The sequence below is a fragment of the Actinopolymorpha alba DSM 45243 genome (assembly GCF_000373925.1).
GTDB classification, from domain to species: Bacteria; Actinomycetota; Actinomycetes; order Propionibacteriales; family Actinopolymorphaceae; genus Actinopolymorpha; species Actinopolymorpha alba.
In genome coordinates this window covers 1-114,683 of sequence record NZ_KB892748.1, presented here as the reverse complement: position 1 = coordinate 114,683, position 114,683 = coordinate 1, and the positions used below count along the sequence as shown (strand labels likewise).

The window sequence follows — 114,683 nt, the reverse complement described above, 5'->3', positions numbered from 1 at the left end:
TTGAACCTTGGAATTTTGGCACATGTCGACGCCGGTAAGACCAGCCTGACCGAGCGGCTGCTCTTCGGGGCCGGTGTCATCGACGAGATCGGCAGCGTCGACGACGGCAGCACCCAGACCGATTCGCTCGCTCTGGAACGCCAGCGCGGCATCACGATCAAGTCCGCCGTGGTGTCGTTCGTCATCAACGACGTCACGGTCAACCTGATCGACACGCCCGGCCACCCCGACTTCATCGCCGAGGTGGAGCGGGTGTTGAGCGTGCTCGACGGCGCCGTCCTCGTCATTTCCGCCGTAGAAGGCGTACAGGCGCAGACCCGCGTCCTGATGCGCACGCTCCAGCGGCTCAACATCCCCACACTGATCTTCGTGAACAAGATCGACCGCGGCGGCGCGGATGATGAGCGGGTCCTGCGGGAGATCGCAGAGAGACTGACCCCGGCGATCGTCCCGATGGGGACCGCCGAGGGCCTCGGCGCCCGCAACGCTGCCTTCACGCCGTCCACCGCGGCGGATGCGGAGTTCGTGTCCCGGTTGGTGGACCTGGCCGCCGATCACGACGACGCGTTCCTGACCGCGTACGTCGCCGACGAGCGGGCGGCGTCGTACCCCACACTTCGCGGCGAGCTCGCACGGCAGAGCAGACGGGCGCGGGTGCATCCGGTGTACTTCGGTTCGGCGATCACGGGCGCGGGTGTCGATGCCCTCACGGCGGGAATCACCGAACTCCTTCCGGCGTCGGGAGGCGATGCCGATGGACCCGTTTCCGGCACCGTCTTCAAGGTCGAGCGGGGTCCCGCCGGGGAGAAGATCGCGTACGTGCGGTTGTTCACCGGAGCCATCAACACGCGCGACCTGCTGTCATTCGGCAGCGAGGGCAGCGAGGGCAGCGAGGGCAAGGTCACCGGGATCGGCGTCTTCGAGCGGGGTTCGGTCGTACGACGCCCCTCGGTATCCGCCGGCCAGATCGGCAAGCTCTGGGGCCTTGGAGGGATCCAGATCGGCGACACGGTCGCCCGGCGAGTGGTGGGGGGTGGGCCCTACGGGCGAAGCCCGTGGGGGCCGGATCCCACACAGACGACACCGGACGGTCCCGTCGACCAGAACTCCCGCCCACCTGCGCGCAGGTTCTTCGCCCCACCCACGCTGGAAGCGGTTCTCACCCCGTCGCGGGCCGCTGACAAGCAGGTGCTCCACACCGCGCTCACCCAGCTCGCCGAGCAGGACCCCCTCATCAATCTGCGCCACGACGACGTCCGCCAGGAGACGTACGTCTCGCTGTACGGCGAGGTGCAGAAGGAGGTCATCCAGGCCACGCTGGCGAACGAGTTCGGCATCGAGGTCAGCTTCCGCGAGACGACGACGATCTGTGTGGAACGCCCGATCGGCACCGGTGCCGCGATGGAAAAGATGGGAGCCGGCCAGACGAGCCCCCACCAGCGAGTGGCACCGACACTCGATCAGGAGCCCAATCCCTTCCTCGCCACCGTCGGGTTACGGATCGAGCCGGCTCCGATCGGCACCGGCGTGGAGTTCCGGCTGGAGGTCGAACTCGGGGCGATGCCGCTGGCGTTCTTCAAGGCCGTCGAGGAGACCGTCAAGGAAACCTTGCGGCAGGGCCTTTACGGATGGCAGGTCATCGACTGCGCGGTCAGCATGACGCATTCGGGCTATGCGCCCCGGCAGAGTCACGCGCATGGCAGCTTCGACAAGAGCATGTCCAGCACCGGCGGCGACTTCCGTAACCTCACGCCCCTGGTCCTGATGAGCGCACTGCAACAGGCGGGCAGTCTGGTGCATGAGCCGATCCACCGGTTCAGCCTCGAGATCCCGGCGGACACGCTCGGGGGCCTCCTGCCCGTCCTTTCGCGGGTACGCGCCATTCCGCGGACGCAGGCGACGCACGGATCAACCTGCCTGATGGAGGGTGAGATTCCGGTCGCCCGCGTCCACGACCTGCAGCGCCAGCTACCGGAGCTGACCCGCGGCGAAGGAGTGCTCGAGTCGACCTTCGACCATTACCAGCCGGTCCGGGGCGAGGTCCCGACCCGGTCGCGGACCGACCACAATCCGCTTGATCGCAAGGAGTACCTCCTGCGCGTGGTGCGGCGGGTCCAGACCTGGTGAGCGGGATGGCGCGGTCGCCGCGGCGGGTGGCCTTGCGGCGCTCCAGGACGACCACGGGGATCTGCCTGCGGCTCTTGGCCTCGTAGGTCCGGTAGACCGGCGCGAGCTCGGTCATCATGCGCCAGAGTCGCTCCCGCTCCGGCCCCTCGGCGGTACGCGCGCAGGCGGTGAACCGCTCGCCGAGGATCTGCACGCCGACCTCCGGGTTGGCCACCACGTTGAGGTACCACGCGGGGTGCGTGTGGGTAATGGCCGAGCCGGACGCCACCAGCACGTAGCGGCCGTCGTCCTCACCGAAGAACAGCCCCGTGCGCAGCCACCGGCCCGACTTCCTGCCCTTGACGGTGAGGACGAGGTTGGTCACCCCTCCTTCCAGATAGCCGTCACGGCCGTCCGTGGCCAGGTAGCGGCGGACGTGCTCGGCGACCGAGGGGTCAGGGCTGTCGGCGGCGTCGTCCCACATCAGCGGAGTCGCGTGCCGCTGAGCGGTGGAGGGCCGAGAAGTCATTTGAGTGCCTTTTCGTGCGCAGGCTCGAAATCTTCACTGATGACAAGCTCCGTGAGCTGTTTCAGCTGGTGGAGCGCTGGCTAACCGGTCGAGAACCCGGTGCCTGCAGGGGATGAAAGTCTGCGTACGCCCTCTGCGAGGAGAACGAACTGGTCCCGGTGGGGCGCCGTTCGAAAGGCGCCGGGGCCGGGGACGAGAAATGGGATTCCTGCCGATCCCACTCAGACCGGCTGTTCTTCTCGGCTTGCACCGTCGATCTCGAGGGAGATCGCCTCGGTCTCGGCAAGCTGCGCCGCGGCCGCGTTGGCGGGGGTATGCAGGAGGGTCACGTCCAGCGACAGCAGGGTGCTGGGCAGGGCCAGCATCGCAAACCCGGTTCACTCCCGCCGGCCGGCTCGTGTACGGCCCACTGCACTACTCGAAGTCATGGGTCTGACCCTTCCGTTCTTCTGTCCACGGGCCGCCGGCCCGCACATGGGCCGGACGGCGGCTGGACGCGGGGCCTGCCTCAGTGCGCGCTGCTGAGGCCCTGGGCGAACCCACCGTCGACCGGGAATTCGGCGTTGGTGGTGAAGGTCGCGTCGGCGGCCAGGAAGAGCGCGGCTGCGGCAACCTCCTCGACAGTGCCGTTGCGCTTCAGCGGAGTGGTCTCGCTGCCCTGTCGCTCGAACTCGCGGCGTTCTTCCTCGGTCAGCCCGGCGACGCCCATGGTCGGGGTCTTGATGTAGCCGGGGGCGACGGAGTTGACGCGGATCTTGCGAGGCAGGAACTCGGCTGCGAGGACGTGGGAGACCGCACGCACCGCTTCCTTGGAGCCGGAGTAGGCGCTCAGGCCGGGGAAGATCAGGTCGTTGGCGACGGTGGTGAAGACAATCGCCCCGCCGTCGTTGATCAGCGGTGACAGGCTCTGCACGGTGAAGAAGGCGCCCTTGGCGTTAACGGCGAAGTGCCGGTCCCATGAGTCCTCGGTGACCTCCTCGAGCGTCTGCACCTCGGCGATGCCGTGGTTGACGAAGAGGTAGTCGATGCGGCCGAGCTTGTCCTGCACGGTGGCGGCGAGGGCGCGGATGTCGGCCATGCTCGCCGCGTCGGAGCGTACGACGTGCGCGGAGCCCGGCTTAAGCTCGCCGCGCGCCTGCTCGATCTTCGTCTCGTTGCGGCCCGTGAGGACGACCTCGGCCCCGCCGTCCAGGAGCGCCTTGACGATGGCCAGGCCCATTCCGTGGGTACCGCCCGTGACAATGGCCTTCTTGCCTTCGAACTTGCTCATCAGTGACTCCCTGGTCAGACAGCTGTGGTGCGCCGGCTCCGACCGGCGCACCACAGAGAGTGCTGGCTTGGACTCGCGGTCTTCTGTCGGTCTGCTTGCGGTGCGCTGACACGCCAGGCAATGACCACGTGGCCGTACGGTGAGCCCATGCGTTTCGGGGTGTTGGGTCCGCTTGCCGTCTGGTCGGCGGACGGTGAACTCGTGGTGGTGCCGGAGTCGAAGGTGCGCTCACTGCTCGCGGCCTTGCTGACGGCCCGGGGCCAGGTGGTCTCCGCCGACCGGCTCGTGGACGAACTGTGGGGCGACGCACCGCCGGCGAACCCCACGAATGCCCTACAGACCCTGGTGTCGCGACTGAGGCGGGTACTTGCCCAGTCCGGGGGACAGGGCCTGGTGGTGCACCGGGCCCTCGGCTACGTCCTCGAAGTGGCGGAGGAGGCCGTGGACGCAGGCCGGTTCACCGCGCTCACCACGCGGGCCCGTGCCACCGCCGACCCCCGCGAGCGTGCCGACCTGCTCACCGAGGCGCTGGCGTTGTGGCGCGGCCCCGCCTTCGCCGACTTCATCGACGAGGATTTCGCGGGCGCGGCCATCACGCGCTTGGAAGAGCAGCGCCTGCTTGCCCTCGAGGAACAGGCCGAGGCCCGCCTCGAGTTGGGCGAGCACGGTCTTCTTGCCGGAGAGCTCGGCGACTTGACGGACCGTCACCCGCTTCGGGAGCGGCTGCGCGCGGCCCATATGCGGGCCCTGTACGGCGCGGGCCGGGCGAGCGAGGCCCTGGACAGCTATCAGGATCTACGCCGTCGCCTGGAGGAGGAACTGGGCCTTGAGCCGGGTCCTGAACTGGCCGCCCTGCAACGGGAGATCCTGCAGCAGGCCCCGGCCCTGCTGGCCGTCACGGCACCCGCGTCCACCCCGCGCCGCCACACCAACCTGCCCACCCCGGCCACCGGCCTGATCGGGCGGTCGGACTCTTTGAAGGAGGTCCGCGCCCTGATCGCGGCGGGCCGCCTGGTGACGTTGACGGGACCGGGTGGGGTCGGCAAGACGCGCCTGGCGGTGGAGGTGGCCGCCGGCCTGACCGGTTCCTACGCGGACGGTGTCTGGCTGGTAGAGCTGGCCGCGCAGGCCTTCTCCACAGAGTCCGGTGCCGCCACCACGGGCGATGAACTGGCCGAGGTGGTGGCTGCGACGCTGGGAGTCCGGGACGACGCCAGTCCTGGCCCCCTGCCGGGCAGGCGGCCGCGCACACTGCTCGACCGCCTGTCCGACGCGCTCAGCAGCCAGCGCCTGCTCTTGGTCCTGGACAACTGCGAGCACGTCATCGAGGCCGCCGCGGACCTGGCCCAGGCCCTGCTGCGGGCCGCCCCGGGAGTACGGATTCTCGCCACCAGCCAGGAACCGCTGAGCATCTCGGGCGAGCAGGTGTGGCTGGTGCCCCCGCTTGATCTGCCTGCGGACTCGGCCGACCAGGCGGTGCTGCGCACGTCGAGCGCGGTGCAGTTCTTCCTCGAACGTGCTGTCGCCGCCTCACCCGGCTTCGTCCTCTCCGACGACAACGCCCGGGCGGTCGCCTCTATCTGCCGCCGGCTCGACGGGATTCCGCTGGCTCTGGAGCTGGCATCGACCCGGGTACGGGTCCTTGGCGTGCGTGAGCTGGCCAGGCGTCTGGACGACCGGTTTCGGCTGCTCACCGGCGGCCATCGGGGCGCCCCGGCGCGGCAGCAGACCCTGCGCGCGGTGATCGACTGGAGCTGGGAACTGCTCACCGCAGCCGAGCAAGCCGTGCTGCGCCGGCTCGCCGTCCACTCCGATGGCTGCACCCTGGAGGCCGCCGAGGCCGTCTGCGCCGGTGCCGGTGTGAAGCCCGCCGAGGTCCTGGACTTGCTGACCCGTCTGGTCGACCGTTCCCTCGTGCTGGTCGCCCACGAGGCCGACGGCACCCGGTACCGGCTGCTCGAGTCGGTCTCGGCGTACCTCCTGGAGCGGCTGCGGGAAACCGAGTACGAGCGGGTACGGCGCGCCCACGCGCACTACTACGTGGAGTTCGCTGAGCAAGCCGACTCCTTTCTGCGCGGCGCCGATCAGCAGCACTGGCTGCGGCGCCTGGACGCCGAGACCGCCAACATCCGCAGCACGCTCGACAGCGCCGCCGCCGACGGCGACGGTCGCCTGATGCGCCGGCTTGTCCACGCGATGGTCTGGTACTGGTTCCTGCGCGGCCGTCTCACCGAGGCCAAGCGCTACCTCACCCTGGCCCTCGCCCTGCCGCAGAGTCCTCCCGGATGCGGTGAGGGCTCGGCGGACTCGGCGGCCGGCCGGGTACCGGACCGGTCGGGGACTGTGGCCTGGCAAACAGGGATGAGCCTGCTGTCCGGCGCCCCGGACGGACCAGCGCGCCACAGTAGGGCCGTCCTCGACGTGTACGAGGGCATCCGCGACCCGCACGAGCGGACCCGGGCGGGCTGGCTGCTCGGCTTCGCGGTCACCCGGTTCGGCGACTTCGCGGTAGGCGAGGAGCTGCTGAACCGGGTACTGACCGAGTCCTGTGCGCTCGGCGACCGCTGGGGACTCGCCGCGGGGCTCAGCACCCGGGGCATGCAGACGTACGTGTGCGGCGATCTGAAGGCTTCCCGGCGCGACGGCGAGGAGAGTCTCGAGCTCTTTCACGAGGCCGGTGACCGGTGGGGGCAGCTGCAGGCGACGGCCGTGCTCGGGCGGCTCGCGGAGATCGAGGGCGACTATCTGCAGGCCGCTCGCCTGCACCGGGAAGGGCTGCGGATAGCCGAGGATCTGGGGCTGTGGACCGACGCCTCGATGCGCTGGTCCGAGCTTGGCAGGATCACCCTGTTGACCGGCGACTACGCCAGGGCCGAGGAGCTCCACGAGCGGGGCCGACGGCTTGCCGTCGAGCAGGGAGACAAGCCGGCCGAGGAGTTCGCCGAGGTCGGGCTCGCCCTGGGGGCGCGCCGGCAGGGTCGGCTCGACCGAGCGGAGTCGTATCTGCGCCGCTGGCTGGAGTGGAATCGGCAGTTCGACGCGAAGTACGGGGCGGCGCTGATCCTGGCCGAGCTCGGCTTCGTCGCGGAGCTGCGCAGGGATGAGAAGACGGCGCTGGCGCTGCACCTGGAAGGGCTGGCCGCGGCCCGGGACACCGGGGATCCGCGGGCGATCGCCCTGGCCTTGGAGGGGCTCGCCGGGGCGCGGGCCCTCGCCGGTCACCCCGTGCGGGCTGCGCGTCTGCTCGGTGCGGCGTCCGCGGCCCGCGCGTCGGTGGGCGCCCCGCTGCCGGCGGCCGAGCGCGGAGACGTGGACCGGATCACCGCGGCGCTGCAGGCGGCACTGGGAGAAGCAGGCCTTGAAGCCGGGTTCGAACAGGGCACCGCACTGCGCCCGGACACCGACGCGGAGTTGCTCGACGCGTGACGGGGACGCCGGGACACGTGACCGGAATCCTGGTGCACGGACGGCTGGCCGTGAGCACGGCACTGGAGACCACACGGCGGTTGTCGCGTGCGTGGCCCGGCTGCGAGCTGATCAACCTGGACGACGTCGGCCACGGCCCGGGGAAGGCGGACCGCTCGTGGCTGTTTGATTGTGTAACGGCCTTCTGCCGTAAGGGCAGGCGTGTGAGCCGGAGACGGTGGCGATGGGTTGTTGCTGGAGGAGCTGGCCGCCTCATGCCCGGCGTCACCAGGAACAGGGCGGCGCACCGTCGTGTTCAGAAGAGGCCCCCGTGGAGCGTTACTCTGCCGAACGGCGCTCTCGTTGACCTACCGGGCGCGCGGACGCGACTGAGGTCACCGGAAGTGTGGCGCCGGATCGGTGTCGAGGAGTCGGGGTACGCCAAACCCCCAGGTTCGGGCAAGCGCCTGCCACAGGCGCGAGCCGAGCTCCCAGGCGGCGACGTACGCCTCGGCGAGTGCAGCTGAGCCGGCCCCGCTCCCGCCCACCCGCCGCAGCGCCTCGAGGACCTCTTCGGACAGGTCCTGCTCGGCCAGTCGTGACGGGGTGAGCCACCGCGTCGTCGCTCCCTCGTCGAGCCGGGCCAACCACAGCAGGTGCCGGCGTACGTGGGACAGGGCGTCATGGGCGCGTTCCAGCTCACCCCGGGCGAGGACGTTCCGGCCGAGAATCCACCAGTTCGCGAACCGGCCGCACAGCTCGGCCACCTCCTCCGGCGTACGGGGAACCGGCGCGAGTTCCGGCAGGTCGCGCAACGCCGGGGCCAGTCGCCCGTCTCGGTCGACGATCACCATCGCCGCGACGGGAGCACCTCGCGCCGGCCAGCTCCGCACCACGTCCAGGTCGGACGCCGGCCAGAAGTGCACCTCGACCCGGACCCGCCCGTCGTTGACCGCGACCCAGGCACCGAACTCGTTCTGGACGAGCAGGTCGGGCTCGCCCACCTGCCCGATCCAGGCCGCGGGCTCCCAGCGTTCGAGGGCCTCGTCGTCGACGAACACCCAGTACTCCACGTCGGAGTAGGCGTCCCCGAGTCCCGCCACCCGCGAGCCGTACGTCAGCGCGGCGCGCACCCGAGTGTCGCGTTCCATGACCGTCCGGAACGCCTGATCCAGCCGGTCCTGCGGCAGTGAGTGATCCGTCGAGACGGAGGTCCGCACGTCCTCAAGGATCTTCTCAGCGTCGTGAAGCCGCGCCGCCAAGGCGGTTGGATCGTCGCCGCCCGCGCAGGCCGCGTGGGCCCGGGTCCCGAATTCCGCCGGTGCCGCGGGAAGGCCGGCCGCGGCGGTGATGAGGCCCTTCTCGTTGAGGACCCACCGGCCGCAGCTCGCGTGCAGGGCGTGCGCCATGATCCCGACCGCGTGCGTGACACCCATCGCGACGTACGCCGCATCGCCTCGACTGGCCGCCTTCCGGGCAATGGCGAGGCTGAACTCCGCCTCCCACAGCCAGCCCACGAATGCGTCGCGTAGGGGTTCGGGGTAGGCCGCGGCGGCGGACTTGAGGGCCGTGAGCTCCCCACCCGGGTCGGCGACCACGATGCCCGTCGCGACCTCGCCGACATAGGTCGTACTCACGAAACCGAAGGGGTGGCCGGCCTGATGGTGGAGCGAGAACTCCCCACGGCGGGCGCGATCCCACTCCCCACGCACCCGGTCGACGTCACGCAGGATCCAGTCGACCGGGCCGATCTCGGTGTCCAGCCAGGCGCCGCCGTTGACCCACGGACCCCAACCGCCGGGCGCGGCGACGTCGGTCGGGCGACCGACGACCTCACTCGCGAGGGCGCGGAGGGCGTCGAGATCCAGGGGTTCGCGGTAATAGACGCCGAGGTCCAGGTCGGAGCTGGCGTCGGCGGCGCCCCGAGCATGGCTGCCACCCACCATGACGCCGACGACTCCCCCGATGGCGGTGAGTCGCTCTGCGTGCGCGCGGGCGACGGCGAGCGCCTCCGCCGGCTCAGCCACCCGTGCCCACCGGCTCCGATGGTTCGATGGCCTGCTCCCCGGCGGCCACCCGGCGTTCGGCGAAGAACGCCGCGAACGGGATGGTTCCGGCCAGCATCACCGCGAGCGTCCGCCAGATCGACCACCGGCGGGAGTACGCCAGCAGGAGCACGACGACCACGTAGACGAGGTAGAGGAAGCCGTGCAGCTGGCCGATCACCGCGGTGGGGCCAGGATTGTCGCCGACGTACTTCAGCGGCATGGCGACGAACACCAGCGCGATGAGCACAACGCCGGTGGTGTACGCCAGGACACGGTAGGCGGTCAGGAGTCGCGACATCGGGCCAGGCCTCACTACTCGCGCGGGTGGAACCACGTCTGGATATCACGGCTGGCGCGGTCCCACGCCACCGACCCGGCCCGGCGGCCCGGCGATGCCCCGGCGCACGGCACCACCTTCGACGTCACGATTCCAATACAGGACATTCACTTCCGGGCACTCGGGCGATAAGCTGGCCGGCCGTCAAACCCACTCTCGTCTAATCCCCCGCTGCTCACAGGCGGGCGTATAGCGACCCCTCACCTGCCCTGACCCCCAGTCACTTCTGACTCGGGGGAATTCGGCGTGCCCGAAAGCCTTTCGCACCTCCCATGGCCGACCGCTGTCCCTGAACGGCCAGGACAGGCAAAGAGGCCAGAACACAAGGAAAGGAGCAGACCTTCGATGATGGTGTATGCGGCGATCGCGTCGCGTACCTTCCGCCGCTACGCGACCTACCGCGCCGCCACCGCCGCGGGGGTTTTCACCAACTCGGTCTTCGGTTTCATCATGGCGTTCACCTACATCGCGCTGTGGCACGCGCGACCACAGCTTGGCGGGTACGACGTCGCCGACGCCGTGACGTACGTCTGGCTCGGCCAGTCCCTGCTCGCGCCGGCCGCGTTGTTCGGCGGCGGATTCCAGGACGAGTTCAGCGAACGGATCCGCTCCGGCGACGTGGCCATCGACCTCTACCGTCCGGTTGACCTGCAGTCGTGGTGGCTGGCCAGCGATCTCGGACGGGCGGCCTTCCAGTTCCTTGGGCGGGGCATCCTTCCGACGTTCTTCGGTGCGCTCGCCTTCGACCTCACGCTCCCGCCGCGACCAGGGACCTGGCTGGCCTTTCTCTGCGCGGTGTTTCTCGGCGTCGTGGTGAGTTTCGGGATCCGCTATCTCGTCTGCCTGACTGCGTTCTGGTTGATGGACTCCACCGGCGTCCAACAGGTCGCCGGCTTCTGCGGGATGTTCTTCTCCGGCATGGTGCTCCCGCTCACGGTGTTCCCCGGCTGGCTCGGCGACGTGTCCCTGCTGCTGCCGTGGGCGGCCTGCCTGCAAGTTCCCGTTGACGTCTTCCTGGGCAAGCACGAAGGAGTCCAACTGCTCCAGACCCTTGGTTTCCAGGCGATCTGGGCCGTCGTACTCCTGCTGGCGGGGCGGGCCCTGAGTTCGCTCGCCACGCGGAAGGTGGTGGTCCAGGGTGGTTGACGCACTGCGCGCGTACGGCTGGATCATCACGATGTGGGTCCGCTCGACGATGGCCTACCGCGCGTCGTTCCTGATGCTGACGTTCGGGCAGTTCTTCGGTACAGGTCTGGACTTCGTCACGATCTTCATCATGTTCGTCCACACCGACGAACTCGGTGGGTTCACCCTTCCTGAGGTCGGATTCATCTACGCCACCTCTGGAGTGGCGATCGGTATGGCGGACCTCCTGCTCGGCAGCATCGAACGCATCGGCCAACGGATCCGGGACGGCTCGGTCGACGTCATGCTGGTACGCCCCGTGTCGGCGTTCGTCCAGGCGGCCGCCGATCGCTTCGCCCTCCGGCGGCTCGGCCGGATCCTGCAGTCGACCGCCGTCCTCGTCTGGTCGCTCACCGTCCTCGACATCCACTGGACCTGGGACCGCGTCCTCCTCGTGCCGATCATGCTGATCTGCGGCACGGTGATCTTCTGCTCGGTCTTCGTCCTTGGCGCGGCCTTTCAGTTCGCCGCGAGCGACGCGGCGCAGGTCGCGAACGCCTTCACCTACGGCGGCAACTTCCTGACGCAGTACCCGCCGACGATCTTCGCCAAGGACCTCATCAAGGCGGCGACATTCGCGATCCCGCTGGCGTTCGTCAACTGGATGCCGGCGCTGCACATCCTCGACCGCGCCGACCCGCTCGGCCTCCCCAAGGCCTTTCAGTTCGCCTCTCCGATCGCCGCCGCGGCCATCACCCTCGTGGCCGGTCTCGCCTGGCGCGCCGGAATCCGTAGCTATCGCAGCACCGGGAGCTGACCATGACGACCACGCAGCCACACCCGAAAACCAGTCCGCTCATCGAACTGTCGGGAATCGCGAAGACCTTCGTGGTACGCCGCCGGGTCGGCCGGCTCCGGCGTACCCGCGCCGAGGTCCATGCCGTCTCCGACCTGTCCTTCACGGTCAGCCGAGGCGAGATGGTGGGCTACATCGGGCCCAACGGAGCCGGAAAGTCCACAACGATCAAGATGCTCACCGGCATCCTCGTCCCGAGCGCCGGCCTGCTCCGGGTCGCCGGGATCGAACCCTCCCGGGAGCGAATACAACTCGCCCGCCGGATCGGCGTGGTCTTCGGCCAGCGGACCACCCTGTGGTGGGACCTCCCCCTCCGCGACAGCTTCGGGCTGCTGCGCAGGATCTACAAAATCCCGCCGGCGCGGTATCGGGAGAACCTCGACCGCTTCGTCGACCTGCTCGACCTCGGGCCACTCCTCGACGTACCCGTCCGGCAGCTTTCGCTGGGGCAACGCATGCGCGGCGACATCACGGCCGCGCTGCTTCACGATCCGGAGGTGCTGTATCTCGACGAGCCCACCATCGGCCTCGACATCGTGAGCAAGGCGAGGGTCCGGGAGTTCCTCCGCGAGGTGAACGCCGGCCAAGGGACCACGGTCCTGCTCACCACGCACGACCTCACCGACATCGAGCAGCTGTGCTCGCGGGTGATGGTGATCGACCACGGCAGGCTGATGTACGACGGTGACCTCGACGGGTTGCACAGCCTCGGCGACAGCGAACGGACCCTCGTCGTCGACCTCGCCGAGCCGCTGCCGGCGATCGAGGTGGACGGCGGCCGGGTCGTCCGGGTCGATGGTCCGCGGCAGTGGTTGGCGTTCCCGGCAGCGGCCAGCGCGGCTCCTCTGGTGGCGGCGATCGCGGACCGTTACCCGCTCGCGGATCTGTCCATCCAGGAGCCCGCCATCGAGGCGGTGATCGCCCGGATGTACGCCGAAGGGGTCGCGTCCTGAGCGAACGGGCTCGACGAGGCGCGGCCAGGCTCGACCAGGTGGCAGCGGTTCGTCACCACCTGGTCGCGTCAGTGATCACTCGGCGTACACTCAGCCGCGGCAATCTGGCTCGATTACGCAAAAGCTCGTGGCTGTCCTTCGTCCCGCTCCATACTGCGGGCAAGCACTTACGTTTCGTGACAACCCCGTCGATACTGGCGGATCGGGAGCAACGGAAAGTAATCTCTGCACAGTGTCCCCAGGACCCCGGGGGTGGGGAGGGAGCGGAATGCCTGGACGCCATGCTGCCGAAGACACTCGTTCTCGACGCCGTCGAGGCCGTGGACTCGTCGTCTTCGTGGTCGCCCTGGCCGTCATCGCACCAGTCGGCGCGTTCGTGGGCATCCAGAAGTTCAGGGCTGCCGCGATCGGCCAGGCCGCATCCTGCGAGGGCTCACTACGCGTGCAGGTCGCGGCCGCACCGGAGGTCGCCGGGCCGCTGAAGGCCATCGCCGAACGCATGCACGAGCAGAAGGTTCCGGTTGACGGCGCCTGCGTGACGTTCAACGTCGTGGCCGCGAGCCCGCGTGACGTGTTCACCCGGCTCTCTGGTGACACGACGTCCGAAACCCCCGACCTGTGGATTCCCGACACCTGGGAATGGGTCTCCCGCTCCGGCTTTCCGCAGGACCGATTCCTCTCGCTGAGCCCCTCGGTCGCCTCCTCCCCCCTCGTTCTTGCCACGACACAGGCCAAAGCCGAGTCCTTGAGGGACGACTCCGAGTCGTGGCCGAGCCTCGCCACGGCCGGTCAGATGGCGGTCGCCGACGCGGAGAAGTCGGGGGTCGCGCTGAGCGCCCTGCTGGCGATCCGGCGTTCACTCTCCGACGAGCCCGAAGTCGCACGGTCCAAGGTCGGCACGACCATCCTTCAGCTGGTCAAGGAGCGCGTGGACGACCTTGATGTCGAGCTTGACCAGGCCCGCCGCGACGGCGGCCTCCGCAGGGGCGTGCCCGCGACCGAGCAGCAGGTCCTCAGCTTCGTCCGCGAGCATCCGCAGTCTGACCTCGTCCCGGTGGTGCCCAAGAAGGGCACGGTGATGATGGAGTACCCCCTCATCGCCGTCCTGCACGACAAGCCCAAGGGCGCACAGATCATCGAGGCCGGCACCGCGCTCATGCGGTACGTCGACACCAAGGCCGGGCGGGCGGGCTTCGACAAGGAGGGATTCCGCGACTACCGCGACCAGGCTCCTCCCAATGATGCGGCCAACGTCGGCGAGGTGAAGGTGCTCCCGCCCCTCACCCTCCAGGACGCTGACGACGTGCTCCGGAGCTGGGCCGCGATGAGTCTCCAGTCGCGCCTGCTCGCGGTGGTGGACGTCTCCGGGTCCATGATCCTGCCGGCAGGCGAGCGCTCGCGCGCCGAGCTGGCTCGCGACGCCGCCAAGACCGCCTTCTCCTACCTCCCTGACAAGTCCGAGGTCGGTCTTTGGGAGTTCTCCCAGAACCGCGACGGCCGCCGGCCCTATCTCCAGCTCCGTCCGACCGCACCACTGACCAAGAGCCAGCGGTCCAACCTCGACAAGTCCCTCGACGCCCTCCCCAAGCGGACCGGTGGGGGCACCGGTCTCTACGACACGTTCCTCGCCGCCTACCGCACCGCCCAGAACGGCTACGACCCCTCCCGGGTCAACTCCCTCGTCCTTCTCACCGATGCCTGCTCGGCCAGCTCGAGTCGCACGGCGGCCTGCAAGAACGAAGCCACGCCGGGCATCACGATGAACCAACTCATCAACACCCTCAAGAACGAGGCTGACGCGGCCCGGCCGATCGCGGTGATCCTCGTGGGTATCGGACCCCAGGCTGACACGGCTGCGCTGGAGCGGATCGCCGCCACGGTGGGAGGACGGGCCTACCGCGCCAAGGACGCGAAGGAGATGGAAGGCATCATGATCGACGCGCTGCTGCGTCGTCAGTGCGGGACCGCCTGCAGCTAGCGCGCTTCGTCTCACGTGGAGTCCCGGTGAACTTCTGGTCGATCTATCGACACGGCTTCGCGCGGATCGCCGCCTGCACCGGCCACGCTGCCATCGCCGACCCGCCCGCCAACGCGGAGGCCGTGCTGCGGCAAGGACGCCGATGTGCGCAGGTGGGGGTCGCCGTCGCGGTCTTCCCGGAACTCTGCCTGACCGGCTATTCGATTGAGGACCTCCTCTTGCAGGACACGCTGCTCGACGAGGTCGAAGAGGCGCTCGAGACCGTGGTGGCCGGGTCAGCGGAGCTGATGACGGTGCTCGTCGTCGGCGCCCCGCTGCGCCATCGCCACCGGGTCTACAACTGCGCCGTGATCGTGCACCGCGGCCGGATCCTCGGCGTCACGCCCAAGTCCTATGTGCCGAACTACCGGGAGCTCTACGAGCGGCGCCAGATCGCCGCCGGCGACGACGAGCGCGGCGGGACGATCCGCGTCGGCGGCGCGACCGTGCCGTTCGGCGTCGACCTGCTCTTCGCGGCGGAGGACGTCCCCGGCCTGGTGCTGCACGCGGAGATCTGCGAGGACATGTGGATGCCGGTGCCGCCGAGCGCTGAGGCGGCGCTGGCCGGAGCGACCGTCCTCGTCAACCTCTCGGGCAGCCCGATCACCGTCGGGCGGGCCGAGGACCGGCGGCTGCTGTGCCGGTCGGCGTCCGCGCGCTGCCTCGCCGCCTACGTCTACGCGGCGGCCGGGCTGGGCGAGTCGACGACCGACCTGTCCTGGGACGGCCAGACCATGATCTACGAGAACGGCGTACTGCTGGCCGAGACCGACCGGTTCCCGCTCGACGACCAGTACGCGGTGGCCGACGTGGACCTCGACCTGCTGCGGCAGGAACGCCAGCGGATGGGCACGTTCGACGACAACCGCCGCGCCCATGCCGCGCGTACCAACGGCTTCCGGCAGGTGGCGTTCCGGCTCGACCCGCCCGCGGCCGACCTCGGGCTGCTCCGCCGGGTCGAGCGGTTCCCGTTCGTGCCGGCCGACCCCGACCGCCTCGCCCAGGACTGCTACGAGGCGTACAACATCCAGGTCGCGGGTCTGCAGCAGCGGCTGGCGGCGATCGGCGACCCGAGGGTGGTCATCGGAGTGTCCGGCGGCCTCGACTCCACGCACGCCCTGATCGTCGGCGCCCAGGCGATGGACCGTGCCGGTCGACCGCGCAGCGACATCCTGGCCTTCACCCTGCCCGGCTTCGCCACCAGCGACCACACCAAGGACAACGCCCACAAGCTGATGCGCTCGCTCGGCGTCACCGCTGCCGAACTCGACATCACACCGACCGCACGGCTCATGCTTCAGGAACTCGGCCACCCGTTCTCCTCCGGCGAGCCGGTGTATGACGTCACCTTCGAGAACGTGCAGGCCGGGCTGCGCACCGACTACCTCTTCCGGCTGGCCAACCAGCGCGGGGGCATCGTGCTCGGCACCGGTGACCTGTCCGAGCTGGCGCTCGGCTGGTGCACGTACGGCGTCGGCGACCAGATGAGCCATTACAACGTCAACTCCGGCGTGCCGAAGACGCTCATCCAGCACCTGATCCGCTGGGTGATCAGCAGCGGCCAGTTCGACGACGAGACCGGCAGGACGCTGGTCGCGATCCTCGACACGGAGATCAGCCCGGAGCTCATACCTGGGGAGGACCTGCAGTCGACCGAGTCCAAGATCGGCCCGTACGCGCTGCACGACTTCACCCTCTTCCACGTGCTGCGCCACGGCTTCCGGCCCTCGAAGATCGCTTTCCTGGCCTGGCACGCCTGGCACGACCGCGACGCAGGCGCCTGGCCGCCCAACTTCCCCGGGGCCACGCGGGCGGCCTACGACCTGCCGGAGATCTGGCACTGGCTGGAGGTCTTCTGCCGTCGCTTCTTCGGGTTCGCGCAGTTCAAGCGGTCAGCCATGCCGAACGGGCCGAAGGTGTCGGCCGGCGGCTCCCTCTCGCCGCGCGGCGACTGGCGCGCGCCGTCCGACAGCACGGCGCGCGCCTGGCTGCGAGACCTCGCCCGCTGGGACCTCACCAGCCGGCCTTGCGGGCCCGCACCTCGTACGCCAGGATCGCCGCCGACGCCGCGACGTTGAGGGAGTCGGCGACCCCAAGCATCGGGATCGACACGGGCGTGGCGTTCCGCGCGCGCCAGATGCCAGAAGGTCCCTGGCCTTCCGCGCCCACCACGACCGCCGTGGGCGCGCCGTTGAACGCGTAGCTACGGTAGGTCCGCTCCGAGGCGGGATCGGCGAGGAAGACCTCGAACCCATGGCTGTCCAGCCAGACCGCTGCCTCATCGGCTGCGTCGAACTCCACGACCGGCGTGGTGAGGATCGTCCCGCGACTCGCCCCGAAGACCCGCGGATGGCTGAGCCGGACCCGCCGGTTGGTGACCAGCAGGCAGTCAGCACGGCAGGCGTCCGCGGTGCGGATCAGGGTGCCCAGGTTGCCGGCGTACTCGATCCCGTCAGCCACCAGCACCAGCGTCGACTCGTCGAACTCCGCCCCGCGAAGGTCCCAGCTCGGCAGCCGCGCTAGCGACACCAGACCGTCAGGCTTCTCGCGGGTGCTGATCCGAGCCAGGACCTTCTCGGAGATGTGGTACGCCGCGACGCCCGCGTCCACCATGCGGCGCGCGCAGTCCCGCGCCCGCTGGGTCCTGGTCGCTTCGGGACACCACAGGAACGTTTCGATGGCGGTGCCGGTTGCGAGCAGCAGCTCGTGCGCCCAGGCACCTTCGGCGACGAAGAGCCGGCGCGCCGTAGCGTTCCTCGCCACGGCGAGCACGTCGCGAACTCGGGGATGCGCGGGACCGACGCGTTGCGGCGTCATGGGAAGGCTCCGAAAGCGAGGGCAGCCGCCACGATTGGACGGCGGCAGAAGATAGGGGGGCGTACGAGCGTCGGTGCCCGTCACGCGGGACCGAGCGTCGGCGGCACCGTCGTCACGACGTGCCGCCGTCAGAAACCACCGGCCTTTACTGGCCGGGCTACCCTCGCCGCATCTCCATGGTCGGGAGCGTAGGACGCCTGCCTGGTTGACGTCACCCGAATATCACGTCACCCGCGTATCCATCCGTCACTCACCGCAGCGCCCTTCGTTCAGGTCCGCTCTGGTCCGTTCAGGTGGCCGCCAGACGCTCCCTCTCGGCCACCACATCGAAGCCGGCCGCGGGCCACTGCGGGTCGAGGTCCCGTAGGTGTTCGATGAGGAGGTTCGTAATCGCCCAGTTGCGATACCACTTGTGATCGCTGGGTACGACGTACCACGGCGCGTGTGCGGTGTTGGTTTTCTCCAGCACCGCTTGGTAGGCCTCGTGGTACGCATCCCACCGGGCCCGCTCGTCGACGTCCGCGGGACTGTACTTCCAGTGCTTGGTCGGATCGTCCAACCGCGCCAGGAGCCGCCTCTTCTGTTCCTTCTTCGAGATGTGCAAGAAGCACTTGACGATCGTCGTGCCCGCGGCAGTGAGCTGTTCCTCGAAACGGTTGATCGCGGCGTACCGGCGGGCCCAGGTGGACCGTGGCACGAGCCCGTGCACCCGCACGATCAGCACATCCTCGTAGTGCGAGCGGTCGAAGATTCCGAGGTAGCCCGGTGATGGCAGGGCCTGGCGGATCCGCCACAGGAAGTCGTGCCGTTTCTCCTCCTCCGTCGGCGCCTTGAACGACCTGATGTCTACGCCCTGCGGGTCGACCAGGCCGACCGAGTGCCGAAGCGTGCCGCCCTTGCCCGAGGTGTCCATGCCCTGCAGGACGAGGAGCAAGCTCCGCTTGCCTCCGGTGACGCCCTCGGCGAAGAGCCGCTCCTGCAGGTCGGAGAGGGTCGGTGCCAGCGACTGGAGGGATTCCCTGCCCAGGCGTTTACCACCTTTGAAACCAGGTGTCGTGTCCGTCGCCAGAGCGCCGACGTCCACTGGACCTTGTGGTAGTCGCAGGCGGTCGCCGACCCGTTTCGCCATTGCTCTCTCCGTTCCGTGGCGTGGTGCGCTCTGTCGCTTGATCCTCTCTCAGAATGTCCCGCATTGGCGCCGCACGGTCCGCCCTTGCCGATCCGCGTGTGCGTCACTGTGGCTCCGGCGACGCGCATCTGATGGGATCGGCATGTGCGTAGCCTGATCCCCCACGTCACCGTGACCGAACTCGACGACGCCGAACTCGCCGGGCTCTATCGCTATCCCGAAGGGCGCCGATGGATCCGGGCGAACTTCATCTCCACTGTCGACGGCGCGGCACAGGGACTCGACCGGCGTTCGGGCTCCATCTCCGGCGCCGCCGACCGCCGGGTGCTCGCCCTCCTTCGGGCGCTGTGCGACGTGATCCTCGTCGGCGCCACCACAGCGCGGATCGAGCAGTACGCTCCCGCGGACATCCGGCCGGCGTTCGCTCCGCTGCGCGCCCAGCTGGGGCTTCCTCCCACCCCGCCGATCGCGGTCATCACGCACTCTCTCAACATTTCAGAGAAGTTGCTGGACGATCCCCGCACGCTCGTACTCACGTCCGCCACCGCCCATGCCGAACGCCGGCACCTGCTGGCCGACCACGTGGACGTCGAGGTCGTGGGCTCTGAGCGAGTCGAGATGCCGCGCGCCATCGACGCCCTGACGGCGCGGGGCCATCGCCGGATCCTCACCGAAGGTGGCCCGTCCGTCTTCGCGGCCCTGGTGGGCGCCCACCTGGTCGACGAACTCTGCCTCACGCTCTCACCGCAGCTGGTCGCCGGCCACGGCCTGCGCGTCACGGACGGCTCGGCGCTGCCGGAGCCGATGCAGCTGCGGCTTGCCAGCCTCCTGGAAGAGGAGGGCTTCCTCTTCTACCGCTGGCTCATGGGCTGACCACCGCTGAGGGGGTGGGCCCAGGCGGGCGAAGCTCGCGTGGGCCCGGAACCACCCGGCCGAACGGATCGGAGAGGATAGAAGCATGCGTCTCCCCGTCATGCCACCAGTCGCACCGATGCTGGCGAAGCCGGTCAAGCACATCCCTCAGGGCGCCCACAGCTTCGAGCCCAAGTGGGACGGTTTCCGGTCGATCATCTTCCGCGACGGCGACGAGGTCGAGATCGGCAGCCGTAACGAGCGGCCGATGACCCGCTACTTCCCTGAGCTGGTGGTGGCCGTCAAGGCGAACCTGCCTGAGCGCTGCGTACTCGACGGGGAGATCGTGATCGAGGACGCCGAGGGCGCACGCCTTGACTTCGACGCCCTGCAGCAGCGGATCCATCCGGCGGCGAGCCGGGTCAGGTTGCTGAGCGAGCAGACCCCAGCCCGGTTCGTCGCGTTCGACCTGCTCGCCCTCGACGACACCGACTTCACCTCCCGGCCGTTCGTCGAGCGGCGCGCCGCGCTGGAGGAGGTCATGGCGAACGCCGGACCGCCCATCCACCTCACCCCCGCGACCACCGACCGGGATCTTGCTGAGCGTTGGTTCCATCAGTTCGAGGGAGCGGGCCTCGACGGCGTGATCGCCAAGCCGCTCGACGGGGTGTACGAACCCGACAAGCGGGTCATGTTCAAGGTCAAACACGAGCGCACCGCCGACTGCGTGGTGGCGGGCTACCGGCTCCACAAGAGCGGCCCCGACGCGATTGGTTCGCTGCTGCTCGGCCTCTACAACGACGCCGGCGACCTGGCCAGCGTCGGTGTGATCGGGGCGTTCCCACTCGCCCGGCGGCGGGAGCTCCTCACCGAGTTGCAGCCCCTTGTCACGACGTTCGACGACCATCCCTGGGCCTGGGCCCGGCAGGAAGCCGGCACTCGTACGCCGCGCAACTCCGAGCAGAGCCGGTGGAGCGCGGGCAAGGACCTGTCGTTCGTACCCCTCCGGCCGGAACGCGTCGTCGAGGTGCGCTATGACCACATGGAAGGCGTGCGCTTCCGGCATACCGCGCAGTTCGTCCGTTGGCGTGCGGACCGAAAGCCGGAATCCTGCACCTATGCCCAGCTCGAGGAGCCCGTACGCTTCGATCTCGCGGAGATTCTGGGGCGCTAGGACGCGGCCAGGCTTTCCAACCCCGTCCCCGCGCGGGACGATGACGGTGTGAGCGGGGAGGTGCCCCATGTATGAGGTCGTGCTCCTCATCGAGAAGCCGCTTTCTCAGATCGACGCCCACCAGATCGCCGAGCTCTACTCCGTAGCGACCGAACCCACCCACATCCACGTCCTGCTTCCGGTCGAGGACGCGTCGGCGCGGGTCGAGTCGGCGCTCGGGTCGATCGCCGCGAGTGAGGTGCTCGCCACTTCGGCGCTCAGCTTTCCCGACGTCGACCTGGCGAAGATCCAGCAGGAGATCATCGAGCGCAGCCAGGCGGCCCTGGACCAGAGCATCAACGCGCTCACCCTGAACGGCTGCGAAGCCGACGGCGAAGCCACCTCAGCCCACCCGGTCGAGGCCCTGATCACCGCCGTACGCAACCGGCAGGCCGCGGAGGTGGTCATCCTCACCCGCCCCCACCTGGTCGCGGAGTTCTTCCACGTCGACTGGACGTCGAAGGCGCGCCGCCGGCTGGGAGTTCCGTGCCTGCACCTCATCGAGCACAGGGACGTGATCCCCGACGACGCCGCCGAGATCGGAGACCAGCGCGGGAGGCTGGACGGCGACCACGGAGCAGGCTGATCGTCGCCCCTCAGGTCTTGCGGGCTCGGCTTGGTTGCACTCGCATCGGTTCCCCCGGCATCTTTGGGTAGTCGGGAGGGTACGGCAAGTCGCCCAGCCCATGGTCGCGCTCGTCGCGTTCCGACCATTCCAGCAGCGTCTCGATGGAGTACGCGTGGTCGCCCAGGTTGGCGTGCGGGTCGCCGACGCGCGCGAAGCGTTCGGGCATCGTCACGACGTCGAAGTCCTCCGGCGCGACGTCAGCTATCTCGTCCCAGGTGAGCGGTGCGGACACCGGCGCCAACGGCTTGGGCCGGATGGAGTACGCCGAGGCGATCGTGCGGTCGCGAGCCATCTGGTTGTAGTCGATGAAGACCTTGGCGCCGCGTTCCTCCTTCCACCAGGAGACGGTCACCAGGTCGGGAAGGCGGCGTTCCAGCTCGCGGCCGAGGGCGATCAGCGCGCGGCGTACCTCGACGAAGGTCCAGTGCGGCTCGATGGGGACGTAGACGTGCAGGCCGCGCCCGCCGGAGGTCTTGGGCCAGCCCTCCATGCCGAGTTCCTGCAACAGCGCGCGTAGCTCCGGAGCCACCCGTGCGGCGTGGGCGAAGTCGGTGCCGGGTTGGGGGTCAAGGTCGATCCGGATCTGGTCGGGATGGTCGGCGTCCTTGCGGCGTACCGGCCACGGGTGGAAGGTGAGGGTCCCGAGGTTGGCCGCCCAGGCGACGGCCGCGAGCTCGGTCGGGCAGACCTCGTCGGCGTGCCGGCCGCTCGGGAACGTGATCCGCGCCGTCTCCACCCACTCCGGGGCGCCCTTGGGGATGCGCTTCTGATAGAACGCGTCACCGCGGTTGTCCCCGCGAGTCGACAGCTTCGCGCCTTCGAACACCCCACCTGGCCAGCGTTCGAGCGTGGTCGGGCGTTCGTACAACGCCCTGAGGATGCCATCGCCTACCGAGAGGAAGTACCGAACCACGTCACGCTTGGTGAACCCGCGCTCCGGGAAGTACACCTTGTCGGGGTTGGAGATGCGGACGGTGCGCCCGGCCACCTCGATCTCTTCATACGGCGTCGCCATGACCGCACGCTAGCGCGTACCGCCCCCACCCACCCACGCACCCACGCCGAGCCCGACGCCCGTGGAGCGAGCACGAGGAGTCACGACGATCGCCACCGCGCCGGTCCCAGCCGCCCGCCACTTCGTCGTGCATCCGGGAAGCCGTGATCGGCACGGGGCTTTCGGTCTGGCGGCAACGGCTGCCGTGGGACGAGCTTGAGGCTGTCGGTATGGCGCGTGAGCACAAGGCGCGGACACTCGCGGTCCGGCCACGAGACGGGCTCAGTCGTCGCCCCGGTGGGCGCTCACCTGGAGCCCAGACTGCCGGCTCCTGTGGCCTGTTACGAGACGTTGAAGATCCTGACCGTGGTGCGTTCCAACTACCGCAATGAACCGGTACGCGCGTACAGCAACGGCACGCTTACCGTCATCACCGGTGAGTCCGAGCCGGCGGCGGTCTTCGCCAAGGCGCTCGGCACCCTATTTCCAATCGATCTTGAGATCGACGAATGCGTCTTCCTGACTTCCCTGATAGGAGAGACGCCGTCCTCTATTTCCAGCTTCGTGAAGTCCCCTGCATTGAGAGCACTCACAATCATCGGAGTCTGTCGCAGCAACGACCGCGACAATCCCGTCGACTGCGGAGGCAGAGAAAAGCTGGTCCTCGTCAAGCTCTGACTAGTACTCGTATTCGCAAGGGAACACCCAACAGGTAACAGCCCGAGAGGTAAGTGAGCAGGCATACTGGCGAACCATGAGCCAGCCACCATCGGGACCACCGCCGCAACAACCGCCAGCTCAGCCGAACCCGCACGAGGGCGGCCAGCAACACCGGCAGTCAGGGGCACCACCGGGCGGCCAGCCGCCGCCGGGCTGGTCACCTCCACCAACGGGGGCCTGGGGTGTGCCGCCGCCTGGCGGCCCAGCTGGGCCGCCAGGCAGCGGCAACCCTCCCGGCACGTCCGGGCCGCCCCCGGCGTGGGGACAACCAGCGGCCTGGGGCGCACCGCCACCCGGAGCATCCGCGAAACCTCCGACGCCCCCGCGCCGACCTCGGCGTCCAGGCCTGATTATCGGCGTCATCATTGCCGTCGTGGCCCTGCTGATTGTGCTTGGCGTGCTATGGGCTCACTTTTTTGGGGTTCCGTTCCAAGACGCGTCCTGAACTTCCCTAAGGTGCGACCCGGCGGCGCTGACGCCGATCCAGACTCAGCTACATCGACATAATTGAGCGGAGGCCGGTCGAACGACCGGCCTCCGCTCAATTATGTCGATGTAGCGTTAGCGCGACGTCTAGATGCCGCCGCCAATCACCGGTGGTGGAGCATCGTCGTCGGTGCCCCAGACGTCCTCGTCCTCATCGAGCCAGGTGTTGCGCTGCTGTTGCTCACCGCCGTCCTGGCCCCCCATACCGCCGCCCATCATGGGCATCATGCCGCCGCCCATGCCTGGACCACGCATAGCGCCGGCGCCTGCCGCTCCCATGCCTGCAGTGCCAGGACCGCCTGCAACGCCAGCACCCGCGGGACCAGCGCCAGTGCTTGCGCCAGTGCCAGGACCGCTCACACCCCCTGCGCCAGCGATACCGCCTGAGCCTGGACCGCCACCGCCTGGAAGGTTGCCCGCGCGGGCAGTTTCGGTGCCGGTGTCGACGTCGCCAGGGCCGCTCGGACCACCCGGACCACCCGGCCAGTCCTGGCCGTCGGGGATCCCGTCTCCGTTGTGGTCCGGGTCGTCGGGGAACGGATCCCGGTCGTCCGGAATCCCGTCGCCGTCGCGGTCCGGCAAACGCGGGAAGTCATTGGGATCGTCGGGGTACTTGTCATGAGGTCCCTGCGGGCCGTCCGGGCCGTTGGGTCCGTCAGGGCCATCCGGGCCGTCCGGGACGTTGGGTCCGTCTGGGCCGTTGGGTCCGTCCGGCCCATCAGGAAGCTTTGGCCCATCCGGCCCCTGAGGGACGGGCGGGGTTGGGCCGGGGCCGTCTGGTCCGGAAGGTACCTGCGGGCCGCCAGGTCCTCCTGGCCCGCCAGGTCCGTTGTCGTTGCCAGTCCCCCCGACCTGGGGAATCTTCTTGGGCGGGCTCGGCATGTCCTGGCCGCCCTTGCTGTAGTCCTCGTTCAGGGCGGTGGCGGTCCCTTTGCACTTTTCTTCCTGGGACTTGTTGAACTCCGAGTAGATATAGAACCGGTGCCAGTCCCAGTCATTCTTGGGAAGGAAGACATGGACGACGGAGCCGTAGTAGTACCCCCGGTCCGAGTCGTTCCCGCTGAACTCCTGCGTCTCGATTCCAGCGCTTTCGTAGTGCCGCCACATGGAGGATTCAGGAACCGGGCCACCACTCCCGCGTTTGGGCATGTCGGCATCCTCACCGTTCTTTTTGAACTGATAAGAGATTCCGAACATGCCCGGCTGGCATGGTTCGAGCTTCAGCTCGTAGTCCTTGCCCTTACGATCGTCGCCAACCCAGGGGAGGTTGGGGCTGTTACCGTATTCCAGGGCGGATTCGACGTTACCCTTGAGTCGGTAGAGGACCTGTTTGTATCCCTCCGTCAGATCCGCCGTCTCGTTACGCTCGAGAGAATCCGTGGAGTCCACTTGGGGAGGCACTTCGATCGTGGTGTCACAGGTCTTCGCCAACTGATAGGCATAGAAGATCACTTCGGTGACCTTCTCCGCGAAGGCGTCGGCGGCCTCGCCCTTCCACACCTCGAGAACCTTGTCGAGTTCCTTCTTCATCGCATCGGCGATACTCTCGGCCCCGCCGACCTGCTCCGCCGCATCCCCCCAGAGGTCACCGGCATTCGAAAATGTCGCTGGCCAGGGGAAGTGAATCCGGTCGAACTCGTCAAGATTTTTTGGCTCATACACGTTGCGGAGTGTGTTCTGTCTGAGATAGAACAAAATCGCAAGGTGTTTCTGCTGAGCCAGGTCTTCCCCGCGTTCAGTCACAGCTCAGTCTCCTCACTCCGGCTGCGGCACGTTGCCGTTTTGGTCGCCCGGCGTCCCGTTGTTCTGGTTTCCAGAGTTCTGCGAACCGGGGTTCTGGTTTCCGCTGGGTGGGGCAGTGCCTCCAACCAAAGCCTCGATCTCCTCCGACGTCGCGCGGTTGTACTCCTCGGTCGTCCGATACTTCTTCGCAACGGACCGCGTCGCTTCGCCAAGTGAACGCAAGAGACCTTCGAGTTGCTGGAAGCCGCCCGCCATCTCGTTGATCTTCCCGACGTACGCATCGGTGAATGCCTGTCCGGAAGCGAACACTCCGGGGCAGGGGAAATCGATGACGCCGCCGTGGTTCGCATTCGACTTGATGAGCTTGGACACCGGGCGCTGCGGGTCAGCAAGATCATCGGCAAGCTGGTCCATGCGCCTGGCGAAGTAGTCCAGGTCTTCCGGATCGATCTGAGCATCCCCAGCGGCCATCGCCACTCCCCGTTCTCGTCAAGGTTCGGGTGTCACCGTCAGCAAGCAAGGAGGCGAGCCAGATGCATCCAGCCGGCCTGTCCTGCGATTCTGGGCACAACGGTACGCGAACGGATCATCGGGGCGCACGTCCACCCGCCCAGCTTGTGGATAACTCGCTGTTAACCAGAACGCTTCTCACGGGACGGATGGCAATGGTAGGAACGCCCGAGCACTTTCCTACCGCACCATGGAGTCCGATCGATGGCACGTCCACGTCTCCGAAGGATGGCCACCGCGGGTGTCACAGTCACCCTCGGTGTTGCCGGCCTCACTCTAGCAACTACGTCCGCGACTGCCGCATCACCTGATCTCCTCATCAACGAGGTCTACGGTGGCGGCGGGAACTCGGGTGCCCCCTTCACCAACGACTTCGTCGAGCTCGCCAACCGCGGCACCGCGCCGGTCAGCCTCGACGGGCTCTCACTGCAGTACGGCGCCGCGACCGGCAATCTCGGCGGTGGCACTACGCCGGGTTCTGGAAACCTCAAGGTCAACCTGCAGGGCAGCGTCGCGCCCGGTGCGACGTTCCTGATCCAGCTCGCCGCCGGGTCGGGCACGGGCCAGCCGCTGCCGACACCTGACCTCAGCAGCAGCGCCATCAACATGTCCGGCACCGCCGGCAAGGTCGCCCTGGTCAGGTCGACGACCGTGTTGACGTGCGGCCTCACCTGCGCGAACGACCCCGCCGTCATCGACTTCGTGGGGTACGGCGCGGCGAACGACTTCGAGGGCCAGCCCGCACCGGCCACCACCAACGCCACCTCCGCCGCCCGCGACGACAGCCCCGACACCGACAACAATGCCGCCGACTTCACCGCTGGTGCTCCGACGCCGACTTCCTCCAACGGTGACGGCGGTGGCGGTGACCCAGCGCCGCAGCCGGAGGACGCGACCATCCCCGCCATCCAGGGCCAGGGCCACCTCTCGCCGTACGCCGGCAAGCTGGTCGCGACGACAGGGGTCGTGACGGCCAAGAAGTTCGACGGGTACTGGATCCAGGACCCCGAGGGTGACGGCAACGACGCGACCTCCGACGGTGTCTACGTGTTCACCGGTGCCGCGGGCGGTAAGCCCGAGGTTGGTCAGGCGGTCAAGGTGACGGGGACCGTCAACGAATACCGCCCCAGCAGCAAGACGGGCCCGAACCTCAGCGGCACCGAAATCGAGAACTCCACCTTCGCGGTGCTCGACCAGGGGCTTCCGATGCCCAAGCCGGTCGTCATCGGGCCGGGCGGCCGGGTCGCGCCGGCCCAGAACGCCGACAGCTCCACCACCCGGATCGACGTGGAGGCCGCGGGAGAGTTCCGCCCTGACAGGGATGCGGTCGACTTCTACGAAAGCCTTGAGGGCATGCTCGTCGAGGTCAAGGACGCCGAGGTCGTCGGGCCGAGCAACCAGTACGGCGAGATGGCGGTCGTGCCCGGCGGCACCAAGGGGCTCCCCCGTACGCGGGCGAACGGTGTGCGCTACGGCTCCTACACGACGCCCAACACCCAGCGGATCACCGTCGACGACGAGGTCATCTACCAGAAGATGCCGACCGCGAACGTCGGCGACAGCCTGGTGGGTTCGGTGAGCGGGCCACTCTCCTACAACTTCGGCATGTTCCGCATGTTCCCCACCGCCGTACCCACTGTCCGTTCGGGCGGCCTGCGGAAGGAAATCACGACAGCACCGCGCCCCAACGAGCTGGCTGTCGCGACGTTCAACGTCGAGAACCTCGACCCGACCGATCCTCAGGAGAAGTTCGACCAGCTGGCCGGCACGATCGTCCGCAACCTCGCGGCGCCGGACGTGCTCGCGCTGGAGGAGGTGCAGGACAACACCGGTGCCGAGTGCCCCAACGGGCCGTCGTCGACCTGCACTGCCGACGGGGTGGTCGACGCCGACAAGACCCTCGCCAAGCTCGTCGCGGCGATCCGTGCGGCCGGCGGACCGGCGTACCAATGGCGACAGATCTCCCCGGAGAACCTCACCGACGGCGGCGAGCCGACCGGGAACATCCGCGTCGCGTTCCTCTTCCGGACCGACCGGGGTGTGGCCTTCGTCGACCGGCCTGGTGGTGACGCAACCACGCCGACTGACCTGCAGAAGGGCAAGGCTGGTCGGGCCGCGCTCACGCTCTCACCCGGGCGGATCGCTCCACTGGACTCAGCGTGGCGGAGTTCGCGTAAGCCGCTGGCAGGCGAGTTCACCTATCACGGCAAGACGTTCTTCGTGATCGCGAACCACTTCAATTCCAAGGGCGGCGACGAACCCATCATGGGTCGCTGGCAGCCGCCGGTGCGCTCGTCCGAAACCCAGCGGGCCGCGCAGGCCAAGCTCGTGCACGACTTCGTGGCCAAGATCCTCGCCGTACAGAAGGACGCCAACGTCGTGGTCGCTGGAGACATCAACGACTTCGAGTTCTCGCGGACCACGTTGACCCTCGAGGACAGCAAGGTCCTTACCAGCCTGCCGACGCTCCTGCCGGAGAACGAGCGGTACTCCTACGTCTTTGACGGCAACTCCCAGGTGCTCGACCAGATCCTCGTGAGCCCCGGTCTGCTGGGCTCGGGCTTGCAGTCGCCAGGAAGCAAGGTGCGTGGGTACGACATCGTGCACGTGAACGCGGAGTTCGCCGACCAGGTGAGCGACCACGATCCGCAGGTCGTCCGGCTGGCGCCGTGATCTGTCGCTGATCCCGCGGAGTCCGTCGCCGGGCTGCCGCCCCGTCGCTCGTACGGTGGCGGCAGCCCGGTGCCGGAGAAGCAGCTGACGCCGGAGCTGAAGAAGGTCCGCGGCAAGGAGGGCATTCTCTTCAGGCTGGCGGAGGCCGCGGTCGGCCCGGCTCGGCACCTCGCTGACGCGTCCGATCCGCTGGGAGTTGATCGCGCAGCAGTACGATCGGATGGTCAACAACAGCGATGAGTCTCGCGGTGCTCCCAGGTCTATACGTCAGATCGTTCCATCGCACTCGAATCGGGAGGCATCTTGAGGCTTCTTCTCACGTCCGCTGGCGTCAAGAACGCCAGCATCCACAACGCGCTGGTCGATCTCCTGGGCAAGCCGATCGCCGACTCGAGCGCCCTGTGCATCCCCACCGCGCAGTACGGGCACCCTATGGTCGGCCCCGGCGTTGGGGCCTGGCGGTTCATCAGTGGAAATTCCGACCTTCCCATGGTCGACCTGGGCTGGAAGTCGGTCGGCGTGCTGGAGCTCACCGCGCTGCCCAGCATCGATGAAGAGCGCTGGGTGCCCCTGGTCCGGGAGACCGACGTCCTGCTGGTGGCGGGCGGCGATGCCCTGTACCTGTGCCACTGGATGCGGCAGTCCGGGCTGGCGGACCTGCTTCCGTCGCTGAGCGAGACGGTCTGGGTGGGACTGAGCGCCGGGAGCATGGTGATGACCCCCAGGATCGGGGAGGACTTCGTCCAGTGGAAACAGCCGACCGGTGACGACAGCACGCTGGGCATCGTTGACTTCTCGATCTGTCCACACCTGGCTCAGGAGGGCATGCCGGGCAACTCCATGGCCGAGGCGGAACAATGGGCGGCCGGCATCCCAGGTCCGGCGTACGCGATCGACGACGACACCGCCATCAAGGTGACCGACGGCACCGTCGAAGTCGTCTCCGAGGGGCACTGGAAGCACTTTCCCTCCTAGCCGCCGACGCCAACCGCGAGTGAGCAAGGCGCCCGCCCTCCCGCGCCACGCAAGAACAACTGTTCCGTTGATCTTGGTGAGTGGCTGGCTGACCGTGAGTGCCCGATGAGGCCGCCCGGGCGGATCGCCGGCGCCGGACCCCAACGGGCAATTCCGGAAGTACCGGTGCGCGAACCCTTGCGGTCAGCGCACTGGCGGCCGCCGATGCCCAGCTGCTCGGGCGACAGCGGCGCGTTCATGGCTGTGCGACACGTTTCCCAGGATTCCGGCCAGCAGTCTCGTGCGCCTTGCCCGCCGGAGCCGCGGTCCGGTCGAGTCGAACGACGACGAAACCCGGCGAGGATGAACGAGCCCATGAAACTGACGACCACCACGCAGGCGAGTAGACGGCGATTCGGCCGCGGGTGTCGAGAACGTGGCGGCGTCTCCGTCCCAGGGACATGGCGGCCACGAGCGGCCGCGCGACAGTAGAGGACGACAAGTCATGGACCCCAAGCAGATCGCACAGGAGCTGGCCGACGCCCACGAGCTGTTGAGCCAGGCGTCAATGGCGCGGCTGGCATACAACGGACTCGACGGGCGGCCACGCGCCATCCCGATCGGGATCTTCTGGACCGGCGACGAGATCGTCATGTCCACCGCGGCCACGGCGCCCAAGGTAAGAGCGCTGGCCGCCCGCCCCGAGGTTGCCCTGAGCATCGACGCCGGCGACAGCCCCGGCTCGGCCAAGTCACTGTCGGTGCGCGGCGTCGTGCACCTCACCATCGTCGACGGGGTGGTTCCGGAGTACCTCGCGGCCGCGCGCAAGAACTTCGACGCCGAGTACGCGGCCGAGTTCGAGCGGAACTGCCGGGCTATGTACGACCAGATGGCGCGTATCGCGGTCGAGCCGCAGTGGGCACGGTTCTACGACTTCGGTGCCGGCCGAATGCCGCAGTTCCTCGCCGAACTCGCCAGGAAGTCGAGCTGACCGCGTCGCCACGGAGACTTCGAGCGCGTGACCGTGAGGTTGTCGATCAGCTCACGGGCTCCGGTTGTGTTGAGGATGACCTCCGGGGCTCGGGGCTGGAAGCCGTCGAGGTCGAGGATGTCGCGGGCGGCAGCCGGGTCACGGAGCCGCTCGCGGACGTCCTCGATGCGATCAGCGGCTCCACGGTTCCAGGGATTGACGGCCCGTCACCAGACGAGTCCGCGGAGGTCGTTCAGGGCCTGCGGCCGTGAAAAGTGCGGCGCAGGTCGTTCACCCAGGCGTCGGGGTTCTCCCAGGGGATGAAGTGGCCGCCGTGGTCGTGGGCGTTGACGTTGACGTGGTTGAACCAGTCGCCCTGCGGGCCGGCCTTGAACGCCTGGACGCGCTCGGTGGCGGTGTGGATGCCGGGCGGGTTCTCGTACGTGACGAAGGTGAGGCCGACCGGGGCCTGCACGACCGGGGTGCGGTCGTGGGCGGGGACCCAGGGGTAGCGGTTGGCGTTGGCGTAGTAGCGCATCGACGTGGCGATGGAGTTGTTCACCCAGTAGATCGTGGCGTGGGTGAGCAGGTCGTCCTTGGTGAAGACGGACTCGACGTCGCCGCCGTTGTCGCTCCAGGCGTTCCAGCGCTCCAGCAGCCAGGCGAGCAGCCCGGCGGGTGAGTCGCTCAGCCCGTGGGCCAGGGTGGCGCCGTCGAGCATGTGCACGGCGAGGTGGCACGCGAAGCGGTGGTCCAGCTCGATGATGCGGGCGCGGATATCGGCGGGCTGGTCGTCGGTGAGGGGCCGATTCCGGGCGAAGTCCCAGGCGCGGGGGCCGGTGAAGAAGTCGAGCGGCAACCCGGAGCCGATGTGGATGCCGTACAGCTCGTCGGCGTACTTGTGGCCGAGCTGGGTGGAGACGATCCCGCCGATGTCGCAGCCCCCGGCGGCATACTTCTCGTACCCCAGGGTCTGGGTCATCAGGGTGTGCCAGAGGTCGGAGACCTTCCAGAAGTTGACGTCCGGAAAGCCGGTGAGCGGGCCGGGGAAACCGAAGCCGGGCAGAGACGGCACGATGACATCGAACGCGTCGGCGGGGTCACCACCGAACGCGGCCGGGTCGGCGAGCGGGTCGATCACCTTCGACCAGTGCCAGAACGTCCACGGCCAGCCGTGGGTGAGGATCAACGGGATCGGACGGGGGCCGCGACCGGGCTTGCGCATGAAGTGCACCGGGACACCGGCAACGCTCACCTGGTAGTGCTCGTAGACGTTGATGGCAGCCTCGGCGTCGCGCCAGTCGTAGCCGTCCCCCCAGTAGGCGACCAGCTCACGCAGATAGCTGTCAGGGACGCCGTAGGACCAGTCCCCATTGCCCTCATCCAACGGCGGACGGGTCAATGTGAGACGGGCACGCAGGTCATCGAGAACCTCGCCGGACACATGGATCGGAGTGGGCTCCAAGGGGAAGCCGTGCGAGATGGACATGGCGTGGTTCCTTGTCGGGTAAGCGGAAGCGGCGTCGTCGGCCTGTTGGCTGGTTCGGCGGCGAGCCGGACCATTTCAAGGAGCGCGGGCAGCCAGGCGACCGATGCGCTCCCTTCGCCGCGACTCGACCACCTTGGCACCCGGCGCGGACACTCAACGGCTCTGACGATGGGACGTTTCCACCTCCGCCCCGGGCACGCCCCGCGCCACAGAGCCAGGGGACCCCGGGGCCTACTTTGCGCTACCTCCTAAGGTCGAGGGTATGCCCGAGAAAGTTCAGAAGACCGACGCCGAGTGGCGTGCGACGCTCTCGCCGGACGAATACCACATACTTCGCGAGGCCGGCACCGAACGCCCGTGGTCCGGGGAGTACGTCGAGACCAAGACCGTCGGCGTCTACCGCTGCCGGGCCTGCGGCGCCGAGCTCTTCCGCAGCGACACGAAGTTCGACAGCCACTGTGGCTGGCCGTCGTTCTGGTCGCCGCTTGCCGAGGATCGCGTACGCCTGTTGGAGGACCGCTCACTCGGCACGACACGGGTCGAGGTGCGGTGCGCGGCCTGTGACTCCCACCTGGGGCACGTCTTCGAAGGCGAGGGTTACGGCACGCCGACGGACCTTCGCTACTGCATCAACTCGATCTCGCTGACCCTTGAACCCGACGAGGCCCAGCCGGGGCGTTGAGCCGTCCGTGGTCCGTCGACGTGCGCGACCTCCTAGGAGGAACGCTCGCTCGGCAGCACTCCCTGCAGCGCCTCGGCGGCCGTGAGGAGCTCCGCCTGGAGCGGCTCCACCGCGCGGACGTCGTCGGGTAGCTCCCCCGTGAACACCGGGCGGATCTCGAACGCCAGGTCGAGGATCTGCTCCCGGGTGAACCCGCCCGAACGCAGGCGGTACGACTCCCCCGAGAGCCGGCGGTACTCCGCCATCCGTTCCCGCCAGGCCGGGTTGGACATCCGCTGCTCGTTGCTCTTCATCAGCTCGACCAGCCGGTCGAGGACGCGTTCCAACTCAAGCAGCTGGGCCCTGCGCTGCTCGATGTCCAGCGACACCGGCGCCGCGGGGGCCAGGTCGTCCTTGCCGCCAAAGACCTTCCGCAGCCAACTCACGCGGGAACTCCCTTCCTCCACGAGGCGGCCGGGCCGCCAGCCGGTCAGGGCAAACTAACGCCACGCCCGGTCAGGGCAGCAGCGCCACGATGTCGGCGATCGGCTTGCGGCGCCCGGTGAAGAACGGCGTCTCCTCCCGGGTGTGCAGGCGCGCCTTCGCCCCGCGCAGGTGCCGCATGAGATCGGTGATGCGGTGAAGCTCGTCCGCCTCGAAGGCCAGCATCCATTCGTAGTCGCCGAGCGCGAACGACGCCACGGTGTTGGCCCGCACGTCAGGGTATTCGCGCGCCATCATGCCGTGCTCGGCGAGCATCGCGCGGCGTTCCTCGTCCGGCAGGAGATACCACTCGAACGACCGGACAAAGGGATAAACGCAGACGTACCTACGCGGCTCCTCCTCCGCGAGGAAGGCCGGAATGTGGCTCTTGTTGAACTCCGCCGGCCGGTGCAGAGCCAGCTGGGACCACACCGGGTCGAGACGGCGACCGAACGCCGTACGCCGGAAGCGGTTGTACGCCTCCTGCAGGTCGTCGGAGTCGGGCGCGTGCCACCAGATCAGCAGGTCGGCGTCGGCGCGAAGCCCTGAGACGTCGTAGGTGCCACGGATCACGACGTCCTTCTGCTCCAGCTGGCCGAACAGCTCCGCCACCTCGTCGGCGAGCGGTGCCCGGTCGCGATCGCCCAGCGGCTCGCGCAGGCGAAACACCGACCACATGGTGTAGCGGATCACCTGGTTGAGGTCGCGCGCCTTGGGGCGGGTGCTGGGTCCGGAGGTGTGCGGGTTCGGATCCGTCATGTGGTCATTCTCTCCGGGTCGGACCACGGCGCGAGCACCTGGGTGGCGGCCAGGCGTGCGCTCGCGATGCACGCGGGTATGCCGACCCCGTCGTAGGCCGCGCCGGCGAGGGCAAGGCCCGGGTGGCCGGCGATGCCGGTCCGGATCCGGGCCACCCGCGCCCGGTGCCCGACGGCGTACTGCGGGAGAGCTCCACCCCAGCGGGCGACGTGGCTGTCCAGCGGCGGGCCCTCGATTCCGGTCACGGCGTGCAGGTCCGCGACCGCTCCGGCGACGAGGTCTCGATCGTCGCGCTGGAGGTCGGCTTCCTCGCCGTGCCGCCCGACCGAGCAGCGCGCGATCAGCGTCCCCGGCGCGCGTTCGGCGAGCCAGCCCCACTTCTGTGACGAGAACGTCGCGGCCTTGATCAACCGCCCCTCGACCGGGGGTACGAGGAAGCCCGAGCCGGGCAGCGAGTCGGGCACCGCCGTCGCGGGGTACGCGAGCGCGATCGTCGCCATGCTGGCGTACTCGATGCCCGCCAGGTCCGCGGCCACCGCCGGCGCGACGTCGGCGAGCAGGCGGCTGGCCGGCCGGGCGGGACAGGCGATCACTACGGCGTCCGCCTCGACGAGCTCGGGTGCCCGGGTCGGCCCGACGACGAGCTGCCAGCCGGTCGGCGTACGCCGGAGTTCGCGCACGGTCGCGTCCGTCCGCACCCGCGCTCCGGAGGCGCGGGCGACCGCGGGGACCAAACCGCCGACACCCCGGTCGAGTCCGGCGAAGACGGGAGCATCGGAGGTGGGCGCGGCGGCCTTCGCCTGCTGGGCGGCGTGGACCATCGACGGGTCGTCGCGGAGGTACGGCGCGAGCTGCGGAACTGTCGCCTGCAACGAGAGTTCGTTCGCGTGGCCGGCGTAGACACCGCCGAGCAGCGGCTCGATCACCCGGTCGACGATCTCCGGGCCAAGGCGCTCGGCGGCGTACTTCCCGATCGCGACGTCGTCCTCGACGACCGCGCCGGGGACCTCGGGCTCGCGGGCCACCCGGGCCAGCCCGTCCGCCGACAGCACCCCGCACTCCGCCAGCGCGTCGAGGTCGGCGGGCACACCCAGCACCGTGCCGGCGGGAACGGGACGGAGCGCACCCCGGGTCCAGAGGCCGGCCGAGGTCGTCGCGGCGTACCGGAGGTCGTCGGCAAGCCCCACCGCGCGAGCCAGCTCGACCGCTTCGGGCCGCCGGTTGAGCATCGCTTCGGCGCCGGTGTCGACGGGTACGCCGGCGAGCTCGACCGTCGCCAGCTTGCCGCCAAGCCGCGGCGAGCCCTCCAGGATGGTGACCTCGACCTGCGATCCGCCCACCTGGCGCAGGAACCACGCGGCGGCAACACCCGCGATTCCCCCACCGATGACCACGATCTGGCGCATGGGTCCACCTTCGCAGAGGCCCTCAGTGGCCGGGACTCGGGGCACGGAAACGATCTCAGGCAACCTCGCACGGACCGTGCGGCGTCCACATCGCACGAACGACGCTTCACGATCAGCGTTCCACGAACGCCGCCGCAGGATTTCGCACCGCGTACGAACGTCCGGGTTCCACGTCCCCCAAGGGTGCCGCCATGACCGAAGCAGCACGCCCACCCCGCCTCCGGGCACCGCTCGCCGCGGCGGTGGTCGCCGTCGCCGCCGTCCTGGCCGGTTGTTCGGGTCCGGGCACCGACTCGACCAGCTCAGAGTCTGGCGGGGGCGCCGTCCAGCCGGCGCCGCCCGCTAGTGCGTTGCAGGAGAAGGCCGATTCCTCGCCACAGAAGGCCGACACGTCCACGGAGTCCGCCCGCGGTGACGCCGACGCCGGCAAGAGCGGCGAACGGACGTCCTCGAACGGTACGACCCTCGCCCGCGCCAAGGTCACGACGCGCTCCATCGTCCGCACCGCCGACCTCCTGATCCGCACGAAGAACGTCCGGACCGCTACCGATCGTGCCGCCAGCCTGGTGGCGGGCGTCGACGGCTATGTCGCCAATCAGCAGAGCGCCACGGATCCAGACACAGAAAGGACCGAAACCACCAGCGTCAACCTGGTCTTGCGGGTGCCCGTCGAGGAGTTCGACCGGATCACCCGCCAACTCCAGCAGCTCGGCACCGTCCTCTCCGACAAGAAGGAAGCCACTGACGTCACCGAGGAAGTCGTCGACGTCGAGAGCCGGATCACCAGCCAGAAGAAGAGCATCGAACGTCTCCGGGCGTTGCTGGCCGAGGCCAACACCGTGGGCGAAGTGATGCAGGTCGAATCCGAGCTCGCCACCCGTGAGGCGGACCTCGAAGCCCTGCAGAGCAGGTACGCCGCCCTGAGTTCGCAGGCCGCGCTGTCGACAATCCGGGTCACCTTCCAGAGCCCTCCCCGTGCCGCCGAACCCTTGGACGACGAGCAGACGGACAGTGGGTTCCTCGCCGGCCTGCGATCGGGCTGGAACGCGTTCGTGACCGTCGTGCAGTTCCTGCTGACGGCCCTGGGCGCGCTGCTGCCGTTCCTGCTCGTTCTCGCGCTCATCCTCGGCGTGCCGGGTTGGCGTTACTTCCGGGCCCGCGCCCGCAGGGGTACGCCAGCGGTTGAGACGCCACCGGGCAGCTAGCGAGGCAGAGGTCGCGCGACCTGTTAGCCCACATCTGTGGGCGCGGCGCCGGCCCAAATGACCACGTAAACGTGGCGGGAACCCGCCTCGCATGGCATCGACACCCCGCAAGGCATGCACTAGCCACGTTTACGTGATCATTTGGGGCCCCGCCAGGACGCACGGGTACGGGCGGCGAGGCTCAGTGCCGGGCGCTCTCGGTGTGCACGAACTCCACGAGGCGGGCCAGCATGTCAGGGTCGGTCTGCGGGAGTACGCCGTGGCCGAGGTTGAAGATGTGGCCGGGAGCCCGCATCCCGTCCGCCAGGATGGCGCGGGCCTTCTCGGCGACGACCTCCCAGGGGGCGAAGACCAGCGCGGGGTCGAGGTTGCCCTGGACCGCGCGGCCCGCCACCCGGTCGATGCCCGCGCTGAGGGGAACCCGCCAGTCGATTCCCACCACATCCGCTCCGGCGGCGGCCATCTGCGGGAGCAACTCGCCAGTACCGACCCCGAAGTGGATGCGTGGGACGCCGAGCCGCCCCACCTCCTCCAGCACGGCCTGCGAGTGGGGTCGGACGTACGTCTCGTAGTCGGCTGGGGCGAGCGCGCCCGCCCAGGAGTCGAACAGCTGGACCGCGGACGCGCCGGCCTCGACCTGGACCCGGAGGAAGGCGGAGGAGATGCCGGCCAGGCGGGACAGCAGCGCGTGCCAGACGTCGGGAGCGCCGTACATCAGCGCCTTCGTGGCCACGTGATCGCGGCTCGGCCCACCCTCGACCAGGTAGGACGCCAGCGTGAACGGCGCTCCGGTGAAACCGATGAGAGGGGTGCCGCCGAGGTTGCGGACCAGCTCACGGACAGCTTCGGTGACGTACGGAACGTCGGCGGCTTCGAGCGGACGGATCGGGTCGAGGTCGGTGAGGGTCCGGACGGGGTTGGCGACGACAGGTCCCACACCCGGGACGATGTCGAGGTCCAGCCCGATCGCCTTGAGCGGCACCATGATGTCGGAGTAGAAGATCGCGGCGTCTACGGCGTACCTTCGGACCGGCTGCAACGTGATCTCGGTGACGAGGTCCGGCCGGGTGCACGACTCCAGCATCGGGATGCCCTGGCGCACCTTGTGGTACTCCGGCAGGGATCGTCCGGCCTGCCGCATGAACCACACCGGCGTGTGCGGCACTGGCTCGCCGCGGCAGGCCCGCAGGAACGCCGAGTCCTGCGGACGCGCGGGCTGGTCGTGCGAAGCCTTCGCGGTGTCATTCCCAATCATCGTGTCCACAACCTCGCAAGCCTAGGCGGTCGGGTGGACACCCGGCGCGCCGGCCCGGCTGGGTGATCCGCGCGACCTTCTAGCATGGTCGAGGCGTCCGATATCACGGACTTTGCTGAGGTTTTCCCGGGCGGACTGGGCACTGACCAAGATTGTCGGCGCGTCGCAAGCCGACTCCAGGGGGCAGTCGGACGTAGTCTCTCGGGCGTGGCCGCGCGCAGGGATCCGAACGCCCCGCCCGAGGTGTTCCAACGGGCAGTGAGCGAATTGCGTGCCGCGCACCTACGTCCAGAGATCATCTGTGAGGAGGTACCGGCACCCAAGCGGGTCGCGCCCTTTTCCGCGGCGGTCAGCGCCGACGTCGTGGTCGACGACGTTGAGCTCGCCACGGGTCGCCTGGTCCTCCTCCATGACCCCGACGGGCACGAGGCCTGGCAAGGTACCTTCCGGTGTGTGGCGTTCGTTCGAGCGGAGATCGAGGCTGAGATGGTCACCGATCCGCTTCTTGGTGCGGTGGGCTGGTCCTGGCTCACCGAAGCCCTCGACGCCGAGGAGGCGCTCTACACGGCGCTGAGCGGCACCGTGACCCGGGTCGCGTCCGAGAGCTTCGGTGGGATGGCCGACGAGCCGGCGCGCGCCGAGATCGAGCTGCGGGCGTCCTGGACTCCCCTCGACGAGGCGATCGGGAGGCACACGCAGGCGTGGGGGCTCCTCCTGTGCACCGCCGCCGGGTTGCCGCCGGTGGCCGCTGGCGTCGCCGCCCTCCCCGGCCGGCGGGTGAGGAGCCGGTGACGGACGCCACTTCCCTTTCCGGCCCCGTACGCCGCGAGCCCCTACCGCTGTTGAGACCGCGGGACGGACTCCCACCCGTCGTCGAGACCCCCGCCGCCCTGGAGGCGACGATCGCGGCCTTCGCCGCCGGGACCGGTCCAGTCGCGATCGATGCCGAGCGTGCCTCGGGCTACCGCTACTCCCACCGTGCCTATCTTGTCCAGCTTCGCCGGGCCGGTGCCGGGACCGCGCTGATCGATCCCGTCCGGTGTCCTGACCTTCGCGAGCTTGACGCCGTACTCGCCGACACCGAGTGGGTGCTCCACGCCGCCAGTCAGGACCTACCCTGCCTCTCCGAACTCGGCCTGCGTCCCCGCACGCTCTTCGACACCGAGTTGGCCGGACGGTTGCTGTCGTACCCACGCGTCGGGTTGGGAGCGTTGGTCGAGGAGATCCTCGGCCACAGCCTGGAGAAGGGACATTCCGCCGTCGACTGGTCGACCCGGCCGCTTCCCGAGCCCTGGCTCGTCTACGCCGCGCTCGACGTCGAACTCCTGGTTGACCTGCGCCACGCGTTGTCCGACTCGCTCGTTGAGGCGGGGAAGCTGGAGTGGGCCGCGCAGGAGTTCGAGGCGCTGGCCGACCAGCCTCCGCGAGAGTCCCGGCGCGAGCCCTGGCGACGCACCTCCGGGATCCATCGCATCCGCAACCGCCGCGAACTCGCCTACGTGCGCGAGCTCTGGCTGGCCCGTGACAATGCGGCCGAACGTCGCGACGTGTCCCCCGGACGGGTCCTCAGCGATCAGGCGATCATCGCCGCGGCCAGTGCGAAGCCAGCGACCCGAAGCCAGCTCGCGGCGATCCCGCAGTTCGACACCCGCACCACCCGGCGCGACCTCGACCAGTGGTGGGCGGCAGTGCAGCAGGCTCGCAAGGTTTCCGACAGTGAACTCCCCGAGCACACCGCGCCCTACGACGGCCCGCCACCTGCCCGTGCGTGGGCCGATCGTGACCCCTCCGCGGCGGCACGGTTGGCCGCCTGCCGCACCGCACTCCACGATCTGGCCGCGGACCATCACCTACCGCTGGAGAACCTCCTCGCGCCTGACTCGGTCCGCCGCCTGGCGTGGGACCCGCCGGCCGAACCCACCGCCGAGGCGGTTTCGGCCGCGTTGCGGGTACGCGGTGCGCGGCGCTGGCAGATCGAGCTCACCGCGGAGGTGCTGGCCACGGCCTTGGAGCCGCATCACCCCGGACCCCCGTAAGCCCGCGGAGCGTCGCGAGGACTTGGAGGTCGCGCCCCCTATCCGCGCGACCTCTTACTCGCCCCCTCGGGGGGCCCGCAGCAGCTCCACACCGCTCAGCTCCTCCGGCCCGACGGGCCGGTCCATCAAGGCCATGAGCAGTGCCTCAGCCGGTCCACGTACCTCCGGCGTTCCACTTCCGTAACTCCAGTCGAGGTCGGTGGCGACCAGCCGGTGCCCGGGCGCCTGCCGGGCAAGGCGCCCGAACAACCGCGAGGTCGTGAGCAGCTGGAGGCAGGCGCGCAGGTGGTCGCCCGGAAACACCGTTTCGAGGCCGAGCGGCCGCCTGATGTCCTGGTGGTGCACCACCAGGTCGAGGAGCGGGAGTCCGGGCAGGAGCCAGTGCAGTGGGTTCATCCGGTCGCCTTCGAACGCCGCCAACAAGGCGTCGTCGGGGTACGCGGCCATCCGGCGGGCGTTCAGGTCGTTGAGCCGGTCGAGGTCGAACCGCTCCCGCACCGCCCCGGCGAGGAACCCGCCGACACTGGTCCGCATCGCGGACGCGACGTGCCCGGCGACGTGGCGCACGGTCCAGCCGGCACACAGCGATGAAGTCGCCCACTGGTCCGGTGACAAGGACACCAGCGTGGCACGCACCCGCGCCCGCTCGGCCAGAGCGAACCGCCGCAGGTCCGCCCGTGCGTACGCCGGTCCGCCCATCTCCTGACCTCCCGTCCGCCGGACGGCCGTCGTGGCGTCCGGCGAGGATGAGCGTCCCACACGCTCGGTTCGACCCTGCCAGACAGGCCTGAGAGATTCTCAGCCGATTCCCACCGGTCGCTCAGCAGACGTTCAGGCCGTTGCCGCACTGTCGGTCCCATGACGTCGCTGCAAAAGGTTCGTTCCGCCACGCCGCTGCCGATCGCGCATGCGGCCGCAGAAGTCGCCGACCCGCCGGTCACGCTCCTCTATCCGCTGCATGGCGCCTTCGCGATCCGGGACGTCCGGCGCGGCTACGTCGTGGTCGAGCTCCAGCACGGGTTCGTCACGGCGCTCGACGAACATGCGGTCACGGTGACCAGTGCGGACGGCTACACCCGGGCCTACCAGCTCACCGCTGAGGACCTGCGCGGCTTCGAGGTCCTGCACGGCGTTCGACTCACCACCGGCTGCCGGATCGTCGTTACCGCCTCGGCTGACACACCGCCGCGGATCCTGAGCATCGACGAACCCCGCGAGGATGGCACCTTCGCCTCCGGATTCGTGCCCATCCCCCGAGCGTGACGCCGTCGCCGAGCACCGCCCGGCCGGGCGGTGCTCGGCGACGCGCCGGGCCTACCCTCGACGGCGTGTCCGCACCCACGCCTGACCAGTCGCTGATCGACGACGTACGCCGGGAGTTGGGCGAGGCGGCCAACCCGGAGAAGGCCGAGCCGATGCGGGCGTACATGAAGTCGGCGATGCCCTTCCACGGCGTCCAGTCGCCGGGCGTCGCGCGGATCTGCCGGCAGGTGTTCGCGGCCCACTCGCTTGCGGACCGGGCGGTCTGGGACGCCACGGTGCGAGCCCTGTGGGACGGCGCCGCGTACCGCGAGGAACGCTATGCCGCCATCGCCCTGACCGGGCACCGTAGCTACCGCGACTGGCAGGATCGCGAGACGCTCCCGCTCTACGACCACCTGACGGTGACCGGTGCCTGGTGGGACTACGTCGACGAGGTGGCCAGCAAACGGGTCGGACCCATCCTGCGGGCGGATCCCGACCAGGTGACGCCGGTCCTGCGTCGCTGGGCGAACGACGACGACATCTGGCGGCGCCGGGTCGCCATCCTCGCCCAGCTCGGCTCGAAGGCCGCGACCGACCCGCAGCTGCTCGAAGCCTGTCTGGCCCCGAGCCTCACCCGGCCGGAGTTCTTCCTGCGTAAGGCGATCGGTTGGGCGTTGCGGGAGTACGCCCGGACCGACCCGGATTGGGTGCGCCGCTACGTCGACGCGCACGAGCATCAGTTGTCCCCGCTGTCGCGCCGGGAAGCGCTCAAACACCTGCGCTGACGCGGATCAACCAGATCAGGTCGCGCGGCTTAGTTACCAGCGAGTAGCATTACGGGTGACAAGCAGCGCCTGAACGTTCTCAGGACCGAGGAGGGCGACCGTGCCCCGTGAGCTTCGTGATGTCGTTTTCGTCGACGGGGTCCGCACACCGTTCGGTAAAGCGGGCGGGATGTACGCCGAGACCCGTGCTGACGATCTGGTCATCAAGTGCATCCGCGAACTTCTCCGCCGCAACCCGACCCTTCCGGCCGAGCGGGTCGACGACGTGGCGATCGCCGCGACCACCCAGACGGGCGACCAGGGTCTGACCATCGGCCGGACCGCCGCGCTTCTCGCCGGACTCCCCCGCACCGTCCCCGGCTACGCGATCGACCGGATGTGCGCGGGTGCGATGACCGCCGTGACCACCACGGCCTCCGGGATCGCCTTCGGCGCCTACGACGTCGCGATCGCCGGTGGTGTCGAGCACATGGGCCACCACCCGATGGGCGAGGGCGTCGACCCCAACCCGCGGATCATCGCCGAGAAGCTGGTCGACCCGGCCGCCCTGGTGATGGGAGCGACGGCCGAGAACCTCCACGACCGCTACCCCTCGCTCACCAAGGAACGCGCCGACGCGTTCGCGGCCGCGAGCCAGCAGCGCCTCGCCAAGGCGTACGCCGACGGGGTGATCCAGCGCGACCTGGTGCCCGTCGCCACCCGCAGCACCGAGGCCGGATGGGGCCTGGCCACCGCCGACGAGCCCCCGCGGCCCGACACCACGGTCGAAGGGCTGGCCGGCCTGCGCACGCCGTTCCGCCCGCACGGCCGGGTGACGGCCGGCAACGCGGCGGGCCTCAACGACGGCGCCACCGCCTGCGTGATCGCCGCCGAGGACGTCGCCAAGGAGCTTGGCCTCACCCCCAGGATGCGGCTTGTCTCCTACGCGTACGTCGGGGTCGAACCCGAGGTGATGGGTGTCGGACCCATCCCCGCCACGGAGAAGGCACTCAGCAAGGCCGGGTTGACAATCGCGGACATCGACCTGATCGAGATCAACGAGGCGTTCGCGGTCCAGGTGCTGGCGTTCGCCGACCACTTCGGGATCGCCGACGACGACCCGCGGATGAACGCGTACGGCGGGGCGATCGCGGTCGGCCACCCGCTCGCCTCCAGCGGCGTACGCCTGATGCTCCAGCTGGCCAGGCAGTTCGAGGACCGGCCCGACGTGCGGTACGGCCTGACCACCATGTGCGTCGGTATCGGCATGGGCGGCAGCGTGATCTGGGAGAACCCCCACTGGGAGGGCGCAAAGTGAACGGGCTCGCACAGGACTACGCCGAGATCTTCCCCGATGAGGTGGTCACCCACGCGCACGTCCGCGATGTCGAACTCCCGTACGGCGCGGGGACGATGGCGCTGATCACCCTCGACAACGGGCTCGACCACACCCGGCCCAGCTCGTTCGGGCCCAAGGGGCTGGCCGAACTCGACGCGGCACTGGAGTCGGTCCTCAACCGCGACGAGGTCGTGGCGGTCGGCATCACCGGCAAGCCGTTCATCCTCGCGGCGGGCGCGGACATCTCGGGGATGCCCCGGATCACCAAACGCGAGCAGGCGTTGGAGATCGCCCGCTACGGCCACCAGGTCTTCGGCAAGCTCAATGACGGGCGCAAGCCGTCGTTCGGGTTCATCAACGGCCTCGCGATCGGCGGCGGGCTCGAGGTCGTCCTCAACTGCACCTACCGCACCGTCCTCGCCACCACGCCGGCGGTGGCGTTCAGCGAGTGCTTCCTCGGCATCCTGCCCGGGTGGGGTGGCACCTGGCTGCTGCCCAACCTGATCGGCGCCGACCGCGCGGTGAAGGTCATCATCGAGAACGCCCTCAATACCAACCGGATGCTGCGCGGACCCGAGCTCGAGCCGCTCGGGATCGCGGATGCGACGTTCGAGGGTGCGGACTTCCTCGAGCGCTCGATCAACTGGGCGGCGCAGGTGTTGACCGGCCCGATCGAGGTACGCCGGCCGGAGGTCGACCGCGGTGAGGCATGGGACGCGGCCGTCGCGCGTGGCCGGGCGTTCGCTGACGCCAAGGTGCACGGCGGCGCGCCCGCGCCCTACCGCGCGCTCGACATCATCGCCGCGGCGAAGACCTGCACCAAGGCTGATGGCTTCGCGCTGGAGGACGAGGCGCTGGCCGACCTGCTGATGAGCGAGGAGTTCCGGTCCGGGCTGTACGCCTTCGACCTGGTGCAGCGGCGGGCGAAGAAGCCGGTCGGCGTGCCTGACAGGTCGCTGGCCCGCTCGGTCACGAAGGTCGGCATCGTCGGCGCGGGCTTGATGGCGAGCCAACTCGGGCTGCTGTTCGCCCGCCGGTTGCTGGTGCCGGTCGTCCTCACTGACCTCGACGACGAGCGGGTGGAGAGAGGGCTCGCGTACGTCCGGGAGGAGATCGACAAGCTCCTCGCCAAGGGGCGGATCAACGCCGACCAGGCGAACCGGATCAAGGGCCTCGTCACTGGTTCGACCGACAAGAAGGTCTACGCCGACTGCGATTTCGTCCTCGAGGCGGTATTCGAGGAGATGAAGGTCAAGCAGCAGGTGTTCGCCGAGTTGGAGGGCATCGTCTCGCCGGAGTGCGTGCTCGCGACCAACACTTCGTCGTTGTCCGTCACCACCATGGCGTCGCGGCTCAACCATCCCGAGCGGGTCGTCGGCTTCCACTTCTTCAACCCGGTGGCGATCCTGCCACTGCTGGAGGTCGTCCGCGGTGAACGCACCGACGACGCCAGCCTCGCCACAGCGTTCGCGGTCGCGAAGGAGCTGAAGAAGAACGCCATCCTGGTCAGGGACGCGCCCGCGTTCGTCGTCAACCGCATCCTGACGAGGTTCATGGCCGAGGTGACCAGGTGCGTCGACGAAGGTACGCCGGTGGAGGTCGCCGACCAGGCTGTGCTGCCGCTCGGCCTGCCCATGTCGCCGTTCGTCCTGCTGCAGCTCGTCGGTCCGGCCGTCGCCCTCCATGTGGCAGAGACACTGCACGAGGCGTTCCCGGACCGGTTCTACGTCTCCCCCAACCTGCAACGGCTGGTGGCGGCTGGCAAGCCGGGAGTGTGGTCGTGGAACGCACAGGGGCAACCCTTCCTTGACGACGAGACGAAAGCCCTTCTGGAGCAGGGCAGCGACGCCTCGACCGCGGAGCAGGTGCGGGAGCGGGCGCTGGCCGCGGTGGCCGACGAGGTACGCCGGCTGCTCGACGACGGTGTGGTCGCCGAGGCCCAGGACGTCGACCTGGCGATGGCCCTCGGGGCCGGCTGGCCGTTCCACCTCGGCGGGATCACGCCGTACCTCGACCGGAGCGGACTCGCCGAGAAGGCCACCGGTCGCAGGTTCCTGCCCCGCGGCGTGGCCAGCCTCCCCGGCTGACCACCTCGCCACCCGAGTTCACCGCCATCTCCAGCGTTCGAACGAAGTTGATCAATGGTGGTTAGCCGTCGACGTCGACAGCCGGCTGCGGGCCCTGGTCGGGGCCGAGGTGCCGGGCTACGCCGCCGGGTATTCCGTGTATCGCGGACGTATCCAAAACCGCATATGCCACTGCAACGGCCCTCCGGCTCTAATGGGGGCATGAACCACAGCGCATCCCCGTCAGCACCGCCCCGCCGTACGCGCGGGATTGTGCTCGTCAGTCTGGTGATCCTCGGCCTGGCGAGCGCGGCGTTCGCCATACGGCGGCCACTCATGATGTCCGCTCCGAGGTGCATGGCCGGGCGGTGGCACGGCTGCTACGACACGGAGAACGGTGTGGTGCTCATGATGCTGGTCGCGCTGCCGTTGGCCGCGCTGGTGGTGTGGGCTCTGGCGCGCTTTCGGCGTGCCGCCGGCGGCACCTCGGCGTGGCGGATGTCGCTGGCCGAGGTGGGCATGGTCTACGGGACGGTGCCGTTCGTATGGATGACCATGATGCCGGGTCCGGGGGCCGGCGTCGTCCCCGGCCGGGTGAGCCTGGTCCCGCTGCGAGACCTTGCCACGATGGGGCCGCTCGGGATCGGCGGCAACCTGCTGATCTTCGCGGCGCTGGGGTTCTTCGCTCCGATGCGTTTCGCGGCGTTGGCGTCCGTGCCGCGGATTCTGGCGCTTGGGGCAGGCTGCTCGGCCCTGGTCGAAACCGCGCAGTACGTGTTGCGGCTAGACCGGGTGTCCTCCGTGGATGACGTACTGGTCAACGCCGCCGGCGCGGTGCTGGCCGCGCTTGCGTCGCGCCACTGGTGGCGCACCGCGGCGGAGGCGCCGTCGGGCCAGTCCCGCCCCGCGCCGGCACCGGCAGACTGAGTCCCGCGTCCAGCTTGGAACTGCTCAGCGTCAACTCCTACGACCTCGCGGTCCTTGACCGCGACATCCCCGGCCCTTCCGGCACCTGGCACGAACGCCGATGCGGGCGCGGCCATGCGCCACTACACCATCCCTGCGCCGCGCCACGGACCCCGGTGGCACGTGCCGCCGTCCGGCACCTGACTGGCGCCCTCGGCCGCGATGACCCTCGCATTCGAGACGATCGAAGGCCAACTGGGATTGTGAAGACTTTGGGGTGCTACAACACCCCAAAGTCTTCACGCACTTGGCCGAGGTGCCCAGGGGAGTTCGGAGACGCGGAGCCTGACTGAGCCGTACGGCAGCAGCTCGACCTGCTCGCTCTCGCCATCCAGCTCCACCTCAGCAACCGGGCTCGGTGGCGGGGCGTCGGCGGCTCCATGCCGCAGCATCCACGCAGGCAGCCGCCGCGCGCGGGCGCGGAGCCGGATCGGCGCGCCCTCCGGTGAGAACGGCCGCTCCCCCACCTCGCGGCGTTCCAGGTCCAATCCGGCCTCGGGCGCGGCCGGATCGAGTTCGAGCGCGTGGTTCCACGGCTCGGCCGGGTGCACTTCCCAGCTCGTGTGCGGGTCGACGCCGTCGATCCGCTGCCAGGACTCGCCGACCGCCCGGGCGAAGACAAGCGGTCCTCGGCGTACCGAAACGCTGTCCTGCTGGCGATGTTCGACCCGAACGCCGGCCGGCAGCCGGAGAACAAGCGTCTGCTCGCCCGCCCACGTCCGGTCCAGCTCGTGGACAGTGCCCGCATCCACCCGGGCCGGAGCGCCGCCGTCGACGGTCAGCTCGGCGTCCTCGGCCCAGTCGGGGATCCGCAGCCGGAGGGGGAACGCCGTGGGTTCGTCGACGCCGAGCCTGATCGTCACCTCGTCCGCGAACGGGTAGGAGCCAGACACGTCCACGCGGATCCGACTTCCCCGGACCGTCGTGTCGATCCGGCACGGTGCGTACGACAGGGCCAGCAGGCCATCGTCGGGCGTCGCCATCCACAACCGGGCCGCGAACTTCGGCCAGCCCTGGTGACGGTTCGCCGTACAGCAGCCGAAATGTGGTTCGAGTCCGAAGATGTTCGCGTCCGGCCCGTTGTTGGTGTAAAGGCGGTCCTCCGTCACGTGACAGACGACCTGGTTCGCCTGCTGCACGTACTGATGCGCCCACTCGTCCGGCGTGACGGACCCCGGCAGCGCGTTGTAGGCAACGCGCTCGAGCCGATCCGCCAGCGGCTCCAGCACCCCCCAGGTCTCCAGCGCGACCTCGAGCGAGAACAGCAACTCCACCACGGCACAGGTCTCGGTGCCCTGCGACGGATGGCGCCCCGCGAGGTGCTCGTCCGCGCTGAACATCCCCGACGCCTGACCGTGGTGGGTGTCGAGCTGCGCCAGCAGGCGCTGGAGTAGCACCGGCAGCTGAGGGTCCCCGCTCTGCCGCCACCAGACCGCCGGCATCTTCAGACCCATGGCGACGTTGACGCCGTGCGTCGCCATCATGTGGTCATTCATCCAGAGCCCATCGGCCTGCCGCTGGTAGTCCCGCAGCGTCGCGTCCGGCACCTTCTCGGTGTACGGAAGCTCGTCGGCGTACGCCAGCCAGTCATACCCCTGCCGCCGTGCGGTGTCGGCGAGCTCGAGCAGCCAGGACTCACCGGTGAGGTCGTACAACTGGTGCAGCGACCACACCAGGTCGGCCCACCGCGACCGCGCCCACTCCCGCAACGGCCAGCGGTCGAGCAGGTCGCCGAGCGTCCGCGCGAACCGCAGGGCCGCCTTGACAACCCGCTCGTCCCCGGTCGCGGCGTGGTACTGCAGCAGTGCCTTCAGCACCACCATCCGGGGCCAGACGTCGTGGGCTGCGTACGTCTCCTCCCTGTCGGACGTGGGTCGTGGCCCGAGCCAGCCGTCGTCCGCCTGATGGTCGAGGATGTACGCCACCCAGCGGTCGACCTTGGCGCGTAGCCGAGCGTCGTCGAGGAGGAACGCGAGTGGCGTCACGCCGTCCAGCCAGTACGGCCCGCGCTCCCAGCCCTCGGCGGAGCCGCCGATCCAGGCGCTCTCGGCGACATCCGGCCAGACCTCGTCGAGGTGGCCCGCCATCCCGTCGGCCTGGGCCCGGAGCTGGTGGGCCAGCCATCCGGCGGGCCTGAGCTGGCCCAACGGAAGGGGCCGCAACCCGGTCGGCCGCAGGTCCGCGGCTGTCGCTGCATGGTCAGGTGTCTGCGGCGGTTTCGCGATCACCCGACGACCGTATCGTCCGGCCTCCTGCCCACCGTTGTCAGCGCTTCTGAACCGCTTCGGACGGCTGGCCGAGATGGGAATGCTTACGGCTGTACGCGAAGTAGATGCACAGCCCGATCGCCATCCAGACGACGAACCGGATCCACGTTTCGACCGCGAGGTTCAGCATGAGGTAGAAGCAGACGAGCGCGGACACGATCGGCAGGACGGGTACGAACGGCGTGCGGAACGCTCGGGGCAGGTCCGGGCGGGTCCGGCGCAGGATCAGCACTCCGATGCTCACCAGGATGAAGGCGGCGAGCGTCCCGACGTTCACGAGTTCGGCCAGCACGGTGATCGACGTGAACGACGCGAGGATCGCCGCGGCGACACCGACGACGATCGTGATGACGTACGGCGTCCGGAACCTCCGATGCACCCGCGAGAAGCCCTCGGGCAGCAGGCCGTCCCGCGCCATCGCGAACGCCACCCGGGTCTGCCCCAGCAGCAGGATCATGACGACCACGATGATCCCGACCGCGGCTCCAACCGCGATGAGCCGGCCCAGTGCGGGATGACCGGCCTGGACCATGGCGGTGGCGAGGGGCGCCGAGTCAGCCGGGTTGATCCGCCGGAAGCTCTCCATCCCGGTCAGCACCAGGCTGACCGCGACGTACAGCACGGTACAGATCGCGAGCGAACCGATGATCCCGCGCGGCATGTCGTGCTGCGGTCGGTGCGCCTCCTCCGCGGTCGTCGCCACCACGTCGAAGCCGATGAACGCGAAGAACACCACGGCCGCACCACCCGCGACGCCCGCCCAACCGAAGGTCGCCGGCTGCAGCCCGAAGATCGCCTGGATCAGCGGCTGGGTCAGGCCACTGGCGCCCACGCGTGGCTGGCTGGCTGGAACGAACGGCACGAGGTTGCTCGCCTTCACGAGGAAGACGCCCACCAGGACGAACACCACCGCGACTCCGACCTTGATGGCGACCGCGACCTGGTTGATCCGGCTGGACAGCTTGATCCCGACGACGAGGATGCCAGTCAGAGCGAGGATGAGCAGGCCAGCCGGGAGGTTCATGACACCTTCGGCGGTGTTCGCGACCGCCTTGGGGATCTGCAGCGGCGTTCCCTGGAGCGCGGTCGCCAGATAGCCCGACCAGCCGCCCGCCACCGCCGCCGCGGCGACGAAGAACTCCAGGATCAGGTCCCAGCCGATCATCCACGCGATGAGCTCGCCGAGCGTGGCGTAGGAGAAGGTGTACGCCGAACCGGCCACCGGGACCGTCGACGCGAACTCCGCATAACACAGCGCGGCCAGCGCACACGCCACGGCGGCGAGAACGAACGACACCGAGACGGCTGGTCCGGAGTACGACGCGGCCACGGTGCCAGTGAGGACGAACAGCCCGCCACCGATCGTCACGCCGACCCCGAAGACGGTGAGGTCGAGCACACCGAGGTTCTTCTTCAGGCGGTGCTCTGGCTCGAGAGTGTCGGAGATCGCCGCCTCGATCGGCTTCGTCCGCAGCAGGCTCATGCGTCCTCGCTCGCTGCGCTCGCTCATGCCGCGGCAATGCCCTGCCAATGGTGTAACGAAACGGACTCGGACAGTGACTCCGATCAGCCGCCCGGCAGCGGGTCGTGGCCGACGTTGCCGCCTCGAACAATGTTCCAGTAGCTGGAAAATTCCGGATGGAGTAGATTTCAACCTCGTGGAAGAGTCGCGGCGCGAACGTAAGAAGCGGCTGACCAGACAGCGGATCACCATGACGGCGATCAGGCTGTTCGAGGAGCAGGGGTACGAGCAGACCACGGTGGCGCAGATCGCCGCGGCGGCCGATGTCGACCCCAAGACGTTCTTCAACTACTTCCGCAGTAAGGACGAGGTGCTGTTCGCCGACACCGAGCAGGACTACTCAGTGCTGTTCGAGGCGATCGCCGAGCGCCGGCCAGAAGAGAGTCCGGGCGAGGTGCTGGTGCGGATGGTCCGGGAGTACGCCGCCCACCGACGACCCAAGGTTCCCCCTCGAAAGCCGGAGGAGCTGTCGGCGGTGGCCCGGCTGGCCCTGACCACGCCCGCCCTTCAGGCCAAAGGGCTGTACCTCCTGCTGGACCTGCAGCAACGGATCGCCAGCGAACTGCTGAAGGCGTTCCCCGGCCGGCTCGACCCGATCACCGCGGCGGCGATGACCGGATCCCTACTCGGCGCCATCCAGCAGGCGAGCGTGGCGAGCGTCCAACTCGGCCGGTCGCAGGACGAGCTGTGGGAGGCCGCCGAACACGGCCTCGACATCGCGATGTCCGGCCTGCTCTCGGTGCGGCTGCCCACCGAAGATCCGTAGCGAAACACCGCCGCTGCCACTCACTGGAGAAAGGAGCAGATCATCATGGGGGAAAGCGTCCGACAGCTCGCCCGCGAGGCTCGACGCGTCATGCGGCAAGGGCCTGAGGCAATCGAGCAGCAGCAGCGTGTCCACCTGGCCGAACTGGTGGCCTATGCCCGCGCCCACTCGCCGTACTACCGGGAGCTGTACCAGGACTTGCCCGACGGGGTCGACGACCTCGCACTGCTCCCGGTCACCAACAAGAAGAAGCTGATGAGCCGGTTCGACGACTGGGCCACCGACCGGGAGGTGACCCGGGAGAAGGTCGAGGCGTTCGTGGCGGACCCCGACCTCGCGGGGCACCGCTTCCTGGGCCGCTACCTGGTGGCCACCACGTCCGGCACCAGCGGCCTGCGTGGCCTCTTCGTGATCGACGATCGGTATCAGGCGGTGCACACCGCCCTCGGCTCGCGCGTTGGCGGGGTGATGGGAGCCCGCGACCTCATCCGCATGATCACCCGCGCCGGGCGTACCGCCATCGTCTCCGCACCCGGCGGCCACTTCTTCACCGTCGCCGGGGCGGCCAGGTTCCGCCTGGACCACCCGCGGCTCGGCCGGCTGACGCGGGTCTTCTCGATCCACCAGCCGCTGCCGGAGCTGGTCGCCGAGCTCAACCGGTACAACCCCGCCAACCTCGCCGGCTTCCTGAGCATGATCACGATGCTGGCCGGGGAGCAGGAGGCCGGCCGCCTGCGCATCCATCCGGCGATCGTCATCCCTGGCGGTGAGACGTTGACCGAGGACGTCCGGAAGCGGATCGCCACGACCTTCCAGGCCACGGTCCGCGCCGCCTACGCCGCCACCGAGTGTGGCTTCCTCGGCTTGGGATGCGCGCACGACTGGTACCACGTCGCCAGCGACTGGGCCGCGGTCGAGCCGGTCGACACCGACTACCGGCCCGTCCCACCGGGTCAGCCGTCACACACGGTCCTGCTCAGCAACCTCGCCAACCGGGTCCAGCCGATCCTGCGCTACGACCTCGGCGACAGTGTGCTGCTCCGCCCCAACCCCTGCCCATGCGGCAGCCCGTTTCCCGCCATCCGGGTGCAGGGCCGCGCCGCCGACATGCTCACCTTCCCCACCGGCCGCGGGGAGCACGTCAGCATCTCACCGATGCTGTTCGGCACCGCGCTGGACCGCGTTACCGGCGTCGAGCGGTTCCAGGTCGTCCAGACCGCGCCCACCACGCTGCGCGTACGCCTGCAGCCCTCGGCGGGTGCCGATGCCGACCGGGTGTGGCAGGCGGTGCGCGACGAGATCACCCACCTGCTCACCGAGCACAAGGCCGACCACGTCACGCTCGAGCGCGCCGAGGAGCCACCGCAGCAGTCACCCGGCGGCAAATACCGCAGGATCATCCCGCTGACCTGAATGCCGACCTCTTAAGAGGTCGCGCGACCTCTTAGCTAGGTACGCGGCAGCGGGTGGTGGTCGCCCTCAACCAGGGTCGCTCCGTCGAGGCGGGCCACCCGCTCGACGATGTCCCGGGCGAGGTCCTGGGCGCCGAGCCCGATCTCGACCAGCAGGCTCGGCCGCTTGTCGTGATCGAGGAACCGCTGTGGGATGCCAGCGATATGCAGCGGCGTCGTGATCCCCGCGTCAGCGAGCGCGAGGGCGAGCGCGGCCCCGCACCCTCCGACCCGGCCGTTGTCCTCCACCGACACGACCACCCGATGCTCGCGGGCCAGGTCGAGAAGGGCGGGATCGATCGGCTTCACCCAACGCGGGTCCACGACAGTCACGCCGATCCCCTGCTCGCTGAGCCGGGCCGCCACGTCGACACAGGTCGACGCCATGCCGCCGATCGAGACGACGAGGACGTCACGCTCCCCGGCGCGGACAAGCACGTCGGTCTCGCCCACCCGGTCGATCGCGGGAATGTCGTCGGCGACCGCGCCCTTGGAGAACCGCACGACGGTGGGGCCGTCATCGATCGCCACCGCTTCCCGAAACAGCTCACGCAGCCGGGCGCCGTCTCGCGGCGCGGCGATCCGGAGACCCGGAACGACCTGAAGGATGGAGAGGTCCCACATGCCGTTGTGGCTCGGACCGTCCTCGCCGGTGATGCCGGCCCGGTCGAGGACGAACGTCGCCGCGCAACGGTGGAGCGCGACGTCCAGGAGGAGTTGGTCGAACGCGCGGTTGAGGAACGTCGAGTAGATCGCGACGACGGGGTGCAGCCCACCCATCGCGAGCCCGGCCGCGGAGGTGACGGCGTGCTGCTCCGCGATCCCGACATCGAAGAACCGCTCGGGGAACTCGTCGGCGAAGGCGTCCAGACCGGTGGGGTACGTCATCGCCGCCGTGATCGCCACGATGTCGCGGCGTTCCCGACCAACGGCGAGGAGCTCCTCACTGAAGACCTTCGTCCAGGTCCCGGTCTGGTCGGTCCGGGTCTGGTGCAGACAGTCCTGTTCGTCCCGCTCGGCGACGTCGTAGCCGAAGCCCTTCCGGGTGACGCAGTGCACCAGCACCGGACCACCGAACGCCTTCGCCTGCTCCAGGGCATGCTCGACGGCGGACAGATCGTGCCCGTCGATCGGCCCGACGTACTTCAGACCGAGGTCCTCGAAGAGCCCCTGCGGCGCCAGCACGTCCTTGAGCCCACGCTTCACGCCGTGCAGCACGTCGTAGACCGGTGCGCCGACGAGGGGGGTACGACTGAGCGAGCGCTTGACGAGCTCGAGCACCTGCTCATACCGAGGATTGGTGCGCAGGGCGTTGAGGTGTTCGGCGAGCCCGCCCACGGTCGGGTTGTAGGAGCGGCCGTTGTCGTTGACGACGATGACAAGCGGCCTGTCCTTGGCAGCGGCGATGTTGTTGAGCGCTTCCCAGGCCATACCGCCGGTCAGGGCGCCGTCGCCGACGACGGCCACCACGTGCCGGTCCTCACCCCGAAGTTGGTAGGCCTTGGCGAGCCCATCGGCGTACGACAGCGCGGTGGACGCGTGGGAGTTCTCGATGATGTCGTGCTCGGACTCAGCCTGGCTCGGATAGCCGGACAGGCCGCCCTTCTGCCGAAGCTTGTCGAACCCATCCAGGCGGCCAGTGAGCATCTTGTGGACGTAGGCCTGGTGGCCCACGTCGAAGAGGATCCGGTCATGCGGGGAGTCGAACACCCGGTGCAGGGCGAGCGTCAGCTCGACGATGCCGAGGTTGGGACCAAGGTGGCCGCCCGTGAGGGACACCTTCGTGACCAGGAAGTCGCGGATCTCCAGCGCGAGGGTGGCGAGCTGCTGCTCAGACAGGCCAGCGAGGTCGGACGGGCCCTTCACCGTCTCCAACACGCTCATGCACGTCCTCGCTTCGCTCCGGGCGCGCATGAGGCACACAAGGCGCTGCGCTGCATGATTCGCTCGCTGCGCTCGCTCATGCACGTCCTCGCTTCGCTCCGGGCGCGCATGAAGCGTTCCAGGCACAGTGTTGAACGATCCGCTCGCTCACCGCTTGCTCCCTCCTCAGGCGCGGCCGGCCGGCGGGATCCCCACGACGGGGTCGGGAGCCGGGCCACGCTGTCCGCTCGAGTCTAGAGTGCACTGCCTACGGCACCTCAGACGCCAAAATCGGTCGTAAGGTTCGCCACGCCGCTCCCCGCACGCGCGTGGCGACGCTCCGGAGTGGCGTAGTGTGCTTCGATCACCGCGGATAACTAGGGCGACTGCACACGGTGATGACGCGCTGGCGTGGGAGACGCGGCGTGTTCGTGCCGGTGCTCGAGGTGTTCGGCGGCGAGGACGAGCGCGCCGAGTACCTCCGCCCGCTCCCCTGTCTCAGCCGCCACCACCGGCGTCCCCGCCACCGAGAGGACGGCGTACCGCGGTATAGACGCCCGCAGCGGATCGAGCAGAACGTCGCCTGCCGCCGCGAGGTCGCCACCGACGACCACCCGCTCGGGGTTGACCACGTTGCACAGGTTCGCCGCGACGAAGCCGATGTGCCGGGCGGCGTCCGCGATCACCCGCCGGCAGCCGCCATCACCGGCGAGCGCCCGGGCCACGAGGTCCTCGACGGTACGCAGGTCGGGATGGCTGCGCCGGATGAGTTCGAGGAGGTACGGCGCTCCGACGAGCGTCTCGAGACAGCCGCGGTTGCCGCACGAACACACCGGCCCGGTCTCGTCGATCGTGAGGTGGCCGATCTCGCCAGCGGAGCCGGCGAAGCCGCGATAGACGTAGCCGTCCACCACCAGCCCGGCGCCCAGACCCGTCGCGGCCTTGACGTACGCGAGGTTCGCCACGCCGCGTCCCGCACCGAAGTGCAGCTCTCCCCGGGCGCCCAGATTGGCGTCGTTGTCGGCGACCACCGGGACCTCCAGTCGCTGGGCGAGGTCCCGAGCCGGGTCGATGTCCTCCCAGCCGGGCAGGATCGGCCAGGAGGCGAGCGAGCTTCCCGTCGGCGGCAACGGGGCGGGCAGACCAACCCCGGCCGCCTTGAGTTCGCCTCGTCCCACGCCGAGTTCGTCGAGGACCTCCGCCACGAGCTTCTCGGCGACGGCGAACGCGGTCGCCGACGAGGCGCCGACGTCACAGGCGTGCCGGCGCTCGGCGAGGACGTCGAAGCGCAGGTCTGCCACCGCGACCCTGATGTGCCGGTGGCCGAAGTCGACGCCTGCCACCAGCCCGTCCGCCGAACAGATCCGCACTTCCTGCGCCCGGCGGCCGCCTCTGATGCCCGGCGACAGCTCGACCGCACCGCGGTCACCCAGCTGGTGAACGATGTTGGAAACTGACGCGGGTGAAAGACCGGTCAGCCGCGCGATCTCGGCCTGACTGAGTACGCCGTGTGCTCGAACCGTTGCCAGCACCCGGTGGATATTCGCCGCCCGCAGCGACGCCTGAGACCCAGGCCGGTGCGTCACGCGCCAAAGGAAACTCGCACGTAACGTGATCGTCAAGGGGATGCGCGAAGATCGGCACTGCCGTAACCGGTCGTCCCGGCTCGCGGTGCGGTTGGCCGGTCAGGATCCGCCAGCTCCGGCGGCCGGATCGTACGCTCGGGCGCATGGACAGCTGCGCCTTCTGCGAGGTCGCCGCCGGCGCTCCCGCGTACGTCGTTCTCGACGAGCCGAGGTTCCTCGCGTTCCTCGACCGGCGCCCGGTCTTCAAGGGCCACGTCCTCCTCATCCCGCGCAGCCACATCGGCACGCTGGTCGACCTGCCTGACAACCTGCGCGACCCGTACCTCCAGGCCGTCCAGCGGCTCGCCCGCGCGATGGAAGACGGCCTGGGCGCGCAGGGCTCCTTCGTCGCGATCAACAACCGGGTCAGCCAGAGCGTCCCGCACCTGCACACCCACGTCATACCGCGAACCCGCGGAGACGGGCTTCGCGGCTTCCTGTGGCCGCGCCGGAAGTACGCCGATGACGCCGAGGCCGAGGAGTACGCCGGCCGCCTCCGCGCCGCCCTTTGAAAAGTCGCCGGTGAGCCGGCTCAGGACCTGGCGGCGAGCACGGCACGTACGGCGTCCCGCACGACATCTGGCCGATCCAGGTGCATGAGATGCCGGCTCCCTTCCACGAGGAAGATCTCGGCGTGCGGCCGGAACCTCGCGGCCAGCCAGTGCTGGTGGCGTACCGACTCCGCGCGCGAGTCCGCGGCGACAAGGAGCCGGGTGGGCAGCGTCAGCGCCGCGTCTTTGCGCAGCAGGACGTCATACCGGAGGTCCGCGAGCTCGACAGCCCAGCGGTAGTAGCGGCCGAACCCGCGTACCTGCGCGGCGAGCGCCGCGGGAGTACCGAACGCGCGGAGGATGGCGTCCCGGTCCAGCGGATCGGCCGTCTGGGCGCCGAAGCGGATCGTCGCGCGGCGGAACGCGAGCCCCAGCCGAGCCGTGACCGCCTCTGGCAGGCGGCCGGCGACGGATCCCAACGACTCCGCACCTGGCGCGAGGGCCGCAGTCCACCGGGCCGGCGAGGGCTCCACGGACGGGTCCGCCAGAACCATCCCGGCCAGCCGGTCGGGCCGCCTCATGGCGAGCGCCTCGGCGGGCATCGCTCCCATCGACTGCGCGACCACCACGACGGGTTCGGGCGAGGCGTCGAGGACGGCCTCGGCAGCGTCGACCACGTGCTCGAGCGACGGCGCCGGCAGGAACCCCGGCACGGCGCTGGCCACCACCTCCGCCGGTACGTCCAACTCCGTGGTCACCGCGATCCACTCGGCCTCGCAGCCGGCGAGCCCAGGCAGGATGACGACGCGGTACGCGCCACGTGAGACGACCGACACTCCCCTACTCTGACCTAGTGTCCTGTGCGGCAACGAACTTCCGACGCAGGACACTAGGAATGCCGATGAGTTCCGCACCGGCACAACGTCCGGCGCGTAACCGACACTCCGGGAGTTAACGCGTGGCGTCGCACGAGGGCGCCAGGGCAGCCGTCCTGGCCACCTGGATCGCGCGGTATCTGCGGGCCGTGGCGGTCTTCTGTGTGATCACAGCGCTCTTCCCACCCCTGCGTCCCCCGCTCGAGCCGCTGCGCGCGGCGATCGAGCTCACCACGATCAGTGCCCAGCCAAACCTCGCCTACGCCGCATATCTGGGCATCCTCGCCGCTGCGGTCGGCCGGCGGAAGCGGATCGCCTGGTGGTTCCTGGTGCTCCTGCTCATCGTCCCCAACATGGCCTACGACGTGGGCGAGGTCGTACTGAAGCACCATGGCCTGCTCAGCCTTCTGGTCCTCACCGGTGTGCTCGTGATCCTCCTGCTGGCCCGCCCCGCCTTCGACGCGAAGGTCGCGCCACGGGCGGGTTGGCGGGCCCTCGCGACGGTCGCCGTCGCGATCGTCGCCGGCTTCGTCCTCGGCATGGCGGCCATCACCGCCTTCCCCGGCCGGTTGGTCACACTGGGCGATCGCGTCGTGACCGTCCTGGTGTTCCTCACCGGCGGGACCGACGTCTACAACAACCGGCTCGACCTCTTCCGCGAGATCAGCTCGCCGCCTCCGCTCCATGGCGTCGCGGTCTTCCTCGGGGTCCTCGGGGCCGCCGTACAGCTGGCCGGCGCGTGGGTGCTCTTCCGGCCCGGCCGAAAGACGCTGTACCAGACACCTGAGGACGAACGCCGCATCCGCCAACTCCTCGCGAGCCACGGTGGCGACGACTCGCTCGGCTACTTCGCGACCCGCCGCGACAAGTCCGCGATCTTCTCCCCCGACGGTCAGAGCGCGATCGCCCACCGCGTCGTCGCGGGGGTGAGCCTCGCCAGCGGCGATCCGGTGGGTGACCCGGCGCGCTGGTCGGGTGCCGTGCGTTCCTGGCTGGCGGAGGCCCGCGAGTTCGCGTGGACGCCGGCTGTCATGGGGGTCACCGAGCGTGGTGCCCGCGCCTATGCCGACGAGGGCCTGCACGTTCTCGAACTCGGCGACGAGGCCGTGCTGTATGTCGCCGACTTCCGGTTGTCCGGTCGGCACATGCGTGGCGTACGCCAGGCAGTCCAGCGGCTCGGACGCGCCGGCTACACCTGCCGGATCCGGCGCCACTCCGAGCTCAGCGCCTCGGAGCTGGCCGAGGTGGCGGCCGACGCCGAACGCTGGCGCGACACCGAGAAGGAACGCGGCTTCTCCATGGCACTGGGCCGGCTCGACGACCAGCGGGACCGGCACTGCGTGCTGGTCGAGTGCTTCGACGTCCATGGGGTACGCCGCGCCCTCCTGTCGTTCGTCCCATGGGGGCGGCGCGGCCTCTCGCTCGACGTCATGCGACGGTCGCCGACGGCGGCCAACGGCGTGGTCGAACTCATGGTGACCCGGCTTGTCGAGTCGGCCGGCGGGCTCGGGGTCGACCGCATCTCGCTGAACTTCGCGGTGTTCCGTGGCGGGCTGGTCGAAGGCGCACAGATCGGCGCCGGGCCGATCGCCCGGATCTGGCGTCGTACCCTCCTGCTCGCCTCGCGCTGGTGGCAGATCGAGGCGCTCTACCGGGCCAACGCGAAGTTCGAGCCGGAGTGGATCCCGCGCTATATCTGCTACCCGAGCTCGCGCGACCTTCCCCGGATCGTGCTGGCGTCGGGTGTCGCCGAGGGCTTCCTCCCGGCCTGGTCGGGCCGCCGCGCACGCCCGACCCCTCGCCGACCGGTCACCGAGCCGCCAGCCATGCCCCTCGTGGCGTCGACCCTCCAGCCGGTGACGCCGCAGCCTGCCGATCACGACGAGTGGGACGTGTGGGAGGAGCAAGCTGACATCGACCGCCTGGCCACCGAGCGCGAGGCGGCCCTCCCCGAGCAGGAGCGGGTACGCCGCGACAAGCTCCGCCGGCTCCGCGCGGACGGCCTCGACCCCTATCCGGTCGGCTACCCCCGGACCGCGACCGCCGCCGAGCTGCACGAACGGTACGCCGACCTCGGCCCTGACACCTGGACGACCGACCGCGTGGGTGTCGCCGGCCGGGTCCTCCGGATGCGTACCCTCGGCCGCCTGGCCTTCGCGACTGTGCGGGACGGCACGGGCGACATCCAGGTGATGCTCGACCTGGCCAAGGAGTCCGACCGGACGGCGTTCGAGCGGTGGAAGAGGTACGTCGACCTGGGCGACCACGTGGGCGTCACCGGCGTGGTGGGAACGACCCGGACGGGTGAGCTGACAGTGCACGGAGGGTCCTGGGCGCTCACCTCCAAGTGCCTGCGCCCCCTGCCGGACAAGTGGCACGGCCTGGCCAACCCCGAGGCACGCGTCCGGGAGCGCGCGATCGACCTGGCGGTCCGGCCCGAGGCGCGGGCGGTGTTCGCGCAGCGGCGGGCGGTGATCGCGGCGATCCGTGACACGCTACGGTCCCGCGCCTTTGACGAGGTCGAGACACCCATGCTGCAGGCCGTGCACGGCGGGGCGAACGCGCGTCCGTTCACCACCCACATCCATGCCTACGACCTGCCGCTCTATTTGCGGATCGCGCCCGAGCTCTACCTCAAGCGGCTGCTCGTCGGTGGCATGGAGCGGGTCTTCGAGCTCAACCGGAACTTCCGCAACGAGGGCGCCGACGCCACGCACAACCCGGAGTTCACGATGCTGGAGGCGTACGAGGCGTACGCCGACTACGGCTCGATGCGCTCCCTCGCCCGCGAGCTGATCCTTGCCGCCTGCCGGGCCGCCCTCGGGGGCACGGTCGTCGCCCACCGCAACACCGACGGGACGACCACGGAGGTCGACCTGGCCGAACCCTGGAACGTCGTCGGGGTTCACGAGGCGGTCAGCGCCGCACTCGGTGAGGAGGTGACGCCCGACACCGAGCTCGCCCAGCTGACCAAACTCGCGAACCGCGCCGGGGTTCAGCTCCCTCAGTCTGGGTCCGCGGGCGTGGCGGTCGCCCAGTTGTACCAGGAACTGGTCGAACGCCAGACGGCCGGACCGATCTTCTACTGCGACTTTCCCACCGACGTCTCACCGCTCACCCGTCCCCACCGGGTGGACCCGCGCCTCGCCGAGCGCTGGGATCTGGTCGCCTTCGGCGTCGAGCTTGGTACGGCGTACTCCGAACTCGTCGACCCCGTCGAGCAGCGCCGCCGACTCACCGAGCAGTCGTTGCTGGCGGCCGGCGGGGACGCCGAAGCGATGCAACTGGACGAGGACTTCCTCCGGACGCTGGAGTACGGCATGCCGCCCGCCGGCGGGCTCGGCCTCGGCATCGACCGGTTGGTCATGCTGCTCACGGGCCTGTCGATTCGCGACACGTTGCTGTTCCCGCTGGTACGGTCGAGCGGCCATACTGGCAACGACACGAAAGACAGCTGAGCCGCCCGTTGGGGGAGGAAACCTTTCCCGCATCGTAGGGAGCCGTTCCGGTCTGACGCGCGTCTGAGCACCCACGGGGATCCAGTCGTCACCGACTCAGGAGGTCCTGTCATGACAGGCGTCCGTCCTCGTGCGGCCGTTCTCGCCACCATCGGAGCGCTCGCGGTTGCCGGCAGCGCATACTTCGACTGGCTGTCCAACCGCTCTCCCCGCGGTGTTCAGCTGGAACGACTTCTCATGCAACCCGACTCGGTCGACACCGCGTCGTCGTACTGGCTGTCGATGGCCGCGCCCCTCGCGGTGGCCGGCGCGATAGGAGTGCTCGGCGCGCTCGTGCTGTCCAGGGTCGTGTTGTGGTTGGCGTTCCTCGTCGAACTTGCCACCTTGGCGCTGTGGGTGACCACAGTGGCGTTTGATGCCGCACCGGGGCAGCTCAGCATCGGCGATCTCCAGCCCGGTGCGTGGATCAGCGCCGGTGGGCTCGTTCTCCTGCTCATCGGAGCAATCGCGTTGCGGCCTCGGAGCACCGAGGACGAGGAGGAAGCCGAAGACGACAACTTCTTCCGGACGCCGCCACTGAAGGACCCCGCGCCCGCCGACAGGGGCTTCTGAGCCCGGGGCGCCTGACGTCGCGGCCTTCCCGCGAGGTCACCCACCGAGGAGTATCGTGACCTGAGGTGAGTGACCTCGCGGCGTCGACCCAGCAGTTCGAGGAGGACCGCTCGCGACTGCGCGCGGTGGCCTATCGCATGCTCGGCTCCCTCAGTGAGGCCGAGGACGCCGTACAGGAGACCTGGCTACGGCTTCACCGCAGCGACACCAGCGAGGTGGAGAACCTCAGTGCATGGCTCACCACTGTCGTTGCACGGGTGTGCCTGAACATCCTGCGCTCGCGCCAGTCACGGCGCGAGGAACCCTTGGACCTCTACGTTCCCGACCCGCTCGTCAGCCCCGGGGACGCCATCGATCCAGAGCAGGAGTCGTTACTGGCCGATTCCGTGGGGCTGGCGCTCATGGTGGTGCTCGAGACTCTGACACCGGCCGAACGCCTCGCGTTCGTGCTGCACGACATGTTCGCCGTGCCGTTCGACGAGATCGCTCCGCTGATCGAGCGAACGCCGGCAGCGGCCAGGCAACTCGCCAGCCGCGCCCGCCGCCGGGTCCACGAGCAGGCCCCTGCCCCCGACCCCGACCTCGTGCGGCAGCGCGAGGTCGTCGACGCGTTCTTCGCCGCCTCTCGCGCCGGCGACTTCGACGCGCTCGTCGCCGTGCTGGACCCCGACGTGGTCCTGCGCTCCGATGGCGGCCGCGCGCGACGACGCCTCAACGTCGCCCACCATGGCGCACGGACGGTGGCCCAGCAGGCGATCACCTTCGGCCGGCTGTCGCCATTCGCCCGTCCGGCGCTGATCAACGGTGCGGCCGGCATCGTCGTCGCCGCCGACGGGCGGCCGCTGTCGATCATGGGCTTCACCGTCGCTCAGGGCAGGATCGTGGCCATCGACGTGCTGGCCGACCCGGAGCGCCTTCGCGGGCTGGTGGAGCCGACACTCCTCGACTAAGCCTTGACTTATATAAGTCGCAACTGACAGATTGGCGCCGTGCTCGCGCGTGGCCGGGTCGGCGGTGACGTCTTCGCCTGGTTCGGACGCGGCAGACCCGCACCAGCAACAGCAGAGTCTGAGTCGCCGAAGAGGAGTCCTCGCCCTATGTCCGTCACAGCGCACCAGAAGATCACCACGTTCCTCATGTTCGAAGGCAAGGCCGAGGAAGCGATGACGTTCTACACATCGCTCTTCGACGACGCGGAGGTCCTGTCTGTCACGCGGTACGGCGCCAACGAACCCGGCGCCGAGGGAACGATCCAGCACGCGACGTTCTCGATCGCCGGCCTGCAGCTCATGTGCATCGACAGTTCGATGGCGCATCAGTTCACCTTCACCCCGTCGATTTCCCTCTACGTCCAGTGCGAGTCGGAGGGTGAGATCGACCGCCTGTACGCCGCACTCGTCGACACGGGCCAGCCGCTCATGCCGTTGGGGTCGTACGGCTTCAGCGCGAAGTTCGGCTGGGTGAACGACCGCTTCGGCGTGTCCTGGCAGCTGAACCTCAACGAGTAGAGGAACGCCGGGCTGGTGACAGGTCGTCCGGGTACGAAAAGGCCGTGGGGCTTTCGCCAGGATGTGCGTCCCGGCGAAAGCCCCACGGCTCTGTCGCTTGCGCGGAAGGACCCGTCAGGTCCTTGGCCGGCCTGGCGTCACCGGGCCAGCAGCGATCGCAGGACGTACTGCATGATGCCGCCGTGCCGGAAGTAGTCGGCCTCGCCCGGGGTGTCGATCCGCACGACGGCCCGGAACTCCTTCCCATCTGCCCGCACGGTCACCTCCCGTGGCGTCTCGCCGTTGTTCAGCGCCTCGATCCCCACGATGTCGAACGTCTCCTCGCCCGTGAGACCGAGCGACTCCGCCGACTCACCCTCGGCGTACTGCAGCGGCAGCACGCCCATGCCGATGAGGTTCGACCGGTGGATGCGTTCGTACGACTCCGCCAAGACGGCCTTGACACCCAGCAGGGCTGTCCCCTTGGCCGCCCAGTCCCGCGAGGACCCCGAGCCGTATTCCTTACCAGCAAGGACAACCAGGGGTACGCCGGCGGCCTGGTAGTTGACAGACGCGTCGTAGATCGTGGTGACCTCGCCGCCCTTGGCGAAGTCCCGGGTGAAGCCGCCTTCGGTGCCGGGCGCCAACTGGTTGCGCAACCGGATGTTGGCGAAGGTGCCCCGGATCATCACCTCGTGGTTACCCCGGCGCGAGCCGTAGGAGTTGAAGTCGCGCTGCTCCACGCCGTGCGCGAGGAGGTAGGCGCCCGCCGGGCTGTCCTTCTTGATGGAGCCGGCCGGCGAGATGTGGTCGGTCGTCACCGAGTCGCCGAGCCTGGCCAGCACCCGCGCACCGGCGATGTCTGACACCGGCGTCGGCTGGGCCGGCATCCCTTCGAAATAAGGCGGCTTGCGCACGTAGGTCGACGCGTCGTCCCACTCGAAGAGGTCACCGGCCGGGGTCGGCAGGGCCCGCCACTGGTCATCGCCGGCGAACACGTCGGCGTAGTCGCGGGTGAACATCTCAGCCGCGATGGCGCTCGCGACGATCTCCTCGATCTCCTGCTCCGACGGCCAGATGTCGGCGAGGAAGACGTCCTTGCCCTCCAGATCCTTGCCCAGCGGGTCGTTCGCGAGGTCGACGTCCATACTGCCGGCCAGCGCGTACGCCACCACCAGCGGCGGGGAGGCGAGGTAGTTCATCTTCACGTCGGGGTTGATCCGGCCCTCGAAGTTGCGGTTACCCGACAGGACCGAGACCACCGCGAGGTCGGCGTCGTTGACCGCCTGGCTGACCTCGGAAATGAGCGGCCCGGAGTTGCCGATGCAGGTGGTGCAGCCGTAGCCGACCAGGTTGAACCCGAGCTTGTCGAGGTACGGCGTGAGGCCGGCCCGCTCGTAATAGTCCATGACGACCTTCGAGCCGGGCGCCAAGGTCGTCTTGACCCAGGGCTTGCGAGTGAGGCCGCGTTCGACCGCCTTCTTGGCCACCAGGGCCGCGCCCACCATCACCGAGGGGTTGGAGGTGTTGGTGCACGAGGTGATGGCGGCGATGACGACCGCGCCGTGGTCGATCTCGCACTCGGTGCCGTCGGCCAGCTTGACGTGGACCGGCGAGCTGGGACGCCCCTTCGCTCCCAGGGCCGCGGAGGCGTACTCCTTCGGGGCTTCAGAACCATTGGCGCCATGGAACGCCGGCGCGTCACTGGCGGGGAAGGACTCTGCCGCCGCCTCGTCGTACCCCTTCTCCTCCGCGGGCTCCTCCGACCGCACGTAGTCGGCCAGGACGGTCCGGAACACCGGCTTGGCATCGCGGAGGCTCACGCGGTCCTGCGGCCGCTTGGGGCCGGCGATGGAGGGGACGATGGTGGACAGGTCGAGCTCGAGGTACTCCGAGTAGTCAGGCTCGCGGGCGGGGTCGTGCCACAGGCCCTGCTCCTTGGCGTACGCCTCGACCAGGGCGACCTGCTCGGCGGAGCGTCCCGTCAACCGCAGGTAGCGCACGGTCTCGTCGTCGATCGGGAACACCGCGATCGTCGAGCCGTACTCCGGCGACATGTTGCCGATGGTGGCGCGGTTGGCCAGCGGCACCGCACCCACGCCCGGACCGTAGAACTCCACGAACTTCCCGACCACGCCGTGCTTGCGCAGCATCTCGGTGATCGTGAGCACCAGGTCGGTGGCCGTCGCGCCCTCGGGCAGCTCACCGGAGAGCTTGAAGCCGACGACCCGCGGGATCAGCATGCTGATCGGCTGTCCGAGCATGGCCGCCTCGGCCTCGATACCGCCGACACCCCAGCCGACGACGCCCAGGCCGTTGACCATCGTGGTGTGGGAGTCGGTGCCGACGCAGGTGTCGGGGTAGGCCAGGACGGTGCCGTCCACGTCGCGCTCGAAGACGACGCGGGCCAGGTGCTCGATGTTGACCTGGTGGACGATGCCGGTGCCGGGCGGAACGACACGGAAGTCGGCGAAGGCGCCCTGCCCCCACCGCAGGAACTGGTAGCGCTCCTTGTTGCGTTGGTACTCGATCTCGACGTTGCGACCAAACGCCTCCGGCGTACCGAACACGTCCGCGATCACGGAGTGGTCGATGACCAACTCGGCCGGCGACAGCGGGTTGATCGCCGCCGGGTCGCCGCCGAGGTCACGGACCGCCTCCCGCATGGTGGCGAGGTCGACCACCGCGGGCACACCGGTGAAGTCCTGCATGATCACCCGCGCCGGGGTGAACTGAATCTCATTGCTGGGTTCGGCTGTGGCGTCCCAGCCGGCCAGCGCACGGATGTCGTCGGCGGTGATGTTGGCGCCGTCCTCGGTGCGCAGCAGGTTCTCAAGCAGGATCTTCAGGCTGTACGGCAGGCGCTCGGCGCCCTCGACGGCTGACAGCCGGAAGATTTCGTACGACGCCTCACCCACCCCGAGCCGGCCCTTGGCTCCGAAGCTGTCAACGCTTGCCATCGCCATCTCCCTCGTCTGTCAGACGTCCAGGTGATCCGGTTTCATCCTGCCCACGCAGGGCTCCACGCAACTGGCCAGGGTGCCCTAACCGGCACGCTCCAAAGCCGGATCTATCTCGACGTCAAGATACACGTCGTCGAGCGGGTCCGCCAGTCGGCTACGGAGGGCGGAAGCCAACGGCGATGTGTTCGCCAGGGCGATCAGTAGGGCTTATCGGTGCGCCCCACTGTCGTCGATCTCCGCAGGGATCTCGCCGCCTTTGCCGAGCTGTTCGCCGAGGACGGCGTACACGAACTCCCCTTCGCACCCCCGGGGATTCCCCGCCGCCTCCAGGGACGCGACAACATCCGCGCCCATCTCGCCGCGGCGAGCGAGACGCCATTGAAGCATCAGCGGTTCGAGGACGTGGCGATCCACGAGACCGCCGACCCCGAAGTCATCATCGTGGAGTACGACGCGGTCGGCGAAGTCATCACCAGCGGGCGGCCGTATCGGCTGAGCTATCCAGGTGATCCAGGTCCGAGGCGGTCGCATCGCCTCCTGGCGTGACTACTGGAATCCGCTGGCCGGTTTCGATCTGCTCGACCGCCTGCCCGAACTCGTCCAGGCTGTCAGTGATCCAGACACCTGAGGCCGCGGACCCGCTCAGCCGGAGGACGAGTGCGGACGGCGGCGATCTTTCGCGGCCAACTTCGCAAGCATCGCGTTGTACTCCGCCAGCTGGTCGTCCTGGCCGGCATCGGCCCGCCGGTCAAGCCGGCGCGCCTCGCGGGTGTCGGCGCGCACCCACTGGGCGAACACCACGCCCAACACCACCAGCGCCGGAATCTCCGCTGTCGCCCAGGCGATCCCGCCGCCGAGGTTCTGGTCGTTCAGCGGGTCGAGCCACGGCAGCTTGAGCGTGGCGTACCACTCAGCGCCGATCACCGTGGTGCTCGTCATCACGATCACGCCGAAGAACGCGTGGAACGGCAAGGACGCGAACAACATCAGCATCCGGCCAAGCGGCGGCAGCAACCGCGGCATCGGGTCGAGCCCGATGATCGGCCAGAAGTACAAAGCGCCGACCGCGAGGAAGTGCACCGACATCAGCAGGTGCGCGCTGTGGGAACGCATCGCCGCCACGAACAGCGGTGAGAAGTAGAACGCGTAAAGGCTCACGATGTAGAACGCCAGGGCCACCACGGGGTGAGTCACCAGCTTGACCACCCGGCTGTGCAGGACCACCAGGATCCATTCGCGCAGGCCACGGTCGCCGCGGTCGTCGTCCTCCGGAGACGCGTTCTCCGCACCGCCTCGCGAGGTCGTACGCCGGGCCGCCGGCAACGCGCGCAACGCCAGCGTCACGGGGGCGGCCATTGCGAGCAGGATGGGTGACAGCATCGTCAGAGTCATGTGCTGCACCATGTGAGCGCTGAACATCGCCGGGGCGTACGTGCCGATGCCGCCGCACAGGACCACCACGGCCACGCCGACGCCACCCACCCAGGCGATCGTGCGACCGACCGGCCAGTGGACTCCCCGGGCTCGCAGCTTGAGCACGCCCCGCACGTACATCACCACCGCCACGACGGCGACGAGCACGACCAGCAGGTCGAGCCGCCACGACGTCAGGAGCCGCATCCCTGAGACTGGCGGGACGGCGTAGCCGATCAGCGCCTCCGCCGTCGACGTGCGGGTGACCTCCTCCGGCGACGGAGTCGGCGTCCGGGCCAGCGCGACGGCCAGGCCGACGGTCGCCGCCATGACAGCCGCCTCGCACAACGCGAACCGCCGGAACGCCCCAGCCTCGCCGCGCTCGAGCTTGGGCAGGAGTACCTGCCGCTGCCGCCAGCCGAACCATCCGAGGACGCCGACGGCCACGACCTTGCCGATGACGAGCCAGCCGTACCGGGTCGTGACCAGGTTGTCGATGCCGGCGAGCCCGACCCAGGCGTTCACGAGTCCGGACGCGGCGGCGGCGACGAAGCACCACAGGGCGACCGTGCTGAATCTGCGCGCCGCTCCCCGCATCGCCGGCTTCGACAACCTGCCGTACACCGCGAGCGCCGCGAGCCCGCCCACCCAGACCGTGACCGCGACAATATGGACGAGGAGGCTCGACGTGGCGAGATCATGGTCGGCAGCCTGTGCGGAGTGCCCAGTCAGGGCCGGCGGGAGCGCCGCGGCGAGCGCGAGCACGACCAGCAGGGCGGCGCCGTTGAGCGTGCCGACGTTGCGGGCCGTGGCCGCCAGGATCACCGTGAGCAGGATGACCACGGCGAGGGCGCGGCCCTGCGACACCTGGGAGATGAAGCCGGCCAGCGTGTTCTGGTAGTCCAGCCGAGTGACGGGCGCGCCGAGGAAGTCCGACAGCGTGAACACCAGCGTGAGAACCGTGCTCACCGCCCACGCCCAGGCCCAGCCCGACGCGCCCCGAACCGCCCGAGCGGCGGCCGTGTCGAGGGTGCCGCCGCGGGAAGGAGCGAGAACGCCGAAGAGCAGCGAGCCGACGGTGCCTACGGCGGACAGGTCCATCGCCAGCTTGGCCGCCGGAAGTCCCCAACCCGTGAGCATGCCCGGGTCGGGGAGGCCGTCGGGAGCAGGTCGCGGCCGGCCGCCACCCACGACGAGCGCCACCACGAGCATGCCGATCGCCCCGGCCACGATGCCGACCGGGACCAGCCATCCCGTGCCGAACCCCGCCCGCCGAGCGCTGCCCTCAGTCTCAGTCACCATCACGTCGTCGCCATCACGTCGTCGCCATCACTCAGTCACCGTCACTCAGTCACCGTCACTCAGTCACCATCAGAAGATCCTTGCCGAGATTGTGTACGCCGTCGCAGGACCACCGCGCCAAGTCCGGCCAACGCCACCACGCCCAGCACCGCACCGGCGACCGGCCAAGCGGAGGCGTTCCCTCCTACGGCGGCCTGGTCGGATCCGGACGTCGCCGCTGGATCCGGCGTCTGGTCGCGGGGCTGGGACGGCGACGGGGAGCCGGTGGCGGTCGGCGTACCACTGACCCGCGGTGTGCCGCTGGGGGTGGGCGTGGCGGTGCCGGCGTCCGGTGAGGTACCGGCGGAGAGCACCCGGAACTGGAACGTACCCGACACCGGATGGCCGTCGGCCGACACGACCCGCCATGCGACGCGGTAGACCCCGGCCGCCGCCAGGGGCCGCAGGCGCTGCGTCACCGTGGTGCCGGACACCTCGGGCGAACCGACCTGGACCTGCTTGCTGTCCGGGCCGGATACCGCCACAAAGCTGAACTTCCTGCCCACCGCCTCGGTGAACTTCAGGGTCACCACCGACGGCGCCTGGCGCACCTCCGCACCGTCGGCGGGGCTGCTCGAGGTGAGCGAGTCGTGTGCCCACGCGGGGGCGGGCAGCACGAACGAGGCGAACACACACCCGACCAGGATGACCACACCAGCGAACGCGGCCGCGAACGGGTGCCGGGTGGCCCGGGTGGCCCGGGTCCGGTGTGGACCCGGACCACCCGTCGCTGGCGTGGACCAGGCGGTCATGCGGCACCCTTGCGGCGGGCCGCCACGATGGCGAACGCCGCGACGGCCACGCCGGCGACGCCCGTACCGAGCCCGGCGATGCCCAGCGTCCGCGCCGTCTGGTCGACCGGCCGCTGCGTCGCCGCCTCTGACATCCCATCGGCGCCGGTCGCCGTGGTGTCGCCGGCGGGCGCGGCGGTGCCTGACGTACTCCCGTGCGACCCGTCGCCCGCGCTCGCCGTCAGCGTCAGTGTGGGCGCCGGGTGCTCGGGCTCAGCGGCCCCCTCGCGGACCGGCTGGCTCCACGTGACGACATCCCCGTTGTCGTAGGTCTGGGCGGTGGGGAACGCCAACGACCGCGTCTTGGGCAGCGGGCCGACCGAGACCTCGAACTCGTCGAACTGCCCCGGCCCGATCCGGGCGCCCTTGTCGGCCGTCCAGGTGATCGAGGTGACCGCCTCCTCGAGCGTGAGGTCACCCACGTCGACCGGCTTGGGCAACGTGGACCTGCTGATGTCCGCGGTCCAGCCGGCATGCGGCTTCACCCGTACGGACGCCAGCGGCGTGTCGGTCGGGAACGACACCCGCACCTTCACCGTCGACGCCTTGTCTGACTCGTTTGGTACCCGGAAAGCGAGCTTGGTGTAGTCACCCTGGGCGGCTTCACCCGGATTGACGGACACGTGGGCGCTCGCGGTGCCCGCGAGCAGAACTACCGCGGCGCCCGCCGCGCCGGCGAGCGAGAGACACCGTTGAACTGACGTACGCACTGTGTGTTGACCCTTCGTGGCTGGGTACGCGTCGCGGCCGCCGGGTCCTGGTCAGCGCCCGGGGACCGCGGTACGCGGGAGGAAGATCGTGTGCCTTGGATGCGGGACGACCTCCTCCGGGACGCCACGGCGTACGCCTGGCTCGGGTGCGAGGTCAGCCCACGGCGGGCAGCGGTGGTCCGCGCCTGCGGTGGACCCGGCCGAGCAGGAGTTCGCTGATCGCGGGGACGTCCACACGGAACGCGCGCACGCGTCCGGGCAGGCCGAGCGAGACCGGCCGAGCCAGGGCCGGGAGGCGTACGAGTCCGAGCAGGTGGAACAACGCCCACAGGAGGCTCTCGCCGTGAGCGAGCAGACCGGCCATCACAAGCGCGGCTACCAGGTGGCCGGCCAGCATCGGCAGGTTGACGTACACGGGCAGGCCGGCCGGAAGGTAGGCGGAGCCGCTGGGCGGGAACGCGGTCGCAGGCTGTCCGTGGTCGCCGGGCGAGAGCGAGAACGCCAGGTGGTAAATCGCCTGGGCGGCTATCGCGGCGACCGCGATCTGGCCGAAGCTCCGGCGATGCTGGGCGAGGATCGTGAATCCGGCGCCGAGCAGCAGGGTGACCGCGAGCAGCGCTGGCAGGGGTGCCATGCCGCCGCCACCACCGAGGTGGCCCAGCAGTGCGAGGGTGGTGCAGCACACCGCGAGGACGGCGCCGCGCATGACGCGCAGCAGGCCGCCGCCGGGGTTACTCACGTACCTGATCCTCTTCGCTCGCACAAGATGCCGCTCGAAGTCTAGGGCCCAGCGTTCGTCAGGCTGGTCGGCGCCACCCGGGACCCGCGCTCGTCGCCACCACTCCGGCGACCATCACCAGAAGCTGACCGCACACGCAGCGGTGGTACTCGACCTGACCGGCCGTGGTCGGATGGCGGGACAGCCGCACTCCCCCAGCCTCGTTCGTGGGCCATCCGCAGGACGGGCACGCCGCTCCCGCCCGGCCCTCGGACGGCTCGGTCGGCACTGGAACCCTCGAAGATCCGGCTCTGTCGCGCACATTGACCAGCGTGCTGTCATGGCCTTGTGCATTTCAACCATTACGGCGGGTCGGCTGCCCGGCTCGCGACCGCGCTGGTCAACTTCTCCGTTGGCGTCTCCCCGCCGCGGGCGGCCGATCCCGACAGGCTGTGGAGTCTCCTGACCGACCATGACATCCAGACCGACACGCCCACCGCATCCCAGGCGGCCGAGCTCGTCGCGTGGGCAGGGGAACTCAGCCAGGCGTACGGCGAACCCGATCTCGACCGCCAGGTCGCGGTCATCAACCATCTGCTCGAACGCGGAGCCAGCCGGCCCTTCATCAGCCAGCACGGGGGCAGAGCCCCGCACCTGCACTACTTCCGGGAGGAGCCGGACGTGGTGGTCCGCGTACGCGCGCAGACCGCCGCCGGGCTCGCGCACACACTCTGCGATGCCGGCGGCACCCGACTTGGGCGCTGTGCTCGTGACGGGTGCGCCATGGTCTTCCTCGACACCTCGCGGAACGGGCAGCGGAGGTTCTGCTCCCTCCGCTGCGCCAACCGGGTGCGGGTCGCCGACCACCGCCGGCGTACCCACCTCACGTGACAACTCCCCACCACACGCGCCACATTCACCGCGCGTCGTGGGGAATGATCACGTAAACGTGATCATTCCCCGTCTCAGCGGCTCGAGCTGGGGAACGACGTCGGAGGCGACCAGCTCCACCTGGTCGAGGTCCTCGATGTCGAGCACCTGCAGGTACAACCGCGACACCCCGAGCTCGGCGTACTGCCCGATCCGCTCCACGAGCTCGTCCGGCGTACCCGCCAGGCCGTCCCGGCGGAGTTCGTCGGCGTCGCGCCGGATCGCGTCGGCCCGCTGCCGTACCTGCGCGTCGTCCTTGCCGCAGCACAACGCCAGCGCCGCGGACAGGACCAGCGAGTCAGGATCGCGCCCCGCCGCCACGCACGCCGCGCGGACCCGCTCGAAGCCCGGACGCATCGCCTCGGGCCCGGCGAAGCCGAGGTTGAACTCCGCGGCGTACCTCGCCGCCAGCGCGGGGGTACGCCGCGGGCCGCCACCGCCGATGATGATCGGCGGGTGCGGCGACTGGACCGGCTTGGGAAGCGCAGGCGAGTCCTCCAACGTGTAGTGCTGGCCCGCGAACCCGAACCGCTCCCCCACCGGCGTCTTCCACAACCCGGTGATGATCGCGAGCTGCTCCTCGAAGAGGTCGAACCGCTTCGGCGGGAACGGAATGCCGTAGGCCCGGTGCTCGGCTTCGAACCACCCGGCGCCCAGCCCCAGCTCGACGCGTCCACCGGACATCTGGTCGACCTGGGCCACCTGGATCGCCAGGATTCCGGGGAACCGGAAGGTGACCGGGCTCACCAGGGTCCCGAGCCGGATCCGGGAGGTCTCCCGGGCAAGGCCGGCCAGGTGGGTCCACGCGTCGGTCGGCCCGGGCAGGCCGTCGCCGTCGCCCATGACGAGATAGTGGTCGGAGCGGAAGAACGCGTCGTACGCACATTCCTCAGATGTCTGGGCAAGCCGCAGCAGTGCGTCGTAGGACGCACCCTGCTGGGGTTCGGTGAATATCCGCAGGTCCATGCCCGGCATCCTGCCCAACGTCCCCTCCGGCTGCAGCACCGGTCTACGGGATCACCGGCGTGCGGGCGAGCGCTTCTCCGGCTGGGCCGGCCCGCCACGGCGTACCTCGCCGGGTGTGACGACCGGACGCTCGGCGCGGCGCTTGGCGATCTCCGCCGAGTGGAGTTGGTACGGCACGCTCGTCACCATCACGCCCGGCGTGAACAGCAGTCGGCCCTTGAGCCTGAGGGCGCTCTGGTTGTGCAGGAGGTGCTCCCACCACCGCCCCACGACGTACTCCGGGATGTACACCGTGACGATGTCGCGCGGGCTCGCGCGCCGGATGGAGCGTACGTAGTCGACCACGGGTTTGGTGATCTCGCGGTACGGCGAGGAGAGCACCTTCAGGGGAACGGGTAGCCCGCGACGATCCCATTCGTCGACCAGGCGCTCCGTCTCCTCCGAGTCGACGTTGACGGTCACCGCCTCGAGCACGTCGGGTCGCGACGCGCGGGAGAAGGCGAGGGCCCGCAGCGCTGCCTTGTGCAGCCTGGAGACGAGCACCACCGCGTGCACCTTCGACGGGAGGACGAGCTCCTCGTCAGGCTCGACCGCGATCTCCTCCGCGACCTGCTCGTAGTGGTGCCGGATCCCCCGCATCAGCACGAAGAGCACGGCCATCGCCGCGATCGCGATCCAGGCGCCGTGGGTGAACTTCGTGATGAGCACGATCACAAGGACCAGTGCGGTCACGGCCAGGCCGACGGCGTTGATGACCCGGCTGCGCAACATCCGGCTGCGGGCCGCCGGGTCCCGCTCGGTGCGCAGCAGCCGCGTCCAGTGCCGGATCATGCCGGTCTGGCTCACCGTGAAGGACACGAAGACGCCGACGATGTAGAGCTGGATCAGCCGGGTGACGTCCGCCTGGAAGGCGACGATCAGGACGATCGCGAAGCCGGCGAGCAGGATGATGCCGTTGGAGTAGGCGAGCCGGTCACCGCGGGTGTGAAGCTGCCGGGGCAGGTAACCGTCCCGCGCCAGGATCGATCCCAGCACCGGGAAGCCGTTGAACGCGGTGTTCGCCGCGAGCACGAGGATCACACCGGTGACTCCCGCCACGATGAAGAACCCGGGCGGGAAGTGGTTGAAGATTCCGGCCGCCAGCTGACTGATCACCGGCTCCTGGTGGTAGCCCGGCCCGACCGGAGTGCCGTCGGGTCGGATCAGCTGGGTGGCCGGGCTCTCAGCCATGCGGACGTTCATGAGGTTGCCGAGCACGATGATGCTGAGCCCCATGGTGATCGCCACGACGCCCAGCATGAGCAGGGTCGTGGCGGCGTTGCGTCCCTTCGGTTTGCGGAACGCCGGCACGCCGTTGCTGATCGCCTCCACGCCCGTGAGCGCGGCGCAGCCGGACGCGAACGCCCGCAGAAGCAGGAACGCCGCGGCCAGCCCGGTGAACCCCTGCTCGAACCCCGCCTCCGGCGCGACCCGAAGATCGGCGGTCGAGGCCTGCGGCAGGTCACCGAAGAGATACCGCACGAAACCCCAGGCCGCCATCGCGAGGATCGCGGCCATGAAGAGGTACGTCGGGATCGCGAACGCCGTACCCGACTCGCGGATCCCGCGGAGGTTCATCGTCATGAGGAACAACGTGGCGACCACCGCGACGGTGGTCTGGTGACCCTGGAGCGACCCGATCGCGGTAGCGGCGTACTGCGCGGCCGAGGAGATGGACACCGCGACGGTCAGCACGTAGTCGACCATCAGCGCGCTCGCCACCGTGAGTCCGGCCGACCGTCCGAGGTTGACCGTCGCGACCTCGTAGTCGCCGCCCCCGGATTGGTACGCCTGGACGTTCTGGCGGTACGACGCGACCACGACGAGCATGACGAACGCGACAAGGATGCCGATCTTCCACGAGAAGGCGTACGCCGCGAGTCCGGCGAACGACAGCATGATGAAGATCTCGTCGGGAGCGTAGGCGACCGACGAGAGCGCGTCGCTGGCGAAGACGGGAAGCGCGATGCGCTTGGAAAGCAGCGTCTCGTGCAGCTGGGCGCTCCGCAGCTTCCGGCCGATGAGGAGACGCTTTCCTAGGTCACCTATTCCCACGGCAAGGATGCTAGTGCCCTGCGTCAGAAGTTCCTTGTTCGCAGTCTGCCGTCAAGGCCGCCCGCCGCGGGATGGTGCAGGGTCACCCGGTGTAGCGTTCTGGATTGCCCGGACGGACAAACCGTCGGGGCTGGTGACACCGTGCAGACGATGACCATGCCGACACAAACCGTGCATAAACCCACCGCACGAAGAAGGACACTGTGCACATCGTGATCATGGGGTGCGGGCGAGTGGGTTCCACCCTCGCGCACAGCCTCGAAGACCGCGGCCACAGCGTTGCCGTCATCGACCGTGCCACGGAAGCGTTCCGGCGGCTCGGCCCAAGCTTCGCCGGGCGGACCGTCACCGGAATCGGCTTCGACCGGGACGTCCTCATCGAGGCGGGCATCGAGGAGGCCGGTGCGTTCGCCGCCGTCTCCAGCGGAGACAACTCCAATGTCCTGTCAGCGCGGATCGCGCGCGAGGTCTTCCGGGTGGAGAACGTCGTCGCCCGTATCTACGACCCGGGTCGAGCTGAGGTCTACCAGCGGCTCGGGATCCCCACCGTGGCGACCATCCCGTGGACCAGCCATCAGATCATCCGCCGCCTCCTGCCGGAGGGCTCGGAGCCGGAGTGGCGCGACCCGACCGGCACAGTCCGCCTCGCCGAGATCCACGTGAACCCAGCCTGGATCGGACATCGGATCAGCGACCTCGAAGAGGCGAGTGCGGCCCGGATCGCCTTCCTCACCCGGCTTGGTGAAGGCATCCTCCCCGATCGCGGCACCGTGATCCAGGACGGCGACCTCGTCCACGTCATCATCCGGGAAGGCACCGTCGACAAGGTCGAGGCGGCCTTCGCCCATGGCCCGGAGGAGGCGTGATGCGCGTCGTGATCGCCGGAGCCGGCAACGTCGGCCGCTCCATCGCGAGCGAGCTGCTGGAAAACCGCCACGACGTCCTCCTGATCGACCGGGACCCCTCGGCGACCAAGGCGGAGGCCGTACCCAACGCCGAGTGGCTCCTCGCCGACGCCTGCGAGCTCTCGACCCTCGACGAGGCGGCTCTCCACCGCTGCCAGGTGGTGATCGCGGCGACCGGCGACGACAAGGTCAACCTGGTGGTCTCGCTGCTCGCCAAGACCGAGTTCGGCGTACCCCGGGTCGTGGCGCGGGTCAATCACCCCAAGAACGAATGGCTGTTCAACGAGTCCTGGGGCGTTGACGTCGCGGTCTCGACGCCGCGCATCATGGCCGCGCTGGTCGAGGAGGCGGTAACGGTCGGCGACCTGGTGCGGCTCTTCACGTTCCGGCAGGGCCAGGCCAACCTCGTCGAGCTCACCCTTCCCGAGGATTCGCGCACCATCGGCAGCCGGGTGCAGGACGTTTCGTGGCCACCCGACACCACCCTCGTGGCGATCGTCCGGGAGGACAGGGTGCTGGTGCCGAGTGGCGACACCCCGCTCGAGGCCCATGACGAGCTGCTCTTCGTCGCCGTACCCGAGCGGGAGAAGGAGCTGCAGGACCTTCTCAGCCCGCACGGCGACTGAAAGCGAGCCGTGAGCTGCGACGAGGTGAGCGGACACGGGCTGCCGTGGCGAGGGTTGCGGCGATGAGGACCGCGGCCAGGACAACGGTCATGGCGGGGCGGAGACCGAGGTGTTCGCCGAGGAATCCGAGCAGAGGCGGGCCCACGAGGAAGGCTGTGTAGCCGGCGGTCGCGACAGCGCTGACGGTGGTTGTGGGGTCTTCGCTGTCACCAGCTGCGGACAGCGTCACGGGGAAACCGAGGGCGGCTCCCAGTCCCCACAGGAGGACGGCGCCACCGGCGATGAGGATGTTGTCGGAGAAGATGACGAACGCGATCCCCGTGGCGAGGACCAGTGCGCTGGCGCGGAGCACAGTCACGCGGCCGAAGCGGGCCAGGAGCGGCGCGCCGAGAAAGCGACCGATGGTGCCGGCGACGGCGAAAGCGGTGAAGACGATCGACCCCGCGGTGGGCGAGGTTCCGTGTCCGTCGACCATCAGGAGTGGCAACCAGTCGCTGGCCGATCCCTCCGCCAGGGCGAGACAGAGCACCACGATGCCGAGCAGGACGATGCGCGGCTGCTTCCACACGGCAAGCTGGGCACGCCAGCCCGAGCGGTCTGCCCGGTTGGGGGCGTCGGCCGGCGTACGGCCGGTGGCTCGGGGAAGCCGGGGCAGGGCGAGGGCCAGTGCGATCGCGCAGAGGACCGCGACGGTGCACAGGTGCGCGGTGATCGGGACTCCCAGCTGGGTCATTGCGATCCCGGTCCCCGCGCCGAGGACGCTGCCGAGGCTGAAGAAGCCGTGGATGGTGGTCAGCATGGTGCGGCCTGACGCGGCTTCCATCGCGGCGCCCTCGAGGTTGATCGCGATCTCCGAGAGGCCGAAGCCCAGCCCGACCATGACGAGGCCGGCGAAAACACCGGCGCTGCCGGACACCGCGAGGACGCCGACGGTGGCGAGCCCCAGGACGAAGAAGGCGCTGCCGAGGGCGACCACGCGCCGCGCACCGATGGCACGGACGATGGCCGACGAGGACAGGATGCCCGCCATGGATCCGACGGACAGGCCGAAGAGCACAAGACCCATCTCGGCGATTGACGCCTGGATGAGATCGCGGAGCGCCGGTGTGCGTACGAACAGCGAGGCGGCGGTAACGCCGGCGGAGAGCATGAAGATGAAAGCCGCGCCGCGTGCGCGACGTACCTGGGGCGGAAGCGGTGGCGGGCCGAGGGGTGACAGGGAGGCCTGACTCGTCATGTGAACGATCGTACATAACGTAATGTACGATCGTTCACATGAACGACGTGACTTCGGCCGCTCCGGCACCGCCCCCCGACTACTTCGCCGGCGACCCGCGCACCAACCACGAGCGCATGCTGGCTGGTGATCTGTACATCTCCGACGACCCGGCGATCTTCGAGGAGCAGAAGAAGGCCGTGCGGCTGTCGGCACAGTTCCTCGCCGCCTACAACGAGCACCCCTGGAACACCCAGCACCTCGCCCGCGAACTGCTCGGGTCCCTGGACGAGACGGCCTTCGTGCGCGCGCCGATCTACGTGGACTACGGCAGCCACATCACCGTCGGCCCGCGCACCTTCATCAACATGGGCCTGACTGCGCTGGACGTCGCGCCGATCACCATCGGGGCGGACTGCCAGATCGGTCCACACGTGCAGTTGCTGACTCCCACGCACCCGGTCGCGCCACAGCCGCGGCGCGACAAGCTCGAGGCGGCCAAGCCGATCACGATCGGCGACAATGTGTGGCTGGGTGGCGGCGTCATCGTGTGTCCCGGGGTGAGCATCGGCGACAACAGCGTCGTGGGCGCCGGCTCTGTCGTCACCCGGGACATCCCCGCGAACTCCCTCGCTGTGGGCAACCCGGCGCGTGTCATCCGATCCATCTAGCCGTCCCGATGAGCACCGTGAGAGCCCGCCGCACCGATCCCGGCCGACGAGACCGCCTGATCGACATCACGATCGACCTCATCGCCGAGATCGGTGTCGCGGGCATTTCTCATCGCAAGATCACCGCACGCGCGGACGTGCCCCTCGGGTCACTCTCCTACCACTTCAACGGGCTGGACGACCTGCTGTACGAGGCGTTCACCCGCTTCGCGAACTCGATCGCAGATACCTTCGCGGCACGTCTGGGTGCCGCGGCCGACACCACGCAGGCCCAGGCCATGGTCGTCGACCTGATCCACCACCTGTCAGACCAGCAGAGCAACCGCGACCAGGTGATCACCTACGAGCTGTACACGCTGGCGGCGCGCGACCCGAGGTTCCGCCAGATCACCAGCACCTGGATGCAACGCAGCCGCCACGAACTCGAACGGCACTTCGACCCCCGCACGGCCCGCCAGCTTGACGCCCTCATCGAGGGCGTGGCGATCCACCGTGCGCTGGACCCCGAGCCCGCCGACCGCGAACTCACGCGCGACGCGGTCGCGAAGATCGTCGCACCACAGCCCTCGCAGGATGAGACTCCCGCGGCCGCTACGCCTGCTTCCAACCCCTCGATGCTGGGCTGACCGACTACTTCGCAGCCTGGCGCTGGGCGAGCTGGTCGGCGGCCTGCTTGACCTGCGCCCAGCGTTCGGTGGGCACCGATCCCCTGACCACGACGTACGTCAACCACATGACGAGCAGCCACAACGGCCAGCCCATGGCCACCCGGGCGACGCCCAACGCGACCAGCTGGTCGGTGAGATAGAGCGGCAGCTGGACGGCCAGCTTCAGGACGAAGAAGCCCACCCAGAGCCAACCGGCGCGCTGGAAGGCACGCAGCAGCAGGGGGTCCTGGCGCCAGGCCGTGCCCCAGCCGGCGGCGAGACCCACGACCACGCCGATCAGCGGCCACTTGAGGATGTTCGCGATGAGGTACCCCAGCGCGTAGGCCGCGTTGATGAACAGGCCGGGGAGATAGAAGTCTCCGGCCTTTCCGGTCGCGTTCGCGATCACCGCGGCGATCGCGACACCCACGAAGCCGCCGATGACGTTCTGGAGCGGGTCGCGCCTGACCAGGCGTACGACCGTGAACACCGCGCCGAGGGAGAGCGCGACGATGAGCGAGTACCGGAGGTTGTTACCGAACGCCGTATAGGTGACGACGAACGCCAGACCGGGCAGACCCGCGTCGAGCATGCCGCCCCAGCCACCGAACGCCTTGATGAGCGAGAAACCCTCGTCAGCCTGCGCCCCGTCGGCGTCGTCGGCGGGTGGCGTCGGCGGGCCGGCGAAACGATGGGACCCGGCCGGACCCGACGGCACCCATCCCGACGGTGTGGCCGGTTGCTGCTGGTCCGGTGGTTGTTCGTCAGTCACTGACTACTCCCCTATGGGCTGAAGCTCATAGCGCGGGTTGTACATGATCCGCCGATCATCCTGGACCGCGATCCGGCCCTCCACAACGATCGCCCGGTCGGGCTCGATCCCGGCGATCCGCCGGCGCCCCAGCCAGACCAGAGTCACCGTGCCCGAACCGTCGTACAGATCCGCCTCGAGCGAAGGCGTCCCGGCCCGCGGCCGGAGGGTGACCGTCCGCAAGGTGCCCCGGAGGCGTACCACCTCCCGGTCAGCGCAGGTACGGACCGGGTCATAACCAGACTGCAGGACGTCTTCCTGGAGTTCGGCGTCTTCCAGGGCGTCCTGGCTGCTGGTCAGACGAGACAGCGCACGTCGCCAGATGCCGGCGCGCCCCGGCTTTGCGTCCCCGCTCATGCGAGGCAGCGTACCGCCGAGCCAGGACACGGTCGATCGCCCGCCAGACCGAGGATCTGTGGTGGTCGAGGCCGCCTCGTCACTGCTGCCCGGCGCCGGGCGCCACCATCCTGGCCGCCTCGGGAATCTGCAACGGGATCATGTCGCGCGGCGCCATCGGAGCCTTCCCGCGGATGACGACAATCTCGGACATCGCGGCCAGCAACGGTCCGGCCGCCTCCGGGTCGGCAGCGGCCCGGCCGATCAGCGTGCCGCGCAGGAACCAGCGCGGCCCGTCCACGCCGACGATGCGCGAGGCCTGGGTGACCTGCTGTCCGTCCGGCGTGCGGGTCGGCACCACCACCTTGAGCTCCGTACCGAAGGGGCCAGTCGTCTCGGTGACCACCCCGCCGCGCCGGGTCGTCTCCACGGCGATCTCGCGGCGGATCTCGTCCCACAGCCCAGAACTCCGGGGCGCGGCGAAAGCGCGCAACTCCAGGGCCGCGTCTCCGCGCACGAACAATGCGGCGACCACGGCCTGGGAGGCCTCGTCGACCTGGAGCCGAAGCTCGATACCTTCGATCGCGCGTACCTGCAGACCGCCGAGGTCGACCCGGCCGGCCGCGAGGGGGTCGTGGACGGAGTCGACCTCGGATGCGTCGTACGGTCCGTGGTCCTTGGAGGAACGGGCACGAGCACCGTCGGCCGAAGGCACGTCCGTGAGCTCGCCGGCCGACTCCTCCTCCGGCCAGGTCGGAACGTCGTCCTTGATCCGGCGGCCGCGCCGCCCTCGGTCGCGACCGTCGAGGTCGCCGGTGGTGCTGGTGGGGACGTTCGCCTTACGGAAGATCACGTCAGATCCCTTCCCCGCGGGGGTGTCCCGCCTCGGTGAAGCCTCCGGTCGAGCCGTGGCCGCCATCGCCGCGCATGGACCCGGGCAGGGACTCGACCTCGATGAACCGCGCCCGCTCGACCTTCTGGATGATCAGCTGGGCGATCCGGTCACCACGGCGGAACTCGACCGCGTTGCGTGGATCGAGGTTCACCAGCACGACGAGGATCTCGCCCCGAAAGCCGGCATCGACCGTGCCGGGCGCGTTGACGATCGACACTCCGAGCCGTGCGGCGAGGCCGGATCGCGGGTGTACGAACGCCGCATAGCCATCCGGCAACGCCAGCGCGACGCCGGTAGGGACGACCGCCCGCTCTCCCGGCTGGACCGTGACATCCACCGTGGTGACCAGATCGGCGCCTGCGTCACCTGGATGAGCATATGCGGGAATCATGACGTCAGGGTCGAGTCGCCGGATTAACACCGGAACGTCATCCGCACTGGTCACGGTGCCAGACCCTACCCGTACCCGGAAACGCGCCAAGTGGGAGGCTTGACCGCGTGACTGCGCCCGCTGGAAACGGCCCATCCCGCGCCGTGAACTCCCCCGACGCCGCGGCCAGCCCTGCCGGTGGTCGGCTGCGGTACGCCGAGCGTCTGCGGGTCCCAGCGTCGTGGTGGCTCTTTGCCGCCGCGATGGCAGGGTCCTTCTGGTACGCGACCTACCATGCGATGCCGCACCTTGGCGGCCACCTGATCGGTCTCCTCGTCGCCGTCGCGTGCGGCGTGGGCCTGCTGGCGTACGGCCGGCTGCGGATCGTGGTCGACGGTCAGGGCCTGCGGGTGGGCGGCACGACTATCCCCACCTCGTCGGTCGGGTCGGTGCTCCCGCTGACCGCCGCCCAGGCGCGGGCGCTCCGGGGACCGGCTGCTGATGCGACCGCCCGGCTGTTCCTCCGTCCGTACCTCTCCCGGGGCGTACGGATCGAGGTGACCGATCCTGACGACCCGACGCCGTACTGGTACGTCGCCACCCGGCGACCGGAGCAACTCTCGACCGTCCTCGGCGACGCGAGTGGGCGGACCGGTGAGTCAGCGTGACGTCCGGGGGTTACCCGCGGCTCCGGCATGGAAGACTCGGCGACACCTCGTAAGACGGGAAGGGGATGTTCACCGTGGCAGGGTCGAAGCTCGGGTGGACCATGGTGCGCGGTCTGAGTACCTTCGCCGCGGTCGTGGTGACCAAGAAGGTGGTCGACACCGGATGGCGCTGGGTCACCGGCAACGAGCCGCCGCACGACCCCGAAGACCCCGACGTCACCTGGCAGGAAGCGGTCACCTGGGCCCTGGCGAGCGGCATCGGCATCACGGTTGCCCGCCTCCTGGCGACCCGCAAGGCCGCACAGATGTGGCGCAAATGGACCGGTGAGCTGCCGCCCGGAGTGCGTCCGGCCGAATAGTCGACGCGGCGGGGGAACCAGAAACACCCTCGCCGAGTCCGATAGAAGGCCCGTCTCGCTGGCCCCTGACATGGTCGAGGTGCCGTCACCGCTTCGAGCGGTGCCGACACCTCCACGCGTACTCTGTCCTGTCAGGCCTGCGACGACCGTCCCATTCGCCCCGACGGTCACGCCGGCTCAGGCGGCGCAGTCGCGGCAGACCGGTTGGCCGTTCTTCTCGAACGCGAGCTGGCTGCGGTGGTGCACCAGGAAGCAGTTCGAGCAGGTGAACTCATCGGCTTGGCGGGGCAGCACCCGCACGGAGAGTTCCTCGTTGGACAGATCGGCTCCGGGCAACTCGAACGTCTCGGCCACCTCGGCCTCGTCGACGTCTACCTTGCCGGAGTTTTTGTCCATGCGCCGCGCCTTGAGCTCCTCGATGCTGTCTTCGGAGAGCTCGTCATCGGTCTTGCGTGGCGCGTCGTAGTCGGTGGCCATCGTCCCTCTTCCCCCTGGCTCAGCGGGTGTTGCGGTACGCACCTCGTTGTGCGTAAACGTGTAGCTGGACCCCCTCGGGTAGCCCGCCCTGCAGCAGGTGAACCACTGCTTGTCGAGCCTGTAACGCTCGACGGGCTGAACTTGTGCCCGATCCGGGGCGCAGATTCTGCCTGATTGAGCTGCGCCACGCTCGCACCGGATCCCGCGTGTCGCAGTGTGATCATCAGACGCCTTTCGTGTTCCTCCGCCCGGCGCGGCGCCCGGATCCTACCCCGGACCGATAGGAAACCGTTCCCGAGGATGACCTCGCCGGCATCGGACGCCTGAGACCCTTGACTCGTGCTTGAACTACGCGCGGTTACCAAGCGGTACGGCGACCGACTCGCCGTCGACAATCTCTCCCTATCTGTTGAGCCGGGTAAGATGTTCGGCTTTGTCGGGACGAACGGCGCCGGCAAGACCACCACGATGCGCATCCTGATGGGCGTCCTCGAGCCGGATGCGGGCTCTGTGTGCTGGAATGGTCGCCCGGCCGATGCCGACGCCCGGCGGGGCTTCGGCTACATGCCCGAAGAACGCGGGCTTTATCCCAAGATGCGGATCCGGGATCAGTTGATCTATCTCGCCCGGCTTCGGGGAACCTCCCCCGAGAAGGCCGCGAGCGCGGTTGACGAACTTCTGGCGGAGTTCGGTTTGTCCGAGCGTGCCCAGGATCGCGTCGAACAGCTCTCCCTCGGTAACCAGCAGCGGGTCCAGCTGGCCGCCGCCCTGGTCCACGAGCCCACCTTCCTCGTCCTGGACGAACCCTTCTCCGGTCTGGATCCGGTGGGCGTGGACGCGCTCGCTCACATCCTCGACCAACGCGTACGCCGCGGCGTCGGTGTCCTCTTCTCCAGCCACCAGCTCGACCTGGTCGAGCGGCTCTGTGACGCCGTGGGGATCATCGGGGCCGGCCGGCTTGTCGCGTCGGGCACGGTCGAGGGACTCCGCACCAAGGGGCGCCTGCGGCGCTACCGCCTCCTCGTCTCCGCGTCTCCGGGGTGGAGCCAGGGGCTGCCAGGGGTTTCGGTCGTGGCCGACGACCGTACCCCCGAGGGCACGGCATCGACCCTCGAGCTCGCCGATGGGGTGGATCCCCAGGCTCTCCTGGACACCGCTCGGGCCGCCGGGTCGGTGCACGAGTTCCGTCCGCTCTCCCCCTCCCTCACGGAGTTGTTCCGGGAGGCGGTCTCCGAATCCCCGAGCAACGGGCAGGCTGACGCCGCGAGCGACCTGGACGCCGAGCAGGTGGTCGCATGAGCGCACCTCTCTCGTTCACCGCGGCGACCCGCACGGTGGCCACCCGTGAGCTGACCGAACGGCTCCGGGACAAGTCGTTCTGGATGTCGACGGTCATCACGCTCGTCATCCTCGGAGCGGTGTTGTTCATGCCGAAGCTGTTCGGCGACGACAACACCTTCACGGTGGCGTACGCCGGCTCGGGAGCCGATGCCGTCGCCGATGCGGCGGATGCGCAGGCGAAGCCGCTTGGCATGACGTTGAAGCGGGCTGAACACCCCGACGAGGCCGCCGCCAGGAAGGCTGTCGCCGACGGAAAGCTGGACGCGTACGTCGGCGCCAACAAGGTCATCGTGAAGAACGAACTCGACGACCAGCTTGGCATCGTGCTCCAGAACGCCCACCGCCAGGTGGTCTCCACGGAGCAGCTGCACCAGCAGGGCCTCGACCCGGGCGCCGTCCAGGCCGCACAGACCGTCACCCCGCTCACTGTCGACGCGCTCGAACCAACCGATCCCAAGGCCGAGCAGCGTGGCCAGGTGGCGTTCATCGGCAGCATCGTGCTCTACGGCCAGATCATCGGCTACTGCATGTGGGTGGCATTCGGGATCGTCGAGGAGAAGGCCAGCCGGGTGGTCGAGCTGATCCTGTCGGCCATCTCCACCAAGGCCCTGCTGGCGGGCAAGATCCTCGGGATCGGGTTGCTGGGGTTCCTCCAGCTCACCCTGATCGCGACGTTCGGCCTGTTCCTCGGAAACGCCACCGGCATGCTCCAGGTCAGTTCCGACCTGCTCGTGCCAGTCGGGTTCGTGCTCCTGTGGTTCCTCCTCGGGTACGCCTTCTACAGCGCGGTGTTCGCCGCCAGCGCCGCCCGAGTGTCCCGCCAGGAGGAACTCCAGAACGTCATCGGCCCGGCCAACATGCTGATCATGGTGTCGTTCTTCGCGTCGTTCTACGTCAACTTCAACCCCGACAGTCCGATCTCCCGCCTGCTCGGCATGATCCCGCCGTTCTCGGCATTGTGCGCACCGGTCCGGATGGCCAGGGGCACGGCGCCGTGGTGGGAGACCGGGCTCGCGCTCGGGCTGATGTTGGCGGCGATCGGATTCCTCGTCGTCGCGGGAGCGCGGATCTACGAGGGCGCGATCCTCCGGATGGGCGCGAAGATCTCCCTGAAGGACGCGTGGTTCGGCGGCCGGCGCCGAGCAGTCGACGCCGCCGCCTGAAGGTCCAAATGACCACGTATACGTGGCACCTGCCTGCCTCACATGGCATGGACACCATGTGAGGCAGGCAATGACCACGTTTACGTGGTCATTGCCTTTCCCAACCCGGACTCGGGCCGCCAGGAACCACCTGCGTCAAGAAGACGCGACGTCGGCGGGCGATCCGGCCACTGGCAGCGGCGAGCCACCAGAACCGAGACCGTTGATCAACTCGGCGCCAGCGGCGGACCATGATCATGAAGGATGGTCGTCGCTACCGGCCTAGCTTTGACTAACCTTCATCGCATATACCGGCCGTTTCGGATGTTGAGAAACAACCGCTGACCCCGAATTGTCATAGGTATCTCCGGTTCTTAGCTGAAGAAACCTCCGGCAACTCGGCAAGCTCAGCGCGCCCGCGCCACACTTTTGTTTCTGGAAGAACGTGAAGACCGCGGGAGCTTGGAGCACCCCGCGGTCTTCACAATCTCGGTCACCCGTCGCCGGGTGCCACGAGGCTGTGCCTACTTGCTGGCCGTCTTGCCGGCCGGCTTGAGCCGCCCGTCGAGCATCAGCATGATGGTGAAGTTGTCGGCGTACGGGGAGTTCTGCAGGATCGGGTCCTCGTCGCCAGGCCACTTGTCGACGCGGACGCCTTCGAGCGCGGGGTTGTTGCCGTAGCGCTCGAACAGCGGGACGATCGGCAGTAGTTCGTTGAACGCCGTCGCCGCGGTGGCGACGTTCTTCTTCTGCTCCACCTCGTCGAGGCCTTCGCCGGCCGCGGTGACGACCTGTTCGAGGTCGACCGGGCCCAACGCCTTGGTGGTCTGCTTCAGGTCGAACGCCATTCCCTTGCCGCCCTGGTTGGCCGCGATCGGGATGTTGTGGGTGAACAGGTCGGCGACGAACGCGAAGTGCGGATGCGGAGAGCTCGACGCGCCCCAGCCCTGGATGGCGAGCTGGAAGTTGCCCTTGTCGACATCGATCGGCTGCTGGGTGTGGGTCACACCGCGGCCGGTCACCTTGATACCGAACGCCGTGAGTTGCTTGGCGAGGTTATCGCCGGCCGACGACCAATCGGCGAACTCGGCCGGGAAGATGATTTCGTACTCGGCCGGCTTACCGTCGGGCTTCACCCACGAACTGCCCTGCTTCTTCCAACCAGCCTCGGTCAGCAGCGCGGTCGCCTTCTGCGGGTCAAGCTCGTACTTGTTGAGCTTGTCCTGCTCCTCCTGGGAGAGCCAGTCGGGCACCAGGTTGTCGGAGAACCCGGCCATGTACTTAACGCCCTTGCCCGAGTCGGCCAGCGCGAACGTGCCGTTGTCGTCCCGGTTGATGGCGTGAGCGAGCGCCTGCCGGACGCGAACGTCCTTGAACTCGGGCACCTTGTCGAGGTTGAAGAACAACGCGGGGCCGGAGTAGACGGGCGGCCGGATGATCCGGAGCCCCTTGTTGATCGCTTCCTTCTCGGTCGCGACCGGGAAGCCGTGGGTCGCGTAGTCGATCTGCTTGCCCACGACGAGCGGCGTGATCGTGGGGACCTCGCCGTTGTAGAGGACAACCTTGTCGAACAGCACCTTGTCGGCCTGGTAGCCCTTGTCGTTCTTGACCAGGGTGAGCTGGGCGTTGGTGATGCCGTTGAAGTCCCACCGGAACGGCCCGTTGGTGATGACGTCGGTCTCGGGGTTCTTCGGGCGGTACGCCTGGAGCTCCTCGTTGAGCTTCTTGCCCTCGGGGCTGTCGAGGTCCTTGCCGGCGCCGAAGAGGGCCTGTGCGCGCTTGGCGAACTCGCCGTACATCGCGTCACTGAAGATGCCCTGCCGGATGGCGTACCGCTCGATGACGGTGGACGGCTTCTTCATCGTGAAGACCACGGTCTGGTCGTCAGTTGCCTTGACGTCGTCAAGGAATTCCCACTCCACCTGACGCATCACCCGTCGGCACCAGAAGGTGCTCACGACGTCCTTGCTCGTCACCGGCTTGCCATCGCTCCAGTTGATGCCCTGCCGGACGGTGTAGGTGAAGGTCTTTGCCGCCTCGTCGAACTCCCACTTCTCCGCGAGCATCGGGACCCACTTCTTCTCCTTCCAGAGGTACATACCTCCGGGGACAAGAATCAGGTCCTGATAGGGCGTGCCACCCAGAATCGAGTCGGTCACACCGCTCATCACATTGAAGTGGCCCTTGGGAGGAACCTGATATGGGTACGCGCCGCGGAACTCGCCGTTGCCCTTACCTCCGCCGCCACCGCCGTTGTTGTTGTTGTTGCCGCTGCCATCCCCGCCGCCACAGGCAGCGAGCACGGCTGCGCTGGCGGCACCGAGTCCGAAGATCTCGAGCACCCGTCGACGGGAAAGCTCCCGATCGATCGGGCCGGGTGTTGCATTCATTTCGTTCCTCCCCATTCAAGGGTCAGTGCCGCGCTAGGGAATCCCGTCCCTAGCGATTCTTGATGCGTACCAAGACAGAGATCAGCGCGGCGAAAAGGACACCCGCGACCATCATGAAGACGGTAATCACGAACGCGGGAGTCCCGGGCTTGACCATGAGCAGCAAGATGCCGGAGAAGACGACGATGAACGCCGCCCACCGGAATGCCGCCTGCCCAACACCCGGACTGATCATGCCGCCGGCGTTCCCCTGTGAGAGCTGCTTCGAACGCCGAGCCGGATTTCTCGCTTCCTCTTCGCCAGGTCGGGATCGGGTTCGGGAACCGCCTCCAGGAGCGCCTGGGTGTAGGCGTCCTGGGGGTTGGAGATGACCTCCAGGGTGGGGCCATACTCCACGATCCGTCCCTGGTGCATTACGGCGATGTCGCCTTCGCGGCCGAAGTACTTCGCCATCGCCAGGTCGTGGGTGATGAAGAGAAAGCCGACTCCGAGATCCTTGCGCAGCTTGGTCAGCATGCTGAGCAAACCGATCCGGATCGACACGTCGAGCATCGATGTCGCTTCGTCCGCGATGATCAACCGCGGCTCGAGCGTCAGAGCCCGTGCTACCGCCACCCGCTGGCGCTGTCCGCCGGACATCTGGTGGGGGAACTTCGGCAGGAACGTCTCGGCGGGGGTGAGTCCGACCTGGGCGAGGAGTTCGGACACCCGCTCCCGCGCCTCCGCGCGGGACTTGACCAGCCGGTGCCGCCGCAACGGCGCCGACAGGGTCGTGAAGACGTCCTGGATGGGATTGAGCGAGGCGTAGGGGTCCTGGTGGACGTACTGCACAGCCCGCCGGAATCCCTTGAAGGTCGCGCTGTGCGAGCGGCCCCGCCCGAAGATGCTGGCACCTTCGAACCTCACCTCGCCGTCGGTCGGTTTGAGCAGACCGGACGCGATCTTGGCGCTGGTGCTCTTGCCCGAGCCGCTCTGGCCCACCAGGCACAGCACCTCGCCGACGCCGAGGTTCAGCGACACGTTGTCGACCGCACGCACATCGCCCCGCCTGGTCCGGAAGACCTGCGTGATGCCATCGAGTTGGAGCAGCGGCGTCGTCTCGTCAGCCATGCGACGGCACCTCCCGGAGGTCTTCAGCCACGGTGGGAACGGCGTTGATGAGGCTCTGCGTGTATTTGTGCTGCGGTCGGTAGAAGATGTCGCGGACATCCCCCATCTCGACAATCTTGCCGTCATACATCGTCGCGACACGGGTGGCCAGCTCGGCCGCGACCGCGAGGTCGTGTGACACGAAGATCATCGCGAAGTCCATGCGCTCGTGCAGCTCATGGATGAGGTCGACGATCGCCCGCTGGGTGAGGATGTCGAGTGCGGTGGTGGGTTCGTCGAGGATCAGCATCTGCGGTCGCAGCAGCATGCTCATCGCGATGAGCACCCGCTGGCGCATCCCACCGGAAAGCTCGTGTGCGTAGGACTTCAGCACCCGGTCAGGGTCAAGGTCGACGTCCCGCAACACCTCGGCACAGCGGTCGTGCGCCTCGCTCTTGGACATCGACTTGTCGTGCGCCCGGATGGTGTCGAGCATCTGGTCCCAGATCCGCAGGACCGGATTGAAGGAGTTCATCGCACCCTGGAAGACCATGGCGCACTCTGACCACCGGAAACGCCGCAGCTGCTGCTGGTTGAGCCCCAAGACGTCGACAAGCGATCCGTCGCGGTTGCGATAGGTGACCGTCCCCGATGGGATCGATCCCAGCTTGGGCAGCAATCGCAGCAGGCCCAGGCCGAGCGTGGTCTTGCCGCAACCACTCTCGCCGATCAGAGCGATGCTCTCGCCGGGATAGAGGTCGAAGCTGACGCCCTTGACCGCCTGGTGAACGGGATCGTTGGCCCCGAGGCCGGTGCGGTATTCGACCACCAGGTCGCGTACCGAAAGGACCGGCTCTCCGGGCGGCGACACGCTGCCCGCGGTGGTGTCCGTGGTGGTTGCGTCGGTGCTGGTTGGGTCCGAGGAAACCTCGTCCGCGCGATCTACCACAGCGTCCTCCTAGTTGTGCCGCAGCCGCGGGTTGAGGATTTCCTCGAACGACCTGGCCATGGTGACCAGAGAAAGCTGGACAATGCAGATCGCGAGGACCGGCGCGAGAATATAACCAAGGCTTCCCTGGAAGAAGATCGCTCCTCTCGTCCAGGCGAAGTTGATCATAATTCCCCAGTTGTCGCCCTGCATCGGCGCGAGCCCGAGCAGATAGAGACCGGCCATCGCGTAGATGGCGTTCGTCATGCCGATGACGAAGTTCATCAGGATGAAGCTCGCCATGTTGGGCAGGATTTCGCGAATCACGATGCGACCGGTGCCGAGGTCGAGCAACCGGGCCGCCTCGATGTATTCGCGTTGCTTCAGTGAGAACACCTGGGCGCGTACGGCACGTAGGAGCCCCGGCCAGCCAAGGACCCCGAGAATCACCGCGAGCGACCACGCGCTGCCCACTCGGTAGAACGCCGCGAGCACCGCCAGCAGGATGATGCTCGGCACCGTCAACACGATGTCGGTGGCGGCGACGATGATCGAGTCGACGCGGCCACCGAGATAGGCCGCGAGCGCCCCGAAGACCACCGCGATCACCGTCGAGATCACGGCGGCGAGGAAGCCGACCAGGATGACCGCCCGGCCACCGTTGATGAGCTGGACGAAAACGTCACGGCCCTCAGAGTCGAAGCCGAACGGGTGCCCGAGGCTCGCGGGTCCGTAGATCTTGCTGGTGTCCGTCGGCAGCGTGTCCGGCATGAAGAGCGGCCCGATCAGGCAGAGCAGAACCATCCCCGCGAAGACGAGGAATCCGATGAAGCCGGTGCGGCTCCGCATCATGGCGCGGACGAACGTCTTGAACGCGCCGGCGTCCTTGCCCTCCGGCGGCGGGGGTGCCTTCAGATCCGCCGAGCCAGCATCAACGATCTGGGTCACGACCTAGCCCTCCTCGCTCGTGATACGGATCCGCGGGTCGACCCGGCTGTAGAGCAGGTCGGCGACCAGGTTGGCGAGCACCACCGAGATCGTGACGATCAGCAGGATTCCCTGCAGGACGGGGTAGTCGCGGCGTTGCACCGCTTCGTACAACAGGAAGCCGATCCCTTGGTACTGCGTGACCTGCTCGACGAGGATCGAGCCGCCGACGACGAAACCGAGCGACAGCACGAAGCTGGTGAAGAGCGGCAGCATCGCGTTGCGACCGACGTACTGGAACTGAATCCGCTGGTCGGTGAGACCACGCGCCCGGGCGACCGTCACGTAGTCCTCCCCCAGCGTCTCGACGGTCGACGACTTCATGACGAGCATCCAGCCACCGAGTGAGGTGAGGACGTAGACGAACATCGGCAGCGCCGCGTGGTAGAACGCGTCGGCGATGAAGGTGAGGCTGAACGCCGGTGTCACGCCGGGCGAGTACGCGCCCCGCATCTCCGCGATCGGAAGCCACTCCAGCTGCACGCCGAAGAAGACGATGATCATCATCGCGAGCAGGAAGTTGGGGACGGAGTGCGTGACCGACGCGAAGAGCGTCATCGCGTGGTCGAAGAGGCCGCCGCGGCGGTACGCCATCATCATGCCGACGCCGATACCGAGCAGGAAGCTGACGATGAGCGCGATCCCGACGCTGAACAGCGTCCACGGCAGGTACGCCGCGACCTGCTCCGACACCGAGGATCCGGGTGAGAGCAGCGAGGTGCCGAGGTCTCCCTTCAGCAGCCCGAGAAGGTAGTCGAGGTACTGCTGGAGCTTCGACTCGGTCGGATCGAACGCGAAGAGTCCCGCGGCCTGGTTGGCGGCCTCCTGGTAGCTCAGGCCGTACTGCGCGATCTGCTGGTTGATGTAGACGTCGACGGGGTTACCCGGAAGCAACCGGACGAGGAAGAAGATCGCGGTGGCGACGACGTAGATCGTAAAGAGCGCCTTGACGATCCGACCGACGATGTACCTCGCCGTGGATCTTCGAGCGGGCGGTTTGGAGCTTGCCTCCTGCTCGATCGGCTTGTCCAGGCGTTCTGTCGCAGCCAACCTTCACCTCCCGGCCTGTGAGCACCCGGACCGGGAGTTCCTCGCTTGCTGCGCAGCGCAGTGGGCTCGGGCACCCCGGGGGAATGCTCCTTCGAAGGACCCCGCACAGCCGCAGGGAACTTGACTGCCCCGGAACGTATACCTTCGACCCGGCCGAACGGAACCACGTCGGGCAACTTGTAACCCGAATTTGTTGCTGAAAGCTGCGCGCTCCTGCGGTGATGCAGCCTCTTTCGAGCATTTACCATGCTCATATGTCCAATATTGCCCCGATTCTAGCGGACTGATCACGCGCAGCGAAGTGCAACCACTACACGGAGCGACGGACGGCCTCAGATCGATCTTTCTGGGCAGTACCGGCCACGGCGTCGACACCAGGGGATGTCGACGCCGTGGCCGCCACCAACGTGGGCCGCTCGCTACCCGTCGACCCAGGCGAGAACGTCGCCGGCGTACGCCATGATGAGCGAATGCAAGTCCTCGAAAACCCCCGGAGCCGCCGCCACCGCCAGGCGCCGGTCCGCGGGTGCGGCATCAATGCCGCCTGACCGCGCGCCGGCCTCCTCCGCGACCAGGACTCCGGCGGCCAGGTCCCACGGGTGCAGGCCGGTTTCGTAGAACCCGTCGAGCCGCCCGCACGCCACGCCGCACAGGTCGACCGCCGCCGACCCGATCCGGCGGATGTCGCGGACCCGGGGCAGGATCTCGCGAAGCAGTTCGGCTTGCCGGGCCCGCAGATCCGCGGCGTACCAGAAACCCGTGCCCACCAAGGCCTGGCCAAGATCGGTCACGGGGTTGGCGCGGATCGGTGTGCCGTCAAGAAACGCGCCTCCCCCGCGCCGAGCGGTCCACATCTCGCCGGTCGGCGGGCAGGCGACCGCGCCGGCCACCACCGTGCCGTCGACCTCGGCCGCGATACTGACACCCCACACCGGCAGGCCGTAGAGGTAGTTGACCGTCCCGTCGAGCGGGTCGACGATCCAGCGCACGCCCGAATCTCCCGCCGCGCTGCCGCCCTCCTCGCCGAGGATCGCGTCGTCGGGCCGGGCTGCCAGCAGGCGTTCGCGGATGAGGCGTTCGGCCGCGGTGTCCATGGCGGTCACCACGTCGGTCGGGCTCGACTTGGTGTGGGCGACGGTCACGACGTCAGTACGCCGGCGGGACAGCAGGAGCTCGCCCGCCTCCCGCGCGACCTCCTCCGCCAGCACCAGCAGGGCTGCCGGATCGGGGGCGGCCGCGGGGTTCCCGGCGTTCTCCAGCGGCTTCCTGGGCTCGGTCACAGGAGCCCTGGCCTCTCCCAGGCCTCGCCGCGCACGTGCCAGGCGAGGAAGGCGAGCACGGTGTCGTACCAGACCTTCGCGTGGTGGGGCGCGAGTACCCAGTGGTTCTCGTCAGGGAAGTACAGGAACCGGTGCGGCAGGTCTGCCGGGTCGCCGGCGTACTGGTGGTTGAGCTCCCACCACAGCCGGAGCCCTTCACCGATCGGGACGCGGTAGTCGCGGTCGCCGTGGATCACCAGCATCGGCGTACTGATCCGGTCGGCGAACAGGTGTGGGGAGTTGGCGAGCGCGCGTTCGGGAGTGAGCTCGCGGAACCAGTAGGCGGCCAGGTCGGTGGTGGGTCCGAACTGGTCGAGCGCCCACAGACTGGCGTGCGTGACGATCGCCTTGAACCGGTCTGTGTGTCCGGCCACCCAGTTCGCCATGTAGCCACCGAACGAGCCCCCCATCGCCGCGGTGTGCGCCGCGTCGATGTCGTCGCGGCCGCAGGCCGCGTCGGTGAGGCTCATCAGGTCGGTGAACGGCTCGGCACCCCAACGACCCCAACCCCGCTTGACGAACGCCTGCCCGTAGCCGGTCGAGAGGGCCGGATCGGGAAGCAGGACGGCGTACCCCTTGGCGGCCAGGAGCCAGGGGTTCCATCGCCAGTGCCAGCCGTTCCAGGACGCCAGCGGACCGCCGTGAATCCAGAGCATCAGCGGCGCCGGGGCCTCGGCGGACGCGTCCTCGGGCAGCACCAGCCAGGCACGAAGCGGCGTACCGTCGGCGGCCGTCGCCTCGACCTCGGTGACCCGGCCGGGCACCCGCGGCGCCGGATCGGGACCGCGGAGGAAGACCGGCGTCTGGTCCACCTGGTCGACGGAGAGGCGTACGACCGCCCCTGGTGCGTCGACGGCGGCCCGCAGTGCGTAGACCGTGCGCCCGTCGGGCGCCGGCGCGAGAGCGGCGTACACGCCGTCTGAGGCGAGCCGGCGTACCTCACCGGTCTCCACGCCGACCGCGAACGCCGGGCACCTGCCGCGCTCGTCCGCGGTGAAGTAGACCGTGCCACTGTTCGGCGCCCACTGCGGGCCGTGCGGCCACAGGTCGAGGTCAGGCGTCAGGTCCCGGCCGTCCCCGCCGTCGAGCGGAACCAACCACAGCGTCAGGTCGACGGGGCTGTCAGTGGTGCTGCGGAGTTCGCGGGCGCAGACCACCCAGCGGCCGTCCGGTGAGATCCTGGGCCCGCCATGGTCGTACGCCGGATCAGAGGCGAGGACGCGGCGGTCGCCCGTGGCGGTGTCGATGGCCACCAGGTCGACACGGAGGTCGCCGCGCGGCTCGCGCTCGACCCACGTCGTCACGATGGTGCGGCCGTCAGGGCTGATGTCGAGGCCAGCCTCCTCGAGCGCACGACCGGGTTCTGGCGTGAGGTCGCGGAGTTCCTCCACGCGTCCGTCGTCGAGTGCGGGCGGGTCGGCCACGAACACCCGCACCTCGTCGGGTCCGAGATCGTGGTCCCAGTACCTCACCGGGTAGGCCTCGTGCAGGATCGCCGATACCGCACGGTCCTTGCGTTCCTTACGGCGTTCGGTGTCGTCCTCCGCCGACTTGGCGCCCGGCATCGTGGGGGACGACACGACGAGCGTGCCGGCCTCCCGGGCCGTCACCACACCGGCGACGCCACCAGGCCGGGCGGCGACCTGGCGGGCCTCACCGCCCTTGGCGGGTAGGAGCCAGAGCGCCGGCTTCTCGTCGTTCTTGTCCTCCGCCTCCGCATCGGGTCGCTTCGAGACGAACAGCAGGGATCCGTCCGGTAGGAATGCCGGGCCCGCCTCGCCGCTCGCTCCGCGGGTCAGGCGGCGCGCGGGCGCCTCTCCCGCCGGATCGAGCTCCCACAAGGCCGTGAGGTATCGCTTCTTGTCAGGAGCGAGGTGTTGGGCGGCCACCACCAGGCGGCTGCCGTCGGGGGCCAGCCACAGACCAGTCAGCCGCCGCAGCGCGATGAAGCTGTCCAGGTCGTGGAACGGCGTCGCCGGCGGAGCCGAGGAGTCCTCGTCAGCCGCACGCTCGGGAGTCGTCTCCGCAGTCATGAAGCTCAGCCTAGGGATCGGCTGCCGCCCGAGCGGTCACCACGGGTGGTCAGCGAGCCGACTGCGGACGCCTCGGTCGTTCAGGTGCTCGTCGTCGAGGACTCGGGCTCAGGTCTGGGCAGGACGACGATCAGGAGCGTCGCGACGGGGCCGATCAGGAGCGACACGACCCACCACGCCAAACCACTCCTGCCCTTCGCCTGCGCGAGTCCCGCGTTGATGATGCTCAGAGTCCCCCAGCCCGCCACATAGCCGTCATAGCCATCCAACGGTCGGCCTCCCCTGTTCACAGTGCATCCGCGAGAACCCAACCCTGGGGCCTGCCGGGGCGTTCTGGAAAGGCTGGAACGCCTGGCGGTCGTCCGCGCCACAAACGGTCGGGACCGGGCCGCGCCGCTCAGCGATCGACCCCGTTTCTGGGCGGCGCCCTATGCTCGCGACGTGTCGACGGACGAAGGGACCCGATGACAGAGACGATGCGGATCCCACGGGTATGGGGCGCCACCGCCGACGAGGTCCGCGCCGGCTATCCGTGCGATGACCTGCTGTCGAATCCCCGGGAGAGCTGGTTCCGGGCAGTGACGGTGCGTGCCGAACGCGCCACCGTCTTCCGTTGGCTGTGCCAGCTGAAGGTCGCGCCCTACAGCTACGACCTGCTGGACAACCTCGGCAGGAGGAGCCCTCGCCTACTGACTCCGGGGGCCGAAGACCTGGCGGTCGGGCAGCAGGTCATGACCATCTTCGAACTCGTCGCCTTCGAGCCAGACCAGCACCTCACGCTCCTCATGAGGAACGCTCACGGCCGACGACTGTTCGGCGACTTCGCGGTCACCTACACCGTCACGGACATTGCCCCGCGCGGGACGCGGCTACTTGCCAAGCTGATGATCGGCGACCGTGACGGGATCCTGGGAAGGTCGCGCCGCCACCTCCTGGCCTGGGGCGATCTGTTCATGATGCGCCGCCAGCTGAACACCCTGCGGGAGTTGGCCGAACGCCAGCAGAACCACTGAACCCACCACGAGTTCCGTCGGCGTACGTCGTCAGTCCGCGCCGCAGACGGCCGGGACCGGGCCGCGCAGATTGCGGCAACAGCCGGCCGGGCAGTTCGCCCACACCGGGCCGAGGGAGCCGAACACCTCAGGTGTCACCGGCTGGCCAAGCTCCGCGGCCGCGCGTTCGGTGACGAGTTCTCGCACCATCGTGACGAACCGCGGATCCACGCCCGGCGTTGGCACACGTACGAACGGAAGGCCGCGCCGCTCGGCGGTCGCCTTCGCCTCGGTGTCGAGGTCGTAGATCACTTCCATGTGGTCGGAGATGAACCCGAGCGGGACCACCGCGACCCCTGAGACACCCTTGTCCGCGAGGGCCTCGAGGTGGTCGTTGATGTCAGGCTCCAGCCACGGCTGGCTCGGGGGCCCGGACCGGCTGCAGTAGACCAGGTCCCACTCCACAGGCGCACCCCGGCGGCGCGCCACCTCGTCGGCGACCACGGCCGCCACGTCACGGTGTTCGGCCACGTAGCGGTCGCCGTCCGGACCGCTCGCGGCGTTCATCGCCTCCGGAATCGAGTGGGTCACGAACGCGACCCGCGCGCCCTCGGGCAGGGTCGCGAGCGCGCCTTCGGTCCCGTCGACGAACGGCTCGACGAACCCGCGCCGGTTGAAGTAGTGCGGCAACCGGATCAGCTCCGGCGCGCCCTCACCTACCTGGGTGGTTCCGCCGCCCACCTCGGTGAGGGCGGCGGCGAGGTTCTCGCGGTACTGCCGGCATCCGGAGTACGACGCGTACGCGCTCGTCAGCAGGCAGGCCGCCCGGCGTACCCCGGCAGCCCGCATCTCCCGCAGGGTGTCGGCGAGGTAGGGGTCCCAGTTGCGGTTGCCCCAGTAGACCGGGAGGTCCACCTCATGCGCGGCAAAGTCGGCCTCGATCGCCTGCTTGAGGGCACGGCACTGGTCGTTGATCGGGCTGCGTCCGCCGAAGAGGTAGTAGTGCTGGCCGACCTCAGCCAGGCGTTCCCTTGGAATGCCGCGGCCACGAGTGACGTTTTCGAGAAACGGCACGACATCCGCGGGTTTCTCCGGACCGCCGAAGGACACGAGGAGCAGGGCGTCGAACGCTTCGCGAGCCATGGTCCCGATATTCCCAGGTGGCTTGTCGGTCCGCGTCGTTAGGGTGAAGCCGGGTCGGACCTTCGCGCCGTCCCACGCCAGCAGGCTCGGGGGGACGACCCGTCCTTTCGAGCAGCACACAACCGAACCCGTCCAACACGAGACAGCCGCGAGCCGCCGCCATATGTTCACGCCTTACCGCACCATTCTGAGCCTGCCCGGGACCCTGGCGTTCTCCCTTACCGGGTGGTTCGCCCGCCTGCCCATCTCCATGGTGGGTCTCGGCCTGGTGCTCCTCGTCTCCTCCGCCACTGGCTCCTACGGCCTGGCCGGCACGGTCTCCGCTTCTTACGTCATCGCCGCCGCGGTCCTGGCGCCGGTGCAGGCGCGGTTGGTCGACCGGCACGGCCAGCACCGAGTGCTCCCGGTCATCGCGGCGCTCAACGCCGCCGCGCTCGGCACTCTCATCGTCGCGATCGAGGCCGGCGCCGCCGCTCCCATGCCACAGGCCCTCGCCGCGGTCGCCGGTGCCGCTGGTCCACTCGTCGGGTCGTTCGTCCGGGCCCGCTGGACACACCTGCTCGAAGGCCGATCGGAGCTCCACACCGCGTTCGCCCTCGAAGCCCTGCTCGACGAAGTCGTCTTCATGGTCGGTCCGCCGCTGGTCACCATCCTCGCGACCTCGATCAGTCCGGTGGCCGGCCTGATCACCGCCGGGGTCACGGGGTTGGTCGGAGCGCTCGTCCTCTCGGTCCAGCGTCGCACCGAGCCGCCCGTCCAGCGCGCACACGCCGGACAGCGGATCAAGCCCAAACTCGGCTGGCCGATCCTGGGTCCGCTGGTGGTCGCCTGCGCCGGGCTGGGTGTGCTCTTCGGAAGTGCCGAGGTCGTCGTGGTCGCGGTCGCCACCGAGGCTGGTCAACGTTCCGTCGCTGGGCTTCTGCTCGCCGGCTGGGCGACCGGGAGCATGCTGTCGGCCCTCATCGTCGGCACGCTGCGGTTGCGAACGCCAGCGATGACGAGGTTCCGAGTCGGTGCGTTGCTGATGGCCGGCACGATGGTGCCGCTGCCCTTCATCACCAACCTCGGCGTTCTGAGCGTCGTACTCTTCCTCGCCGGCTTCGCGATCTCACCGACGCTGGTCGCCACGATGGCAGTGGTGGAGCGCACGGTCCCGCCGTCACGCATGACCGAAGGCATGGCGTGGACGACGACCGGGATGGCGGCCGGTGTCGCCCTCGGGGCTGCGGTCGCCGGACAGGTGATCGACGCCTTCAACGGCCGCACCGGTTTCTTCGTTCCGCTGGCGGCCGGAGTGGTCACCGCGCTCGTCGCGTTCGCCGGCCCCGCGCCGCGTGATGCCCACTCCACACCTGCGCCAGCGGAGTCAGAAGCCTCCGGACCCGCCGTGCAGGTCGTGCCGGAAAGCCCCTTGGAGACGGACCCGTCCGCGCAGAGCTCCGCATCCGGTACGCATCACTGACGACACCCGGTGCGCTCCCTCGTCACGGTCGCGCAGCGTGTCGAGACGCTAGCCTTGCGGAGTTTGCCGCCCGGGATCACGCCGCGACGAGTTTGAGAACGACTCGGGTGTCCTCGGCGCGCTGCCTGGCATCGTCGTCCCGGCCCGGGAGAGACTAGGCGAGCCCGAGAGGTTTGGGGAGGCGGAAGACGATGCGCGACGTCAAGCTGGTTCGACTCAGCGATGACGGCACCCATCTAGTTCTCACGCACGAGGGCACTGGTGAGGAGTTCGCGCTACGCGTGGACGACCGACTACGGGGGGCAGTGGTGAGTGATCGGGCCCGGCTGGGGTCGCTTCCGCTCGAAAAGCAGAGCCGGCTACGTCCAAAGGAGATCCAGGCCCGGCTGCGTGCGGGTGAGTCATCAGAGGCCATCGCAGCAGCCGCCGACGTACCCCTCGAGCGCATCCTGCGCTACGCCGGACCTGTGCTCGCCGAACGCGAGTACATCGCCGAGCAGGCCCGCCGGTGCGCGCTGCGCCGCAACGGTCGCGAAGGTCCCGGCCAGACCCTCGAGGAAGCCGTCGGCAACCGTCTGGAGGACCTCGGAATCAGCCGCGAGCTGGCGAACTGGGACGCTTGGCGCTCCCCCGAGGGACGCTGGGCGGTCTCGGTGTCGTTCAGCCTCGACGACGCACCGCACCGCGCCGTCTTCACCTACGATCCGCTGGGACGCGTGGTCACCACCGCCGACGACAAGGCGCGTGCGCTCGTCGGTGAGGCACTCCGCGTGCCTGGCTCCGCTCCGGGCCTTGCTCCTGTCGAACCCCCAAGGGCCGTCGGAACGCCCCCGGTCGACAGCAACGGATACCCGTACGCCGAGAGTCACGGAACGCCTTACACCGAAGGCAATGGCATGCCGTACGCCGAGCAGCATGGCACGGCGTACTCCGAGCCCTCCGTGGCAGCGGGGCGGGACGGCCACCGGCTCCGGCTCGCTCCCCCGCCGGCGCCTGACGTCGGGACCGGCGGCTACATCGCCCCTGCCGTGGAGAACTGGCAGCGCCGCGAGGTGCCGGCGAGCGAGCCCACACCCGCGCCGGCGCCACCCGTTCCTGGTCACGACACCGGCCCCGACGCCGAAGACACCATCGACCTGTCCCACGCGGTCGGCCGGTCACTGCGCTCGGCCGGTCCCGACGCCGGTGCCCCGCGGCCGATCCGCACCGTCGAGCCTGATCGACCCGCGGCCCCCCCGGCTCCCGCCGCACCCACGACACACGCCGCCCCCGCGACTCCAGCGGCCCGTGACCTCGCTCCCGACGAGGTGCCCGACCTCGACGACCCGCCGCTCCAGTCGCGAGTCGAGCCCGACCGGAGCCAGGAACACGAGCCCGAGCCCGAAGCCACCGAACCCGAGTCCCGCCCTGACGACGAGGCCGCTGACCAGTCAGAGCCGGTCGAGTCGGAGCCCGCTCCGGCACCCCGCCGCCCCCGCACCGGAAGCTCCGCGGATGCGCGTCGCCGGCGCGCCCGGTCGGGTGGACGCAAGGGCAGTGTGCCCAGCTGGGACGACATTCTCTTCGGCGGAGGTCGGGGCGGCCAGGACTAGGGCGTGCCGATGGGACGCGCCCTAGCCGGCGTGTCCCCTAGATCGGGCTGGATCGCGGCGTCCAGTCGGCGCTTGCGGTGCGATTGGCGGGGTGCCGGTGGTGTCTCCGGTCACCAGCGTGGTGGGGAGTGTGACGTGTCGCGGTTGGTCGTCCACGCCTTGGCTCCGTAGCCGTCCTGCGAGGAGCCGGATCGCCTCGCGCCCCAGCTCGTCGGTCGCGCGCCGGACCGAGGTGATGGTCCCGCCGCTCGGAAGCCTTTCCAGTGCGTCGAACCCCGCGACCGAGAAGCCGGACGGCACGTCGATCCCGCGACGGGCGAAGGCAGCGGCCAGCCCAACAGCGACGACGTCGTTCACGCAGAACGCGGCCGTGGGCGGATCCGGCAGCCCGAGCAGGTGCGCGACGAGCACGTCGTACGACCCGGACTCGGGTAGTCGCAGGACGAGGGCATCATCGATGAGCAGCCCGGCCGACTGGAGGGCCTGCCGATAGCCGTTCCTCCGGAGCCGGACGCTGCTCAACGTCGCGCTCTCGGCATGGACGAACGCGATCCGCCGGTGGCCGAGACCGGTCAGGTGCTCGGTGACCTGGCGGCCACCCGACTCGTCATCGACGACCACGTGGTCCGAACGCTCGTCGAGGTAGCGGTCGACGAAGACCACGGGAATCCCCCTGTCACGCAGGTGTTGCAGGGCCTTGCTGCGACGCGGGCTCGCACTGATTGGCCAGAGCAGGACACCGGCCAGGCCGTCGGCGCGGTCGAGCTCGCGTTCCTGTGCGGCGCGACGGCCGTCGGAGTGGGCGAGCACGACCTGCAGGCCGTCGTCGTGTGCCTGGTCGACGATGCCGGAGAGCACCTGCAGGTGGATCAGCTCGTTCAGGCTCGGCATCACGACCTTGACGGTGAGCACGGCCGTAGGGCCGGGATCGGGCTCCGGCACGTTGGCGACGTAGGTGCCACGGCCGCGTTCCTTGCGCAGCACGCCGACCCGGACGAGGCGTTCCAGAGCCTGCCGGACGGTCGGTCGGGTGACCTCGAACCTCGCACAGAGCTCGGTTTCGGAGGGGAAACGCGATCCCGGCACGAGGTTGTCGTCAGCGATCAACCGGAGGAACGCGCGTTCGAGCTGGTGATAAAGGGGGACCGGGCTGTTGCGGTCCAGGTCGCCCAGCCTGCCCGCAGGCGAAGGACTTGCCGGCACGGAAGTGCCCTCCTCTCCGGTCGTTCGCCTCCGCCTTAGGTTCTCACCCTCCGGTCGGCGCCGGGCGCACGGTCGGGCGCACGGTTCGCCGAGATGTCACCGGGATGGAGCAGCATGAAACCTTGTAATGAAGTGTTGACAAGTATAGCGGCCAGGTAAACACTGCGTCGGACGGCCCGATCCGGGTGCCCGCATCGGGCCTATGTCAGCGCATGACCTCATCACTTGAAACGACACAGGCGACCGGACGGCACAAGGAGATGGCGAGATGCGCATGAGAGCTTGGGGTACCACGGCCGCGGCGGCGCTGCTCACGTGTTCCGTCGGGATCGGAGCCACACCCTCGCTTGCCGAGACATCCAGTTCCCACGATGCCCCGCTGGCCGCCACCAGGGCCGACGAGTGGACCCAGCTGTTCAACCGCACCTCCGGATGGCTTGGTGCCGACGGCATCTTCTCGGTCCCCCTCGACGGACGGGACGGCGTGAGCGAGGCGACACCTTCGTCGCGGACCATGTTCATCTTCAGCGACACCCGCGTGGGCACAGCCGACCCGTTCGACCTGACCTACGAGCAGACCGGTTTCCTCAACAACTCCTCGGCCGTGCTGAACGGCAACCAGCCCAACCCCAAGCGGGCGAGCTTCGTCACCCCGGCGGGCGGCGCCTTTCGCAGCCATGACTGGATGAACGACGGAATCGCCATCGGGGACACCGTCTACGCGACCGGCTTCGCATTCGACTCCAACTGGAACGCGTCCCGGGTGGACCTGTTCTCGATGCCGATCGTCGGTGGCGTACCCGACTACAGCTCGGTCCGCAGGACTGAGGATGTCGGCCTGCTTATCCGCAACAGCAGGTACATCGTGATGTTCGGCGTGGGAATCATGGACAACTCCGCGGTGGACGGATACGTCTATGTGTACGGCTACCGCAACACACTCCTCGACGCACACAAGGACCTCGTCGTCGCCCGAGTTCCAAGGGCGGACTTCGCCGACATGCCGCGGCCGGATGGCAGTGCAAGCTCACCTTGGCGTTTCTGGAGCGGCAGCGAGTGGAGCCCCGACATCTCCGTGGCCGAACACGACGCCGCGGTTCTGCACTCCGACGTGTCGACGGAGCTGAGCGTCACCCCGATCACGACCGGCAGGTACGCCGGAAAGTACCTCCTGGTCTACACCCGCAACGTCATGTCGACCGCTTTGGAATACGCCGTGGGCGACACCCCGAATGGGCCGTTCTCCGCGGGCGTTCGCTTCTACAACTGCCCGGAGCCCTACATTTTTGGCTCGCAAACGGAGGGAATGACGTACTGCTACAACGCCAAGGCGCATCCGAGCCTGTCTGAGAAGGGCAGGCTCCTGGTCAGCTACAACGTCAACAGGATTGGCGGCGACCCGCTCACCACCGAAATCTACCGGCCCCGGTTCGTCTGGCTGGACCTGAACAAACCAGCGACAACTCCCCCTGCACCGAGGGCGACGACCAACCTCGCGGCGGGGCGACCGACCTCCTCGAGCCGCGGACAGGCCACGGCGGCCAAGGCGACCGACGGCACCTGGGACGAGTTCGAGGACGGCTGGAGCGCCGACGCGGCACGGAACGCTTGGCTGTCCGTCGACCTTGGCGCCACCCGGAAGATATCCGGCTACCGCGTCAAGCACGCCGGCTACGGCGGGAGCCCCTTCGGAACCGCCCTCAACACCCGTGACTTCTCCGTCGAGCTGTCGGACCGGCCCGGAGGACCATGGCGCACGGTCGACGCCGTCACCGGCAACACCGAGAATCTCACTGATCGACTGTTACCGAACCCGGTCAGCGCCCGCTACGTCCGACTACGCGTCACCAAGCCCACCCAGACCGCGGACAGCACCACTCGCGTTCTGGAGTTCGAGGTTCTCAGTGACGCCGGGGCCAGTCCCCCGAACCTGGCGTTGTACAAGCCGGTGACTGCCGACTCCGCCAACTCCAGCGCCAACCACGTGACGGACGCCCAGCTCTCCGATCCCGAACTAGACGCCTGGGTGAACCCCTCCGGCCACGGCGCCACATGGCTCGCCGTCGACCTCGGATCCAGCCACTCGATCGGCCGCTACGTGGTCAAGCACGCCCAGGCAGGCGGTCTGGACGCCACCCTCAACACGCGCGACTTCGTACTCCAATCCAGTGACAACAACAAGCAATGGACCAACCGAGACAGCGTGCTGGACAACGGGTCAGCGGTCACGGACCGGACGGTTCCCACATTCACGGCGCGCTACGTACGCCTCCTCATCACCAAACCGGTCGCCGATTCCGTCGACGAGAAGACCACGCGCGTCTACGAACTGGAGGTCTATCCGCCCTCCGGCACATGACGCCGGACAGGATGATCCGGCTCGTAAGGAGCCGGCGGCGGAGTCTGTGGGCCCCGGTAGTCCGGTCTCCGGACCCGCCTGGCACAATCCAGCCATGCGTTTTGACGTCCTCTGCCGCTGTTGTTGTCGCTGACCTCTCAGGTCTCGCGGCCCGCTGGCCGCACCCGCGACAACCAGCCGCAAGGACGTCCTTCATGGATTTCGCCACCTGGGCCCGCCAGCTGTCCGACCGAGGATTCCGGGTCCTCCCGCCAAGTCATCCCGTGCCGGTACGCCTCTGGGCGCTGCTGCCCGGCGGCGATCTGCTGCAGTTCCGGTGCCAGGGGACGAACGTCAGCCTGGAGCGGTACGCCGAGGCGGACCTCTTCTTCGTCGTACCCGCCGGCCGCTGCGACTGCGGGTGCGGTGAGCACCTTCCAGCTCCCAGCGCCCGCGCCCGCCTGGTAATTCGTACGAGCGCCCGACCGATCGACGCGGCGAGGTACGACGGCGCCACGGTTCGCGGCTGGCGGGGGCATGAAGCGGGATTGTTGTCGGTCGCCGAGGCCGCACCGCTCTTCGACGACCTCCTGGCCGAGCTCTTCGCGCCCGTCGAGGCGGCCCGACGCTGACGTCCAGCCCGACCTAGGGCGTGGCGCCGGTCGCGACGGGACGGTCGGGGTCAGACACCCAGTCCGACCAGGAACCGACGTACAACGCCGCGTGGATTCCCGCCAACTCCAGGGCGAGGACTTCCTGGGCGGCGCTCACGCCGGAGCCGCAGTAGACGCCGACGGGTCCAGACCCCCCGAGCCCGAGCGACGCGAATCGCTCCCGAAGCGCATCAACCGATCGAAACCGGCCGGCGGCGTCGAGGTTCTCGGCCGTGGGTGCGTTGAGCGCGCCAGGGATGTGCCCGCCAGCGGGGTCAATCGGCTCCACCTCACCCCGGTAGCGTTCGCCGGCCCGTGCGTCGAGCAGTACGCCCGCCCGGGCGACCTTGGCGGCCTCGCCGGCATCGAGCATCGCCATCCCCCCGGCCCGCGCCTCGAAATCTCCGGGCGCGACGTCGGATAGGCCCGTCTCGATCGGCAGGCCGGCCTCGGTCCAGGCGGCGTAGCCACCATCGAGGACCCGCACCGCCTCGTGCCCGAAGTAGCGCAGGCACCACCACGCCCGGGCCGGTCCGAAGCCGTCCGGATCGCCGTACACCACGACGGTCGAGGTCCGTGACACGCCCGCCGTCCCCATGGCGTTCTCGAACACCTGCGGGTCGGGCAGCGGATGCCGGCCGCCCGGGTGGCGTGGCCCGGCGCCTACCGGTGGGGCCGAGAGCGCCGCGTCAAGCTCGACGAAGCGCGCACCGGGAACGTGACCGTCGGCGTACGTGTCGGCCTTCGACGGCCCGGTCAGGGACCACCGAACGTCGAGAACCACGGGCGGCTGGTCAGACGAGAGTGCCTTGGCCAGGTCGCTGGCGGAGATGAGCGCGCTCATGACCGGAAGTCTCGCAGGTGACCTCGCCGGACCAGGACGGTGGCCGGCCGGGAATGGACCATCAGAACAGCCGCGGCCCGGCACGCCCACGAGGCAGATCTGAAAGGCTGCACCTCAGACCCCAAGCCGACGTGGTGGCGGCCGGACGAGGAGGGATCGCAGCGATGCCAGCATCAGCTCCGCCTACCCCGCACGATGCGCCGAAGCGCCCACGCCGCCTCCGGGCCGGTGACCAGGTGGCCGTGGTGGCCCCGGCCGGACCGATCCCTGCCGACCTGTTGGAGAAGGCGGTCGCGATCCTTTCCGCCTGGGGTCTGGAGGTACGCCTCGGTCCGCATGTCGGCGACCGGCACCCGACCCTCGACTACCTGGCGGGCGCGGACGCCGACCGGGCGCGCGACTTCACCGACGCCTGGCTCGATCCCGACGTCGCCGCTGTCTTCTGCGCTCGCGGCGGGTACGGCTCGCTCCGGCTGATCGACCTGATCGACTGGGACGCGCTCGCGGCGGTGCCGCCGAAGGTCTTCACCGGCTCCAGTGACATCACGGCCCTCCACCAGGTCATCGGGACTCGCTTCGGCATCCCGACGGTGTTCGGCGCGATGGTGGTCACCAGCTCGTTCGTCGACGACCCGGTCGCCCAGGAACACCTGCGGCGGATGCTCTTCGAACCCACGCCCGGTCTGGTGCTCAGCGGGCCGCGAGCCGAGCCGCTGCGGGCCGGCCTCGCCCGCGGCACGACGGTCGGCGGCAACCTCAGCCTGGTGGTGTCGGCTCGCGGAGTCCCCGATGTGGCGTCACCGCCGCCGGGCTCGATCGCCCTGCTCGAGGACGTCGGCGAGCAGCCGTACCGCATCGACCACTTCGTCACCCACCTTCGCAGGACGGGATGGTTCGCGGGGGTCGCGGGGATCGCGCTCGGCTCGTGGGTCGACTGTGGCGATCCCGACGTCGTACGCAGTGTCCTCACCGACCGGCTCGGCGACCTCGGAATCCCGATCATCTGGGAGTTGGGGTTCGGGCACTGCGAGGGACAGCTCGCCGTGCCGTTGGGGACCACCGTCGAGTTGGTGTCCGATCCGCACAGCGGCACCGCAAGCCTGACGTTGGTCGAGCCTGTGCTCGGCTGACGCCAGATCCCACCCTGGGTAACCCGGCAAGGAAAGGTTGACACTCGTGAACGCCGAAGCCGGCAGCCGTCCCGACGACAGCGTCGAAGAACTCTGTGCCGAGCTGATCAGGTTCGACACCACCAACCGCGGACCCGGCGACTCCGAGGGCGAACGCGAGGCCGCCGAGTATGTCGCGAGCATCCTGACCACGGCGGGCTACTCCCCCATGGTTCTGGAGTCGGCGCCGCGCCGGACCAACGTCGTCGTCCGGATTCCTGGCACCGAGCCGAACGCCGAGGCGGTGCTCGTCCACGCCCATCTCGACGTCGTACCCGCTGATCCCAGCGAGTGGTCGGTCCCGCCGTTCTCCGGCGAGATCCGGGACGGCTACGTGTGGGGCCGGGGCGCCACCGACATGAAGGACATGTGCGCGACGGTCCTCGCGGTGCTGAGGTCGTGGGCTGCGCGCGGCGTCCGACCGCGCCGCGACGTCGTGGTGGCGTTCGTCGCCGACGAGGAGGTGCACGGCGACTACGGCGCCAGCTGGCTCGTCGACCAGCACCCCGAGCTCTTCACCGGCTGCGCCATCGGGATCAGCGAGTCCGGTGGGCACACCTTCGACGTCGACGGCGTACGCCTGTATCCGGTGGCGACCGCCGAACGCGGCACCATCCAGCTGCGAATCACCGCGCACGGCCGGGCCGGCCACGGGTCCAGGCCGAACGCCGACAATGCCGTCGTCATGCTGGTCAACGCGGTCAGCCGGATCGCCGCACACCAGTGGCCGGTGCGCCTCACGCCGACGGTCCGCGCGTACCTCGAACGCGCCGGCGCGGCACTCGGCATACCCATCGACCTGGCCGACGTCGACGCCACGATCGCTCGGATGGGACGCGCGGGCGATCTCGCGGCGGGTACGGTCCGCAACACCGCGACGCCCACCATGCTCGACGCGGGCTACAAGGTCAACGTCATCCCGGGGGTCGCGCACGCCCAGATCGACGGGCGTGCGCTGCCGGGAAGCGAGCAGGAGTTCCTCGACACCATCGACTCCCTGCTCGGGGACGGGGTAGAGCGGGAGATCCTCGACTACACCCGCGCGGTCTCGGCGCCGTTCGACTCGCCGTGGTTCGAGGCGATGGCGGACGCGCTGCGGTCAGAGGATCCGGATGCTGTGGTCGTGCCGTACTGCATGGGCGGCGGAACGGACGCCAAGGCGTTCGCCCGGCTCGGCATCGCGGGCTACGGCTTCTCGCCCCTGCGGCTGCCGACTGACTATCCGCAGCGCGGCATGGCGCACGGTGTCGATGAGCGGGTCCCCGTGGACGGGCTGAAGTTCGGTGCGCGGGTGCTGGACCGCTTCCTGCTAGAGCACTGAGGGATCCTGGCTTCAGCGCCGGTCAGGACTGGGCGCCAAACGGGAGTACGTCGGGCGAGAGCGCGCCGGCGTTCGCGACCTGCGCGGTCATGCCGCGACGGTGGTGGCGCCGGCACAGCACCTCGTAGCCCAGGTCGAGTGCCGTTCCGTCCTTGGTGTCCCCCACGACCACCTGCTCGCCTTCGGTCACCATCGCACCGCCGACTGTGCGGGCGTTGTGGGTGCCGCGCCGCCCGCACCAGCACAGCGCCTGCACCTGGAGGATTTCGACCCGGTCCGCCATCTCCACCAGCCGCTGGCTTCCCTCGAACAACCGGGTCCGGAAGTCGGTGAGGATGCCGAACGCGTACACCTCCACGCCGAGGTCGTCGACGATCCGGCCGAGCTGCTCCACCTGCTCCGCCGAGTAGAACTGCGCCTCGTCGCAGATGAGGTAGTCGATCCGCGCGCCGGAGGTCATCTCCGACACCACGTGCCGCTGCAGGTTGAGATCGGGCTTCACCTCGATCGCGGACACAGCCAGGCCGAGGCGACTGGACAGGGTCGCGTCACCGGCCCGGTCATGGCAGGTGAAGAGTCGCCCAGCAAGTCCGCGTTGACGCGCGTTGTGATCCATCTGAAGCGCGAGCGTCGACTTGCCGCAGTCCATGGTCCCGGTGAAGAAGACGAGTTCGGCCACGGCGCCCCATCCTTGCGCATCGGCAGTGACAGACACGCCGTGCGGGTGGCACAGCGATCACAAGTGGGCTAGCTCACACGAAATCAGGGGTCACGCGACCAGTAGCGGCACCAGCATTTCGTCCGCGGTGAGGGAGCCGTGCCAGCCCAGCAATGTCGACTCGGTGGGGAACACGTTGGCGCACTCGACGGCGACCTCACCGAGCGAGGCGATCACCACATCACCCAGGCGTGCCCGCACCCGGTCTTCGACCGGACCGAACCATCCGGAGGCGACAGCTTCCTCCCGGGTCAGCACGAGCGCGTCCTCCTCGCTGAGCCGGTCGCGCCAGGCGGCGACCACCTCAGGAGCAGCACCGGGCCGCGTGTAGAGGTACCGCATCCGTGGGTCGCCCCCGACCAGGTAGACACCTGACCGGAGGGCGGGATCGCCGTCCACGTCGATCCGGTTGCCGAACGGTACGTCGACCATGCCGTGGTCGCCGGTGATCAGGAGGACGGCGTCAGAGGGAAGCGCCTTGCGCAGCCGGGCGATGAACGCGTCGATCGCCGCCAGTTGGTGCCGCCAGGCCGAGGAGTGGCAGCCATCGCGATGGCCGGTCCAGTCCAGGTCGCCTTCATAGACATAGACGAGGGTTCGTTGGGCCCGGGCGCACGCGTCGGCCGCGCCGGCGATGCGCTGGCCCGCACTGTCAGCGGGGACGTACTGGCCGCCGCGGAGTCCGGCCACCGTGACACCCGAACCCCGGAAGGCCTTCCGGGACACCAGCGTCACCGCCACACCGTCCTGTTCGGCGCGCTCGAAGAGGGTGGGGTAGGGCTGCCACACCAGCGGCTCGACCGTGGTGTCCCACCGCAGGGTGTTGAGCAGCTGTTCGGTGCCCGGCACCGCCATCGTGTAGCCGACGACACCGTGCCGGCCGGGTGGCAGGCCGGTGCCGAGGCTCACCAGGCTTGTCGACGTGGTCGACGGAGCCGGGGAGGTGATCGGGCGGCCGCCGGCCAGCAGCGAGGCGAGGTAGGGCGCTTCGGCCGCGTAGGTGTTGAGGAGGTTCCAGCCCAGTCCGTCGACGAGCAGCACGACATACCGCTTCGCCACCGGGATGCCGAGCAGGTTGGTCGACCCCGTGACACCCATCCCGCCCAACGCCGACGGGATGAGGTCGGTCAGCGCCGACTCGGCGTACCTCGGAAGGACCAGCCCGTCGCGGGTCGGCGCCGAACCAGGCGATGTCCGCGGCGGCGTGGGCGTGTTCATCGCCCTGGTGACCGCCTCGTCGCCACCGACAACTCCTGCGCGAAGCCGAGGAGCTGACCGACCGCGTCGCTGCCTTCGGCGGCCGCGCTCACCTGCAGCGTCAGGTCGTCAGAGGAGAACGTGCCGGTGTAGCCGTGGTCGGCCTCGCAGTTGGGATCGGCGCATGAGGCGGGTTCGAGGTCGAGCCGCCCGACTCCGCCCCAACCGATGGTGAGGATCACCTGGTGGACGGCGCCGCCGGGCTCGTACGCCGCCGGGTTGGCGACCACCCGGCTCACGACCACGGAACGCACCTCGCCGATCGGGACGGCCTCCGTGGACGCGGTGGCATACGGCGTCGGAAGCGTCTCGTCGGCCGGGTGCTCGTCGGTGTGGCCCAGGATGAGCCGGCTCGGAGTCAGCACCAGGACGGTGATGTGGCGGCGTACCTCATCGGCGGAGAAGGTCGGCTCGTGATGGACGAAGTACGAGACCACCCGCTCGCCCGCGAGACAGGTCTCCAACGCGTCAGCAACCACGTCGGGGTAGTAGCCACTGCGGTCGATCGCAGCGCGGAGTTCGTGCGTCGCACTCGCGGACTCACTCATGGCAGTCATCCTTCCATGGCCGGCCACTACATCCGGCACCAGCCGCGACGGCGCGGTAGGCCTTCTCGCGAAGCGTCCTACATGCGGGTCGGCGCGGCAATCCCCAACATCGACAATCCGGTGGCAAGGACCCGGGCCGTGACGTCGCAGAGCGCCAGCCGGCTGGATCTGGTCGCATCATCGTCGGCGCGCAGGACCGGGCAGCGTTCGTAGAACGCCGTGAACGCCGTCGCAAGATCGTAGAGGTAGCCGCAGATCCGGTGCATCTCCACCACGCCGGCAGCCTTGTGGAGGATTCCCTCGAACTCACCGAGCCGCAGCGCCAGAGCGTGCTCGGCCGGGTCGGTGAGCCGGACCGCGGCGCCCTTCAGGGACGCCCGGTCGACGGCTCCGCGGCGGAACACCGACTGGATCCGGGCGTGGGCGTACTGAAGGTACGGCGCGGTGTTGCCGTCGAAGGACAGCATGCGGTCCCAGTCGAAGACGTAGTCCTTGATCCGGTCGTTGGACAGGTCGGCGTACTTCAGGGCGCCGATGCCTACCGCCGCCGCGACGTCGGCCTGCTCCTCCGCCGAGAGGTGCGACGCCTTCTCGGCCACGATCAACGCCGCCCGCCGGACGGCCTCGTCGAGCAGATCGATCAGCTTGATCGAGTCGCCGGCCCGTGTCCTGAGCCGCCGCCGGTCAGTGCCGAGCACCACGCCGAAGCCCTGGAACTCCGCGTGCGCGCGCGGACCGAGCCAGCCCGCCTCCCGGCCGACCTCGAACACCATCTCGAAGTGGAGCCGCTGGCCCAGGTCGGTGATGTAGACGAGCCGGCGGGCCTTGAGGTCGCCCACGCGGTAGCGCAGCGCCGCCAGGTCGGTGGTGTCGTAGCCGAATCCCCCGTCGCTCTTGCGCAGGATCAGCGGAAGCGGCCCACCGTCACGCCCGGTGAAACCCTTGGGGAACGCACACAGCGCCCCCTCGCTCTCGGTCGCCAGGCCGAGCTCGACCAGCTCGTCGATCACGGGCGCGAGCTGGTCGTTGTAGGTGGACTCGCCGGCGAGGTCCTCGGGCCGCAGCCGGACGCCGAGGCGTTCGTAGACGGTCTCGAAGTAGCGCGCCGACTCGTCGACGAGCAGCCGCCACAGCGCGAGCGTCTCGGGATCGCCGCTCTGGAGCAGGACGACCCGCCGCCGCGCGCGTTCGGCGAACCCCTCGTCGGAGTCGAACGCCTTCCGGGCGTCCTGATAGAACGCACCGAGATCACCGACCGACAGCTCGTGCGCCGTCTCACCGGCTCCGAGGTCGATCATGTGCTCGATGAGCATGCCGAACGGCGTGCCCCAGTCGCCGATGTGGTTCTGGCGTACGACGTCGTGCCCGAGGTGTTCGAGGACCCGGACCAACGCGTCGCCAATGATCGACGACCGTAGGTGCCCGACGTGCATCTCCTTGGCGACGTTCGGGCCGGAGTAGTCGACCAGCACCCGCTCGGGGGCGCTCGCCTGGGCGACGGCGAGCCGCTCGTCGGCCGCCATCTCCCCCACCAGCGTGGACAGCGCGGTGTCAGAGAGCGTGAGGTTGAGGAAGCCAGGGCCGGCGACCTCGGCGTTCGCGACCAGATCGTCGAGGTCCGCGCGCTCCAGAACCTCCGCGGCCACCTCCCGCGGCGGTCGGCGGAGCTTCTTCGCGAGCGACAGGGCACCGTCGGCCTGGTAGTCGGCGCGGTCAGAACGCCGCACCGCCGGGTCAGCTGGTTCGCCAGCGACGTCGGCGAAGGCGCGGGCCAGCCGTTCGGAGAGGAGCTGCGGAAGATCGGTCACAGTAAGCAAGGATCTCACGCCGGTTCGGCGGATTGACGCGGCCGGGCTGGTGCGCGGTGCGCTAGCGTGACGAGTTGTGGCGTACGACGGAAAAGTGACGGTTGGCGGTCCCCCAGCGGTGCGTGAGTTGGCTGGGCTCGTCCTCACCAAGGTCGCGGTCGGGCCGATGGACAACGACGCCTACCTGCTGCGCTGCCGCGAGACCGGCGAGCAGTTGCTCATCGACGCGGCCAACGACGCCGAGACACTGCTCGGCCTGCTCGACGACGGCCCGTTGGTACGCGTGGTGACGACGCACCGGCACGGCGACCACTGGCAGGCCCTGGCCGCCGTCGTGGCTCAGAGGGGTGCGGCCACCGCCGCCCACATCGACGACGCGCCGGGCATCCCGGTGCCGACGGACGAGCCGCTGCGTGATGGCGACCTGATCACGGTCGGGACGTGCACACTGGAGGTGATCCATCTCGTCGGGCACACGCCGGGGTCGATCACGCTGCTGTACGACGAACCCGCGGGACGTCCGCACATCTTCACCGGCGACAGCCTCTTCCCGGGCGGTGTCGGCAACACCCACGGATCGAAGCAGGACTTCGAGAGCCTGATCAACGACGTCGAGCACAAGCTGTTCGACCGGCTTCCCGACCCGACCTGGGTGTATCCCGGCCACGGCAACGACACCACCCTCGGCACCGAACGCCCGCACCTGCCCGAATGGCGAGCCCGCGGTTGGTAATCACAGATGTGCTGGATGGGTGGGTACGCGGGGATGCCGGCCGGCGATGACCATCCGCTGGAGGAGAAGGAAGCCCTCTGACCGGCTGAGGTAGTCGTCAGCGATCGCGACCCCGATGAGGTCGGCGGTGTCGAGGGCCGGGATGCCGACCAGCCGCGCGTAGCGCAGCGACTCGCGGTCGTCGCTCACCCATGACGACCCGGCGAACTCCGACCAGTGTTGGATCACGTGACAGGTCTGGGCCTCACCCAGATGGCGGAGGGGTTCGCCGGCCCGGCCACCGAAGACCGCCCGGCGGAGGCGTTCGATCCGCGCGATGTCGTGCCGGTCAGTGATCTCGACCGGGTCACCGAGCCAGCCCTCGACAGAAATGCTGGCAAGGCTCGGGTGGATGTTGGCGGACCGCTTCGCCTCGAACGCGATGGCCTCGACCCATCGACCACGTCCATCGAGGATCTTCGCGAGCAGCGGCAGACTGTCGACGCAGGCGAAGTTGCAGAGAACCGTATTGTCAGGAAAGCAGAAGGCGGTCACGGCGCGAACTCGGGTTCGTCACCCGCGGCGCCCGGACCGGCGGGAGTTTCGAGCGCCCGCCGGAGCATCTCGACGTCCATGCCCACCAGGTTGGCGAACGGCCGCAAGGTGGCCTTGCCGTCGACGTAGGCACTGAAGGAGTCCCTGACGAGAACGCCGGGGAGCCGGGGTTGTCGGCTGGCCTCGATCCACGCGGCGAACTCGCCCGCCTTGCCGGTGCGCAGGGCGCAGGCCGCGGTGGTGAGCTTCCTGAACTCCTTCCGCTGGCCCGCGGTGATCAGGCGGAGGTTGCCCAGGCGGTAGGCGAGGGTGCTGGGCGACACCGAGAACCGCATCACCAATGCGGCGAACGTGTCGAGAGACAGGCGTGAACCATCTGGAACCGCCGCGCGCAACTCGTGCTCCGGAAGGAGGAACGCGGCGGCGAACGCATTGGCCCGGCGTTCGGAAGGCTGGCGCCGCCGCTCCGGATCCATCACGTCCTCGTCCACATGGAGCCCCTGGTCGTCACCTGCCAGCAGGTGACCCAACTCGTGCACGATGGTGAACCGCTGCCTGGTCGGGTATTCGGTCGTGGCGACGAGGATCAGCCGGGCGTGGTCGTCCCGCCAGGCGAGGCCGTCGCATCCGGCCGGGATGGCGGTCACGGCCAGGTCCACCCCGAAACAGGTTTCGATGACGTCGGAGAGATCCCGCGCCAGCGGATCGCCGCCGGCCGTGCGTACCTCCTCCACGGCGCTGGCGGCCAACTCCTCGCCGTCGACCTTCCGGCCGGCGGTAATCGTGGGGCCTTCGGGTTGGTGGTAGCCGAGGAACGCCAGGTCTTCGCGTGCCTGGGCGAAGCGGGTCGCCTCGCGCACGGCCGCCTCCACCGCACCGTCGTGGGTGTTGGAGGCGCGGGCGGCAAGGGCTGGCTTCGCGGGCTTCGCGCCGAGGAGCCAGTCGACGCTCACCCCGCCGAGCTCCGCGATGTGGGCGAGGTCGAGGGAGCTGAACCGGCGTACGCCCGACAGCGACTTCGACATCTTGGACGCGTCCAGGCCCGCCTTGGCGGCGAAGCCAGCCTGGCTGAGGCCGCTCGCGTCGATCAGCGCGCGGACCCGCTGCGCAGTGAGATCTCCAGCCATGGAACGAAGGCTACGCCCGCATTGCGAAAATCGCAACGGCGCTGCGCTGCACCCCGGCCGGGCGGAGCCGGGAGGACTCCCCCCGCCTTCTCGGCACCCGGAACGGCCGGGTGGTACGCCATCCGGGCCCGGATCAAGGGTCGCCCGCGATGCGAGATCGCTCCCCGAGGATGCCGCGACGGGTTTTGAATGAGCCTCTCTCGGATGGGCGGGCCATCTCAGATCGTGGAGATTCCGGGAACGGTCTTACTGAAGTACAGCAGCCATCTCAAATGGCGTACACCCGAACGTATCGGAGTGAGAAGCCAGGGTTCTGTCTCACATTGTGTACACCCTTTGGCGAACCTCACGCGCCAAGTCCCCACCTCACTAGGCAAATTTGCCTTGCCTGGTGGGAACATGCCCCGCCTCGTACCGCAGAAGGTGTACACAATGTGAGACGCCACCTGCGGCGCACCCCGATGTGGCGAAGGCGCGGCGCCTTCTTCGCCGAAGCACCGCCACCAGGCCGACACCCACTCTCGTCACGATGCCGCAAGCCGTCGGTGCTTTGAACAGGTCGCCAGCCGTAGCGGTTCGTGAGTGCCGGCCGAGGCGCGGCAATCGTCGAGGGGTCGCAAACTGTAGAA

99 protein-coding genes and 2 pseudogenes are annotated in these 114,683 nt (G+C 69.0%); 49 read left to right on the top strand and 52 right to left on the bottom strand.

All coding sequences use genetic code 11. From position 1 onward, the window contains the following. Positions 1-2,127: elongation factor G (locus B141_RS0113860; RefSeq protein ID WP_237742693.1), on the top strand; the 2,127-nt coding region annotated here is incomplete at its 5' end. A 52-nt stretch (positions 2,128-2,179) separates the two neighbouring features. Here B141_RS0113860 and B141_RS47420 read toward each other — a convergent pair. The 3 genes and pseudogenes from B141_RS47420 to B141_RS0113850 all read right to left on the bottom strand — a co-directional run. Further along, positions 2,180-2,590 (bottom strand): annotated as a pseudogene (locus tag B141_RS47420) (nitroreductase/quinone reductase family protein); the annotation flags it as partial. Positions 2,591-2,856: 266 nt separating this feature from the next. Continuing rightward, positions 2,857-3,000, bottom strand: coding sequence for a hypothetical protein (locus tag B141_RS49245; RefSeq protein ID WP_020575776.1), 144 nt, complete (start codon positions 2,998-3,000; stop codon positions 2,857-2,859). Positions 3,001-3,143: 143 nt separating this feature from the next. Then, a complete protein-coding gene (locus B141_RS0113850; protein WP_020575775.1) occupies positions 3,144-3,905 on the bottom strand; it encodes an SDR family oxidoreductase in 762 nt (253 codons plus the stop codon). Between the two features lie 147 nt (positions 3,906-4,052). Between B141_RS0113850 and B141_RS0113845 the strand changes: the two genes are divergently transcribed. Continuing rightward, a complete protein-coding gene (locus B141_RS0113845; protein WP_040421247.1) occupies positions 4,053-7,331 on the top strand; it encodes an AfsR/SARP family transcriptional regulator in 3,279 nt (1,092 codons plus the stop codon). Between the two features lie 374 nt (positions 7,332-7,705). On the opposite strand, the gene B141_RS50685 is transcribed toward B141_RS0113845, so the two are convergent. Beyond that, complete coding sequence (locus tag B141_RS50685) at positions 7,706-9,337, bottom strand: nucleotidyltransferase domain-containing protein (RefSeq protein WP_020575773.1); 1,632 nt, start codon at positions 9,335-9,337, stop codon at positions 7,706-7,708. Next, positions 9,330-9,656 (bottom strand): DUF3817 domain-containing protein, encoded by a 327-nt coding sequence (locus B141_RS40535; protein ID WP_020575772.1) that lies wholly within the window; start codon positions 9,654-9,656, stop codon positions 9,330-9,332. The genes B141_RS50685 and B141_RS40535 overlap by 8 nt, the downstream gene beginning before the upstream one ends. Before the next feature lie 384 nt (positions 9,657-10,040). On the opposite strand from B141_RS40535, the gene B141_RS0113830 reads away from it, so the two are divergent. The 5 genes from B141_RS0113830 to B141_RS40530 all read left to right on the top strand — a co-directional run bounded on the left by B141_RS0113830 (position 10,041) and on the right by B141_RS40530 (position 16,724). Next, entirely contained in the window at positions 10,041-10,841 is an 801-nt protein-coding gene (locus B141_RS0113830; RefSeq protein ID WP_020575771.1) for an ABC transporter permease, read from the top strand. Further along, on the top strand, positions 10,834-11,637 hold the full coding sequence (locus B141_RS0113825) for an ABC transporter permease (RefSeq protein WP_020575770.1): 804 nt from the start codon (positions 10,834-10,836) through the stop codon (positions 11,635-11,637). The genes B141_RS0113830 and B141_RS0113825 overlap by 8 nt, the downstream gene beginning before the upstream one ends. Before the next feature lie 2 nt (positions 11,638-11,639). Beyond that, positions 11,640-12,629 carry an ABC transporter ATP-binding protein gene (locus B141_RS0113820; RefSeq protein ID WP_020575769.1) on the top strand — a complete coding sequence of 330 codons (990 nt, stop codon included), beginning with the start codon at positions 11,640-11,642 and terminating at the stop codon, positions 12,627-12,629. Between the two features lie 268 nt (positions 12,630-12,897). Continuing rightward, on the top strand, positions 12,898-14,607 hold the full coding sequence (locus B141_RS0113815) for a substrate-binding domain-containing protein (protein WP_084678282.1): 1,710 nt from the start codon (positions 12,898-12,900) through the stop codon (positions 14,605-14,607). Positions 14,608-14,633: 26 nt separating this feature from the next. Beyond that, on the top strand, positions 14,634-16,724 hold the full coding sequence (locus B141_RS40530; protein ID WP_051114069.1) for an NAD(+) synthase: 2,091 nt from the start codon (positions 14,634-14,636) through the stop codon (positions 16,722-16,724). On the opposite strand, the gene B141_RS0113805 is transcribed toward B141_RS40530, so the two are convergent. Then, positions 16,660-17,463 (bottom strand): TrmH family RNA methyltransferase, encoded by an 804-nt coding sequence (locus B141_RS0113805; protein WP_020575766.1) that lies wholly within the window; start codon positions 17,461-17,463, stop codon positions 16,660-16,662. The two genes, B141_RS40530 and B141_RS0113805, sit on opposite strands and share 65 nt — an antisense overlap. 289 nt (positions 17,464-17,752) lie before the next feature. After that, positions 17,753-18,592: a polyphosphate kinase 2 family protein gene (locus B141_RS0113800; RefSeq protein ID WP_020575765.1), complete on the bottom strand. Its 840-nt coding sequence runs from the start codon at positions 18,590-18,592 to the stop codon at positions 17,753-17,755. A gap of 144 nt (positions 18,593-18,736) precedes the next feature. Here B141_RS0113800 and B141_RS0113795 point away from each other — a divergent pair, with 144 nt between their 5' ends. The 3 genes from B141_RS0113795 to B141_RS45590 all read left to right on the top strand — a co-directional run bounded on the left by B141_RS0113795 (position 18,737) and on the right by B141_RS45590 (position 21,243). Further along, positions 18,737-19,465 (top strand): pyrimidine reductase family protein, encoded by a 729-nt coding sequence (locus B141_RS0113795; protein WP_020575764.1) that lies wholly within the window; start codon positions 18,737-18,739, stop codon positions 19,463-19,465. 85 nt (positions 19,466-19,550) lie between these two features. Beyond that, positions 19,551-20,618, top strand: coding sequence for an ATP-dependent DNA ligase (locus B141_RS0113790; RefSeq protein ID WP_020575763.1), 1,068 nt, complete (start codon positions 19,551-19,553; stop codon positions 20,616-20,618). A gap of 67 nt (positions 20,619-20,685) precedes the next feature. Continuing rightward, the gene (locus B141_RS45590; protein WP_020575762.1) at positions 20,686-21,243 is read left to right on the top strand and encodes a hypothetical protein; all 558 of its coding nucleotides are present in this window, start codon (positions 20,686-20,688) and stop codon (positions 21,241-21,243) included. A 10-nt stretch (positions 21,244-21,253) separates the two neighbouring features. On the opposite strand, the gene ligD is transcribed toward B141_RS45590, so the two are convergent. Continuing rightward, a complete protein-coding gene (gene ligD / locus B141_RS0113780; RefSeq protein WP_020575761.1) occupies positions 21,254-22,300 on the bottom strand; it encodes a non-homologous end-joining DNA ligase in 1,047 nt (348 codons plus the stop codon). Between the two features lie 348 nt (positions 22,301-22,648). Between ligD and B141_RS0113775 the strand changes: the two genes are divergently transcribed. Beyond that, on the top strand, positions 22,649-22,957 hold the full coding sequence (locus tag B141_RS0113775) for a hypothetical protein (protein ID WP_157181000.1): 309 nt from the start codon (positions 22,649-22,651) through the stop codon (positions 22,955-22,957). Positions 22,958-23,572: 615 nt separating this feature from the next. Here B141_RS0113775 and B141_RS49240 read toward each other — a convergent pair. Beyond that, positions 23,573-25,228 (bottom strand): WXG100 family type VII secretion target, encoded by a 1,656-nt coding sequence (locus B141_RS49240; protein ID WP_020575759.1) that lies wholly within the window; start codon positions 25,226-25,228, stop codon positions 23,573-23,575. Between the two features lie 12 nt (positions 25,229-25,240). Next, positions 25,241-25,699, bottom strand: a complete 459-nt coding sequence (locus tag B141_RS0113765; RefSeq protein ID WP_157180999.1) for a WXG100 family type VII secretion target — start codon at positions 25,697-25,699, stop codon at positions 25,241-25,243. Between the two features lie 243 nt (positions 25,700-25,942). Here B141_RS0113765 and B141_RS0113760 point away from each other — a divergent pair, with 243 nt between their 5' ends. The 3 genes from B141_RS0113760 to B141_RS0113745 all read left to right on the top strand — a co-directional run bounded on the left by B141_RS0113760 (position 25,943) and on the right by B141_RS0113745 (position 30,356). After that, a complete protein-coding gene (locus B141_RS0113760) occupies positions 25,943-28,411 on the top strand; it encodes a lamin tail domain-containing protein (protein ID WP_202805766.1) in 2,469 nt (822 codons plus the stop codon). Positions 28,412-28,714: 303 nt separating this feature from the next. Further along, complete coding sequence (locus B141_RS0113750) at positions 28,715-29,386, top strand: Type 1 glutamine amidotransferase-like domain-containing protein (RefSeq protein ID WP_020575755.1); 672 nt, start codon at positions 28,715-28,717, stop codon at positions 29,384-29,386. Between the two features lie 484 nt (positions 29,387-29,870). Beyond that, positions 29,871-30,356, top strand: a complete 486-nt coding sequence (locus B141_RS0113745) for a pyridoxamine 5'-phosphate oxidase family protein (protein ID WP_020575754.1) — start codon at positions 29,871-29,873, stop codon at positions 30,354-30,356. Between the two features lie 232 nt (positions 30,357-30,588). On the opposite strand, the gene B141_RS0113740 is transcribed toward B141_RS0113745, so the two are convergent. Then, positions 30,589-31,824 (bottom strand): epoxide hydrolase family protein, encoded by a 1,236-nt coding sequence (locus B141_RS0113740; protein ID WP_020575753.1) that lies wholly within the window; start codon positions 31,822-31,824, stop codon positions 30,589-30,591. A 262-nt stretch (positions 31,825-32,086) separates the two neighbouring features. Here B141_RS0113740 and msrB point away from each other — a divergent pair, with 262 nt between their 5' ends. Beyond that, entirely contained in the window at positions 32,087-32,506 is a 420-nt protein-coding gene (gene msrB / locus B141_RS0113735; RefSeq protein WP_020575752.1) for a peptide-methionine (R)-S-oxide reductase MsrB, read from the top strand. Positions 32,507-32,538: 32 nt separating this feature from the next. On the opposite strand, the gene B141_RS0113730 is transcribed toward msrB, so the two are convergent. The 3 genes from B141_RS0113730 to hemG all read right to left on the bottom strand — a co-directional run bounded on the left by B141_RS0113730 (position 32,539) and on the right by hemG (position 35,133). Beyond that, on the bottom strand, positions 32,539-32,931 hold the full coding sequence (locus B141_RS0113730) for a hypothetical protein (protein ID WP_020575751.1): 393 nt from the start codon (positions 32,929-32,931) through the stop codon (positions 32,539-32,541). Positions 32,932-33,001: 70 nt separating this feature from the next. Continuing rightward, complete coding sequence (gene hemQ, locus B141_RS0113725; RefSeq protein WP_020575750.1) at positions 33,002-33,727, bottom strand: hydrogen peroxide-dependent heme synthase; 726 nt, start codon at positions 33,725-33,727, stop codon at positions 33,002-33,004. Then, complete coding sequence (gene hemG / locus B141_RS0113720) at positions 33,724-35,133, bottom strand: protoporphyrinogen oxidase (protein WP_020575749.1); 1,410 nt, start codon at positions 35,131-35,133, stop codon at positions 33,724-33,726. Before hemG ends, hemQ begins: the two co-directional genes overlap by 4 nt. A gap of 191 nt (positions 35,134-35,324) precedes the next feature. Here hemG and B141_RS40510 point away from each other — a divergent pair, with 191 nt between their 5' ends. Then, positions 35,325-36,338 (top strand): DUF4349 domain-containing protein, encoded by a 1,014-nt coding sequence (locus B141_RS40510; RefSeq protein ID WP_020575748.1) that lies wholly within the window; start codon positions 35,325-35,327, stop codon positions 36,336-36,338. 181 nt (positions 36,339-36,519) lie between these two features. On the opposite strand, the gene hemE is transcribed toward B141_RS40510, so the two are convergent. Continuing rightward, positions 36,520-37,593 carry a uroporphyrinogen decarboxylase gene (hemE, locus tag B141_RS0113710; RefSeq protein ID WP_026257197.1) on the bottom strand — a complete coding sequence of 358 codons (1,074 nt, stop codon included), beginning with the start codon at positions 37,591-37,593 and terminating at the stop codon, positions 36,520-36,522. Positions 37,594-37,800: 207 nt separating this feature from the next. Between hemE and B141_RS0113705 the strand changes: the two genes are divergently transcribed. Continuing rightward, the gene (locus B141_RS0113705; protein ID WP_020575746.1) at positions 37,801-38,385 is read left to right on the top strand and encodes a DUF3000 domain-containing protein; all 585 of its coding nucleotides are present in this window, start codon (positions 37,801-37,803) and stop codon (positions 38,383-38,385) included. Beyond that, entirely contained in the window at positions 38,382-39,629 is a 1,248-nt protein-coding gene (locus B141_RS0113700; RefSeq protein ID WP_020575745.1) for a ribonuclease D, read from the top strand. Before B141_RS0113705 ends, B141_RS0113700 begins: the two co-directional genes overlap by 4 nt. A gap of 54 nt (positions 39,630-39,683) precedes the next feature. Here the strand turns inward: B141_RS0113700 and B141_RS40505 are convergent, their stop codons facing one another. Continuing rightward, positions 39,684-40,328 carry a maleylpyruvate isomerase family mycothiol-dependent enzyme gene (locus tag B141_RS40505; RefSeq protein WP_020575744.1) on the bottom strand — a complete coding sequence of 215 codons (645 nt, stop codon included), beginning with the start codon at positions 40,326-40,328 and terminating at the stop codon, positions 39,684-39,686. Positions 40,329-40,487: 159 nt separating this feature from the next. Here B141_RS40505 and B141_RS48640 point away from each other — a divergent pair, with 159 nt between their 5' ends. The 6 genes and pseudogenes from B141_RS48640 to B141_RS52550 form a co-directional block, all read left to right on the top strand. Beyond that, a complete protein-coding gene (locus tag B141_RS48640; protein ID WP_020575743.1) occupies positions 40,488-40,892 on the top strand; it encodes a hypothetical protein in 405 nt (134 codons plus the stop codon). A 65-nt stretch (positions 40,893-40,957) separates the two neighbouring features. Then, positions 40,958-41,659 (top strand): DNA alkylation repair protein, encoded by a 702-nt coding sequence (locus tag B141_RS0113685; protein WP_020575742.1) that lies wholly within the window; start codon positions 40,958-40,960, stop codon positions 41,657-41,659. 100 nt (positions 41,660-41,759) lie between these two features. Next, complete coding sequence (locus B141_RS0113680; protein WP_020575741.1) at positions 41,760-42,956, top strand: thiolase family protein; 1,197 nt, start codon at positions 41,760-41,762, stop codon at positions 42,954-42,956. Beyond that, positions 42,953-45,064, top strand: coding sequence for a 3-hydroxyacyl-CoA dehydrogenase NAD-binding domain-containing protein (locus B141_RS0113675; RefSeq protein ID WP_020575740.1), 2,112 nt, complete (start codon positions 42,953-42,955; stop codon positions 45,062-45,064). The genes B141_RS0113680 and B141_RS0113675 overlap by 4 nt, the downstream gene beginning before the upstream one ends. 201 nt (positions 45,065-45,265) lie before the next feature. Further along, a complete protein-coding gene (locus B141_RS0113670) occupies positions 45,266-45,970 on the top strand; it encodes a VanZ family protein (protein WP_040421223.1) in 705 nt (234 codons plus the stop codon). An 8-nt stretch (positions 45,971-45,978) separates the two neighbouring features. Beyond that, positions 45,979-46,053 (top strand): annotated as a pseudogene (locus B141_RS52550) (response regulator transcription factor); the annotation flags it as partial. A gap of 195 nt (positions 46,054-46,248) precedes the next feature. Here B141_RS52550 and B141_RS0113665 read toward each other — a convergent pair. Further along, a complete protein-coding gene (locus B141_RS0113665) occupies positions 46,249-48,237 on the bottom strand; it encodes a beta-L-arabinofuranosidase domain-containing protein (RefSeq protein WP_020575738.1) in 1,989 nt (662 codons plus the stop codon). Positions 48,238-48,274: 37 nt separating this feature from the next. After that, entirely contained in the window at positions 48,275-49,786 is a 1,512-nt protein-coding gene (locus B141_RS0113660) for an amino acid permease (protein ID WP_026257196.1), read from the bottom strand. A 148-nt stretch (positions 49,787-49,934) separates the two neighbouring features. Between B141_RS0113660 and B141_RS0113655 the strand changes: the two genes are divergently transcribed. Both B141_RS0113655 and B141_RS0113650 read left to right on the top strand, forming a co-directional pair. After that, on the top strand, positions 49,935-50,564 hold the full coding sequence (locus B141_RS0113655; protein ID WP_020575736.1) for a TetR/AcrR family transcriptional regulator: 630 nt from the start codon (positions 49,935-49,937) through the stop codon (positions 50,562-50,564). 45 nt (positions 50,565-50,609) lie between these two features. Further along, positions 50,610-51,977 (top strand): phenylacetate--CoA ligase family protein, encoded by a 1,368-nt coding sequence (locus B141_RS0113650; protein ID WP_020575735.1) that lies wholly within the window; start codon positions 50,610-50,612, stop codon positions 51,975-51,977. A gap of 35 nt (positions 51,978-52,012) precedes the next feature. On the opposite strand, the gene dxs is transcribed toward B141_RS0113650, so the two are convergent. Both dxs and B141_RS40500 read right to left on the bottom strand, forming a co-directional pair. Continuing rightward, positions 52,013-53,899: a 1-deoxy-D-xylulose-5-phosphate synthase gene (gene dxs / locus B141_RS0113645; protein ID WP_020575734.1), complete on the bottom strand. Its 1,887-nt coding sequence runs from the start codon at positions 53,897-53,899 to the stop codon at positions 52,013-52,015. Positions 53,900-54,255: 356 nt separating this feature from the next. Then, a complete protein-coding gene (locus B141_RS40500; RefSeq protein WP_202805762.1) occupies positions 54,256-55,464 on the bottom strand; it encodes an ROK family transcriptional regulator in 1,209 nt (402 codons plus the stop codon). A gap of 143 nt (positions 55,465-55,607) precedes the next feature. On the opposite strand from B141_RS40500, the gene B141_RS0113635 reads away from it, so the two are divergent. Further along, a complete protein-coding gene (locus B141_RS0113635; protein ID WP_020575732.1) occupies positions 55,608-56,015 on the top strand; it encodes an HIT family protein in 408 nt (135 codons plus the stop codon). Positions 56,016-56,035: 20 nt separating this feature from the next. On the opposite strand, the gene B141_RS0113630 is transcribed toward B141_RS0113635, so the two are convergent. Continuing rightward, positions 56,036-56,830 (bottom strand): alpha/beta fold hydrolase, encoded by a 795-nt coding sequence (locus B141_RS0113630; protein ID WP_020575731.1) that lies wholly within the window; start codon positions 56,828-56,830, stop codon positions 56,036-56,038. 122 nt (positions 56,831-56,952) lie between these two features. On the opposite strand from B141_RS0113630, the gene lysX reads away from it, so the two are divergent. From lysX to B141_RS0113610, 4 genes are all read left to right on the top strand, one after another. Then, positions 56,953-60,327 (top strand): bifunctional lysylphosphatidylglycerol synthetase/lysine--tRNA ligase LysX, encoded by a 3,375-nt coding sequence (gene lysX / locus B141_RS0113625; RefSeq protein WP_020575730.1) that lies wholly within the window; start codon positions 56,953-56,955, stop codon positions 60,325-60,327. A gap of 111 nt (positions 60,328-60,438) precedes the next feature. Further along, positions 60,439-60,939, top strand: a complete 501-nt coding sequence (locus B141_RS0113620; protein ID WP_020575729.1) for a hypothetical protein — start codon at positions 60,439-60,441, stop codon at positions 60,937-60,939. Positions 60,940-61,004: 65 nt separating this feature from the next. Continuing rightward, positions 61,005-61,889: an RNA polymerase sigma factor SigJ gene (gene sigJ / locus B141_RS0113615; protein ID WP_020575728.1), complete on the top strand. Its 885-nt coding sequence runs from the start codon at positions 61,005-61,007 to the stop codon at positions 61,887-61,889. Between the two features lie 147 nt (positions 61,890-62,036). Next, positions 62,037-62,447: a VOC family protein gene (locus tag B141_RS0113610; RefSeq protein WP_020575727.1), complete on the top strand. Its 411-nt coding sequence runs from the start codon at positions 62,037-62,039 to the stop codon at positions 62,445-62,447. A gap of 137 nt (positions 62,448-62,584) precedes the next feature. Here the strand turns inward: B141_RS0113610 and B141_RS0113605 are convergent, their stop codons facing one another. Then, complete coding sequence (locus B141_RS0113605) at positions 62,585-65,386, bottom strand: aconitate hydratase (RefSeq protein WP_026257195.1); 2,802 nt, start codon at positions 65,384-65,386, stop codon at positions 62,585-62,587. Between the two features lie 216 nt (positions 65,387-65,602). On the opposite strand from B141_RS0113605, the gene B141_RS40495 reads away from it, so the two are divergent. Then, positions 65,603-65,935 carry a nuclear transport factor 2 family protein gene (locus B141_RS40495; protein ID WP_051114068.1) on the top strand — a complete coding sequence of 111 codons (333 nt, stop codon included), beginning with the start codon at positions 65,603-65,605 and terminating at the stop codon, positions 65,933-65,935. Between the two features lie 96 nt (positions 65,936-66,031). Here B141_RS40495 and B141_RS0113595 read toward each other — a convergent pair whose 3' ends face one another. The 4 genes from B141_RS0113595 to B141_RS40485 form a co-directional block, all read right to left on the bottom strand. Then, complete coding sequence (locus B141_RS0113595) at positions 66,032-68,104, bottom strand: bifunctional copper resistance protein CopD/cytochrome c oxidase assembly protein (protein WP_020575724.1); 2,073 nt, start codon at positions 68,102-68,104, stop codon at positions 66,032-66,034. 59 nt (positions 68,105-68,163) lie between these two features. Then, entirely contained in the window at positions 68,164-68,895 is a 732-nt protein-coding gene (locus B141_RS40490; RefSeq protein ID WP_020575723.1) for a copper resistance CopC family protein, read from the bottom strand. After that, positions 68,892-69,644, bottom strand: a complete 753-nt coding sequence (locus B141_RS0113585; RefSeq protein ID WP_020575722.1) for a YcnI family copper-binding membrane protein — start codon at positions 69,642-69,644, stop codon at positions 68,892-68,894. The genes B141_RS40490 and B141_RS0113585 overlap by 4 nt, the downstream gene beginning before the upstream one ends. A gap of 154 nt (positions 69,645-69,798) precedes the next feature. Beyond that, positions 69,799-70,383, bottom strand: a complete 585-nt coding sequence (locus tag B141_RS40485; protein ID WP_020575721.1) for a hypothetical protein — start codon at positions 70,381-70,383, stop codon at positions 69,799-69,801. Between the two features lie 327 nt (positions 70,384-70,710). Between B141_RS40485 and B141_RS51405 the strand changes: the two genes are divergently transcribed. Then, on the top strand, positions 70,711-71,253 hold the full coding sequence (locus B141_RS51405; RefSeq protein WP_020575719.1) for a CGNR zinc finger domain-containing protein: 543 nt from the start codon (positions 70,711-70,713) through the stop codon (positions 71,251-71,253). A 48-nt stretch (positions 71,254-71,301) separates the two neighbouring features. On the opposite strand, the gene B141_RS0113565 is transcribed toward B141_RS51405, so the two are convergent. Together B141_RS0113565 and B141_RS0113560 are read right to left on the bottom strand one after the other, a co-directional pair. Further along, entirely contained in the window at positions 71,302-72,258 is a 957-nt protein-coding gene (locus B141_RS0113565; protein WP_020575718.1) for an LLM class F420-dependent oxidoreductase, read from the bottom strand. A gap of 51 nt (positions 72,259-72,309) precedes the next feature. Next, positions 72,310-74,352 carry an APC family permease gene (locus B141_RS0113560; RefSeq protein ID WP_020575717.1) on the bottom strand — a complete coding sequence of 681 codons (2,043 nt, stop codon included), beginning with the start codon at positions 74,350-74,352 and terminating at the stop codon, positions 72,310-72,312. 218 nt (positions 74,353-74,570) lie between these two features. Between B141_RS0113560 and B141_RS0113555 the strand changes: the two genes are divergently transcribed. Then, positions 74,571-75,218, top strand: a complete 648-nt coding sequence (locus B141_RS0113555) for a potassium channel family protein (protein WP_237742694.1) — start codon at positions 74,571-74,573, stop codon at positions 75,216-75,218. Beyond that, positions 75,218-75,883: a potassium channel family protein gene (locus B141_RS0113550; protein WP_020575715.1), complete on the top strand. Its 666-nt coding sequence runs from the start codon at positions 75,218-75,220 to the stop codon at positions 75,881-75,883. Before B141_RS0113555 ends, B141_RS0113550 begins: the two co-directional genes overlap by 1 nt. Here B141_RS0113550 and B141_RS0113545 read toward each other — a convergent pair. Next, positions 75,864-77,120 carry an MFS transporter gene (locus B141_RS0113545; RefSeq protein WP_020575714.1) on the bottom strand — a complete coding sequence of 419 codons (1,257 nt, stop codon included), beginning with the start codon at positions 77,118-77,120 and terminating at the stop codon, positions 75,864-75,866. The two genes, B141_RS0113550 and B141_RS0113545, sit on opposite strands and share 20 nt — an antisense overlap. Before the next feature lie 38 nt (positions 77,121-77,158). Here B141_RS0113545 and B141_RS0113540 point away from each other — a divergent pair, with 38 nt between their 5' ends. Both B141_RS0113540 and B141_RS0113535 read left to right on the top strand, forming a co-directional pair. Next, complete coding sequence (locus tag B141_RS0113540; protein ID WP_020575713.1) at positions 77,159-77,770, top strand: sugar O-acetyltransferase; 612 nt, start codon at positions 77,159-77,161, stop codon at positions 77,768-77,770. Between the two features lie 8 nt (positions 77,771-77,778). Further along, positions 77,779-78,396: a TetR/AcrR family transcriptional regulator gene (locus B141_RS0113535; protein WP_040421220.1), complete on the top strand. Its 618-nt coding sequence runs from the start codon at positions 77,779-77,781 to the stop codon at positions 78,394-78,396. A gap of 4 nt (positions 78,397-78,400) precedes the next feature. Here the strand turns inward: B141_RS0113535 and B141_RS40480 are convergent, their stop codons facing one another. The 4 genes from B141_RS40480 to dut form a co-directional block, all read right to left on the bottom strand. Continuing rightward, on the bottom strand, positions 78,401-79,189 hold the full coding sequence (locus B141_RS40480) for a DUF3159 domain-containing protein (RefSeq protein WP_020575711.1): 789 nt from the start codon (positions 79,187-79,189) through the stop codon (positions 78,401-78,403). A gap of 3 nt (positions 79,190-79,192) precedes the next feature. Then, positions 79,193-79,585 carry an OB-fold nucleic acid binding domain-containing protein gene (locus B141_RS0113525; protein WP_020575710.1) on the bottom strand — a complete coding sequence of 131 codons (393 nt, stop codon included), beginning with the start codon at positions 79,583-79,585 and terminating at the stop codon, positions 79,193-79,195. Between the two features lie 79 nt (positions 79,586-79,664). Continuing rightward, positions 79,665-80,417, bottom strand: coding sequence for a DUF3710 domain-containing protein (locus B141_RS0113520; RefSeq protein ID WP_020575709.1), 753 nt, complete (start codon positions 80,415-80,417; stop codon positions 79,665-79,667). Between the two features lies 1 nt (position 80,418). Further along, entirely contained in the window at positions 80,419-80,880 is a 462-nt protein-coding gene (gene dut, locus B141_RS0113515) for a dUTP diphosphatase (RefSeq protein ID WP_474775221.1), read from the bottom strand. Between the two features lie 77 nt (positions 80,881-80,957). On the opposite strand from dut, the gene B141_RS0113510 reads away from it, so the two are divergent. Together B141_RS0113510 and B141_RS0113505 are read left to right on the top strand one after the other, a co-directional pair. Beyond that, positions 80,958-81,497 (top strand): DUF3093 domain-containing protein, encoded by a 540-nt coding sequence (locus B141_RS0113510; protein ID WP_084678275.1) that lies wholly within the window; start codon positions 80,958-80,960, stop codon positions 81,495-81,497. Positions 81,498-81,562: 65 nt separating this feature from the next. Next, a complete protein-coding gene (locus B141_RS0113505; protein WP_020575706.1) occupies positions 81,563-81,856 on the top strand; it encodes a DUF4235 domain-containing protein in 294 nt (97 codons plus the stop codon). 177 nt (positions 81,857-82,033) lie between these two features. On the opposite strand, the gene B141_RS0113500 is transcribed toward B141_RS0113505, so the two are convergent. Next, the gene (locus B141_RS0113500; RefSeq protein WP_020575705.1) at positions 82,034-82,333 is read right to left on the bottom strand and encodes a DUF4193 domain-containing protein; all 300 of its coding nucleotides are present in this window, start codon (positions 82,331-82,333) and stop codon (positions 82,034-82,036) included. 339 nt (positions 82,334-82,672) lie between these two features. On the opposite strand from B141_RS0113500, the gene B141_RS40475 reads away from it, so the two are divergent. Together B141_RS40475 and B141_RS0113490 are read left to right on the top strand one after the other, a co-directional pair. Continuing rightward, positions 82,673-83,632 (top strand): ABC transporter ATP-binding protein, encoded by a 960-nt coding sequence (locus B141_RS40475; protein WP_051114067.1) that lies wholly within the window; start codon positions 82,673-82,675, stop codon positions 83,630-83,632. Further along, positions 83,629-84,837: an ABC transporter permease gene (locus B141_RS0113490; RefSeq protein WP_020575703.1), complete on the top strand. Its 1,209-nt coding sequence runs from the start codon at positions 83,629-83,631 to the stop codon at positions 84,835-84,837. Before B141_RS40475 ends, B141_RS0113490 begins: the two co-directional genes overlap by 4 nt. Positions 84,838-85,340: 503 nt before the next feature. Here the strand turns inward: B141_RS0113490 and B141_RS0113485 are convergent. From B141_RS0113485 to B141_RS40465, 9 genes are all read right to left on the bottom strand, one after another. Further along, positions 85,341-87,206, bottom strand: a complete 1,866-nt coding sequence (locus B141_RS0113485; protein WP_020575702.1) for an ABC transporter substrate-binding protein — start codon at positions 87,204-87,206, stop codon at positions 85,341-85,343. Between the two features lie 49 nt (positions 87,207-87,255). Continuing rightward, positions 87,256-87,441 carry a hypothetical protein gene (locus tag B141_RS0113480; RefSeq protein WP_020575701.1) on the bottom strand — a complete coding sequence of 62 codons (186 nt, stop codon included), beginning with the start codon at positions 87,439-87,441 and terminating at the stop codon, positions 87,256-87,258. Further along, complete coding sequence (locus B141_RS40470; protein WP_020575700.1) at positions 87,438-88,316, bottom strand: ABC transporter ATP-binding protein; 879 nt, start codon at positions 88,314-88,316, stop codon at positions 87,438-87,440. Before B141_RS40470 ends, B141_RS0113480 begins: the two co-directional genes overlap by 4 nt. After that, positions 88,309-89,244: an ABC transporter ATP-binding protein gene (locus B141_RS0113470; RefSeq protein WP_020575699.1), complete on the bottom strand. Its 936-nt coding sequence runs from the start codon at positions 89,242-89,244 to the stop codon at positions 88,309-88,311. Before B141_RS0113470 ends, B141_RS40470 begins: the two co-directional genes overlap by 8 nt. A 9-nt stretch (positions 89,245-89,253) precedes the next feature. Next, complete coding sequence (locus B141_RS0113465; protein WP_020575698.1) at positions 89,254-90,171, bottom strand: ABC transporter permease; 918 nt, start codon at positions 90,169-90,171, stop codon at positions 89,254-89,256. Between the two features lie 3 nt (positions 90,172-90,174). Then, on the bottom strand, positions 90,175-91,260 hold the full coding sequence (locus tag B141_RS0113460) for an ABC transporter permease (protein WP_020575697.1): 1,086 nt from the start codon (positions 91,258-91,260) through the stop codon (positions 90,175-90,177). A 419-nt stretch (positions 91,261-91,679) separates the two neighbouring features. Further along, the gene (locus B141_RS0113455; RefSeq protein WP_020575696.1) at positions 91,680-92,540 is read right to left on the bottom strand and encodes an inositol monophosphatase family protein; all 861 of its coding nucleotides are present in this window, start codon (positions 92,538-92,540) and stop codon (positions 91,680-91,682) included. Beyond that, positions 92,537-94,612 carry a S9 family peptidase gene (locus B141_RS0113450; RefSeq protein ID WP_020575695.1) on the bottom strand — a complete coding sequence of 692 codons (2,076 nt, stop codon included), beginning with the start codon at positions 94,610-94,612 and terminating at the stop codon, positions 92,537-92,539. Before B141_RS0113450 ends, B141_RS0113455 begins: the two co-directional genes overlap by 4 nt. 80 nt (positions 94,613-94,692) lie before the next feature. After that, on the bottom strand, positions 94,693-94,881 hold the full coding sequence (locus B141_RS40465; protein WP_020575694.1) for a hypothetical protein: 189 nt from the start codon (positions 94,879-94,881) through the stop codon (positions 94,693-94,695). Positions 94,882-95,076: 195 nt separating this feature from the next. Between B141_RS40465 and B141_RS0113440 the strand changes: the two genes are divergently transcribed. After that, on the top strand, positions 95,077-95,625 hold the full coding sequence (locus tag B141_RS0113440) for a hypothetical protein (RefSeq protein ID WP_020575693.1): 549 nt from the start codon (positions 95,077-95,079) through the stop codon (positions 95,623-95,625). Between the two features lie 30 nt (positions 95,626-95,655). Here the strand turns inward: B141_RS0113440 and B141_RS0113435 are convergent, their stop codons facing one another. Next, complete coding sequence (locus B141_RS0113435) at positions 95,656-96,747, bottom strand: ferrochelatase (protein ID WP_020575692.1); 1,092 nt, start codon at positions 96,745-96,747, stop codon at positions 95,656-95,658. A gap of 163 nt (positions 96,748-96,910) precedes the next feature. Between B141_RS0113435 and B141_RS0113430 the strand changes: the two genes are divergently transcribed. Next, on the top strand, positions 96,911-98,209 hold the full coding sequence (locus B141_RS0113430) for an MFS transporter (RefSeq protein ID WP_020575691.1): 1,299 nt from the start codon (positions 96,911-96,913) through the stop codon (positions 98,207-98,209). Between the two features lie 191 nt (positions 98,210-98,400). Next, positions 98,401-99,801 carry a septation protein SepH gene (gene sepH, locus B141_RS0113425; protein WP_020575690.1) on the top strand — a complete coding sequence of 467 codons (1,401 nt, stop codon included), beginning with the start codon at positions 98,401-98,403 and terminating at the stop codon, positions 99,799-99,801. Between the two features lie 21 nt (positions 99,802-99,822). On the opposite strand, the gene B141_RS45580 is transcribed toward sepH, so the two are convergent. Then, positions 99,823-101,004: a GntR family transcriptional regulator gene (locus tag B141_RS45580; RefSeq protein ID WP_020575689.1), complete on the bottom strand. Its 1,182-nt coding sequence runs from the start codon at positions 101,002-101,004 to the stop codon at positions 99,823-99,825. Positions 101,005-101,272: 268 nt separating this feature from the next. Here B141_RS45580 and B141_RS0113415 point away from each other — a divergent pair, with 268 nt between their 5' ends. After that, entirely contained in the window at positions 101,273-103,363 is a 2,091-nt protein-coding gene (locus B141_RS0113415; protein ID WP_020575688.1) for a discoidin domain-containing protein, read from the top strand. Between the two features lie 194 nt (positions 103,364-103,557). Beyond that, entirely contained in the window at positions 103,558-103,974 is a 417-nt protein-coding gene (locus tag B141_RS0113410) for a hypothetical protein (protein WP_020575687.1), read from the top strand. 13 nt (positions 103,975-103,987) lie between these two features. Here B141_RS0113410 and B141_RS0113405 read toward each other — a convergent pair whose 3' ends face one another. Beyond that, positions 103,988-104,839, bottom strand: coding sequence for a sulfurtransferase (locus B141_RS0113405; RefSeq protein WP_020575686.1), 852 nt, complete (start codon positions 104,837-104,839; stop codon positions 103,988-103,990). Positions 104,840-105,003: 164 nt separating this feature from the next. On the opposite strand from B141_RS0113405, the gene B141_RS0113400 reads away from it, so the two are divergent. After that, positions 105,004-105,969, top strand: coding sequence for a S66 peptidase family protein (locus tag B141_RS0113400; protein ID WP_051114066.1), 966 nt, complete (start codon positions 105,004-105,006; stop codon positions 105,967-105,969). Between the two features lie 46 nt (positions 105,970-106,015). Continuing rightward, a complete protein-coding gene (locus B141_RS0113395; protein WP_020575684.1) occupies positions 106,016-107,329 on the top strand; it encodes a M20/M25/M40 family metallo-hydrolase in 1,314 nt (437 codons plus the stop codon). A gap of 22 nt (positions 107,330-107,351) precedes the next feature. Here the strand turns inward: B141_RS0113395 and B141_RS0113390 are convergent, their stop codons facing one another. The 4 genes from B141_RS0113390 to argS form a co-directional block, all read right to left on the bottom strand. Continuing rightward, positions 107,352-108,008, bottom strand: a complete 657-nt coding sequence (locus B141_RS0113390; RefSeq protein WP_020575683.1) for a thymidine kinase — start codon at positions 108,006-108,008, stop codon at positions 107,352-107,354. A 90-nt stretch (positions 108,009-108,098) separates the two neighbouring features. Beyond that, the gene (locus tag B141_RS0113385) at positions 108,099-109,265 is read right to left on the bottom strand and encodes an alkaline phosphatase family protein (RefSeq protein ID WP_020575682.1); all 1,167 of its coding nucleotides are present in this window, start codon (positions 109,263-109,265) and stop codon (positions 108,099-108,101) included. Next, positions 109,262-109,852, bottom strand: coding sequence for a DUF5998 family protein (locus B141_RS0113380; protein WP_020575681.1), 591 nt, complete (start codon positions 109,850-109,852; stop codon positions 109,262-109,264). The genes B141_RS0113385 and B141_RS0113380 overlap by 4 nt, the downstream gene beginning before the upstream one ends. Before the next feature lie 77 nt (positions 109,853-109,929). Beyond that, the gene (gene argS / locus B141_RS0113375; protein ID WP_020575680.1) at positions 109,930-111,660 is read right to left on the bottom strand and encodes an arginine--tRNA ligase; all 1,731 of its coding nucleotides are present in this window, start codon (positions 111,658-111,660) and stop codon (positions 109,930-109,932) included. Positions 111,661-111,736: 76 nt separating this feature from the next. On the opposite strand from argS, the gene B141_RS0113370 reads away from it, so the two are divergent. Next, a complete protein-coding gene (locus B141_RS0113370; RefSeq protein ID WP_020575679.1) occupies positions 111,737-112,393 on the top strand; it encodes an MBL fold metallo-hydrolase in 657 nt (218 codons plus the stop codon). Here the strand turns inward: B141_RS0113370 and B141_RS0113365 are convergent, their stop codons facing one another. Together B141_RS0113365 and B141_RS40455 are read right to left on the bottom strand one after the other, a co-directional pair. Continuing rightward, a complete protein-coding gene (locus tag B141_RS0113365) occupies positions 112,394-112,927 on the bottom strand; it encodes a hypothetical protein (protein ID WP_020575678.1) in 534 nt (177 codons plus the stop codon). Then, positions 112,924-114,054 carry a helix-turn-helix domain-containing protein gene (locus B141_RS40455; RefSeq protein WP_020575677.1) on the bottom strand — a complete coding sequence of 377 codons (1,131 nt, stop codon included), beginning with the start codon at positions 114,052-114,054 and terminating at the stop codon, positions 112,924-112,926. Before B141_RS40455 ends, B141_RS0113365 begins: the two co-directional genes overlap by 4 nt. Between the last annotated feature and the right edge of the window lie 629 nt (positions 114,055-114,683).

Excerpts from the sequence above, each read along its gene's own strand:
- sepH (WP_020575690.1), top strand. The coding sequence starts at position 98,401 with ATGCGCGACGTCAAGCTGGTTCGACTCAGCGATGACGGCACCCATCTA.
- B141_RS40510 (WP_020575748.1), top strand. The coding sequence starts at position 35,325 with ATGACCGAAGCAGCACGCCCACCCCGCCTCCGGGCACCGCTCGCCGCG.
- B141_RS0113565 (WP_020575718.1), bottom strand. The coding sequence starts at position 72,258 with ATGGACCTGCGGATATTCACCGAACCCCAGCAGGGTGCGTCCTACGAC.
- ligD (WP_020575761.1), bottom strand. The coding sequence starts at position 22,300 with ATGGCGACGCCGTATGAAGAGATCGAGGTGGCCGGGCGCACCGTCCGC.
- B141_RS0113435 (WP_020575692.1), bottom strand. The coding sequence starts at position 96,747 with ATGGCTCGCGAAGCGTTCGACGCCCTGCTCCTCGTGTCCTTCGGCGGT.
- B141_RS49245 (WP_020575776.1), bottom strand. The coding sequence starts at position 3,000 with ATGCTGGCCCTGCCCAGCACCCTGCTGTCGCTGGACGTGACCCTCCTG.
- B141_RS0113550 (WP_020575715.1), top strand. The coding sequence starts at position 75,218 with ATGCGCGTCGTGATCGCCGGAGCCGGCAACGTCGGCCGCTCCATCGCG.
- B141_RS0113830 (WP_020575771.1), top strand. The coding sequence starts at position 10,041 with ATGATGGTGTATGCGGCGATCGCGTCGCGTACCTTCCGCCGCTACGCG.
- B141_RS40505 (WP_020575744.1), bottom strand. The coding sequence starts at position 40,328 with ATGGGCGGACCGGCGTACGCACGGGCGGACCTGCGGCGGTTCGCTCTG.
- B141_RS0113635 (WP_020575732.1), top strand. The coding sequence starts at position 55,608 with ATGGACAGCTGCGCCTTCTGCGAGGTCGCCGCCGGCGCTCCCGCGTAC.
- B141_RS0113525 (WP_020575710.1), bottom strand. The coding sequence starts at position 79,585 with ATGAGCGGGGACGCAAAGCCGGGGCGCGCCGGCATCTGGCGACGTGCG.
- B141_RS0113800 (WP_020575765.1), bottom strand. The coding sequence starts at position 18,592 with ATGGCGAAACGGGTCGGCGACCGCCTGCGACTACCACAAGGTCCAGTG.
- B141_RS0113790 (WP_020575763.1), top strand. The coding sequence starts at position 19,551 with ATGCGTCTCCCCGTCATGCCACCAGTCGCACCGATGCTGGCGAAGCCG.
- B141_RS0113660 (WP_026257196.1), bottom strand. The coding sequence starts at position 49,786 with ATGAGCGAGCGCAGCGAGCGAGGACGCATGAGCCTGCTGCGGACGAAG.
- B141_RS0113670 (WP_040421223.1), top strand. The coding sequence starts at position 45,266 with ATGAACCACAGCGCATCCCCGTCAGCACCGCCCCGCCGTACGCGCGGG.
- B141_RS0113480 (WP_020575701.1), bottom strand. The coding sequence starts at position 87,441 with ATGATCAGTCCGGGTGTTGGGCAGGCGGCATTCCGGTGGGCGGCGTTC.
- B141_RS0113505 (WP_020575706.1), top strand. The coding sequence starts at position 81,563 with ATGTTCACCGTGGCAGGGTCGAAGCTCGGGTGGACCATGGTGCGCGGT.
- B141_RS0113765 (WP_157180999.1), bottom strand. The coding sequence starts at position 25,699 with ATGGCCGCTGGGGATGCTCAGATCGATCCGGAAGACCTGGACTACTTC.
- B141_RS0113815 (WP_084678282.1), top strand. The coding sequence starts at position 12,898 with ATGCCTGGACGCCATGCTGCCGAAGACACTCGTTCTCGACGCCGTCGA.
- B141_RS0113760 (WP_202805766.1), top strand. The coding sequence starts at position 25,943 with ATGGCACGTCCACGTCTCCGAAGGATGGCCACCGCGGGTGTCACAGTC.
- B141_RS0113500 (WP_020575705.1), bottom strand. The coding sequence starts at position 82,333 with ATGGCCACCGACTACGACGCGCCACGCAAGACCGATGACGAGCTCTCC.
- B141_RS0113415 (WP_020575688.1), top strand. The coding sequence starts at position 101,273 with ATGCGCATGAGAGCTTGGGGTACCACGGCCGCGGCGGCGCTGCTCACG.
- dxs (WP_020575734.1), bottom strand. The coding sequence starts at position 53,899 with ATGAGCGTGTTGGAGACGGTGAAGGGCCCGTCCGACCTCGCTGGCCTG.
- B141_RS0113450 (WP_020575695.1), bottom strand. The coding sequence starts at position 94,612 with ATGACTGCGGAGACGACTCCCGAGCGTGCGGCTGACGAGGACTCCTCG.
- B141_RS0113385 (WP_020575682.1), bottom strand. The coding sequence starts at position 109,265 with ATGAACACGCCCACGCCGCCGCGGACATCGCCTGGTTCGGCGCCGACC.
- B141_RS0113555 (WP_237742694.1), top strand. The coding sequence starts at position 74,571 with ATGGGGTGCGGGCGAGTGGGTTCCACCCTCGCGCACAGCCTCGAAGAC.
- B141_RS0113820 (WP_020575769.1), top strand. The coding sequence starts at position 11,640 with ATGACGACCACGCAGCCACACCCGAAAACCAGTCCGCTCATCGAACTG.
- B141_RS0113545 (WP_020575714.1), bottom strand. The coding sequence starts at position 77,120 with ATGACGAGTCAGGCCTCCCTGTCACCCCTCGGCCCGCCACCGCTTCCG.
- B141_RS40535 (WP_020575772.1), bottom strand. The coding sequence starts at position 9,656 with ATGTCGCGACTCCTGACCGCCTACCGTGTCCTGGCGTACACCACCGGC.
- B141_RS40490 (WP_020575723.1), bottom strand. The coding sequence starts at position 68,895 with ATGACCGCCTGGTCCACGCCAGCGACGGGTGGTCCGGGTCCACACCGG.
- B141_RS0113605 (WP_026257195.1), bottom strand. The coding sequence starts at position 65,386 with ATGGCAAGCGTTGACAGCTTCGGAGCCAAGGGCCGGCTCGGGGTGGGT.
- B141_RS0113380 (WP_020575681.1), bottom strand. The coding sequence starts at position 109,852 with ATGAGTGAGTCCGCGAGTGCGACGCACGAACTCCGCGCTGCGATCGAC.
- hemG (WP_020575749.1), bottom strand. The coding sequence starts at position 35,133 with ATGCGCCAGATCGTGGTCATCGGTGGGGGAATCGCGGGTGTTGCCGCC.
- B141_RS0113430 (WP_020575691.1), top strand. The coding sequence starts at position 96,911 with ATGTTCACGCCTTACCGCACCATTCTGAGCCTGCCCGGGACCCTGGCG.
- B141_RS0113400 (WP_051114066.1), top strand. The coding sequence starts at position 105,004 with ATGCCAGCATCAGCTCCGCCTACCCCGCACGATGCGCCGAAGCGCCCA.
- B141_RS40470 (WP_020575700.1), bottom strand. The coding sequence starts at position 88,316 with ATGGCTGACGAGACGACGCCGCTGCTCCAACTCGATGGCATCACGCAG.
- msrB (WP_020575752.1), top strand. The coding sequence starts at position 32,087 with ATGCCCGAGAAAGTTCAGAAGACCGACGCCGAGTGGCGTGCGACGCTC.
- B141_RS0113650 (WP_020575735.1), top strand. The coding sequence starts at position 50,610 with ATGGGGGAAAGCGTCCGACAGCTCGCCCGCGAGGCTCGACGCGTCATG.
- B141_RS0113620 (WP_020575729.1), top strand. The coding sequence starts at position 60,439 with ATGACAGGCGTCCGTCCTCGTGCGGCCGTTCTCGCCACCATCGGAGCG.
- B141_RS0113745 (WP_020575754.1), top strand. The coding sequence starts at position 29,871 with ATGGACCCCAAGCAGATCGCACAGGAGCTGGCCGACGCCCACGAGCTG.
- B141_RS0113485 (WP_020575702.1), bottom strand. The coding sequence starts at position 87,206 with ATGAATGCAACACCCGGCCCGATCGATCGGGAGCTTTCCCGTCGACGG.
- B141_RS45590 (WP_020575762.1), top strand. The coding sequence starts at position 20,686 with ATGTATGAGGTCGTGCTCCTCATCGAGAAGCCGCTTTCTCAGATCGAC.
- B141_RS0113595 (WP_020575724.1), bottom strand. The coding sequence starts at position 68,104 with ATGGTGACTGAGACTGAGGGCAGCGCTCGGCGGGCGGGGTTCGGCACG.
- B141_RS0113405 (WP_020575686.1), bottom strand. The coding sequence starts at position 104,839 with ATGAGCGCGCTCATCTCCGCCAGCGACCTGGCCAAGGCACTCTCGTCT.
- B141_RS0113535 (WP_040421220.1), top strand. The coding sequence starts at position 77,779 with ATGAGCACCGTGAGAGCCCGCCGCACCGATCCCGGCCGACGAGACCGC.
- B141_RS0113850 (WP_020575775.1), bottom strand. The coding sequence starts at position 3,905 with ATGAGCAAGTTCGAAGGCAAGAAGGCCATTGTCACGGGCGGTACCCAC.
- B141_RS0113440 (WP_020575693.1), top strand. The coding sequence starts at position 95,077 with ATGACAGAGACGATGCGGATCCCACGGGTATGGGGCGCCACCGCCGAC.
- B141_RS0113845 (WP_040421247.1), top strand. The coding sequence starts at position 4,053 with ATGCGTTTCGGGGTGTTGGGTCCGCTTGCCGTCTGGTCGGCGGACGGT.
- hemE (WP_026257197.1), bottom strand. The coding sequence starts at position 37,593 with ATGATTGGGAATGACACCGCGAAGGCTTCGCACGACCAGCCCGCGCGT.
- B141_RS48640 (WP_020575743.1), top strand. The coding sequence starts at position 40,488 with ATGACGTCGCTGCAAAAGGTTCGTTCCGCCACGCCGCTGCCGATCGCG.
- B141_RS40455 (WP_020575677.1), bottom strand. The coding sequence starts at position 114,054 with ATGGCTGGAGATCTCACTGCGCAGCGGGTCCGCGCGCTGATCGACGCG.
- B141_RS0113410 (WP_020575687.1), top strand. The coding sequence starts at position 103,558 with ATGGATTTCGCCACCTGGGCCCGCCAGCTGTCCGACCGAGGATTCCGG.
- B141_RS0113805 (WP_020575766.1), bottom strand. The coding sequence starts at position 17,463 with ATGACGCCGCAACGCGTCGGTCCCGCGCATCCCCGAGTTCGCGACGTG.
- B141_RS0113610 (WP_020575727.1), top strand. The coding sequence starts at position 62,037 with ATGTCCGTCACAGCGCACCAGAAGATCACCACGTTCCTCATGTTCGAA.
- B141_RS0113490 (WP_020575703.1), top strand. The coding sequence starts at position 83,629 with ATGAGCGCACCTCTCTCGTTCACCGCGGCGACCCGCACGGTGGCCACC.
- hemQ (WP_020575750.1), bottom strand. The coding sequence starts at position 33,727 with ATGACGGATCCGAACCCGCACACCTCCGGACCCAGCACCCGCCCCAAG.
- B141_RS0113540 (WP_020575713.1), top strand. The coding sequence starts at position 77,159 with ATGAACGACGTGACTTCGGCCGCTCCGGCACCGCCCCCCGACTACTTC.
- B141_RS0113740 (WP_020575753.1), bottom strand. The coding sequence starts at position 31,824 with ATGTCCATCTCGCACGGCTTCCCCTTGGAGCCCACTCCGATCCATGTG.